This window comes from Heliorestis convoluta (assembly GCF_009649955.1).
In the GTDB taxonomy this organism is placed as follows: Bacteria; Bacillota; Desulfitobacteriia; order Heliobacteriales; family Heliobacteriaceae; genus Heliorestis; species Heliorestis convoluta.
Genome location: NZ_CP045875.1, coordinates 1,883,257 through 1,998,599 on the forward strand (window position 1 = coordinate 1,883,257; position 115,343 = coordinate 1,998,599).

The 115,343-nt window shown below is 41.8% G+C and carries 126 protein-coding genes and 3 pseudogenes (1 of these 129 running past the window's edge); 110 read left to right on the forward strand and 19 right to left on the reverse strand.

Features of this window, described 5'->3' with window-relative positions:
* Positions 1–703 precede the first annotated feature (703 nt).
* The 6 genes and pseudogenes from FTV88_RS08960 to FTV88_RS08985 all read left to right on the forward strand — a co-directional run.
* A complete protein-coding gene (locus FTV88_RS08960) occupies positions 704–2,029 on the forward strand; it encodes a tetratricopeptide repeat protein (RefSeq protein WP_153725319.1) in 1,326 nt (441 codons plus the stop codon).
* Positions 1,975–2,916 carry a hypothetical protein gene (locus tag FTV88_RS08965; RefSeq protein WP_153725320.1) on the forward strand — a complete coding sequence of 314 codons (942 nt, stop codon included), beginning with the start codon at positions 1,975–1,977 and terminating at the stop codon, positions 2,914–2,916. Before FTV88_RS08960 ends, FTV88_RS08965 begins: the two co-directional genes overlap by 55 nt.
* A 492-nt stretch (positions 2,917–3,408) precedes the next feature.
* Positions 3,409–4,878, forward strand: a complete 1,470-nt coding sequence (locus tag FTV88_RS08970; RefSeq protein WP_153725321.1) for an McrB family protein — start codon at positions 3,409–3,411, stop codon at positions 4,876–4,878.
* Entirely contained in the window at positions 4,875–5,390 is a 516-nt protein-coding gene (locus tag FTV88_RS08975; protein WP_153725322.1) for a hypothetical protein, read from the forward strand. Before FTV88_RS08970 ends, FTV88_RS08975 begins: the two co-directional genes overlap by 4 nt.
* Before the next feature lie 7 nt (positions 5,391–5,397).
* Positions 5,398–6,300: a 5-methylcytosine restriction system specificity protein McrC gene (locus FTV88_RS08980; protein WP_162007974.1), complete on the forward strand. Its 903-nt coding sequence runs from the start codon at positions 5,398–5,400 to the stop codon at positions 6,298–6,300.
* Positions 6,301–6,338: 38 nt separating this feature from the next.
* A pseudogene (locus tag FTV88_RS08985) lies at positions 6,339–6,662 on the forward strand (Rpn family recombination-promoting nuclease/putative transposase); the annotation flags it as partial.
* 212 nt (positions 6,663–6,874) lie between these two features.
* Here FTV88_RS08985 and FTV88_RS08990 read toward each other — a convergent pair.
* Positions 6,875–7,081, reverse strand: a complete 207-nt coding sequence (locus tag FTV88_RS08990) for a hypothetical protein (protein ID WP_153725325.1) — start codon at positions 7,079–7,081, stop codon at positions 6,875–6,877.
* A gap of 630 nt (positions 7,082–7,711) precedes the next feature.
* Between FTV88_RS08990 and FTV88_RS08995 the strand changes: the two genes are divergently transcribed.
* The 8 genes from FTV88_RS08995 to FTV88_RS16275 all read left to right on the forward strand — a co-directional run bounded on the left by FTV88_RS08995 (position 7,712) and on the right by FTV88_RS16275 (position 13,935).
* Positions 7,712–8,656 (forward strand): Rpn family recombination-promoting nuclease/putative transposase, encoded by a 945-nt coding sequence (locus tag FTV88_RS08995; RefSeq protein WP_153725326.1) that lies wholly within the window; start codon positions 7,712–7,714, stop codon positions 8,654–8,656.
* Positions 8,657–8,892: 236 nt separating this feature from the next.
* Entirely contained in the window at positions 8,893–9,102 is a 210-nt protein-coding gene (locus FTV88_RS09000) for a hypothetical protein (RefSeq protein WP_153725327.1), read from the forward strand.
* 1 nt (position 9,103) lies between these two features.
* On the forward strand, positions 9,104–9,223 hold the full coding sequence (locus FTV88_RS16150) for a hypothetical protein (RefSeq protein ID WP_368277588.1): 120 nt from the start codon (positions 9,104–9,106) through the stop codon (positions 9,221–9,223).
* A 50-nt stretch (positions 9,224–9,273) separates the two neighbouring features.
* Positions 9,274–10,254, forward strand: coding sequence for an Rpn family recombination-promoting nuclease/putative transposase (locus FTV88_RS09010; protein ID WP_243137072.1), 981 nt, complete (start codon positions 9,274–9,276; stop codon positions 10,252–10,254).
* Between the two features lie 390 nt (positions 10,255–10,644).
* Entirely contained in the window at positions 10,645–11,562 is a 918-nt protein-coding gene (locus tag FTV88_RS09015) for an McrB family protein (RefSeq protein WP_243137073.1), read from the forward strand.
* A 229-nt stretch (positions 11,563–11,791) separates the two neighbouring features.
* Positions 11,792–12,148, forward strand: coding sequence for a hypothetical protein (locus FTV88_RS09020; protein WP_243137074.1), 357 nt, complete (start codon positions 11,792–11,794; stop codon positions 12,146–12,148).
* A 776-nt stretch (positions 12,149–12,924) separates the two neighbouring features.
* On the forward strand, positions 12,925–13,740 hold the full coding sequence (locus FTV88_RS09025; RefSeq protein ID WP_153725328.1) for a DUF4405 domain-containing protein: 816 nt from the start codon (positions 12,925–12,927) through the stop codon (positions 13,738–13,740).
* 105 nt (positions 13,741–13,845) lie between these two features.
* Positions 13,846–13,935, forward strand: a complete 90-nt coding sequence (locus FTV88_RS16275) for an Rpn/YhgA-type helix-turn-helix domain-containing protein (protein WP_497006442.1) — start codon at positions 13,846–13,848, stop codon at positions 13,933–13,935.
* A 167-nt stretch (positions 13,936–14,102) separates the two neighbouring features.
* Here the strand turns inward: FTV88_RS16275 and FTV88_RS09030 are convergent, their stop codons facing one another.
* Positions 14,103–14,351, reverse strand: coding sequence for a hypothetical protein (locus FTV88_RS09030; RefSeq protein WP_153725329.1), 249 nt, complete (start codon positions 14,349–14,351; stop codon positions 14,103–14,105).
* A gap of 165 nt (positions 14,352–14,516) precedes the next feature.
* Positions 14,517–14,852 (reverse strand): hypothetical protein, encoded by a 336-nt coding sequence (locus tag FTV88_RS09035; protein WP_153725330.1) that lies wholly within the window; start codon positions 14,850–14,852, stop codon positions 14,517–14,519.
* Between the two features lie 306 nt (positions 14,853–15,158).
* Here FTV88_RS09035 and FTV88_RS09040 point away from each other — a divergent pair, with 306 nt between their 5' ends.
* Complete coding sequence (locus tag FTV88_RS09040) at positions 15,159–15,725, forward strand: protein-tyrosine phosphatase family protein (protein WP_162007975.1); 567 nt, start codon at positions 15,159–15,161, stop codon at positions 15,723–15,725.
* A gap of 261 nt (positions 15,726–15,986) precedes the next feature.
* Here FTV88_RS09040 and FTV88_RS09045 read toward each other — a convergent pair whose 3' ends face one another.
* Both FTV88_RS09045 and FTV88_RS09050 read right to left on the reverse strand, forming a co-directional pair.
* Entirely contained in the window at positions 15,987–16,283 is a 297-nt protein-coding gene (locus FTV88_RS09045; protein WP_153725332.1) for a nucleotidyltransferase family protein, read from the reverse strand.
* Positions 16,276–16,695, reverse strand: a complete 420-nt coding sequence (locus FTV88_RS09050; protein ID WP_153725333.1) for a nucleotidyltransferase substrate binding protein — start codon at positions 16,693–16,695, stop codon at positions 16,276–16,278. The genes FTV88_RS09045 and FTV88_RS09050 overlap by 8 nt, the downstream gene beginning before the upstream one ends.
* A gap of 310 nt (positions 16,696–17,005) precedes the next feature.
* Here FTV88_RS09050 and FTV88_RS09055 point away from each other — a divergent pair, with 310 nt between their 5' ends.
* The 4 genes and pseudogenes from FTV88_RS09055 (at position 17,006) to FTV88_RS15505 (ending at position 18,791) form a co-directional block, all read left to right on the forward strand.
* Positions 17,006–17,962, forward strand: coding sequence for a ParA family protein (locus FTV88_RS09055; RefSeq protein ID WP_153725334.1), 957 nt, complete (start codon positions 17,006–17,008; stop codon positions 17,960–17,962).
* Positions 17,963–17,967: 5 nt separating this feature from the next.
* The gene (locus tag FTV88_RS09060) at positions 17,968–18,438 is read left to right on the forward strand and encodes a hypothetical protein (RefSeq protein WP_153725335.1); all 471 of its coding nucleotides are present in this window, start codon (positions 17,968–17,970) and stop codon (positions 18,436–18,438) included.
* 40 nt (positions 18,439–18,478) lie between these two features.
* Positions 18,479–18,676: pseudogene (locus FTV88_RS16155) on the forward strand (PD-(D/E)XK nuclease family transposase); the annotation flags it as partial.
* Positions 18,618–18,791 (forward strand): Rpn family recombination-promoting nuclease/putative transposase, encoded by a 174-nt coding sequence (locus FTV88_RS15505; protein WP_243137075.1) that lies wholly within the window; start codon positions 18,618–18,620, stop codon positions 18,789–18,791. The pseudogene FTV88_RS16155 and the gene FTV88_RS15505, both read left to right, overlap by 59 nt.
* On the opposite strand, the gene FTV88_RS09075 is transcribed toward FTV88_RS15505, so the two are convergent.
* Complete coding sequence (locus tag FTV88_RS09075) at positions 18,778–20,334, reverse strand: hypothetical protein (RefSeq protein WP_153725338.1); 1,557 nt, start codon at positions 20,332–20,334, stop codon at positions 18,778–18,780. The genes FTV88_RS15505 and FTV88_RS09075 overlap by 14 nt on opposite strands.
* A 198-nt stretch (positions 20,335–20,532) precedes the next feature.
* Positions 20,533–21,246 (reverse strand): YheC/YheD family protein, encoded by a 714-nt coding sequence (locus FTV88_RS09080; RefSeq protein ID WP_153725339.1) that lies wholly within the window; start codon positions 21,244–21,246, stop codon positions 20,533–20,535.
* 359 nt (positions 21,247–21,605) lie between these two features.
* Between FTV88_RS09080 and FTV88_RS09085 the strand changes: the two genes are divergently transcribed.
* From FTV88_RS09085 to FTV88_RS09095, 3 genes are read left to right on the forward strand one after another with little or no spacing between them, the layout of a single operon-like run.
* Positions 21,606–22,763 carry an ABC transporter substrate-binding protein gene (locus tag FTV88_RS09085; protein ID WP_153725340.1) on the forward strand — a complete coding sequence of 386 codons (1,158 nt, stop codon included), beginning with the start codon at positions 21,606–21,608 and terminating at the stop codon, positions 22,761–22,763.
* A gap of 60 nt (positions 22,764–22,823) precedes the next feature.
* The gene (locus tag FTV88_RS09090) at positions 22,824–23,516 is read left to right on the forward strand and encodes a GNAT family protein (protein ID WP_153725341.1); all 693 of its coding nucleotides are present in this window, start codon (positions 22,824–22,826) and stop codon (positions 23,514–23,516) included.
* Positions 23,517–23,520: 4 nt separating this feature from the next.
* Positions 23,521–25,926 (forward strand): MFS transporter, encoded by a 2,406-nt coding sequence (locus FTV88_RS09095; RefSeq protein ID WP_153725342.1) that lies wholly within the window; start codon positions 23,521–23,523, stop codon positions 25,924–25,926.
* Positions 25,927–26,074: 148 nt separating this feature from the next.
* Here FTV88_RS09095 and FTV88_RS09100 read toward each other — a convergent pair whose 3' ends face one another.
* Positions 26,075–26,710 carry a flavodoxin family protein gene (locus tag FTV88_RS09100; RefSeq protein ID WP_153725343.1) on the reverse strand — a complete coding sequence of 212 codons (636 nt, stop codon included), beginning with the start codon at positions 26,708–26,710 and terminating at the stop codon, positions 26,075–26,077.
* Positions 26,711–26,918: 208 nt separating this feature from the next.
* Between FTV88_RS09100 and FTV88_RS09105 the strand changes: the two genes are divergently transcribed.
* The gene (locus FTV88_RS09105; RefSeq protein ID WP_153725344.1) at positions 26,919–27,395 is read left to right on the forward strand and encodes a DUF192 domain-containing protein; all 477 of its coding nucleotides are present in this window, start codon (positions 26,919–26,921) and stop codon (positions 27,393–27,395) included.
* 371 nt (positions 27,396–27,766) lie between these two features.
* Here the strand turns inward: FTV88_RS09105 and FTV88_RS09110 are convergent, their stop codons facing one another.
* Together FTV88_RS09110 and FTV88_RS09115 are read right to left on the reverse strand one after the other, a co-directional pair.
* Entirely contained in the window at positions 27,767–28,996 is a 1,230-nt protein-coding gene (locus FTV88_RS09110; RefSeq protein ID WP_153725345.1) for a methyl-accepting chemotaxis protein, read from the reverse strand.
* A 359-nt stretch (positions 28,997–29,355) separates the two neighbouring features.
* The gene (locus tag FTV88_RS09115; protein WP_153725346.1) at positions 29,356–30,096 is read right to left on the reverse strand and encodes an ATP-binding protein; all 741 of its coding nucleotides are present in this window, start codon (positions 30,094–30,096) and stop codon (positions 29,356–29,358) included.
* Between the two features lie 103 nt (positions 30,097–30,199).
* On the opposite strand from FTV88_RS09115, the gene FTV88_RS09120 reads away from it, so the two are divergent.
* Positions 30,200–30,922 (forward strand): Crp/Fnr family transcriptional regulator, encoded by a 723-nt coding sequence (locus FTV88_RS09120; protein WP_153725347.1) that lies wholly within the window; start codon positions 30,200–30,202, stop codon positions 30,920–30,922.
* A 179-nt stretch (positions 30,923–31,101) separates the two neighbouring features.
* Here the strand turns inward: FTV88_RS09120 and FTV88_RS09125 are convergent, their stop codons facing one another.
* The 4 genes from FTV88_RS09125 to rbr all read right to left on the reverse strand — a co-directional run bounded on the left by FTV88_RS09125 (position 31,102) and on the right by rbr (position 34,564).
* Positions 31,102–32,736: a GMC family oxidoreductase gene (locus FTV88_RS09125; protein ID WP_207707845.1), complete on the reverse strand. Its 1,635-nt coding sequence runs from the start codon at positions 32,734–32,736 to the stop codon at positions 31,102–31,104.
* A gap of 9 nt (positions 32,737–32,745) precedes the next feature.
* Entirely contained in the window at positions 32,746–33,354 is a 609-nt protein-coding gene (locus FTV88_RS09130) for a gluconate 2-dehydrogenase subunit 3 family protein (protein ID WP_153725348.1), read from the reverse strand.
* Complete coding sequence (locus FTV88_RS09135) at positions 33,355–33,747, reverse strand: hypothetical protein (protein ID WP_153725349.1); 393 nt, start codon at positions 33,745–33,747, stop codon at positions 33,355–33,357.
* A 226-nt stretch (positions 33,748–33,973) separates the two neighbouring features.
* On the reverse strand, positions 33,974–34,564 hold the full coding sequence (gene rbr / locus FTV88_RS09140; protein ID WP_153725350.1) for a rubrerythrin: 591 nt from the start codon (positions 34,562–34,564) through the stop codon (positions 33,974–33,976).
* Positions 34,565–34,779: 215 nt separating this feature from the next.
* On the opposite strand from rbr, the gene FTV88_RS09145 reads away from it, so the two are divergent.
* On the forward strand, positions 34,780–34,953 hold the full coding sequence (locus FTV88_RS09145; RefSeq protein WP_153725351.1) for a hypothetical protein: 174 nt from the start codon (positions 34,780–34,782) through the stop codon (positions 34,951–34,953).
* Between the two features lie 253 nt (positions 34,954–35,206).
* The gene (locus FTV88_RS09150) at positions 35,207–35,686 is read left to right on the forward strand and encodes a CarD family transcriptional regulator (protein ID WP_153725352.1); all 480 of its coding nucleotides are present in this window, start codon (positions 35,207–35,209) and stop codon (positions 35,684–35,686) included.
* Between the two features lie 131 nt (positions 35,687–35,817).
* Here FTV88_RS09150 and FTV88_RS09155 read toward each other — a convergent pair whose 3' ends face one another.
* Positions 35,818–36,084 (reverse strand): YuzF family protein, encoded by a 267-nt coding sequence (locus tag FTV88_RS09155; RefSeq protein WP_207707846.1) that lies wholly within the window; start codon positions 36,082–36,084, stop codon positions 35,818–35,820.
* 351 nt (positions 36,085–36,435) lie between these two features.
* Positions 36,436–36,627 (reverse strand): 50S ribosomal protein L28, encoded by a 192-nt coding sequence (gene rpmB / locus FTV88_RS09160; RefSeq protein ID WP_151617926.1) that lies wholly within the window; start codon positions 36,625–36,627, stop codon positions 36,436–36,438.
* Between the two features lie 159 nt (positions 36,628–36,786).
* On the opposite strand from rpmB, the gene FTV88_RS09165 reads away from it, so the two are divergent.
* The 4 genes from FTV88_RS09165 to recG are packed head-to-tail and all read left to right on the forward strand — an operon-like array spanning position 36,787 to position 41,418.
* On the forward strand, positions 36,787–36,993 hold the full coding sequence (locus FTV88_RS09165; protein ID WP_153725353.1) for a DUF1858 domain-containing protein: 207 nt from the start codon (positions 36,787–36,789) through the stop codon (positions 36,991–36,993).
* A gap of 51 nt (positions 36,994–37,044) precedes the next feature.
* Positions 37,045–37,407, forward strand: a complete 363-nt coding sequence (locus FTV88_RS09170; RefSeq protein WP_153725354.1) for an Asp23/Gls24 family envelope stress response protein — start codon at positions 37,045–37,047, stop codon at positions 37,405–37,407.
* Positions 37,376–39,013 (forward strand): DAK2 domain-containing protein, encoded by a 1,638-nt coding sequence (locus tag FTV88_RS09175; protein ID WP_153725355.1) that lies wholly within the window; start codon positions 37,376–37,378, stop codon positions 39,011–39,013. Before FTV88_RS09170 ends, FTV88_RS09175 begins: the two co-directional genes overlap by 32 nt.
* Positions 39,014–39,018: 5 nt before the next feature.
* Positions 39,019–41,418 carry an ATP-dependent DNA helicase RecG gene (gene recG, locus FTV88_RS09180; protein ID WP_153725356.1) on the forward strand — a complete coding sequence of 800 codons (2,400 nt, stop codon included), beginning with the start codon at positions 39,019–39,021 and terminating at the stop codon, positions 41,416–41,418.
* On the opposite strand, the gene gpr is transcribed toward recG, so the two are convergent.
* The gene (gpr, locus tag FTV88_RS09185) at positions 41,419–42,408 is read right to left on the reverse strand and encodes a GPR endopeptidase (protein ID WP_153725357.1); all 990 of its coding nucleotides are present in this window, start codon (positions 42,406–42,408) and stop codon (positions 41,419–41,421) included.
* A 138-nt stretch (positions 42,409–42,546) separates the two neighbouring features.
* On the opposite strand from gpr, the gene rsmD reads away from it, so the two are divergent.
* The 3 genes from rsmD to FTV88_RS09200 are packed head-to-tail and all read left to right on the forward strand — an operon-like array spanning position 42,547 to position 44,204.
* Entirely contained in the window at positions 42,547–43,101 is a 555-nt protein-coding gene (gene rsmD, locus FTV88_RS09190) for a 16S rRNA (guanine(966)-N(2))-methyltransferase RsmD (RefSeq protein WP_162007977.1), read from the forward strand.
* Positions 43,102–43,145: 44 nt separating this feature from the next.
* Entirely contained in the window at positions 43,146–43,619 is a 474-nt protein-coding gene (gene coaD / locus FTV88_RS09195) for a pantetheine-phosphate adenylyltransferase (RefSeq protein WP_153725359.1), read from the forward strand.
* Between the two features lie 57 nt (positions 43,620–43,676).
* Positions 43,677–44,204, forward strand: a complete 528-nt coding sequence (locus FTV88_RS09200; protein WP_153725360.1) for an ATP synthase subunit B family protein — start codon at positions 43,677–43,679, stop codon at positions 44,202–44,204.
* A gap of 33 nt (positions 44,205–44,237) precedes the next feature.
* Here the strand turns inward: FTV88_RS09200 and ylbJ are convergent, their stop codons facing one another.
* Positions 44,238–45,410 (reverse strand): sporulation integral membrane protein YlbJ, encoded by a 1,173-nt coding sequence (gene ylbJ / locus FTV88_RS09205; RefSeq protein WP_153725361.1) that lies wholly within the window; start codon positions 45,408–45,410, stop codon positions 44,238–44,240.
* A 120-nt stretch (positions 45,411–45,530) separates the two neighbouring features.
* Here ylbJ and FTV88_RS09210 point away from each other — a divergent pair, with 120 nt between their 5' ends.
* The 31 genes from FTV88_RS09210 to ylqF all read left to right on the forward strand — a co-directional run bounded on the left by FTV88_RS09210 (position 45,531) and on the right by ylqF (position 72,444).
* A complete protein-coding gene (locus FTV88_RS09210; protein WP_153725362.1) occupies positions 45,531–46,727 on the forward strand; it encodes an acetate/propionate family kinase in 1,197 nt (398 codons plus the stop codon).
* Between the two features lie 82 nt (positions 46,728–46,809).
* A complete protein-coding gene (locus FTV88_RS09215; protein WP_153725363.1) occupies positions 46,810–47,355 on the forward strand; it encodes a YceD family protein in 546 nt (181 codons plus the stop codon).
* 22 nt (positions 47,356–47,377) lie between these two features.
* Positions 47,378–47,557, forward strand: coding sequence for a 50S ribosomal protein L32 (rpmF, locus tag FTV88_RS09220; protein WP_153725364.1), 180 nt, complete (start codon positions 47,378–47,380; stop codon positions 47,555–47,557).
* A 208-nt stretch (positions 47,558–47,765) separates the two neighbouring features.
* Entirely contained in the window at positions 47,766–48,332 is a 567-nt protein-coding gene (gene fapR / locus FTV88_RS09225) for a transcription factor FapR (RefSeq protein ID WP_243137076.1), read from the forward strand.
* A gap of 13 nt (positions 48,333–48,345) precedes the next feature.
* Positions 48,346–49,362 carry a phosphate acyltransferase PlsX gene (gene plsX / locus FTV88_RS09230; protein ID WP_153725366.1) on the forward strand — a complete coding sequence of 339 codons (1,017 nt, stop codon included), beginning with the start codon at positions 48,346–48,348 and terminating at the stop codon, positions 49,360–49,362.
* Position 49,363: 1 nt separating this feature from the next.
* Positions 49,364–50,359, forward strand: a complete 996-nt coding sequence (locus tag FTV88_RS09235) for a beta-ketoacyl-ACP synthase III (RefSeq protein WP_207707952.1) — start codon at positions 49,364–49,366, stop codon at positions 50,357–50,359.
* Between the two features lie 97 nt (positions 50,360–50,456).
* Positions 50,457–51,350, forward strand: a complete 894-nt coding sequence (gene fabK / locus FTV88_RS09240) for an enoyl-[acyl-carrier-protein] reductase FabK (protein ID WP_243137500.1) — start codon at positions 50,457–50,459, stop codon at positions 51,348–51,350.
* Between the two features lie 8 nt (positions 51,351–51,358).
* Complete coding sequence (fabD, locus tag FTV88_RS09245) at positions 51,359–52,300, forward strand: ACP S-malonyltransferase (protein WP_153725368.1); 942 nt, start codon at positions 51,359–51,361, stop codon at positions 52,298–52,300.
* Position 52,301: 1 nt separating this feature from the next.
* On the forward strand, positions 52,302–53,048 hold the full coding sequence (fabG, locus tag FTV88_RS09250) for a 3-oxoacyl-[acyl-carrier-protein] reductase (protein WP_153725369.1): 747 nt from the start codon (positions 52,302–52,304) through the stop codon (positions 53,046–53,048).
* A gap of 35 nt (positions 53,049–53,083) precedes the next feature.
* Positions 53,084–53,317 (forward strand): acyl carrier protein, encoded by a 234-nt coding sequence (gene acpP / locus FTV88_RS09255; RefSeq protein WP_153725370.1) that lies wholly within the window; start codon positions 53,084–53,086, stop codon positions 53,315–53,317.
* Between the two features lie 131 nt (positions 53,318–53,448).
* Positions 53,449–54,417, forward strand: a complete 969-nt coding sequence (locus FTV88_RS09260) for an NAD(P)H-dependent flavin oxidoreductase (RefSeq protein ID WP_153725371.1) — start codon at positions 53,449–53,451, stop codon at positions 54,415–54,417.
* The gene (fabF, locus tag FTV88_RS09265; RefSeq protein ID WP_153725372.1) at positions 54,414–55,655 is read left to right on the forward strand and encodes a beta-ketoacyl-ACP synthase II; all 1,242 of its coding nucleotides are present in this window, start codon (positions 54,414–54,416) and stop codon (positions 55,653–55,655) included. The genes FTV88_RS09260 and fabF overlap by 4 nt, the downstream gene beginning before the upstream one ends.
* 61 nt (positions 55,656–55,716) lie before the next feature.
* Entirely contained in the window at positions 55,717–56,448 is a 732-nt protein-coding gene (gene rnc / locus FTV88_RS09270) for a ribonuclease III (protein ID WP_243137502.1), read from the forward strand.
* Positions 56,445–57,548 (forward strand): radical SAM protein, encoded by a 1,104-nt coding sequence (locus FTV88_RS09275; protein ID WP_153725373.1) that lies wholly within the window; start codon positions 56,445–56,447, stop codon positions 57,546–57,548. Before rnc ends, FTV88_RS09275 begins: the two co-directional genes overlap by 4 nt.
* A gap of 61 nt (positions 57,549–57,609) precedes the next feature.
* Positions 57,610–57,870: a stage V sporulation protein S gene (locus tag FTV88_RS09280; protein WP_153725374.1), complete on the forward strand. Its 261-nt coding sequence runs from the start codon at positions 57,610–57,612 to the stop codon at positions 57,868–57,870.
* A gap of 117 nt (positions 57,871–57,987) precedes the next feature.
* Entirely contained in the window at positions 57,988–61,572 is a 3,585-nt protein-coding gene (gene smc / locus FTV88_RS09285) for a chromosome segregation protein SMC (protein WP_162007978.1), read from the forward strand.
* Between the two features lie 11 nt (positions 61,573–61,583).
* Complete coding sequence (gene ftsY / locus FTV88_RS09290; RefSeq protein WP_153725376.1) at positions 61,584–62,507, forward strand: signal recognition particle-docking protein FtsY; 924 nt, start codon at positions 61,584–61,586, stop codon at positions 62,505–62,507.
* Positions 62,485–62,760, forward strand: a complete 276-nt coding sequence (thmT, locus tag FTV88_RS09295; RefSeq protein ID WP_279236728.1) for a 2-hydroxymuconate tautomerase — start codon at positions 62,485–62,487, stop codon at positions 62,758–62,760. Before ftsY ends, thmT begins: the two co-directional genes overlap by 23 nt.
* Positions 62,757–63,554 carry an S-methyl-5'-thioadenosine phosphorylase gene (gene mtnP / locus FTV88_RS09300; protein WP_153725378.1) on the forward strand — a complete coding sequence of 266 codons (798 nt, stop codon included), beginning with the start codon at positions 62,757–62,759 and terminating at the stop codon, positions 63,552–63,554. The genes thmT and mtnP overlap by 4 nt, the downstream gene beginning before the upstream one ends.
* A gap of 24 nt (positions 63,555–63,578) precedes the next feature.
* Positions 63,579–64,610 carry an S-methyl-5-thioribose-1-phosphate isomerase gene (gene mtnA / locus FTV88_RS09305; protein WP_153725379.1) on the forward strand — a complete coding sequence of 344 codons (1,032 nt, stop codon included), beginning with the start codon at positions 63,579–63,581 and terminating at the stop codon, positions 64,608–64,610.
* A 16-nt stretch (positions 64,611–64,626) separates the two neighbouring features.
* Positions 64,627–65,946: an amidohydrolase gene (locus FTV88_RS09310; RefSeq protein WP_368277255.1), complete on the forward strand. Its 1,320-nt coding sequence runs from the start codon at positions 64,627–64,629 to the stop codon at positions 65,944–65,946.
* A 193-nt stretch (positions 65,947–66,139) separates the two neighbouring features.
* Positions 66,140–66,508, forward strand: coding sequence for a YlxM family DNA-binding protein (gene ylxM, locus FTV88_RS09315; RefSeq protein WP_153725380.1), 369 nt, complete (start codon positions 66,140–66,142; stop codon positions 66,506–66,508).
* Between the two features lie 9 nt (positions 66,509–66,517).
* Entirely contained in the window at positions 66,518–67,876 is a 1,359-nt protein-coding gene (ffh, locus tag FTV88_RS09320; RefSeq protein ID WP_153726596.1) for a signal recognition particle protein, read from the forward strand.
* Positions 67,877–67,910: 34 nt separating this feature from the next.
* Complete coding sequence (gene rpsP / locus FTV88_RS09325; RefSeq protein ID WP_153725381.1) at positions 67,911–68,183, forward strand: 30S ribosomal protein S16; 273 nt, start codon at positions 67,911–67,913, stop codon at positions 68,181–68,183.
* Positions 68,184–68,221: 38 nt separating this feature from the next.
* Positions 68,222–68,449, forward strand: coding sequence for a KH domain-containing protein (locus FTV88_RS09330; protein ID WP_153725382.1), 228 nt, complete (start codon positions 68,222–68,224; stop codon positions 68,447–68,449).
* Between the two features lie 74 nt (positions 68,450–68,523).
* The gene (rimM, locus tag FTV88_RS09335) at positions 68,524–69,042 is read left to right on the forward strand and encodes a ribosome maturation factor RimM (RefSeq protein ID WP_153725383.1); all 519 of its coding nucleotides are present in this window, start codon (positions 68,524–68,526) and stop codon (positions 69,040–69,042) included.
* A 7-nt stretch (positions 69,043–69,049) separates the two neighbouring features.
* Positions 69,050–69,859 (forward strand): tRNA (guanosine(37)-N1)-methyltransferase TrmD, encoded by an 810-nt coding sequence (trmD, locus tag FTV88_RS09340; RefSeq protein ID WP_153725384.1) that lies wholly within the window; start codon positions 69,050–69,052, stop codon positions 69,857–69,859.
* Complete coding sequence (locus tag FTV88_RS09345; RefSeq protein WP_153725385.1) at positions 69,843–70,445, forward strand: RNA methyltransferase; 603 nt, start codon at positions 69,843–69,845, stop codon at positions 70,443–70,445. The genes trmD and FTV88_RS09345 overlap by 17 nt, the downstream gene beginning before the upstream one ends.
* A gap of 136 nt (positions 70,446–70,581) precedes the next feature.
* Positions 70,582–70,926 carry a 50S ribosomal protein L19 gene (gene rplS / locus FTV88_RS09350; protein WP_153725386.1) on the forward strand — a complete coding sequence of 115 codons (345 nt, stop codon included), beginning with the start codon at positions 70,582–70,584 and terminating at the stop codon, positions 70,924–70,926.
* A gap of 82 nt (positions 70,927–71,008) precedes the next feature.
* On the forward strand, positions 71,009–71,581 hold the full coding sequence (gene lepB / locus FTV88_RS09355; RefSeq protein ID WP_153725387.1) for a signal peptidase I: 573 nt from the start codon (positions 71,009–71,011) through the stop codon (positions 71,579–71,581).
* Positions 71,578–72,444, forward strand: coding sequence for a ribosome biogenesis GTPase YlqF (gene ylqF / locus FTV88_RS09360; protein WP_153725388.1), 867 nt, complete (start codon positions 71,578–71,580; stop codon positions 72,442–72,444). The genes lepB and ylqF overlap by 4 nt, the downstream gene beginning before the upstream one ends.
* A gap of 5 nt (positions 72,445–72,449) precedes the next feature.
* Here ylqF and FTV88_RS09365 read toward each other — a convergent pair whose 3' ends face one another.
* Complete coding sequence (locus FTV88_RS09365; protein WP_153725389.1) at positions 72,450–73,445, reverse strand: polysaccharide deacetylase family protein; 996 nt, start codon at positions 73,443–73,445, stop codon at positions 72,450–72,452.
* Positions 73,446–73,609: 164 nt separating this feature from the next.
* Between FTV88_RS09365 and rnhB the strand changes: the two genes are divergently transcribed.
* The 46 genes and pseudogenes from rnhB to flhB all read left to right on the forward strand — a co-directional run.
* Positions 73,610–74,242 carry a ribonuclease HII gene (rnhB, locus tag FTV88_RS09370; RefSeq protein ID WP_243137077.1) on the forward strand — a complete coding sequence of 211 codons (633 nt, stop codon included), beginning with the start codon at positions 73,610–73,612 and terminating at the stop codon, positions 74,240–74,242.
* A 22-nt stretch (positions 74,243–74,264) separates the two neighbouring features.
* Positions 74,265–75,737, forward strand: a complete 1,473-nt coding sequence (locus FTV88_RS09375; protein WP_153725390.1) for a hypothetical protein — start codon at positions 74,265–74,267, stop codon at positions 75,735–75,737.
* Positions 75,738–75,782: 45 nt separating this feature from the next.
* Positions 75,783–76,088 carry an EscU/YscU/HrcU family type III secretion system export apparatus switch protein gene (locus FTV88_RS09380; RefSeq protein ID WP_243137078.1) on the forward strand — a complete coding sequence of 102 codons (306 nt, stop codon included), beginning with the start codon at positions 75,783–75,785 and terminating at the stop codon, positions 76,086–76,088.
* 118 nt (positions 76,089–76,206) lie between these two features.
* Positions 76,207–76,581 (forward strand): NADH-quinone oxidoreductase subunit A, encoded by a 375-nt coding sequence (locus tag FTV88_RS09385; RefSeq protein WP_153725392.1) that lies wholly within the window; start codon positions 76,207–76,209, stop codon positions 76,579–76,581.
* Positions 76,572–77,090 carry an NADH-quinone oxidoreductase subunit B gene (locus FTV88_RS09390; RefSeq protein WP_153725393.1) on the forward strand — a complete coding sequence of 173 codons (519 nt, stop codon included), beginning with the start codon at positions 76,572–76,574 and terminating at the stop codon, positions 77,088–77,090. Before FTV88_RS09385 ends, FTV88_RS09390 begins: the two co-directional genes overlap by 10 nt.
* Position 77,091: 1 nt before the next feature.
* Positions 77,092–77,550 (forward strand): NADH-quinone oxidoreductase subunit C, encoded by a 459-nt coding sequence (locus FTV88_RS09395; protein ID WP_243137079.1) that lies wholly within the window; start codon positions 77,092–77,094, stop codon positions 77,548–77,550.
* Positions 77,551–77,576: 26 nt separating this feature from the next.
* Positions 77,577–78,671, forward strand: coding sequence for an NADH-quinone oxidoreductase subunit D (locus FTV88_RS09400; RefSeq protein WP_207707848.1), 1,095 nt, complete (start codon positions 77,577–77,579; stop codon positions 78,669–78,671).
* 26 nt (positions 78,672–78,697) lie between these two features.
* Entirely contained in the window at positions 78,698–79,780 is a 1,083-nt protein-coding gene (gene nuoH, locus FTV88_RS09405) for an NADH-quinone oxidoreductase subunit NuoH (protein ID WP_153725395.1), read from the forward strand.
* 3 nt (positions 79,781–79,783) lie between these two features.
* Positions 79,784–80,215, forward strand: coding sequence for a NuoI/complex I 23 kDa subunit family protein (locus FTV88_RS09410; RefSeq protein WP_153725396.1), 432 nt, complete (start codon positions 79,784–79,786; stop codon positions 80,213–80,215).
* 7 nt (positions 80,216–80,222) lie between these two features.
* Positions 80,223–80,732, forward strand: coding sequence for an NADH-quinone oxidoreductase subunit J family protein (locus tag FTV88_RS09415; RefSeq protein WP_153725397.1), 510 nt, complete (start codon positions 80,223–80,225; stop codon positions 80,730–80,732).
* A complete protein-coding gene (gene nuoK, locus FTV88_RS09420) occupies positions 80,729–81,040 on the forward strand; it encodes an NADH-quinone oxidoreductase subunit NuoK (protein ID WP_151617860.1) in 312 nt (103 codons plus the stop codon). The genes FTV88_RS09415 and nuoK overlap by 4 nt, the downstream gene beginning before the upstream one ends.
* Before the next feature lie 48 nt (positions 81,041–81,088).
* Positions 81,089–83,005, forward strand: coding sequence for an NADH-quinone oxidoreductase subunit L (gene nuoL, locus FTV88_RS09425; RefSeq protein ID WP_153725398.1), 1,917 nt, complete (start codon positions 81,089–81,091; stop codon positions 83,003–83,005).
* Positions 83,006–84,523, forward strand: a complete 1,518-nt coding sequence (locus tag FTV88_RS09430) for a complex I subunit 4 family protein (RefSeq protein WP_153725399.1) — start codon at positions 83,006–83,008, stop codon at positions 84,521–84,523.
* 1 nt (position 84,524) lies between these two features.
* Complete coding sequence (locus FTV88_RS09435) at positions 84,525–85,940, forward strand: NADH-quinone oxidoreductase subunit N (protein WP_153725400.1); 1,416 nt, start codon at positions 84,525–84,527, stop codon at positions 85,938–85,940.
* Positions 85,941–86,071: 131 nt separating this feature from the next.
* On the forward strand, positions 86,072–86,410 hold the full coding sequence (locus FTV88_RS09440) for a NifB/NifX family molybdenum-iron cluster-binding protein (RefSeq protein WP_153725401.1): 339 nt from the start codon (positions 86,072–86,074) through the stop codon (positions 86,408–86,410).
* A 253-nt stretch (positions 86,411–86,663) separates the two neighbouring features.
* Positions 86,664–86,996 (forward strand): annotated as a pseudogene (locus tag FTV88_RS16160) (YraN family protein); the annotation flags it as partial.
* 122 nt (positions 86,997–87,118) lie between these two features.
* The gene (locus FTV88_RS09450; RefSeq protein ID WP_153725402.1) at positions 87,119–88,672 is read left to right on the forward strand and encodes a YifB family Mg chelatase-like AAA ATPase; all 1,554 of its coding nucleotides are present in this window, start codon (positions 87,119–87,121) and stop codon (positions 88,670–88,672) included.
* A gap of 115 nt (positions 88,673–88,787) precedes the next feature.
* A complete protein-coding gene (dprA, locus tag FTV88_RS09455) occupies positions 88,788–89,888 on the forward strand; it encodes a DNA-processing protein DprA (protein WP_162007979.1) in 1,101 nt (366 codons plus the stop codon).
* A gap of 80 nt (positions 89,889–89,968) precedes the next feature.
* Positions 89,969–92,092, forward strand: a complete 2,124-nt coding sequence (gene topA / locus FTV88_RS09460) for a type I DNA topoisomerase (protein WP_153725404.1) — start codon at positions 89,969–89,971, stop codon at positions 92,090–92,092.
* Positions 92,092–93,399 carry an FADH(2)-oxidizing methylenetetrahydrofolate--tRNA-(uracil(54)-C(5))-methyltransferase TrmFO gene (trmFO, locus tag FTV88_RS09465; protein ID WP_153725405.1) on the forward strand — a complete coding sequence of 436 codons (1,308 nt, stop codon included), beginning with the start codon at positions 92,092–92,094 and terminating at the stop codon, positions 93,397–93,399. Before topA ends, trmFO begins: the two co-directional genes overlap by 1 nt.
* A 163-nt stretch (positions 93,400–93,562) precedes the next feature.
* Positions 93,563–94,111, forward strand: a complete 549-nt coding sequence (gene hslV / locus FTV88_RS09470) for an ATP-dependent protease subunit HslV (protein ID WP_207707849.1) — start codon at positions 93,563–93,565, stop codon at positions 94,109–94,111.
* Positions 94,112–95,509 (forward strand): ATP-dependent protease ATPase subunit HslU, encoded by a 1,398-nt coding sequence (gene hslU, locus FTV88_RS09475; RefSeq protein ID WP_153725406.1) that lies wholly within the window; start codon positions 94,112–94,114, stop codon positions 95,507–95,509.
* A 94-nt stretch (positions 95,510–95,603) separates the two neighbouring features.
* Complete coding sequence (gene codY, locus FTV88_RS09480; RefSeq protein WP_153725407.1) at positions 95,604–96,386, forward strand: GTP-sensing pleiotropic transcriptional regulator CodY; 783 nt, start codon at positions 95,604–95,606, stop codon at positions 96,384–96,386.
* A 323-nt stretch (positions 96,387–96,709) separates the two neighbouring features.
* Positions 96,710–97,126: a flagellar basal body rod protein FlgB gene (gene flgB, locus FTV88_RS09485; protein WP_153725408.1), complete on the forward strand. Its 417-nt coding sequence runs from the start codon at positions 96,710–96,712 to the stop codon at positions 97,124–97,126.
* Positions 97,127–97,130: 4 nt separating this feature from the next.
* Positions 97,131–97,616, forward strand: coding sequence for a flagellar basal body rod protein FlgC (flgC, locus tag FTV88_RS09490; RefSeq protein ID WP_153725409.1), 486 nt, complete (start codon positions 97,131–97,133; stop codon positions 97,614–97,616).
* Positions 97,617–97,658: 42 nt separating this feature from the next.
* The gene (gene fliE / locus FTV88_RS09495) at positions 97,659–97,967 is read left to right on the forward strand and encodes a flagellar hook-basal body complex protein FliE (RefSeq protein WP_153725410.1); all 309 of its coding nucleotides are present in this window, start codon (positions 97,659–97,661) and stop codon (positions 97,965–97,967) included.
* A gap of 26 nt (positions 97,968–97,993) precedes the next feature.
* Positions 97,994–99,586, forward strand: coding sequence for a flagellar basal-body MS-ring/collar protein FliF (fliF, locus tag FTV88_RS09500; RefSeq protein ID WP_153725411.1), 1,593 nt, complete (start codon positions 97,994–97,996; stop codon positions 99,584–99,586).
* Between the two features lie 4 nt (positions 99,587–99,590).
* Entirely contained in the window at positions 99,591–100,601 is a 1,011-nt protein-coding gene (fliG, locus tag FTV88_RS09505) for a flagellar motor switch protein FliG (RefSeq protein ID WP_153725412.1), read from the forward strand.
* Complete coding sequence (locus FTV88_RS09510; protein ID WP_162007980.1) at positions 100,594–101,463, forward strand: FliH/SctL family protein; 870 nt, start codon at positions 100,594–100,596, stop codon at positions 101,461–101,463. The genes fliG and FTV88_RS09510 overlap by 8 nt, the downstream gene beginning before the upstream one ends.
* Positions 101,464–101,473: 10 nt before the next feature.
* A complete protein-coding gene (fliI, locus tag FTV88_RS09515; RefSeq protein WP_153725414.1) occupies positions 101,474–102,772 on the forward strand; it encodes a flagellar protein export ATPase FliI in 1,299 nt (432 codons plus the stop codon).
* On the forward strand, positions 102,769–103,224 hold the full coding sequence (gene fliJ / locus FTV88_RS09520; protein WP_153725415.1) for a flagellar export protein FliJ: 456 nt from the start codon (positions 102,769–102,771) through the stop codon (positions 103,222–103,224). Before fliI ends, fliJ begins: the two co-directional genes overlap by 4 nt.
* Positions 103,225–103,238: 14 nt before the next feature.
* The gene (locus tag FTV88_RS09525; RefSeq protein WP_153725416.1) at positions 103,239–104,075 is read left to right on the forward strand and encodes a magnesium transporter MgtE N-terminal domain-containing protein; all 837 of its coding nucleotides are present in this window, start codon (positions 103,239–103,241) and stop codon (positions 104,073–104,075) included.
* Positions 104,076–104,170: 95 nt separating this feature from the next.
* Positions 104,171–105,760 carry a flagellar hook-length control protein FliK gene (locus tag FTV88_RS09530; RefSeq protein WP_153725417.1) on the forward strand — a complete coding sequence of 530 codons (1,590 nt, stop codon included), beginning with the start codon at positions 104,171–104,173 and terminating at the stop codon, positions 105,758–105,760.
* Between the two features lies 1 nt (position 105,761).
* Positions 105,762–106,364, forward strand: coding sequence for a flagellar hook assembly protein FlgD (locus FTV88_RS15630; RefSeq protein WP_207707850.1), 603 nt, complete (start codon positions 105,762–105,764; stop codon positions 106,362–106,364).
* The gene (locus tag FTV88_RS09540) at positions 106,357–106,752 is read left to right on the forward strand and encodes a TIGR02530 family flagellar biosynthesis protein (protein WP_153725418.1); all 396 of its coding nucleotides are present in this window, start codon (positions 106,357–106,359) and stop codon (positions 106,750–106,752) included. Before FTV88_RS15630 ends, FTV88_RS09540 begins: the two co-directional genes overlap by 8 nt.
* Before the next feature lie 95 nt (positions 106,753–106,847).
* Complete coding sequence (locus tag FTV88_RS09545) at positions 106,848–108,143, forward strand: flagellar hook protein FlgE (protein ID WP_153725419.1); 1,296 nt, start codon at positions 106,848–106,850, stop codon at positions 108,141–108,143.
* Between the two features lie 76 nt (positions 108,144–108,219).
* On the forward strand, positions 108,220–108,444 hold the full coding sequence (locus FTV88_RS09550; protein ID WP_153725420.1) for a flagellar FlbD family protein: 225 nt from the start codon (positions 108,220–108,222) through the stop codon (positions 108,442–108,444).
* A gap of 102 nt (positions 108,445–108,546) precedes the next feature.
* Positions 108,547–109,041 carry a flagellar basal body-associated FliL family protein gene (locus FTV88_RS09555; RefSeq protein ID WP_153725421.1) on the forward strand — a complete coding sequence of 165 codons (495 nt, stop codon included), beginning with the start codon at positions 108,547–108,549 and terminating at the stop codon, positions 109,039–109,041.
* A gap of 51 nt (positions 109,042–109,092) precedes the next feature.
* On the forward strand, positions 109,093–110,091 hold the full coding sequence (gene fliM, locus FTV88_RS09560; RefSeq protein ID WP_153725422.1) for a flagellar motor switch protein FliM: 999 nt from the start codon (positions 109,093–109,095) through the stop codon (positions 110,089–110,091).
* Positions 110,081–111,382, forward strand: a complete 1,302-nt coding sequence (fliY, locus tag FTV88_RS09565) for a flagellar motor switch phosphatase FliY (RefSeq protein WP_368277265.1) — start codon at positions 110,081–110,083, stop codon at positions 111,380–111,382. The genes fliM and fliY overlap by 11 nt, the downstream gene beginning before the upstream one ends.
* Before the next feature lie 18 nt (positions 111,383–111,400).
* The gene (locus tag FTV88_RS09570) at positions 111,401–111,763 is read left to right on the forward strand and encodes a response regulator (protein WP_153725423.1); all 363 of its coding nucleotides are present in this window, start codon (positions 111,401–111,403) and stop codon (positions 111,761–111,763) included.
* A gap of 68 nt (positions 111,764–111,831) precedes the next feature.
* Entirely contained in the window at positions 111,832–112,497 is a 666-nt protein-coding gene (locus FTV88_RS09575) for a flagellar biosynthetic protein FliO (protein WP_153725424.1), read from the forward strand.
* Complete coding sequence (fliP, locus tag FTV88_RS09580) at positions 112,497–113,270, forward strand: flagellar type III secretion system pore protein FliP (RefSeq protein WP_153725425.1); 774 nt, start codon at positions 112,497–112,499, stop codon at positions 113,268–113,270. Before FTV88_RS09575 ends, fliP begins: the two co-directional genes overlap by 1 nt.
* 69 nt (positions 113,271–113,339) lie before the next feature.
* On the forward strand, positions 113,340–113,615 hold the full coding sequence (gene fliQ, locus FTV88_RS09585) for a flagellar biosynthesis protein FliQ (RefSeq protein WP_153725426.1): 276 nt from the start codon (positions 113,340–113,342) through the stop codon (positions 113,613–113,615).
* Positions 113,616–113,643: 28 nt separating this feature from the next.
* A complete protein-coding gene (fliR, locus tag FTV88_RS09590) occupies positions 113,644–114,444 on the forward strand; it encodes a flagellar biosynthetic protein FliR (protein WP_153725427.1) in 801 nt (266 codons plus the stop codon).
* Positions 114,445–114,475: 31 nt separating this feature from the next.
* A protein-coding gene (flhB, locus tag FTV88_RS09595) for a flagellar biosynthesis protein FlhB (RefSeq protein WP_243137080.1) crosses the window boundary here: on the forward strand, positions 114,476–115,343 show its 5' portion. It continues 212 nt past the right edge of the window; the window shows 868 of its 1,080 coding nt (coding positions 1–868); its start codon is at positions 114,476–114,478; its stop codon lies beyond the right edge, outside the window.

The following is a 115,343-nucleotide window of genomic DNA, read 5'->3' on the forward strand; positions in this document are numbered from 1 at the left end:
TATTAAAAAAGTGGTTGGTTCTGTTGAACCGCCACCAAATGGAGATGCTGATATTAAAGAATTGCTGATTGAAATGGAAGCAGAGATAAATGACAAATATGGTCACGAGATTTATCGTTGTGCTAAATGTGGAGAGTTTTACGAAAGGTTTTATCTAAGGTTGAACTTTAGCGAAGGGAGCTATGAAGTAGCTTATAAAAAAATGTTCAACAGCCTTCCAGATATTGAATCATTAAAGATAAAAGGCATTGTTTTCGGTATGTCGCACAAACACTGCCGACTGATTGTCAGTACAAGTCAGACGTTTTTAAATGGCAAGGGGCTCCGCCCGCATCTTCGAGGCCCATTAACAGATGTTAGTCTTGAATGGGTAGGTCATTTAGGTGGTGAGTAGCTTTGTGTTTTGTGGCTCACAATCTCCAAAAAGGTGGCTCATTTTTTCCAGAGAAGTGGCTCTCTCACCACCAAAATAACGGTGCTCTGGAACCGTAATATGCAAGAAAGTATGAAAAGATTCGATAAAAGGTTAAGATGATCTATGTACTCGTTTTAAAAATTTTATGAATTGAATAATCGTATATGAGTGTTATAATCAGTGTAAACCTTAGCTCTTAAATGTCTTTAGATTGATTAAGGCAAAAATTTATCTATCTTGATAAATACCGATGTAAAGTAGAAGTGGATAAAAGGGAGACGAATAATAATGGTAGAAAAGTTTACTACTCAAAAAATAAATGAAGTGAAAAAATTAAATGTTGATAAAAAGATAAAAAATAAAGAACACAAAGAAGTTGTTGATTCATATTGCATAAATGAAAAATATGCTATAAAAAACCTAGAATGTTTTTTATATAGTTTTTATAGCCTTGTAGAAGAACATAAGTATGCTGAATACTGTGAAAAAGCAATTGCTATTATAAAAGAACTAGACTGTTTATATAACAAAGAAGATTTTTCATCTTATGAAATAGATAAAAAAAAGAACTTGCAAATTAAAGAACTATTTTTTATTAACGTTTTAGATAAGGATGAATTTGACCATTGGTTGAGAAAAATTATCTTAAAATATAATCTAGCAGAAAAAAACGAAGAATTTGATATAGTATTAAAGGATTGTGATTACGTATTACAAAGGTTTGAGCCTCTTGCTAATAAAGATAAATCAAGTATTTTACAATATAAAGGTAAAATATTAAATAAAAAAGGCTCTTATAAACAAGCCCTAGATAATCTTAATAGTGCTTTAAAATTATTTCCTAATAAAAACGTAGAAGTTGATATTGCAAATGCTTTATATAGTATTTCAATAGAAAAAGTTAAAACAGGTGACCTAGAAGAAGCTTTTGAATATAGCTTGAATGTGTTGGAGTTAGATGGTTTTTACAACTGGACTGTTTTTCATGAACAGTGCAATAACGTAAAAAATATAATTTCTCTGCTTTATGAAAAATATGCTGATAGTAAACAAATATTTCAAATGCAAAGAATTTTTTTAAAACTAGTTGAGTTTCTTGAAAAAAATCATACGAATCCTACGCAAATAAAAAAACAATTTAATATATGCTTTGAAGATAAACATAAACCACCTTTTCTTAAAGGTAATTCTGTTAAAGAAATTTTTTTGTATGACATGAAAATAAAAGAGCTAATAAATATTTACGTTAAGCTTAATATGGAAGAAAAAATCAAGGAGATTTTTAAAGAAATTTCTTCTTCTAAATTGGAAAAAACTATACCAACATATTATTATTTTGAGTGCTTAGATACGGCTATAGAAATTGATCCAGTTAACTATACTTACTATATAAGCTTAAAAGTAAAAAGCTATCAAGAAAAAATATTTAATTGTTATGAAGAAATAATACGCAAATTCAATATATATAACGATGAAATTTTAGATAAATATAATGAAGAAGTTTTAATGAGGGAGAAAGAGTTGCAGTCGAAAAGGCAACTTACGAATTTAATAGACATATGGCTATTAATGAAGGTGAACTTTCTTACGAAGACGGTAATGATACTTACTTAGACTTAGGATATGCTAATGGTTATACAATGATGAAAGAAGAGTTGGAACAACAACAAATAAAAGGGATAGAAAGTGTTATACAAGCATATGAAAATATCATATCTATGATAAGTAAAGATAGTAGTTTTGGAACCGAAAAAGATTTAAAGAATTATATAGATAACTTGATAGATTTATACACCAAGTATATTAATCATGTCATCGAGGAAGATAGTATACAAAATCATGAAAATGCAATTTCTTATTGTGAAAAAGCAATAGAATTAGATAAGAACAGGCAAGATCGGTTTTTTGAAAATTCAAAAGAAAAGCTGCTCAATAGAATGTTAAAGGTGTTTACACATTCTGATGATATTGATTTTTTCAAAGATTTCTATGAAATTAACGATATTGAAGTTATTATAGATCGTCTAATTAGGTTAAATCCTCAAAAGCAATATTATCACATAGTAAAAGGAGATATTTATAAATTTAAGATTGATGAATTTATTGAAAAATATTTAGGACATAGCAATGGCTATAATTATAGAAGTGTTGCGGGTTCAGGTTATATAGAAATAGATGAAAAATTTTCAATGAGTAGAATACCTAAAAAGATGATAGAAATGGCTCTAGATAGCTATAATACTGCTATTTCAATTGATAGTTGTGATTTTACTGCAAACAAAAAGAAGTTAACGTTTTTAGTTAATTTAGGTATGCATCAAGAAGCTCTGGAACAATGTATCGTTACTTTGAGATTATGTAAAAAATTTAAAGAACTTACTATCAATAATCACGATACCAACTGTGACTTAACAAATGAACTTAATAAACTATCAACACTTGAACGACATCTTCTTTATAAAATATCCGATTTCTACAGTAAAAATTTACCACTAGAATAAAATACGCTAGAAAAAAAGTTGACCACCCTGACCATAAAACTTGCAAGCTGGAGTTGTCAAGACACAAGTAAAGGCAAGTAGAAAAGGATGATCAAGGTAGACACATATAAGCATATCAAAGATCTTCACATTAAAGAACGAAGTCAATTCGGTTTAGCAACAGCAAAGCTTTTTACGTCTGGTTTTACCCACATCAGAGGCAAGAAGAATTTTTGCGCGGCCTGGTAAAGTCTTTTCAGGAAGACTTTACCATCGAGGGTCCGACCCCGCGACAATTCAGAAACAATTATGAATATTTAGAAATTTTAACACAAAAGAAGTAGGAAAGGTATCTACCGGGAAATAAAGCCCAGTAGGTACCTTTTTATTGAGGCTAGGTTTGAGTCACCATCTATAATCCCCAATAAAATCTCATGAGATCATTTCAAAGGGAAAGGGCAGTCAGGTGTTGAAAAAGAATCTAAAAGCTTCAAAAGATAGAGGTGCTTTCCTATGAAAAAACTCCTCCACGTAATCCATAACCCCGAAAAAGATCGTTGGCAGAACCGCAATCAAGAAGCTTTTGAAGAGCTTTTCGGTGCTGGTAGTGGTCGTTATCCTGAGCGAGCCAAGAGCGCTTTCACATTACGAGCGCCTGAATTTAGCGGTGGCAGTGGCGTCCCTTTTGCAGCTTATATTCACCCGAACAATCCTGATACGGGCGCTTACGGCGGTATGAGTTTTGTTCTTTTTCCCATACCGGACGGACCGGCGCTACTCGCTATGGTTGTCGGAACGCAAGGGCTAAGTCCTGATGAAGAAGTCTTAGGTCGACCGGGCCACAGTCGTAAAGTAAAAGCGATATGTGCCTGGCTCAATAAAAAGTATGGACAAGGCAAAATGGTAGCATGGGCCAAAGAAGATCCGGTACGAACCGATCTAGATATCCCCAATCATATTAAGCAAAGTTTTCATCTTTATCACGATGCTTTTAAGCGCTATGGTAAAGTGATTTATGGCTTTTTTGCACCTCAAGAAGATCAAAAGATGACAGAAGAAGCACTCAAAGCTTTTCTCGATCTATTATTAGAAGAGCGAGGGCAAGGTCTTCTTAAAGGAAGCCAAAAAGATGGAGAGACGATTCGGGAAGCGTACTTTTCTCACCTTATGGCGCCTGTGAATGAAAACGAAGTTCTCGATTTGTTACGAAAAAAACGCTTTGTTATCTTACAAGGTCCACCGGGCACAGGTAAAACGCGGATGGCTCGAAACATTGTAGAAAGATTTTATGATCATCACGGTACAACTGTTCAATTTCACCCCAACACGACCTATGAAAACGTTATCGGCGGTCTGGCTCCTCTACAATCTGATGAAGGATTGGGCTTTCGCTTTGCACCGCAGAAAGGTTTTTTAATGAAAGCAGCTGAAATAGCGGCTCAAGACCCAACAAGGTCTTATCTTTTACATATTGATGAAATCAATCGCGCTGATCTTTCCAAAGTGCTTGGTGAAGCTTTGTATCTTTTAGAAGCGCAGGAAGTTAGGTCAAGGCAGTTAGAACTTCCTTATGATTTCGGATCGCCTTTTGGGAATCGCTTAACTCTACCTCAGAATCTACATATTATCGGTACGATGAACAGTGCCGATCGAAGCATTGCTATTGTTGATATTGCCGTTCGTCGTCGTTTTGCTTTTGTAAAAATGTGGCCCCAAATGGCTGTTGTCCAAAAGTACGGTTGTCCTTTAATGATACAAGCTTACCGTGAATTGTTGTCACTTTTTATTGAACAAGCCAGTGATGATGCGTTGGAATTGCTACCGGGGCATTCTTATTTTCTAGAATCGAATGAAGAGGTAGCTGCAAAAGCTCTTCAAGTTACACTTGTACCGCTACTCGAAGAATATATTGCCCAGGGCTATGTAGCAGGCTTTGCTGATTCCGTTCGTGCTTACATCCAGTGGGTGAACAGTCTCCGATGACAAGAAAAAAAGGCCTTTCAGAGGCAAATTGTTTTGAAGCTATTAATTCTTCGACTTTTTCAGTACCTGCAACCTTTTTGATTCGTGGTGACTCTGTTCGAGATCCACAGTCTCAAGGGGCTCGATTGGCCCATCATTTTCTAGAGCAAAATCGCGGAATTCTCTCGAATTTTGCTGTGCAAAGTGATATCCATTATGATGGACGCGCTGTACAACTGCGCTTTCAGACAGGTACGCAGATCGGGGCTTTTCCATTGTTATCGCCAACGACGAGCAAACCTGATTATGGCCTTGTCATCAAACCTCGTTTTGGTTGGAGTGGCATCGGTCCTTTGCTCGCTCAGATGGGTTGGCGTGTCTTACCGTCTCCGCTAAAGCTTCCTTTGTTACGTCAATCGGAACGAAAAGTACCGCCTTGGGTTTTATCATCGGTTATTTTACATCGCATTAAGGCTCTTTTAGGTCAAGTTGATCGGACTTTTGATTATGTAGAAAGATGTACCGGCTCCTAAAGGAACGGTGCAGTGGTCTCGCTATGTTACATCGAAGATGACCAAGGGGCAGTTCTTGCAAGTGCCTTGTCGCTATCCGGAGTTGCAAGAAGATCGAGAATTGAAGTCCATGATTCATTATACTTTGCGCAGGCAGCTTGCTTCACTGGAAAGCCAGCGTTCCATGGGCTTAGTTGTTCTGCAGTTGATAGATTTATGTCAGGGTCTTATCGAAAAGGTGCGAACGGTGCCACCACTGCCAGCGTCTTCTTTGAAAGTGCAAGAATGGTACGGCAATGCTATGAAGCCGGAGCTTTTTCGGGATGGTTTGCAAGCGATGGAGTGGACTGTTGAAGAACGAGGTTTGGCGGGATTGGGCGATTTGCAAGGAATACCTTGGATGATGGCCATGGAAAACTTTTTCGAAGCCTGGGTGGAAACGGTGATGACGAAAGTGGCTCGCTCTATGGGCGGTCAGCTACGAGTCGGTCGGAAGAGAGAATCTCTGGTGCCGTTACATTGGGATCCGCCGTATCAGGGCTCCCAACGTTTTTTATTGCCTGATCTGGTTCTGGAAAGAGAAGATCGAACGATTATCGTAGATGCCAAGTATAAGCGCCATTGGGAAGAACTAAGTCATCAAAAGTGGAGCCACCTAGGAGATGGTATGCGAGAAAGCCATCGCCATGATCTATTGCAAATCTTAGCGTATGCTTCGATTTCTCCTAACAAAAATACGACTTGTTGTCTCGCCTATCCATGCCAGGAGGAGACTTATCGATCGCTGAAGCAGCGAGGTCGGTTGTTCCATAAAGCGAGAGTGGCCCATGGAGATAGGGCTGTTGATCTTGCCTTGGTGGCGTTGCCTTTGTCGGCGCAGTCTTTTGAATCCGTGGTGCAAGATTTGACGGGGTTGTTGAGGGATTCTTAATCTAATGATTTCAGAGGTACCTAAACAACCTAGAAGGGGAACAACTGGAGGAGATAGCCATGGAGAACCCGGCCATAAAAAAAGCCCTCACCATAGAACAAGCCTTCATGAAAAGCAAAATCGAACGCCGAATCTACGAACTAAGAGAAAAAGCAGTGCGCGACGAAATATCCGCTTTAGCCGGAGCTAAAGAAGAAGGTCTTCAACAAGGTCACCAAAAAGCAGTACGGGAAAATACCATAGCCGCCCTTAGAGCTGGTCTCGATGTTAACCTCGTAGCTCAGATCACGGGATTAGATATAGAAGAAGTGCAAAAACTAAAAGAAGATTTGAACAAACAAAGCATAACAACAAAAACGTAAGTGTAAAAGAATCCCCACCCTGTTTTCAAGGTGGGGATTCTTTATGCTTACGTATCAAAGCAAGAGCAAGCAACAAAGAAAAATAAACCGAGGAGCCCGTTCTGAAGAATTTGTATGGTTCTTATACAAAATTCGACAAGGTTTTTGCCATGTCAGTTGTGGTGTGGTGTGCAACTCCCATCCCATAATCAGCGTGCTTTATCTACTGATTTCTACTGACCGACTTCCCTTTGTTCCTTGCTCGGTGGTGCTGGTGGCGGTACATTCCTTTTGTATTGTGTAGCCTCTTCCACTGAACCATATAGTATTTTGCGGATGGTTTGCCGGGAAAGCCCTGTTTCCCTAGAAATATATCGAATTGACTTGCGTTCCTTAATGTGAAGATCTTTGATATACTTATATGTGTCCACCTTGATCATCCTTTTCTACCTGCCTTTGCTGTTGTCTCGTCAACTCCAGCTTAGCAGGTTTGATGGTCAGGGTGGTCAACTTTTTTTTCTAGCGTTTTTTATTCTAGTGGTCAATTTTTATTATAGCGATTGCATCAGATGATGTGGAGTCGAATGAACCTTTTTTTAACCCCAAAGACTCTGTGGAAAAAAATGCAAGAAGATTTATTGATGATTTTTTCCTTATTCAATCATCAATACCACTGATCTTTTTATGAGGATGCTTGTAAAAAAATAAACAAAAAGCATTTTCTGGGAATAAAACCCATGAATATGCTTTTTGACTTTAAATACACTGCACAAAACATCGAGTGCCTACAAAAAAACCATCCTGGTAGCCTCGCAATAAAAGACTAACAGCAACAACAGAGCTGACCTGCTACGAAAATGACTGGAATCGAAGAAGATAGATTGTCTAAATTACCATTATATAGAAACAAAAAATTAATTGTGATATAATTAATTACAAAAACACAAGCCTATCCCCATCCCACCATATGGAAATTACAAACAATTCTATAACAATAAAGTTAGAAGAAACTGAAGCCATGAAACGTACAAGCAGAAAAAAGAATTCTAAAAGAAGAGGCAGATGTCAAAATGACAAAACTAAGAAGCAACCTAAAAGAAATCAAAGCAATCAACCGTACCAACGACTACGCCTTTAAAAGAATATTCGGCTCCGAAGAAGGCAAGGAAGTACTCATCAACTTTCTTAACGCAGTACTGCAACTCTCAGCGCCAAAAGAAATCAAAACTATAGAACTCCTAGACCGAGAAATCGAACCTACCTACTTATTAGACCGAGGAGCCCGTCTAGACGTATTGGCCAAAACAGCAAAAGGAATCCTAATCAACATAGAAGTACAAATAGGCAACCAATACAACATAGACAAAAGAACCCTCTACTACTGGGCTGGCCTCTACCACGGTCAACTTACCCAAGGTCAACAATTCAAGGAACTGAGAAAAACAATAACCATAAACATCATAGCCTTCGACTGGTTTACCGATGAAACCCGCTACCACCACAAATTCCACATCCAAGAAGCCGAGACAAAACAAATCCTCAATGACGACCTAGAAATTCACTTCCTTGAATTAAAAAAAGCCAAAAAACTAAAACGAAAACCCCAAAAAACCCTAGAAGCATGGCTCATGTACCTAAACAACCTAGAAGGGGAAGAACTGGAGGAGATAGCCATGGAGAATCCGGCCATAAAAAAAGCCATCACTATAGAACAAGCCTTCATGAAAAACAAAATCGAACGCCGAATCTACGAACTAAGAGAAAAAGCAGTGCGAGACGAAATATCCGCTTTAGCCGGAGCTAAAGAAGAAGGAAGAGCCGAAGGAAAAGCCGAGGGTAAAGCAGAAGGTGTCCAAGATTCAATATGCAAGTACCTAGAAGCTAGGTTTGGAAAAGCATCGCTTGAAGTGCAAAAAAAGTTGAGAACCATAGATGATCTAGAAAAACTGAACTCGATCATAAATAAAATCTATAAACAAGATACCATAGAAGAAATAAGGGATCTACTTAGCTAAAAGATATAGGAAAGGCACCTACTGCTCGCATGGTTGTTGCTCGGCCTGGATAAGCCTTCCAAGTCAGTCTCATCCAGCAGGGGTCTGGCCCCGCGACAATTCAGAAACAATTATGAATATTCAGAATTCATAATACATAAGAAGTATGAAAGGTACTTACTGGGAAATAAAGCCCAGCAGGTACCTTTTTTAGTTAAGAGGACCGCGCAAAATAACATTTGACGAGGTAAGAACAAATGCTAACAAAAAACTACGCAAAAAATTCCATTACTGCTACAATAAAAGAAAAAGCTTGTATAAAGAAAGACAATCAACCAAATAAAAAAGAAAAAACATTTCAAGAACAGGTATTCCATAAAGGTAAAATATATGATAAAATTCAAATAAATAGAAAAAAGCCGCATTCTAAACATAAAAGCCAAAGACAATCATGTTCATCATCATAACATAGAAATTCAACTTCGCAATAACTATGACATGGGGAATCGAAGCGTCTACTACAATGCCCGCATGTTTTACGTACCCGCCTGGGTACAACCGAAAATTCCACACAATGATATCGCATAGAACGTCCACGAATAAAAGCGGCACAAGCTCAAAAAAAGGCAGGTGAAAAAATGGTAAAGAAAAAAACCCTTCCCGAAGAAATGAAAGCAATCAATCGCATCAACGACTATGCCTTCAAAAGAATATTCGGCTCCGAAGAAGGCAAAGAAGTACTTATCAACTTTCTCAACGCAGTACTGCAACTTCCAGCCTCAAAAGAAATCAAAACCATAGAACTCCTAGACCGAGAAATCGACCCCACTTACTTACTAGACCGAGGAGCCCGCCTAGATGTATTAGCCAAAACAGTACAAGGAACCCTAATCAACATAGAAGTACAAATAGGCAACCAATACAATATAGACAAAAGAACTCTCTACTACTGGGCTGGCCTCTACCACGGTCAACTAACCCAAGGCCAACAATTCAAGGAACTGAAAAAAACAATAACCATAAACATAATAGCCTTTGACTGGTTTCCGGATGAAACCCGCTACCATAATAAATTCCACATCCAAGAAGTCGATACAAAACAATTACTTAACGAAGACCTAGAAATCCACTTCCTTGAACTAGACAAAGCCAAAAAACTAAAGCGAAAACCCCAAAACACCTTAGAAGCATGGCTCATGTACCTAAACAATTTAGAAGGAGAACAACTGGAGGAGATAGCCATGGAGAACCCGGCCATAAAAAAAGCCGTCACCATAGAACAAGCCTTCATGAAAAACAAAATCGAACGCCGAATCTACGAACTAAGAGAAAAAGCAGTACGCGACGAAATCTCCGCCTTAGCCGGAGCCAAAGAAGAAGGACGAGCTGAAGGAAAAGCTGAAGGAAAAGCTGAAGGAAAAGCCGAAGGAAAAGCCGAAGGAAAAGCAGAAGGCGTCCAAGATTCAATATGCAAGTACTTAGAAGCTAGGTTTGGAAAAGCATCGCTTGAAGCGCAAAAAAAGTTGAGAACCATAGATGATCTAGAAAAACTGAACTGGATCACAAATAGAATCTACAAACAAGATACGATAGAAGAAATAATGGAGCTACTTAGATAGCGGAAGAATTGAACAAACCATAATCCTGTACTTAGCAGCCAACAAGATCACCATATGTAATGTCAAAAAGCTCCTTGCCTACAACTGTGAGGCAAGGAGCTTTAGAAAAGCGTGCGTCAAGTAAAGGGCGTAAGCATGAAGCCTTAAGTAAGAAAGGAACCTACTGGAAAATAAAGCCCAGTAGGTACCTTTTTATTTAGGCTATGCTTGAGTCACCATCTATAATCCCCAATACAATCTCATGAGATCATTTCAAAGGGAAAGAGCAGTCAGGTGTTGAAAAAGAATCTATAAGCTTCAAAAGATAGAGGTGCTTTCTCATGAAAAAACTCCTCCACATAATCTATAACCCCGAAAAAGATCGTTGGCAGAACCGCAATCAAGAAGCTTTTGAAGAGCTTTAAAGTAAAAGCGATATGTACCTGGCTTAATAAAAAGCATGGACAAGGCAAAATGCTAGCATGGGCCAAAGAAGATCCGGTACGAACCGATCTAGATATCCCCAATCATATTAAGCAAAATTTTCATTCTTATCACGATGCTTTTAAGCGCTATGGTAAAGTGATTTATGGCTTTTTTGCACCTCAAGAAGATCAAAAGATGACAGAAGAAGCACTCAAAGCTTTTCTCGATCTATTATTAGAAGAGCGAGGGCAAGGCCTTCTTAAAGGAAGCCAAAAAGATGGAGAGACGATTCGGGAAGCGTACTTTTCCCATCTTATGGCGCCTGTGAATGAAAACGAAGTTCTCGATTTGTTACGAAAAAAACGCTTTGTTATTTTACAAGGTCCACCGGGCACAGGTAAAACGCGGATGGCTCGAAACATTGTAGAAAGATTTTATGATCATCACGGTACAACTGTTCAATTTCACCCCAACACGACCTATGAAAATGTCATCGGTGGCCTGGCACCTCTACAATCTGACAAAGGATTGGGCTTTCGCTTTGCACCGCAGAAAGGTTTTTTGATGAAAGCAGCTGAAATAGCGGCTCAAGACCCAACAAGGTCTTATCTTTTACATATTGATGAAATCAATCGCGCCGATCTTTCCAAAGTACTTGGTGAAGCTTTGTATCTTTTAGAAGCGCAGGAAGATAAGTCAAGGCAGTTAGAACTTCCTTATGATTTCGGATCGCCTTTTGGGAATCGCTTAACTCTACCGCAGAATCTACATATTATCGGTACGATGAACAGTGCCGACCGAAGTATTGCTATTGTTGATATTGCCGTTCGTCGCCGTTTTGCTTTTGTAAAAATGTGGCCCCAAATGGCTGTTGTCCAAAAGTACGGTTGTCCTAAAATCTGAGCGTATGCTTCGATTTCTCCTAACAAAAATACGACTTGTTGTCTCGCCTATCCATGCCAGGAGGAGACTTATCGATCACTGAAGCAGCGAGGTCGGTTATTCCATAAAGCGAGAGTGGCCCATGGAGATAGGGCTGTTGATCTTGTCTTGGTAGCGTTGCCTTTGTCGGCGCAGTCTTTTGAATCAGTGGTGCAAGATTTGACGGGGTTGTTGAGGGAGTCTTAATCTAATGATTTCAGAGGTACCTAAACAACCTAGAAGGGGAAGAATTGGAGGAGATAGCCATGGAGAACCCGGCCATAAAAAAGCCCTCACCATAGAACAAGCCTTCATGAAAAGCAAAATCGAACGCCGAATCTACGAACTAAGAGAAAAAGCAGTACGCGACGAAATATCCGCTTTAGCTGGAGCTAAAGAAGAAGGTCTTCAACAAGGTCACCAAAAAGCAGTACGGGAAAATACCATAGCCGCCCTTAGAGCTGGTCTCGATGTCAACCTCGTAGCTCAGATCACGGGATTAGATATAGAAGAAGTGCAAAAACTAAAAGAAGATTTGAACAAACAAAGCATAACAACAAAAACGTAAGCATAAAGAGTCCCCACCCTGTTTTCAAGGTGGGGATTCTTTATGCTTACGTATCAAAGCAAGAGCAAACAACAAAGAAAAATAAACCGAGGAGCCCGTTCTGAAGAATTTTTGTTAAGGATAACCCAAGTAGCCAGAACAAAGCCAGAAGAGAAGCTAACCTCACTTGAACATCTTATCAGAAGTGTACATATCCTAAAAATTAGGGGTTTGTGATAGAAGTACAAGTAGGCAACCAATACAACATAGACAAAAGAACCCTCTACTACTGATCTGGCCTCAGTTGGTACGTGAATTTAGAGAAAGAATCAAGTGAGGGTAATGATGAAAGTAAAAGAGGCGGCTCAACTTTTTCAGATGATGCGCGAGCTGGGACAGCCTGCCAAGTCAGTCTCTCCCAGCTAGAATCAGTCCGGGAGGAACTCTGGAATGAGTGAAAAAAATAGCTTGCGTGGAAAAAAGACCTACTGAGAATGGTGACTCAGTAGGTCTTTTTAAAAATGCGGACTAGTTTGGTAAAACCAACATGGGTGGCTCATGTATGGTTTTTGCTATGGAGCTTCGTCAATGGAACAGTGGGCTTTTTGCGAGGACTGGCTTACCCACTCTCCGTTGATGCCTAACATGCGAACATATGAAGCCTTGTAATCATTTCCAAAGTGTCACCAAAGTGTCACATAATCTTTACAGAACTGTCACTTTATCGTCACAACGAAATGCTATACTTTTTCTAAAGTTTGATGTAGATTGATAGAAATTCAAGGAGTGACGCTTTTATGAAAGACTTTAATATGAGAAGCTTTGTTTCGCTCACTTTGACAGTAAGCTTGATTCTTCTTGTCTTTACAGGAGTAGTACTTTATATTGCGCCTGCAGGACGTATTGCCAACTGGACGAATTGGGTTATTTTTGGTCTGTCAAAAGAAACACATCAGGCCATCCATACAACTTCTTCCTTTCTTTTTGTCTTTTTTTCAGCCTGGCACATTGTTTTAAATGGTAAAGCAATACTCTGTTATATGAAGAATAAAGCGCGTAAGACTGTTATTTTTACAAAAGAGATGGTTGCAGCGCTCGCTTTGGTTGTTTTTTTCTTTGTAAGCACACAATATAACGTTCCACCTGTAAGCATGATTATGGAAATAGGCGATTCGCTCAAAGCAAGCTGGGAAGAAAAAGCTCAAAATCCTCCTTTTAGTCAGGCTGAGTCGGTACCGTTAGAAGATTTTGCGAAGTACTTAGACTCTACAGAAAATGAAGTGGTTACGCTGCTTGAACAATCAGGAATTGTAGTGCAAGACAATGAAATGACTTTAGAGGAGATTGCTAAAGAAAATAATATGTCGCCACAACAAATATACGAACAAGTAGAAAAACAAGGTTTGCAAGTTGTCGATAAGGAATATAGATCTGGTCAGGGTTCGAAAACGATTGCACAATTGGCTGAAGAGCATGAGATCCCTGTGGAAGTGGCTTTACAGCGATTGCAAGAAAAAGGAATTCAAGCATCTGCGTCAACTCGTCTTCAGGAAATAGCATTACAACAGAATCTTACGTCTCATGATGCGATTATATTGATTACAGAACCGTAGCCGAAAGCCCACGGTTTTTCATTAAGCGGTATCTTTTCTATTTTCATGTGATTTATGGCATTTTACCAGTTCTTCATTGAGCCGCTTGTGTAGTGGCTTTCTGCCCTGAAGGAAGGTATTCCTTTATCGACGGTAGCAAAAATCACCGGATTATCAGAAGAAGAGATCTTGAAGCTACAAAACGGCAATGAATAGCATCATCAAAGCCCCTGTTGAACATTGAAAATATCGGAACTGTCATAACGTGGAGAATTCACCAGCGTAGAAACTTCTTGAACAGCCATCCTTTCCAATCATTTATAATTTGTCGCATTACTATATCATAATAAAACCCTAATGAGCCCTCAGCTTCTTAGGGATTTTCACATGGCATATTTAAGAAAATTTTTGTATGAAACAGGCTTACTTAATAGAACACTCATAAAGTCACTATAGGAAATTGGTTCAATTATATCTGCATCCTCCCATACAATCGTTTGAGCCTTATTATTATTCACAATAATTGGAAGCATTTTATTTTTTCTTATACCTTCTTTACTAACAACCTCGGTTCTTAACCAAGAATATACACCTGTAATGATAATAACAACTTTTGAGATATCTTTTAGCAAGCTCTCTAGTCCTCTAACAGTGGTAACGTACTCCCAATTTACATCTGTTACTCTATTCTTTTCAGCAAAGTCCTTAAGATGTTTCTTATCTCTTGAATTCTTTAATTCAATGTATTTACTATGAACTTTTAGATAAAAAGATGTTAATTGATCCGCTAGAACTGATCAAGGAACTTCGTCTAAAATATATCTTGGCGACGTATGGTTCTTTAACCACTCGCCCCAATCGGCCCATAATTTTTCCTCTAGTATTATTTCATCATCCAAAATGATTTCAGTATACTTGCGCTTCACTAACTTGTAATGAAATTCTCTTGCGCTCGCAACAGCCTCAAGTGAAAAACCCTTTGATAGCATACGATGGGCTGTTATCGCCTCAAATGCTACTGAAAAATCATAAATTGTTTTCTTGCCTTGTTTCGCTCCAGCAGAAATTAAAGCAGAATCCACCCATTTTTTTAGAGTCCATTTGGTAAACTTATCATTTGCGTTTTTTTTCACGAACTCTATAAATTTCTTTTCACACCACAATGTCAAATCGACCTCTATTCTAGTCTAGATTTTTTATATGTTCAAAATAACTGGACTTCCAAAAGAAGAGGTGTTAGAACTCAAAAAGTAAATCTGTTAATCGCAGATAATATCATAAGGCCTGATGAGATACTTTGAATTTTCTAAAGAGGATAAACTTGCAGATTGTCCCAGTTTTTTGTGTTACACTACAATCTAGAAGAAGACTTGCCATGGTTAGAGCCCTTTTTTAAGCTGTGGAAAAGATTTTCAGAAATATCAGGAGAGTGTTTTGCCATGTCTTCACCAAATAAAAAGAGCGATACTCCCTTTCCAGTATCTTTCTGGGTCATACCTGGTACCTTGCTTGCCGGGCAATATCCTCGGAATGAAGGGGAAGAAGATTCGAAAGAAAAACTGCGTCAATTGCTAACAATAGGTCAAGTAAATCATATTATTGATTTGACAGAGTCGGGCGAAAAAAACTACGTAAGCGTACCTCTTCAACCTTATGATGAATTGTTAAATAGGGTCAGCAAAGAACTATCTTGGTTCTGTACTGTTGAACGTATGCCGATTCAAGATAGAAATGTGCCCAGTCAAAAAGAGATGAACGCTATTTTAAATGCTATTGATGAACATAGGTCAAAAGGCAAAAGGGTGTATATTCACTGCTGGGGTGGTCATGGACGAACTGGTACTGTTATCGGTTGCTACTTGATTCGTCATAAAATGGTTGAAAAAGATGCTGTCTTTGAACGTATCATAGAGCTACGCCAGGCGATCACTGATCCGGTAAGAAGAGATTTTCCATCTCCAGAAACTGATGAACAAAGGGACTTTGTATTGAATTGGGCCTGGTAAAGTCTTTTTAGGAAGACTTTACCATCGGGGTCCGACCGTGCGATAATTCAGATACAATTATGAATATTTAGAAATCTTAACACAAAAGAAGTAGAAAAGGTATCTACCGGGAAATAAAGCCCAGTAGGTACCTTTTTATTGAGGCTAGGTTTGAGTCAGCATCAAGGTGTCACGGCAAAGCCATTACTACAATTGATAAATCTTTCTTCTTTCGATGACTTGCGCCGACCGCTGTGAACGCAAAGGGAAGCAGCCAGCAAATCAGAAAGTCAATAGAACATATTTTCTTAAAATGATTTTTTGAAACTCCGGTGAGACTCTGTGATAATCGACGATATCGACTCTAAAAGGAAGATCAGATTCTTGAAAGCCATCCCTAATATTGGCTACAAGCAATAGATCAAGCTTGTCTTTTCCTTTTAAAGCGATATCTAAATCGGAGTGCTTATGAACTTTTCCAGTAGCTCGAGAGCCAAATACTAGAACTTCAAGGTCTGAAGCATAGTTTTTGAGGATGTTTTTCACAATCTTCAGTTCTTCTTCCGTTAACTTAATCATTGCGCACCTCTAAGGACTTTAGAAGATAGAGAGCATCTTCTAAAAAAACTTTGCTCATACCGTAAATTTCATCGGCTACTTCTCGGTTATAAGTATGGGAAGTAGTGTTTCTAAGTTCATGATATTTAACCCAAATTGAAAAGTCGGAGATCAATTTTTGTTCAACGGCATGTCTGAATAATTCTTTTCTAGTAGCTCCGTCTAATAAACCTGGCATGAGATTTAATTCCAACCAACGTTTCATAAACTTCCAACAAAGTTCGTAGGTGAATTCAAAATTTTGTATAACGCCTGCTTGAATAACTTCTTTCTCATCAAGTGATATATTGTTGTTAGCGAGTCTCACCTGCGCGAAGTTTAGAGCTCGCTCCAATGATGCAACGGCTTTTCTTAGGCTACTTAAATCTAACAAATCTCTTGTCACCCCAGACTTTCAGTAACTCTAAAAGTTTTTGGTAATCTTTTCTAAGTGTAGTATACCATAATTCAAGCCTAAAAGCATAACAAGAAAAACGTAAGCATAAAGAACCCCCACCCTGTTTTGAAGGTGGGGATTCTTTATGCTTACGTACCAAAGCAAGAGCAAACAACAAAGAAAAATAAACCGAGGAGCCAAAGGCTTTTTTTCATTATTTTACCACAAGCTTTTCCCATCCTATAATGGCATCATTAACCAAAGAATTCGATAAATTTTACCATCACAGATAAAAGGTGGGGTGGTTGTGGCTAAAGTAATTAGTATGATCAACTGGAAAGGCGGTGTCGGAAAAACCACGTTGACACTGCATCTGGCGGTAGGACTGAATCAAGAATACAATAGCAAAGTGCTTCTCATTGATCTTGATCCGCAAAGCAACTTATCCTTTCTAGTCTTAGGCTATGATAAATATGGAGAATTAATCGATAAAGAGAAACATCCTTCACTGAAAAGAGTCTTTGACAGCTACCTGTACAGCGAGCAAGATCATAAGCCGATTCACATTGAAGAAGTAATTTTATCAGATGCCGTACAAAAAAATGGAAAGGGAGAAACTTACGAAGGCGTCGACCTTATTTTATCTCAGCAGGAGCTGGTTATGCTCGATCTAAACTTAGCTCGTGTTAGAAAAAAAGGAATTAACCACAAAGAAGATACGCGCTATGAACTGGAGCGCCTCAGTATTTTGCACAGATTGCTCCAGGATGCAAAAGAACGTTATGAATACATCTTTCTTGATTGCCCACCGAACTTAAACTTGGTCACACAAAACGCTTTTTACACCAGCAACTATTACGTCATTCCCGCCATTCCAGACTTTTTATCAACGACAGGGATCACACTTATTCGAACATACATGAACCGATTCAATAAAGATTTTGAAAAAATGCACGCCTACGCTGAAGTAGATGAGCCCTATCAAGAAACAAGATTTGGCGGCATTATCTTCAATAAAGTAAGAGAGCAAAAGGGAGTTATCATTACCCATCGTGAGACAATCACTGAAGTAAAAACAAAAAATAAACCACTGGACTTATTTGCATCTTATATCACCTATGGCGATGGTCTAGCTGTAGCGTCTCGAGCCAACCTTCCTGTCTATGCTTATAAGCACATACAAGATCGCGCCCGTAGTAATGCAAAAAAACAAGCAGAATATATGTTGGCGTTGGTACGTGAATTTAGAGAAAGAATCAAGTGAGGGTAATGATGAAAGCAAAAGAGGCGGCTCAACTTTTTCAGATGATGGCGCAGCTCTTACAACACTTTGGAGAAAAGCCAGCGCTAGAAGTGTTAGAGGAGCTAATTCGTTTACAAAAAAAGCAGACCACTTCCCCAAGCCTGCTACATCATGAACAAGAACAAGGCGCTTTTCAAGGTGAGAAGGCTTCAGATGCTCCAAATTCTCATCATAAAGATCAGAGCACCCTCAAAAAAGAGGTAATATCACAGCCTTCAGTCGATATAGCAGACCCCTGGATTGAGAAATTATTCACCATGACAAGAAAAGAGCTTGAAGAAATCTTAGGAAAAGAAAAAGGCGTAAAAACGAAAAAAGAGCTTCAAGAGCTAGGAAAAAAATTCGGGCTCAGCTTATCCAGCGGAGCCCGAAAGGATGTCATGATTTATGATATTATCAAATATTTAGAGCGGATTCGTTTTACTCATCACCCTTAATTAACTCAGTACTACCTTTAAGACAGAACAAAGAAAACACCCCAAAGACAAAGCAATTATAATGGATCTACAGGCTGAAGATAGTCAAGGAAATCGTTATGACGTAGAAATTCAGCTAAAAAATCGCTATGATATGGGTCAAGAGAAAAAGCGATCGCAGTATTACGTGGATGTTGTTTTTGTTAGCAAAAGAAAACGATGCCATAGCCAGGGAGGTAGAAGAAATGGGTCTGCATGATCCTACGTTAGAAAAAGCAATCCGTGATCTCGAAAGAATTAGTAGCGATCCGAAGGTTATTGCGGAATATGAAGCCCGTCTCAAATATGAGTATGATCAAGCTAAAAAAATCTAGGGCAATGCTCTTTGGGTAAAAACTTCATAATAACAGGCATATGCTGGCTTATAATAGCGTAATTATCGGTTATTATTTTCCTAACTTTCCACAAACATTTATAATGGTCATCATTACAGAATTGTGTATCACAATCGCAGGATTCTGCATTATAATCTTCCGTATCATCTGTTCGCCAAACTTCACAGCCCTGGAAGGGGTTGGCTGTTCCAATATACAAGTCATTACGTCGGTCTACGTAAAGTATCCTTCCGCCATAATTGTTGGGATTGTTAAGCCCGTCGAGGAATACTGGACTGAAATGAATGCCATCTCCCGATACATACAAATCAAAACCGATGGGATATCTGGCGGCCCTTAGAATCGCTACAACATTTTTATATATTTGTATTAATATATTTGTTACGACAGGACCTATTAATTGCTCTAAAGCGAGTCTGTTGGCCAAAAGAGTGGTCAGAATGACTTCCATATTGCTGGAATCATCAAAAGTGCTTATGAACAGTTTGCCATCGTATTCCTGTATCTGCCAGGCGTAAACATTAAATGGATTATTAAATCCTGAGCCCAGGCCTGAAGCGCTTTTCTGAGTTTCTGATGGTGCTGTTACTGGGAAAAGGGGATTTCCACCTACTACCAGCTTCCATTTATCATTCTTATTTATTCTTATGAGATCAAAGCCTCTGGGAAAAGCCCAGGCCAATGGTAATTCCTTGGTAGCGCTTACATAGAGGTGATTTTTAAAGACACCCATGGCGAGCGTATACCTGTTATCAGGATCTCCAAATCCTCTATCAGCGATAAGTGTCCAGTCGTTAAGCCTTGGCTCCGGCCCGTTCGTTCGCCAGACTTCAACGCCTTCTGGGCTGATTACGCCTACATATATCCTGTTGTTGAATACCTCCATGTTGCTTATGGGGTTTGTTGGATTGCGGGTAGGATCAAAGCCTGGTACAGTTGTATCTATAACACTTTCCCAGGGAATGAATTCTGGATCTTCGCTTCTATATAGTAGAGGTGGATTTTGGCCCCCTTCTTCTATGGTGGACATATATATTTTGCCCTTCTGTATTACCATTGCTCTTGAGGAGGTTCCCTGCAGGACATTGTCCGGTAAAATAAACCAGTTTACACCGTTTGTGGATTTTAATACTTGCACGCTTGGGCCAATGGTAGCTGCATAAAGGCTAGACCCGCCTCTGAAAGGTCTATGCCTGATCATAAACCGGAAGCCAATAATACCTGAACCTTCTGGCGCTTTATAAACTCTTTGCCATGGTAGGGAGCCATCCTTTTTGTATCGCCAGATTTCAGCGCGATTGTCTATGGGGCCGGGGTCTATGAGGGCAGGAAGCTGAGCCCCGGGCGTAATAGAATTAATGATATTTACGAGTATATTTCTGCCGGTACCTACATAGATGTAGTCTCCCAACTCACTCATAGACCAGGCATAGTTGTTTTGCCTTGCATTGTTGAGATTTGTCATGTCAAATCCATTTACCGGCGTTAAGTTTCGAAAACATATTTTTTTCCTACTTATCAAATCAAGTTTCTCCTTTCCATTAATATAGTGAGTACCGCTGTTGACTCTTCCAATTTATGGTACTTAATATATTGATATTCGGTCATCCCCCATAAGGTGAAAACGGCTCACCCTCGTTGTCGGAAATCAAATTTTCCGACAACGAGGGTGAGCCGTTCGTTGTTTGTTATACTTGCTCAGCTTGTCAAAAAGCTTTAATTATAGATAGGATTTGATAGTACGAAGCATGGCGGGATCTAATTTTTTATTTTTGAATTTTGATAGATCTGGGTAACTGCTAACTTCTATTAATAATATTTGTCCTGACCTATTGATGGCTAAATCAAGTCCCCATAGGTGTTTATGGGGAAAATGTTTATCCAATTGCTGAACAATTTGTAATGCAGTGTGCTGTAATTCCGTAATGATATTTTCTGATGTAAGTTCCCTTAAATGATTTTGAAGACTCGCTTCAAGAGGAATAATCGAACCTCCAGCAGATGTATTGCTTAAAAAGGAGGTTTTGCTAGTAAGCTGGCCAAACCATCCTGTTAGTTTCCAATTGGAATCTTTTTTCTGAAGGATGACCCTTATATCAAAAAAACGGTTATTAATTTTCAATCGATCAATATATTCTTGAATTAGATAAGGTTTACCATTTATCTTTTTTTCTAAAAAGTTTAACAAATCTTCGGCTTTGTCCAGTATAAATCTTTTTGATTTTGTATCGATAATGAAGTGCCTATATCCTACCTTTACTTTAATGATTCCTGTTCCACTTGTTCCTTGCACAGGTTTTAGTATAGCTACACCATAATCTTTTAGATATCTACAGCAAGCGTTTATAGAATAAGGCACTGTTTCAGGCAGGTGTTTTATGATATCTTTATTTTCCTTTAGGATGGAAAACATATATGATTTGTCTGATAACAATTCGAACCACCCCCTAATCCTTTTATGGCTTGACGTCAGTCGCTTTCCGCCTCTTAAAATTATATTCACCACAGACGGGATGTGTGGAATAGTTATGCAGTGAAAAAAAGAAAAGGTATGGTAGGTTGATGTTATGGAGACCACTTGGATTATTATGAAAAATCAAAATCAACGATAATGATAGAAAAAAAAAGCTACGTCCTGTAAAATAGAACGCAAGAAAAGATCATGAAGCAGTGAATATCTATGTAGATAAAGAATAGCTACTGCTTTGATCTTTCTTAAAAAAAGATGGTTACTAATACAGTCATCAATGTGCTAGTGGTAGCTAGAGCAAGCAAGGAGGGAGTGTATCCTAGATGAAAAGAATCATTGCTGTAATGGTTGTAATGATGTCTATACTAATGGCGGCCCTTACGATTGTTACAATCCAGAAAGGCACTGTAGAAAATGCCTACGCATCAACTTTCAAGGAAGACGGCACGAAATGGCGCATCGGTTATTGTGAAAGTGAAGATTTTATCACTTTTACCGAAACGCTCATAGGCATTGTACATGGTCTTGAAGAACTTGGATGGATTCGTAACCTCGACGGCTTCGATATTGTTGCGTATACTCGCGATAGCAAAGCTATATGGAATTATTTAGCGAACAGGGATATAGGCCCTTACATAGAGTTTGTCGACGATGGTTTTTATAACTTAAGAGATGAAGGCGTCACACCCGAAGACATCGTCGATAGATTACAAAGAAATAAAGACATCGATCTTATGCTCGTCATGGGAACTCAAGCAGGCATTTCTTTAAGTACTGATGACCATGATACCAATATTTTTGTTTTTGCTGCTTCTAATGCAGTTCGCTCTGGGATCATTGATTCTGTTGAAGATTCGGGGAAAGACCATGTTTGGGCTCACATGGACGAACAGCGTTTTGAACGACAAATTAAAGCATTTCATGACATTGTACAGTTTGAAAAAATAGGTATGGTTTATGAAGACTCTGACATTGCTAGAGTTTATTCAGCCGTCAATGAAGTTGAGAAGCTTGCCAAAGACAAAGGCTTTGAAATCGTCCGTTATCATGTTGACGAGCCTCTACGGTCTGAGGAGTATTCTCGCTATTATCAAGAAGTTCAAGAGGCTTACAATCAATTGGCGCAAGAAGTTGATGCTGTTTTCGTCACCATTGCTTCACTAGAGAGTGATAAATTACCAACATTGTTTACGCCTTTTTATGAAAAAAAAATACCTGTATTTTCCCAGCTGGGCAATATTGAAGTAGAACATGGCGCTCTTATGACCATTTCAGTGATGGATGAAGTCAACCTTGGTCGCTTCGGTGCCGATACCATCGGGAAATACTTAGAAGGAACGAAGCCTCGTGATCTGGAACAATCTTTTCAAGTTGCGCCAAAAATCATACTGAACGCAGAAGTTGCACAAAAGATAGATTTTATGATCCCTTTTGAATTAATTATTGTAATCGACGAAGTCTATGAAAATATTGCCAAGTGAGCTTGCAATCAATCGCTATTATTGAAGGGATTTGAATAAATGCTAGAACAGGGAAGAGTTTTGAATCAGCAAGATCAACAATGGTATCCTTATATAATTCGCCTACTCGCCAAGGATGATCTGCCTCAAATTCTGGGCTTACAGGATTTTATCCTTTCTTTTCTTGACAATAAAAGTTACTTTGTTCCTTTATCTCGAGAGGAACATATCGATATCATCATTGGCAACGGAGAATCCATTGGCTTGTTCATTGGGGACAAGCTCTATGCTGTTTGCTCTATACTTTTTCCTGGACTTAGAGAAGTTAACATGGCTCGAGAACTGGACTTTAACGATGAAGAATTGTTACAAGTTGCTCAACTTGAGCTTTCCATGGTTCATCCAGATCTAAGGGGTAATAACTTGCAGAGTAGACTCGCTCAAATGCTGGCCCAAAGGGCAGAGAATGCGATGCAATACAAGCATTTATTTACAAGCATATCACCTTATAACTACCCCAGTCTTAAAACGGCTACGTCGATTGGCTTGAAAATTGTAAAATTATGCAAGATGTACTGCCAATGGGATCGATATGTTATGTATAAAGACTTAGAGAATCACTGGGAAATAGATCGAGACACCATTCTTCAAGTACCTATGGATTGCTTAGAAAAACAACAAGCCTTATTAGAAGATAGATTTTTTGGATTTACGCAATATAAAGATGACGAAGGTGTAAAGTTGATTTTTGCTAGGAAAGGAAAGGAATGGTGATAAGTTGAGTGGCAATTGGAATAACAAAACAGATATTGTTCGTGAATCGACTGAATCAACCGAACCGACGGAATCATCGGAGCCAAAAAGAACCAGAAAAGCACGTTATAAAATATTAGCGCTGGCCTTACTCTTGTTAATGGCTGTTATGGCCTTTGGTGGTTCCTTAAACTACATGACTTTTGCTGATAACTATAATAAATCGTTAGCAAATACCTATGCTGTTGCGGGAAACGAACTCGTTCGAAAAATCGAATATGCACTACAATATGGCAAACCGATTGATAACTTTTATGGCATGCATGAAACGTTAGCTGAGCTGAAAGTAGTCATCCCAGAAGTTGAGAAGGTAAAAGTTGTATCAACAGAAGGCGAGGTTTTATATGATTTATTCGGGTTTGTTCGCGATCAAAGGTTGCCTGATGAACTGCAAAAGGTTGTAGTTTTTCAAGAAGGAGCCCTTAATGATAAGACGAGTTATCGTTTTTATGACGATAGTGGATACATATTCTTAAAAATTACAGACGATAAAATGGAACATATTGCAAGTCTCGCAATGGTTCTTCCTGACAACATCTTCTTGCAATTTAATAGTCACTACACAAAACAATTGGGTACCTATCTACTAGGGTTTGCAGCCATTGCTTTATTAGTCTTATTCATCATACTTTTTAAAACCAATCTATTGTCGATAGACAATCGTTTCAACAAAAAAAGATTCTTACTTGTATTTATTGTTGTCTTAGGTTCAGTTCAACTCTTCTATAGCGCTGTTAACTATTCAGTTTTTAAAAACGCTTACATAGATATGGCTTATAAAAGTAAAGACTTTGTCGAAGAAACAATTGCAAATAATATAAATAGCGTTTACGACAAAGGAATAAGCTTACAAAATGTAAGCGGTCTCGATCACTATATAACAGCCATAGAATCAAGCTTACCACAAATTAAAGAAATCACCTTTGTCGAATCAAAGGATGCTATCGATAGGGAAGGTCTAACAATCGTCAGATCCAAAGACTCTCTGCAAAGTAGCACAATCTCTGCAACCATATCCAATGTCTATATTGACCAAGAAATGTATAAGATTCTCTTAGATATGGTTACGGTACTGATTGTTTCTATTTTCTTTATGGTCGAGTTAATCTTGTTTGCCGTTCTCATACTTGTCCGCCAAGATCAAGAAAAGAAAAAAATAAATAATAAGATGGATGTTAATACGAGTCATGGTCTCGTTAGAACATTAACCTTTCTAGTGAACATACCGATCTTTATGTCCATTACTTTTATCCCGATTGTAATGCAAAATTTATATGAACCGATTCTAGGATTGTCGAAAGATGTGGTTCTAGGCTTACCACTATCGGCGGAAATGCTAGGAGGCATTCTAGCTATCATCCTTGCTGGTTCTTTGGTTGATAAAAAAGGGTGGAGGGCTGTTTTTTACGTAGGTATCTTATTCTTGGCACTTGGAAACTTTGCATCTGGATTTAGTATGACAGCAATTGCCTTTGTTCTTTCTAGAGCCGTCGTTGGTTTTGGTGTAGGTCTTATTCTCATGTCTTTACGTAGCTTGGTCGTCTCGTTACCCGAAAGAAATAGTGCCATTGCTGAGTTTGCATCCGGTGCGATTGCTGGATTGAACTGCGGTGCTGTTATCGGTGGTATGATGTCTGATCGAATTGGTTACGATGCAGTTTTTTTCATAGCTGCTATAACGGTTGTACTTTCTGTTTTGTATACAAATAGACTTATGGGTGGCTTTGAAATAGAGGAACGAAAAACGAGTGATGCTACTGCATTACATAAATTCATTAACTTTATATATGACAAAAAGACAATTGTCTTCCTCTTGCTCGTTTTTATCCCTTTTTTCATTGGAGGGGCTTTTCTCGACTATTACTTCCCTCTATTTGCATCGAACAACGGTCTTTCCCAAAGTGATATAAGTCGAGCTTTCTTATTAAATGGTCTCTGTATTATTTACCTTGGTCCTTTACTGACTCGCTATGCAAGTAACCGGCTCGGTACCATAAATGGTATGCTCTTTTCTTTGTTCATTATCGTTTGTGCTCTTGCTGTTTTTATGCTTTTCGGCACTCTCGCTGCTGCTTTGGTAACGATTGTTCTACTCGGCATGGCCGAAAGCTTTGGCGTTTCGATGCAAACGAACTATTTTTTGAACTTAAAAGGAGTCCGAGACTTAGAGATAAGCAAAGGAATTGCTTATTTCAGTATCATGGTTAACTTAGGAAGAATGGCTGGCCCTATCATCTTTGGTGTGGCGTTGTCTTTCGGTATGAAAATGGGCGTGGGTCTGATTGCCCTGGCTTTACTTCTTTTACTAATGGGATTTGTAGTGCTTTCTAAGGTTAGACCCGAGTATATCAATGAGAGCAAGATAGGTTAAGAGGAAAAAAACTACGACAATGGATTCGCGAAGAAGGGCGCGGATCGAGCTGGAAAAGCCGATTCAGTAGTAAATGGGAAGCTACGAGGGAGAGCAGAAGGTAGACGCAGAGGAGTTCCTCTGTGCCCCTTGTGCTCTCCCTGCGTTCTTAGCGAATAAAGTTCGTTAGAGTCTTCTTGACCTTTTCAGGTCTTTCTACAACGCCTTCGCCTTTTTCAATTAACTGTAGCAACCAGGCCATATTTTCTCCTAGAAGACGCAGGATTTGTAGGCCTTCTTCATCTTGCAATACTTCGCCAGGCTTCATGCCGTGAATAACATTCCAATAGTTCGATGTGGCCATGACCATTTCAGAATAGGTGATGTAATTGTTCAGTTGTTCAAAAGTCGTAACGCCACCGGAACGTCTTACAGCGACGACAGAAGCAGCGACTTTGTGTCGAAGCATCGATTCATTGACAGAGGCAACAAAGCAAGCCCTGTCCAAAAAGGCCTTCATCGTTGCACCGATAGAAGAAAAATGAACGGGTGAACCAAAGATAATACCGTCGGCTTCTTTCATTTTCCCGATCCATTCGTTTACTTCGTCACCTGGGGTTACACATTTTTCATCTCTATTTCTGGCGCAACCATGACAAGCGAGGCAACCTTGAAGCGTTTTGTTGCCTACATGGACAATCTCAACGTCAATGCCTTTTTTCTCTAGTACTTCGGCGACGATTTTGATGGCGTGGTATGTGTTTCCTTCTTTTCTGGGACTGCCGTTAAAAGCTACTACCTTCATCGTTCCAAGCTTCCTTTCTTTCTAGGACTTTCTTTTTGAATATTCGCTTATTCTTGAAGTTTTCCCTTTTTATCCATACGATTGCATGGTCCGGTAAAGTCTGCTTAGGTAGAATTTACCTTTAAGAGTGTGACCGTGCGCCACGCAAAGGGCGCAAGCATGGGGTACATTGTGGCGATTATCGATTTGTTCAGGGTATAATAGCATTATGAAAAAGATAGGATTACCAATGCTGCTATGCTTGATTGCTGTAGCTTTTTTCTTTTTAAATAATCATAGCGAGTCTAAGAAAACGATTGAGGAAATAGAGAAGATAATCATAGAGATAGAAACAAAGGATGGAGAAGTCATCCCTTTACAAGTAGAGTTAGCCGATACACCAGAAAAACAAAAACTTGGGCTTATGGGACGGGACTCCTTATCCTATAACGAAGGCATGCTTTTTGTTTTTCAACAGGATAGGGTAGAGGGCTTCTGGATGAAAAACACAAAGATAGCCTTATCAATCGCTTTTATCGATAGCAGTGGTACCTTTCTAGATATTCAAGATATGGACCCTTGTTACGATGTGTCTTGTCCTACCTATTGGCCAGATCAACCCTATCGTTATGCTTTAGAAGTCAACCAAGGTTGGTTTCGTGATCAGAGGGTTGAGGAAGGTGATAAGCTTTTGCGAGTGCCTTGACCTATCGCTTTATTAAGGCTTTGTTCATAAAAAAACCTCCTGCCTTTCGTCCTCAAAGCAAGCATCTACATCCTCTAACACACATTCTTGTTGTTCTTTTGCAAATATGTACTTATTATACCATTTAGGGTAGTAATACCAAGGACATAAGTGTGTCGAGTGTCGCAGTATAAATCGTAATATGAATTAAACAAAAAAGGATGGCTGTGAATGCCATCCTTTTTTCCATGCCATTTTGAGTTGTGAAAAAGAAATGATAGAAATAAATTACATCTACTTTATGTATGCTCCCTGTATAAATGAATTTGATGTAACATTTGAGGATACCTGCTATTACTACGATATGGTCTTAAGATGGCTCCTCCTTTGTGTTATATCTTAAATTGCTTTGTAAGCGATTCTAGTTCTTCTGACATCGTCTGCACTTTATTGGACACTTCGTTAAGCATGTTTGCAGTGGAAGCTTGCTCTTCTAAGGTACTGCTTGCTTTCTGTGAGCCCTCGGCAATCTGCTGTGATGCTTCTGTGATCACTTGAGCACTGTTCATCATATCGTTAATAGCAGTCGCTTGTTGCTCAACAGCTGAAGCAATGTTGGACGAATTCGTGTCAATTTCTCTGGAGCTTTCCATTATGTTTGCAAGTGAAAACTTGGCTTTATCGGCCAGTTTTTGGCTTTCAGTGATTTCATCTCGTACCTGCTCAATTTCTTGAACGCCTTGCTGCGCATTTTTTGCATTGGTCTTGACAATTTCAATGATCTGATTGGCTGATTCCTTACTTTCTTCAGCCAGTTTTCTTACTTCCTCTGCCACCACTGCAAAACCGCGACCATGTTCTCCTGCACGTGCTGCTTCGATAGCGGCATTCAAAGCAAGTAAATTAGTCTGCTCTGAAATATGTGTTATCGTGGTAACCATTTCACTAATTTTGTCAGAGCTTATTTCTAATTTTTCAATGACCTCTTGGAGCCCAATTGTGCTCTTATTAACACTTATTAGCTTTTCAATCATTTGATGAACAGCTTTATCACCCTCTTCGGAAACTTGAAGAGCTTTACTTGCGGCGCCACTTGCATGTTCGGCAGAAGCGGCAATCTCTTCAACGGAGGCACCAATCTCTTCGAAGGTCGCCTGAAGTTCTTCCATATTCGCACTTTGTTCTTGAGCACCAGCCGAGGCTTCTTCTGTTGTAGCAGCTAACTCCTGAATATTGCTATCGGATACATGAACCGCTTTGGATAGGCTTGTGGATGCTTCTGTTAAACTTTTTGAATCATCTTGAATCTTTGTGACCAAGTTCCGTAACTTCTCGGTCATGTCACCAATTGTTTCGCCAAGAACACCAATTGTTCCGTACGCTTTTACTGTAACTTCTTGTGTCAAATCGCCTTGACGAACAGCTTGAGCACGCTCAATCAATTCACGAATTGGGCGAAGCACAATGATATTTACGAGTAAATAACTTATTGTTGCTAATATAAAGGGCACTGTGTATCCTAGCCAGGGAAAATTAACGATGTGAGCGATCAATTGAATGAGGGAGCCAGTGAACAATATAAGTAAAAATAAAAGTAAATCTATAGAGGGTTTTGATTTCATGGTTTTTTCCTCACTTATTGTTTTACAGTTCAAGGTAATAACATCATTCGGCTTGTGAAACTAGCTTCTATCCTCCTTTATACATTTTCGACAACTCATTGTCGAAAATAGTTGAAAAATAGCATTTTATCTCATTATAACTTTATCGATAATCAAGATAAAACATTAATGTTTCCCTGCAATGCATTTTTCAAGTTGTTTTGCTATCATATGACACAATAAAGCAGAAAAAGGAAGTGAATCTGCTGAATCGATGGGAGATTAAGAGAACAAAAAAGAAAGGCAGTTCTACTCGTTATAAGTTGAACTGCCTTTCGATCTCAAAAACCTACACCTAGAACGCTCAAGGAACTGGGTAGTTACATTCTATTGACGATGCGTCCGTCTGTGCCGATCGTAACGATTTGCCAAGGGATAACTTTACCGCTATCACTGAGGGCCTTTTTCACGGAGTTTACAATTCCTGCACAACAAGGCACTTCCATTCGCAACACTGTTACGCTCTGAATCTCTTGGGCGCTTAAGATTTCTGTCAGTTTTTCAGCATAGTCGCCCGCATCTAGTTTTGGGCAACCGATCAAGGTAATTTTGTTTTTCATGAAGTCTTGATGAATGCCAGCATAGGCAAAGGCAGTGCAATCGGCGGCAATCAGTAGTTGGCAATTGTCAAAGAAGGGAGCTCTCGGGGATACCAGCTTTAACTGACAAGGCCATTGTCGCAGTTGTGATTCAGTACTGGTGGCCTCTCCCTGATTTGCCGTAGGCTGAGAGACTTTGTCTGCTTTCATTGGCAATTTTTCGAAAACTCGAGCCTGCGTTCCAGGACAGCCACAGGGGATTGGAGCCTCGGCGGCTTTTTTTACTTCTGCCTTGCGCTTTTTTACGGCAACTTCATCAAAAGGATCGGCCTTGCGCTCCTCTAAGGTGATAGCATCGGTAGGGCACGCAGGGAGACAGTTACCGAGGCCGTCGCAGTATGCATCTGAAACAAGTTTCGCTTTTCCATTTATAAGTTTAAGGGCACCTTCCTGGCATGCGGTGGTGCAGAGCCCACATCCAACACATTTTTCCTCGTTAATCGAGACAACTTTTCGTATCATCTGTTTTATCCTCCTTCGAATCGCTTGTTATTACATCTACACTATAATAAAATTAGGCAAAAAAATCGGTAGCCATAGCTACCGAAAAGGGAGCAAAGAAGAAATGGGGCAAATCAAAAAGGATGGCCAAAAGGATCTTACAGAAAAGACTCGTTTTTTGGCCAAATGCGCTCTCTTTCAAGGGATTGAAACGGTCGTTATCGATGAAATGCTCTTTTGCCTTGACTTGAAGAGCTTTCGCTACAAAAAGAACGAGACTATTGCCTTAACGGGGGAACCTTTCGAGAGCATTGGTATCTTGATAAAAGGGGAGGCCTTGGTGATTAAGGAAACGGCAGCAGGCCACCGATCCATGATGGCCTTACTTCAGCCTGGAGATCTTTTTGGAGAAATGGTTGTATTTTCCAAGAACTCTACCTGGCCAGCCACTGTCATTGCGCAGGAAGAGAGCGAGGCATGGTTCATTTCTCGGCGAAAGCTGCTCGGTCAATGTGAAAATAGTTGTACTTGGCATCGGACGCTTATCGAAAACATGCTCAGGATCATCTCTGAAAAGGCCATGATGCTGAATAAAAAAGTAGAATACTTGACGATTAAGAGCATGCGGGGGAAATTGAGTACTTTTTTCTTGGAACAGCATCGAAAAGCAGGTACTATGACATTTCGCCTGCCTATGAAACGGAATGAGTTGGCTGACTTTCTCAATGTCTCTCGACCATCCATGTCCAGGGAGATGGCTCGCATGCGCGAGGAAGGCTTGATTGACTTTCATTTGGAGACGGTTCGTATCATCAATGCTGAAGCATTACGTAAGATAGCTGAATAAGTGTTATTGACAAGCAAGGTGATAGAAAATACTTCTGCACTCATATAGTTCCTTCAGGAGAACAAAAAAGAAAGGCAGTTCTACTCGTTATAAGTTGAACTGCCTTAGGTCATGGGCATGCTTAATGTACCAAAAGCGATAGCATTTTCTTCAGAAGAAGCCTCTATTCGTTCCTTATATTACGCTAGAGGACCTTGTCTCATTTTATTTGCTAGATAATCTGCTGTTCTGGCTGCAATAGCCATAATCGTTTCTGTCGGATTGGACCCACTGGATGTGACAAAGACGCTGCTGTCACAAATAAAAAGATTGGGAATGTCATGGCTTTGACAAAATCCATTGACAACAGAGTTTTCAGGATCAATACCCATACGACATGTACCCATAACATGTCCCGTATCTGGAATTACAAAAGCCGGTTTACCACCTCTCGCAGACAAGATTTCGTTGGCTTTTTGTATAGCATCCTTAATCAGTCTGTTGTCATTTTCACTGTAACTAAAATGAATCAAAGGCCTAGGTAGACCGTACTCATCTTTTTCATTGCTCAAAGAAACAGCATTTTCTTCTCGTGGTAACACTTCCCCTACCAGGGACACTTGACCATAAAAATTAAAGTCTAACATGACTTCTCGCAATCCCTTGCCCCAATAGCCACCATCGACAGCTAAATTTTTGGCCAGAGCCACGGGTCGATTGCCGTGTGCATTGAGAGAGTAACCTCTTACAAAGCCTCTCGAAGGATCGCTAGCATAAAAGTCTTGTGTAAAAGCCATAACAGGTGTGCCTTTATAAAGCCTAATTTCTTCGTCAAACTTGGCAAAAACATCGTGTCCGCTGTGAACCATGAGATTTTTTCCAACCAAGCCACTGCGATTGGCTAGGCCGAAAGGATATTGTGCCGTTGCAGAATTAAGTAAAAGTCGCGGTGTTTCTATGGCAAAAGCGGAAACAATCACAACCCTGGCTAACTGTCGATAAATCTGCCCATCATGGACAAACTCTACACCTGTTACTTTTCCTTTTTTGTCTGTAAGAATGCTAGTGACCATGGAGTCGGTCAGAATTTCTGCACCTTGTTGAATTGCTTTAGGGACGTGCTGGATTAGCGTTGAGAATTTGGCGTTAGGTATACAACCTTCATTGCAAAAACCTCTATTGGTACAAGGGGGCCGTCCATCGAAGGGTGCTGATAGAATGGCCAATGGTGTAACGCTACTGCGAATCCCTCGTATCTCACAGCCTTCTTGAAAGATCTGCGAATTGGCACTTAGAGGCTCGCGAACAGGGTAAGGATAGGGGCCTTGAAAGGTTCCCCAAGGAAGAGATTTCGGTCCCGAAACCTTGATGTCATTTTCTATTTTCTGGTAGTAAGGTTCTAAGTCATAATAACTTATGGGCCAATCTTCGGCAACGCCATCGATTGTCTTGACACGAAAATCATTCTCATGAAAGCGATAAAATACAGCTGTGAAATGAACAGTTCCTCCGCCAACACCGCGCCCTGAATTGTTGTGGCCAAACTTAAGTGCGTCATTGCCATCAGAAAGCCTTGTATCTTGCCAGGCTAAGGAATAGCTATGCAGTTCATCACTGGCAAAGTCTGTTTGAGGATTCCAAAAAGGTCCTGCTTCAATCCCAACGACCTGAAGTCCTGCTTTGCTTAACTCATAAGCCAACACACCACCGGCTGCACCAACACCAACGATGCAGACATCGACTTCCTGGTCGCCATATTTTCTACACTTCATATCACTATAACGATGACCGTCGTAATGATCACAGTTATGCTGTAGAGGATCTTTGTTTTCCATGGAGTCCTCCTACTTTTTCGCAGCGCCTGGCCTTCTCGGTTCCCAGGGGTCTGTCCAACCAAGCTCAATTCGATAATATCCTCTCGGATAGGCAGGACCGCCATAACCAATTTCAGACCAAACGGTAGGATGAGAATAATAGGCACCAATCATCATATCTAAGAGCTTGTCAAAAAGATCTTGCTGCGGTATGGTGGCCCATTCGGGAATCAAAGGTGCGCTTCCTAGCTGTAGGGCAGCAAGAATTTCAAATTGTTCTGAGATTTCGGCTGAAATAAAAGTTTTACCATACTTTGTTTGTGTCGCTTTGTCGATAGCTTTTACGCCTTCTCGGATTAAAACTTTTTCTTCAGGCGTCGTTGATTTCCGTTGATTTTCCCCAATATTGCTCTTAAGCCTTTGATCTACATAATAGAGAATCCAGTCAATGATATCATCACGATTGTCATAACAAAGATGCTTGGCAATGAGCCGGAGCATCTTTACTTCTTTTTCTTCTAATAATTGTGGCTCCGGAAAAGGACCAAGCCTTTTGAGTACGATTTCTTTCGTATGGTCATCCCATTCATTGATTAAGGAAAGAACATCATAATTGGGATAATGGCTATAATGAGCCATTTACAAACCATCTCCCTGTAAAAGTCTTAACAAATCAAGAGTGGCGACCGTTGCAACGATCAAAGGTAATACCACAGGGGGACCAACCATGTGATTCATCAGGTTTTGACCACCTACTCTTTTTCCCACACCTACAAAGTGTAGATAAGCACCCCAGAGATGAGTAAGTATCACAAAAAGAAGAACAAAGAACAAGGTAGATAACACCCAGGGTGCCTCGTAAAACTCTGCAATCTGCAAAGTCACAGTTAGTATGATTAGACCTATCACCGGAACCCAGAGACTCCAATGATAGAAATTTTGGCGATAATGAAAGAGGTAAGTAGCCAGAGTCCAAAGCACCCATTTAAATGGATGCAAGATGTTTTGCAATAGCTCGTATAGCATATCCATGCAACTTTTTATCCCCCTATAGACTTTAACAAGATCTTTATTTGCTCCTCTAATCTATATCTCTGTTAGCTTGTACTGCTTGAAGTTCTACTAAACATCTTCTTTTACTTACTATCTTACTCTACCGACAGAAGAACAAAAAAGAAAGGCAGTTCTACTCGTTATAAGTTGAACTGCCATTTCGATCTAAAAAACCTAGATCTAGAGCGGCCCATTCCTGAGGGGCCTATTCCTGAGCAAATGATTCGGAAAAGGGCATGAAGAATCCTTGTGGATGGTCACATACATTACAGATCTTTGGCGCTGCTTTGCCTACATGAATATTACCACATACAGTACACATCCAGGCAATTTCCTCTTCCTTCCTGAATATGGAGCCATTCTCTATTTCATCAGCCAGTCTTCCAAATCTATCGGCATGCGTTTTTTCAACCGCTGCTATGCCCTCAAAAACATGCCCAATTTCTGCAAAACCTTCTTCTCTTGCTATCTTACCAAAACTCTTATATACTTCATCCCATTCTTCTAGCTCATTATGCTGCGCGGCCCTCAGAGCTTTAACAGTGTCATCATACAAATCAACTGGAAAAGCGCCTGAAATGCTGATATTATCACCGGCAAAATCTTTCAACTTTTGATAGAATACTTTGCCATGAGCCCTCTCTTGGTCTGCTGTATAATCAAATATAGCCGCGACTACATGAAATCCTTCTTTTTTAGCAGCCGATGAAGCAATGTTATAACGACCCCTGGCCTGACTCTCTCCCGCGAAGGCCTTCATTAAATTTTCATATGTCTTACTTTCTTTTAACTTCATATGCAGCTCTCCTTATTTATTGTAGAATCCTTTTGGGTGCTCTTGTTGCCCCTTGTTAGGGTATCACCTCTATGATTTGCGTGATCTGAGTTATAGAATCATCGTAAATAGTTTAGCCAATGGAAAAGAAAATAATCCCAGCCGATCTGGGATTATTTTTTACATGGTAAGGTTTTGTGACAGTTTTGGGCATCTTAATCGCAGAGGTGATTATAATGACCGATCAAAAAAGGCCTCAAATCGTTGCCGGGCCCGATGGCGATGCCTTAGAAGCTACGCTAGACGCTCAAACAGCCATTTCGTGGGATAAGCAGAAAGGTTGGTATGATTTAGCTGCACAAATTGCCAAAAACGATCGTGATGAGGAAGATGTCGACGATAACAGATAAATGAAAAGCATGATTAGCCTCGCAGTAATCGCTGGTAATATCTCAATCAATAGGAAGCTCACCTTAATCGGTGGGCTTTTTTGCTATTTATCCACAGGTTTTCTATGAATGCCGACAATGTTATGACTGTGAAGTAACTGTTTCAATAAATAAGCCTCATGAAATATTGACACTTAAACTTTGTTTTGATAAAATTATTTTTTTAATAAAATTCTGTGGTATAATATACATAAGAATATGAGGAGGTGGCTTCATGTTTCAAATCGGCGAAAAAATCTTGTATCCCATGTATGGTGCATGTGTTGTCCATGCTATTGAAGAAAAAGAAGTTCTTGGGAAAAGTCAATCTTATTATATCGTAAATATCCAGCATAATAACATGCAAGTGATGTTCCCTTGTAATAACGCTAAGAAGTTGGGGATACGGCCCGTTGTTGATCAAACCGTTTTGGATAACGTACTCAATACACTTCACGATGGAGAAACAGATGTAACCATCAAGGGAACTCACAGAAACCGACATTATTTAAACAAAATGAAAAGTGGTAACATCTATGAAGGAGCAGAAGTCATCCGTGACTTAGTTCGATTAAATAATAATAAAAAACTTGGTTTTTCAGATAAAAATATGCTAGATAAGGCACGTGAAATTTTAACGAGTGAAGTTCAGTTAGTAAAAGGTATCACTCATCAAAAAGCATCAGAATTGCTAAATAAGGTTGTTAACATTTAGACTAAAAAAGGTCAGATCAAAAAAAGAAAATTGTATAAAAATACAGAGAAGCCGTCTCCTGTTAGAAAAACTAGACAGAAGACGGCTTCTTCAACGTAATAGTTCACTCTATTTGGGTAAATTTAAAAAGCTCAATTATCTACCGGCATAACCCAAATAATTTCACGCATACGAACAAAGAAGGTAGAATCACGATCTTGAACAACAACATGGTCAGGCTTTACTTCAACAAGATTCCCGCTCACAGTCCCTCGGGGAGTTTCAACAATCACCCTTTTTGAAGTTAGGCTACGCAAAGCTCCATAAACATAAGGCTCTACGAATTCAACTTGCGTAGGTCTCTTTGTTGCCATTTGAGGTGCCATCGGTGGATATGGCCCATTCCCATTATCATACATTTGCTTCCTTCCTTTCCCGAAAAATAAATTTTTTTACGTGATTTTTTACATCTCATAGTATGACAACCTACAATAATGGGTGCTTGATTCTATCCGCTGAAGATCGAGTACAGGGCAGGCACATTCTGCGTCACTTATGAATCGCAAACAACATATCCTATCAACGTAGATTCTCATCTACATTTAAGCTATAATCTTCTTAAGCCCACTACAGATCCAGTAGCACCAATAAAGCAACGAAACCTAAGAATAATAATGGACGAGCCAAAATAAAAAAATAAAAAAGCCCTTCGACAATCAACAAATTGTCAAAGGACTCGTTTTATTTTCCGTTCAGTATCTACCGAAATCTTATACAGATCTTTGAACCTTGCCCGAACGGAGGCAACGGGTACAAACGTTCAGACGAACTGGAGTACCCTTCACAACAGCGCGAACACGCTGAAGATTGGGTGACCAGGTGCGTTTTGTTCTGATGTGGGAGTGGCTGACTTGCATACCAGTCTGAACCCCTTTGCCGCAAATGGCGCATTTCCGTGCCATGACTACACCTCCTTACGGGTCAAAAAACTCACTATTACAGTTTATCAGGTTTGCGATTTTTTGACAAGATCTATTATAGGGTGGGAAAGGATTTTCTGTGGCAAATGGCGAATATTGATATCAACCATAAGAAGATAGTGGAATAGAGGAGGTGGGAAGATGGGAAAGATAACCAAGGAAATGTCCCTGTTGGAGTTGCTTCAAACCTATCCTCGTTCAAAAGAGATTTTGGCACGACATGGTATGGCTTGTCAAGGTTGTATGGGTTCTGCTTTAGAATCTATTGAAAAAGGTGCCCATATGCATGGCATTGATATTACATTGTTAATGAACGAACTAAACCAATTAGAGGAGAAGGGGCCTTAATGTGGCTCCTTTTCCATAGTTTTTTTAAATCTGAGGAGGGAAGAGGCTTCTATGTCAATTATTGAATCTTCCAATGCTGGAAATGTATCGATTTCTGATGATGTGATTATGGCCATTTTATCACAGGCTATTTCAGAGTGTTACGGCCTGGTGGCGATGGCTCCAAAAGATTTGCTAGAAGGTCTTAACTTAAAAATGAGTGAAAAGGGGCGCAAAAAAGGGATTGCCATTTATGGTCACGATGATTACTCCGTTACCGTTGAATTGCATGTCATTATGGCCTATGGTGTTCGCATTCCCGAAGTGGCTCGAACGGTCATGGAAAGAGCAAAATTGGCTTTAGAGACACAGCTTGGAGTTACGGTCCGTGAGGTGAACGTGCATGTCCACGGCATCAAAGTCCCCAAAGGATAGAAGAGTAGCGCTTCGTGGGAACGATGTAATCAGACTCCTTCAAGGTGGCGCTTTTTACGTTGCTCAGAAAAAAGATATCATTGATCGCCTCAATGTCTTTCCCGTTCCCGATGGAGATACGGGAACGAACTTGTCCTTGACCTTACAATCGGCTGTAGCCTCTTTACCCGTAGATGAAGATCATGTAGGCAAGGTAGCTGCCCTGACTGCAAAAGGTGCTTTGCTGGGTGCTCGTGGCAATTCAGGCGTTATCTTTTCACAACTGATCTGGGGTTGGGCAAAGGAGCTAGAGAAGAAAAAGGTTGTCACAGCACAAGATTGGGCCGGAGGCATGGTAAAAGGCGTGGAGCTGGCCTATAGTGCCGTTATGAAGCCTGTTGAAGGAACTATCTTAACTGTTTCCAAAGCAGCTGCTCTGGCCGCCCAAAAAGCGGCAAAAAGAGGGCATTCTTTTGACGAAGTTTTCATGAAGGCTATTGAAGCAGGGCAAGAAGCGCTCGCTCGGACGCCTGAATTGTTGCCGATTCTCAAAGAAGCCAATGTAGTAGATGCAGGTGGTCAAGGCTATCTCTTTTTCTTACAAGGTTCTTACAAAGCCTTACAGGGCGAGACTTGGGAAGACGCAGGCGCCGTAGAATTTGTAGAAGAAGACTGGCAGAAAAGAGAACGATTCCATCAAAAAATCGAAGAAGCCACCCACTTTACCTATTGCACGGAGTTTATCGTTCGTGGTCAAGCGCTACCCATTCAAGTGCTACGTCATAGCCTGGAAAAGTATGGGGACTCTGTACTTGTTGTCGGTGATGCCACCGTTGCCAAGTGCCATGTACATACAGATCGCCCCTGGTTGGCCCTAGAAAAAGGCGGTCTTTATGGTACGCTTCACGAGATTTCGATTTCCAATATGAAAGATCAGAGACGAGAAAAAGAGTCTCTACTTGTAGATAAAGTGTCTTTGGCCATGATTGCTTCAGCGCCCTCAGAAGGATGGGCCCAATTGTTACGCAAACAAGGCGTTCGTGCGATTGTATCAGGCGGTTCTACTTGCAATCCGAGTGCGCAAGATTGGGTTAGGGCGATTGAGGAGGCAGGCACTACTTTTGCCATTTTGCTTCCCAATCATTCCAACTTGATTTTAGCGGCAAGACAAGCTGTTCAGATGATTGGAGCAGATAGGGCCCTTGTAGTACCGACGAAAAACCTTGCCAGTGGTCTTGCTGCTGCTTTCCAGTTTGAGCCTGAAAAAAGTATAGAAGACAATATGAAAGCAATGTCACAAGGATACGAGGCCCTTCGTTATGCAGAAATAACAAGGGCTGTACGAGATGTGACCATTCATGGTATCGAGGTCAAAGAAGGGCAGCTTTTAGGCTTATACGATCACAAAGTCGTTGCCAGTGGCACCGTTATGGAAGAAGTTATCGTGCAAACAATTCAACAAGAACGTGATGATTGGGAATTGATCTCCCTCTATACGGGAGAGGGCCTAGAAAAGCAAGAGATAGAGAACGTTATCGCTGTGCTAGAGGAGCATTTTCCTGATGCGGAGATTGAACAATTCGAGACGGGACAACCTCTCTATCCCTATCTGATAGGACTGGAGTAGTTTTCATGGGTTGGCAAAGGTTGTGGCTCGATCTCCGACGAGCCATCGATGCAGAGCGCTATCTCGGCTATAACGATGGTGGCGCCATTGGTGGCTTTGCTTTCTATGCGCAGTCAGTGCTTTTCTCCATGTTACAAATCATAGCAGAATCAGCAGGGCCTTATAAGGCACGCCTGGCTCTGTGGGAACGAAAAATGCAAAACTATCGTGCTTTGCCCATTGCTGAACGTAAAGAAATGGTAGAGGAACTGGCAGAACTACTAAAACAATTGGAAATTGAAGAAGCAAAGCTCTTTCAAAAAGTTCAAGAAGAAGAAAAAGAGCAAAAGAAAAAAGGAAGAGACCGCTTGACTCAGAAAGGTCCTGGTACGGCCATTCAATTTCTGCGCGGTGTAGGACCACAGCGTGCCAATCAACTGAAAAAGCTAGGCATTGAGACGGTACAAGATCTGCTTTTTCATCTGCCTTTTCGATATATCGATCGCAGCCATATAATCAGAATTTCTGAAATCTATGGTCCTGGTGAAGTGACGGTAGCTGGTATTATTCGAGCTTATCAAGAGTGGCAGCCACGGCGCGGTCTTACGGTGATCAAAGGTCGCCTAGATGACGGCTCTGGGATTCTGTCTTTGCTTTGGTTTAATCGCAAACAAATGATGAAGCAATTCCCCCCAAGCTCAGCTGTTATGGTATCGGGAAAAGTAGAATACGCCTATGGCAAAGCAGAAATGAACGTTCAAGAAATTGAACTTCAAGAAGAGGCAGGTCTGCATACAGGGCGACTCATACCGGTCTACCCTTCGACAGAAGGCATTCACCAGCGTTACTTACGGAAACTTTATGAGCAAGTATTTCAAAATTACAGACATCTTTGCACAGACTTGATACCAACACAAGTGAGACAGAAAGTCCCCTTTTTACCTTTAGAACGTGCTTTGCCTGCTGTCCATTTTCCAAGAAATGTAGAAGAAGCAGAAGCAGGTCGCAAAGGGCTTGCCTTTGATGAAGTCTTTTTCTTGCAATGTGCTTGGCAGTATGTAAAGCAACAAAAAAAAGAAAGCGCACAAGGCATTACTCATGGAGAAGGAAAAGCAGAACTTCAACGCTTTTGGAGTCTCTTGCCTTTTACGCTTACAGGGGCACAGCAAAGAGTCATTGCTGAAATAACAGCTGACATGGAATCGACCAAAGCAATGAATCGCCTCTTGCAAGGCGATGTTGGATCAGGCAAAACGGTGGTGGCTGCTTCTGCTGTTGTCAAAGCTGTGGCATCAGGCTATCAGGCTGCTTTTATGGCTCCGACGGAAGTACTAGCAGAGCAACAGGCGATTGCCTGGCAAAAGCTTTTTGCGCCCATGGCCATACCAGTGGCCCATCTGTCAGGCTCTTCAGGTCGGAGAAAACGAGAAGAAGTTTTACGGGGCTTGGCCGATGGATCGATACCTGTTGTAATTGGTACCCACGCTTTAATCCAAAAAGATGTGCGCTTCAAAAAATTAGGCCTTGCAGTGATTGATGAGCAACATCGCTTCGGCGTGAGACAAAGGGCTGCTTTGTGGGAAAAAGGAAAAGGTGCCGATCTCCTCGTAATGACGGCCACCCCCATTCCACGAACTTTGGCCATGACTCTTTATGGGGATTTAGATATATCACTGCTCAATGAGAAACCACCGGGTCGCCAAGCGATCAAGACCTACCATGTTGCGAGCAAAACTTGGCCCCGCATTTACAATTTGATTCGCAGAGAAGTAAAGGCCGGGTATCAGGCCTATGTTGTCTGTCCCGCCATTGAAGAATCGGAAGATACCGATCTTGCTGCGGTAGAAGAGCGCTATGCTCTTTTGTCGCGAGATATCTTTCCCGATCTGAAAGTTGCTATTTTACATGGACGACTTAAAAAAGAGGAAAAAGCTTCCGTAATGGAAGCTTTTAGCCAAGGAAAAGTCCATATTCTGGTTACAACGACGGTGATTGAAGTGGGCATTGATGTGCCTAAGGCTACGGTGATGATTGTCGAAGATGCAGAGCGATTTGGCCTGGCACAGCTTCATCAAATTCGAGGACGCGTAGGTAGGAATTCTCATGAATCCTACTGCATTCTTGTGGCCGATCGGTTGACAGAAGAAGGCCGCCAGCGAATGAAAGCAATGGAAAAAAGCAACGATGGCTTTTTCTTAGCGGAAGAAGATCTTAAGCTACGCGGACCGGGTGAAATGCTTGGGACAAGGCAAAGTGGAATTCCCGCATTTAAAGTGGCTGATCTGACAAAAGATGGAGATCTAATCGAAATCGCTCGAGAAGTCGCTCGAGAATATCTTGAAAAAGATCCGCACTTATCAAGAGCAGAAAGCAGTGCTTTGCGAAAAAAAATTACAGATACCTACCAGGGGCTTGATTTATTTTAGCTACTGCAAATACTGCATGCCTTCGGTCGTTCCTGAAATCGAAGGATGTAAAGCTTGCGAGAGAGCCGATGCAATAATTCGCGAGGTGCTTTCAATCAGTGTATCGATTTCTTTCGGCGTCATAATTAAATCTTGTCCAAAAGGTTCTAGTACATCTTCAATTATTTGTTGCATTGATTCTGGATTTAGGCCTTTATAAAGCCGATAGAGGGAAGGGCTGGTATGGAATTGCTGCAGCAGCAACTCAATGGCTTCATGAGCAATTACACCGGCGTGAACAACAGTGGGAACACCAATGGCTAGAACTGGTACGCCCATGGTCTCTTCGGTGATACCGGTACGACGGTTGCCTACGCCGGAACCAGGATGGATGCCTGTATCAGCAAGCTGTAAACTCGTTGCCATTCTTTCGACCGATCTTGTGGCTAGTGCATCAATGGCGATAACTAAGCGAGGATTCGTTTTCTCAACGACACCTTTTATAATCTCCGCTGTTTCTATACCCGTCAGTCCCAAGACACCTGGTGCAATGGCGCTGACAGGTCGAAGACCACCTTGTAGTTCTTCTGGTGCATACTGATGAAGATGCCTTGTTACCATTGTATGACTGACGACCTTCGGGCCTAATGCATCCGGTGTGGCGTGCCAGTTCCCCAAGCCGACAATAAGGACAGGGTCATTGGGCGCAAGGTGGATTAATTTGCTGATTTCTTGTGCTAGTAAACCTGAAAGTTCTTGGTGAATGTCACGATTGTTGATTTTCATGTGAGGTGCGTCGAGGGTAACATAATGGCCCATTGGCTTTCCCATGGCTTTTTCACCTTCTGGTGAAGTAACTTTAACAGTCGTTATAACGGTATGACCGACTTTATTCTCGTAAACTTCTACACCAGAGACGTTGCTTTGGCGTTCTTGTTGTAAAATGTCATGGGCTTCAACGGCCATATCGAGGTTAATACCCAAATTCTTGTATAAATGCGATCGATCCAAAAAAAACCTCCCTGTTCACTCTACTTCTCTCTTGTCAATGTTCCACTCCTGCGGTAGACCCATTCATAGAACTCAATAATTGTTGAATCAAAGCGAATATGCTATAATTTGGTTACTGTCGCCCTGGGAGGGATGGACATGCGCGTAATAGCTGGTCAAATGGGCGGGCGTCGACTTTTTTCAGTGAAAGGCATGGAGACACGACCGACTGCCGATAGAGTAAAAGAAGCTTTATTTAATGTATTGGCGCATCGCGTCATCGATGCTCGGTGTCTCGATCTTTTTGCTGGAACAGGCTCTCTTGGGATTGAGGCCTTAAGTCGAGGTGCCAAAGAAGTTCTATGGATTGAAAAAGATCGGCGAGCCTACGAGATCATTCAGAAAAATTTACAGATGCTGAAACTGCAAGAACGAGGAAAAATCATACAGGAAGATGTTTTTCGCGCTTGTAATAGATTAAAGGATGCAGGAGAATCTTTTGATCTCATTTTTGCAGATCCACCCTACCATAAAGCCCTTCTTCCGGCTTTATTAGAGCAACTTCCTAAAGGCCTGCTTCGAGAAAATGGCACGATCGTTCTTGAAAGCCACCGTGATGAAAAGGTGCCATATCAGGTTGGTCTATTAGAGAAAAAAAGGGAAGATCGTTACGGTGATACGGTTCTTCATTATTATCAACAGGAAGAAATGTGAAAAGATTCAGGTGGTAGCACATAAGGGAATAGGAGGCTATATCATTGGCAATAGCTGTCTATCCGGGTAGCTTTGATCCTGTTACGAATGGACACATGGATATTATTACAAGAGCAGCTGCAATTTTTGAACAAGTCATCGTAGCCGTTGTGGTCAATCCCGGTAAAAACCCTCTTTTCACCATGGAAGAGCGGGTAAAAATGATTGAAAAGGCCTCTATTCATTTGGACAATGTTCAAGTTCAATGTTTTTCTGGACTACTCGTTGACTTTGTTAAGCGCGAGAAAGCACAAGTCATTGTGCGTGGATTGCGCGCCATTTCTGATTTTGAGAATGAGTTTCAGATGGCATTGATGAACAAAAATCTTTATGGCGATGCTGATACATTTTTTCTTGCTTCTCATACGGATTACGCTTTTTTGAGTAGTTCTATGGTCAAAGAAGTGGCATCTTTCGGAGGAGACGTACAAGCTTACGTACCTGCTGCTGTGTGGGAGCAGTTAAGGCTGAAGTACTGAAGTAGGGGTAAGCACTTTCAGGAGGAGACCTATCTTTGCGATAGAAAGGGGAACATCATGGAACGGGGGCTGCCTTTGGATGGAAGTAGAAGGCGAGGTGGGGAGAACAAATTACAAGTTTCCCGCATCATCGATGAATTAGAAAATATGATTGCAACCTCATCTCGTATACCTATGACAGGCAAAGTGCTGGTCGATGATCAGCTTATTCTTAACTATTTAGATCGAATTCGGACTGCTTTACCAGAAGAAATTCAACAAGCCAAATGGTTAACCAAGGAACGACAAAGAGTGATTCAAGATGCAGAAGATGAGTGTCAGCGCATGATTGAAGAGACCAAATCTTATGTCAACAAGCTATCTAGTGAAACAGAAGTCTATCGGCTCGCTCAATCACAGTCTGAGGAAATCCTTGCCAAAGCAAAGCAAGAAGCCGATGAACTAAAACAAGGCGCTTGTAATTATGCTGATGATGTACTTCAGCAAATGGAGCACTTATTAACTCGAGCTGCGACAACAGTTCGTAAAGGTCGCGATGAATTGAAAATGGAAAGTGAACGCGATTTAGATCGAGGAGAAGGATAAAGGAACCTGTGTGCAGGTTCCTTTTTTTGTGTGTTACGAGCGGGTTACTATACGCCTGCCGTAAGCAAGAAGTAATAGAACGATGGCCAAAGCTATGTAAAACAAACCAATCAAGCCGGGCCAGTAAGGCCAGAGGTTGTTAGACAGAAGAGGTGCTGTTTCTTGCGTAGCTTGGGAAAGGGGCCAAAATTGAAAAAGAAGATAAGAAAGAAAGACTGATAAAAAACCTTGATAGAGCCGCGCTTTTACATATCTGTGAATAGGGACAGCACTTTGGACCAAAAAGGCGGCGACTTGTGCTTGAATCGATAAGCCACTCCAGGCCAAGATAAAAGATAAGAGAAGTACTTTTTCAAGAAGAGGGGCATCGGTGGCTACCACTTGTTGGCACCCTATGGTCATTTCCATAAGACCTGCCAGAAGCCCCTTGGCCAGTTCTGGTGTAAAGTGGAACCATTGCAGGATAGTTTCGAATAGTCTAATCAAAGAATCTAGAATGCCACTGGCGTAAAAAAGTCGAAAAACGACAGTGAAAAAGATTAAGTAACCGCCAATGGCAATAACGTTGTTCATGGCTTTAATGACAGACTGTCCAATGACTTCTCCCGGTGGTTTGGTATCGGATAAAAAGCGATTCCATTCAAGGCCGATCCGTGAAAGGAGACTTCCTTGTATGATGGGCTTTGATATTTCCGAATTACGAGCCGAGAAGCCATAAAAGATGCCGAGTAAAAAATTCGCACCGTAATGAGAACAGGCGATTAACAATCCAATTTCAGGTTGGCCCAAAAGAGCTGTGCCGACGACACCGAGAAGAAAAAGTGGACTGGCATTATTTGTAAAAAGAGCCAACCTTTCGCCTTCTGAACGGGTGAGAAGTCCTTGCTCGATTAGTCGTGTCGTCATAATGGCACCAATGGGAAAACCCGTGGTAAATCCGACGGCAACCACAACACCGGCAGGACCAGGCAATCGAAAAAGAGGTCTCATAAGAGGCTCAAGGAAGAGACCTACTAAGGAAGCCAGACGAAGATTCATGATTAACTCAGCTACAACTAGGAATGGAAATAGTGCCGGCAAGGCAACAGTAAACCATAAATGCAAACCATCTCTGGCCGCAATCAGAGATTCCTGGGGATAGTAGACCATAAGTGGTGCTAGGAAAAAAAGAAAAAGTAGAAAAAGCAAAGGAAGCGCTTTTTTCATCGGCAGACCTCCCTTTCTTGATCCTAAATATACAAAATAATCTGCAAGTGCGATCAATCACAAAATTTAGGGTATATTACTGGGAGAGCACCTTTACTTCACACAGGAGGTCCAATTATCATGATCGTTTTAGTCATTAACTCCGGTAGCTCGTCACTAAAGTATCAGGTCTTCAATATGAAAGAAGAAAAACTACTGGCCAAAGGACTGGTAGAACGAATTGGTATTGGAGGTTCTTCGCTTACGCATCAACCGCTTGGACAAGAACCCATTGTCACCAAAGAAGATATTCCTGATCATAACAAAGCAATTCAAATGACTGTTGCTGCTCTAACAGACCCTCAATCGGGCGTTGTCAAGTCAATGGAAGCGATTGAAGCCATAGGGCATCGAGTCGCTCATGGCGGTGAACAATTTGCCGACTCCATATTAATTAATGATGAAGTGACTGAAGGGATAAGAAAGCTAATTGAACTGGCACCATTGCACAATTCACCGGCCTTGATGGGGATAGAGGCTTGTGCCAGAATGCTCCCGAAAACGCCTCAAGTTGCTGTCTTTGATACAGCCTTCCATCAATCTATACCGGAGAAGGCTTATTACTATGCCTTGCCTTATGAAATATCAAAGAAATACGCCTTGCGAAGATATGGCTTCCACGGCACGTCTCACAAATATGTAGCGGAAAAAGCAGCTCAATTGTTGCAAAAAGATATCGTTGATCTGAAAATTATTACTTGCCATCTTGGCAACGGAGCGTCTATCGCTGCTGTAGCGCAAGGAAAATCAGTGGACACTTCCATGGGCTTCACGCCTTTAGAAGGGTTGGTGATGGGCACGCGCATTGGTGATATGGACCCAGCAAGCTTGCTTTTTCTCATGGAAAAAGAAGGAATGAATACAGAAGAAATGAATCAATTCCTCAATAAAAAATGCGGCGTCCTTGGTATATCAGGTTATTCCAGCGATTTTCGCGATCTGGAAACGGAAGCCAACAATGGAAACCACCGTTGTCAATTGGCTTTAGACATATTTGCCTATCGTGTTACTAAATATATTGGCGCTTATGCGGCTGCTATGAATGGTGTTGATGCCATTGTATTTACAGCGGGCCTGGGAGAAAATTCTCCTACGATGCGCCAAGCTGTCTCAAAAAATCTTAGCTATTTAGGTGCAGAAATCGAAGATGATAAAAACAATCAACGAGGGCAAGTAGAAATATCCAAAGAAAATAGCAGATGCAAATTATTTGTTATTCCGACCAATGAAGAGCTGATGATCGGGCGGGATACTTACCGCATTGTGAAAAGTTCCTAGGCTACAATCATATGGAATCATTGACAAAAGACAAAATCCCTTTGTATAATAATTGCTGGTCCTTTATTAAAGAGGTGAGCATGTGAAAGTCGGACGTGTAACACTGCTTAAAGCTCGAGAGACTTGGCAGCCTCAGCAATGGTCTGGTCAAGGTTTAGAAGCCCTTGATTTAGGAAAAGACTTTCGCGTACTAGGGCCTCTCGAAGTAGAAGGAACAGTCCAGCGTGTGGAAGAAGGATATCGTTTTCAAGGCCAGCTGAAGGCTCTTATACAGGCAGCTTGTCATCGTTGCTTGCAAAAAGTTGATCTGCCTTTAGAAGTACCATTGGACGGAATTTTTTCTTCCCAACTTTTAGAGCAAAGAAATATGGAAGATGACGTTGAGGATGAGTCAGAGATACCGACCTACCTTGTAAATAGTGAAGGTGAGTTGGACCTTCATGACTTGGTCGCCGACGCTCTTTTGTTAGCTCTACCTATGAAGGTTCTCTGTCAGGAAGATTGTCAGGGATTATGTCCACTTTGTGGATCTTATCAAAATGAACAGTCTTGTGCTTGTCAGGTTGAACAAGGTGATCCTCGCCTGGCTCCCCTCCTGGCTTTACTCAAACAGAAAGAACCATCGTAACAGCAAAAAGGAGGTGTAGGAGATGGGTGTACCTCAGCATAAGAGATCGAAGTCACGGAATCGGAATCGTCGTGCCGTTATTGAGAAGCTAAAGCTTGTTAAGTTTGGCGCTTGTCCTCAATGTTCGGAACCTAAAATGCCTCACCATGTCTGCCCAAGTTGTGGTTTTTACCGCGAAAGAGCAGAGAAAAAGGCAGAATAAGAGTTTTTTTAGTCATTTTATCGGAAAATCAGAGAAAGGCCTGTATAGGCCTTTTTCTTTTTGGGAAAAAAGGAATGTATAGGAAAAGATTGCTATAGAATCTCTTTTTTTCTTGCCTTTTAGCAACGTCGACGATATACTTAGAATTGTTAGCAGCTACTAATGAAATATCTTCATGCGCTCAATAGAGTGGAGGTGTGAAGATAGGGTGCGTAAAAGTAAAGAAGTACGTCATGGTAGACTCGAGAAAATTTTAGAAGAGAATCCACTACAAACAGATGGAGAGTTAGCTCGGAAACTTGGCGTAAGCATCCAAACCATACGTCTAGACCGATTAGAAATTGGTATTCCAGATTTGCGTGAACGTACACGAAGAGTGGCCGCTGAAAGATTGCAAGAAGCTCGCTCGCTCAGTGATACAGAAATCATTGGGGAAATAACGGAGCTTGTGCTCGGCCATCACGGTACTTCTCGCTTAGAAATTACGAGCAATCTCGTATTACGTAAAACATCGATAGCCAGGGGGCATCATCTTTTTGCCCAGGTCAATTCGTTGGCTGTTGCTATTGTAGATGCGCCCGTTGCACTAACAGGCATTGCTCGAGTTCGCTATCGACGTCCTGTTAGGCTTGGTGAAGTCGTTCGTGCAGAGGCTTTTATCCTAAAGGTCGTTGGTGCACGACACATGATTCGAGTTGTTAGCAAAGTGGAAGAAGAAGTTGTTCTCTCCGGCCGATTTTATGTCGTTGCCCGTGAAGAGACATCCCGCTCATAAGGAGGAGACCTACTTGCGCATTGCCTTGGACGCCATGGGTGGCGATCATGCACCCGATGAGATCGTCAAAGGTGCTATTCAGGCGGTCGCAGAAGTGGATATGACCGTTCTGTTGGTAGGAAAAAGAGATCTACTTGAACCTTTGGTGAATCAAGCTGCTTCTTCAAAGGTTCGAGAACGTGTAGTCATCGTTGCTGCCTCAGAAGTCATTGCCATGGACGAATCTCCTGCTACAGCTTTACGAAGAAAAAAAGATGCCTCTATTGTGGTAGCCACCCGACTGGTCAAAGAAGGAGAAGCTGATGCAGTTGTTTCAGCCGGTTCCACAGGAGCCCAAATGGCCTCTTCTCTTCTTGGATTGGGTCGTATTACAGGTATTGATAGACCGGCCATTGCAACAATTATACCAACACCGCATGGTGGTAAATTGTTGCTTGATGTAGGAGCCAATTCAGAAGCAAAGCCAAAGAATTTGCTTCAGTTTGCATTGATGGGTAGTATTTACATGGAGCGTGTCATGGGGATCAAGAAGCCTCGCGTCGGCTTATTAAATATCGGTGAAGAAGCGACGAAAGGAAACGAAGTTGCTCTTGGTGCCTATGCATTGCTTCAAGAAAATCCAATCAATTTCATTGGCAATGTGGAAGGTCGCGATATTTTTGGATCCTCTGTCGATGTTATCGTCTGTGATGGATTTGTTGGGAACATCGTCTTAAAGTTTGGAGAAGGCTTGGTCAGTGCTCTCTACAGCATGGTCAAAGAAGAATTGAAAAACAGCCGATTGGCCCAAGTGGGCGCTTTTATGGCTACACCGGCCCTTCGAGGCATGGCCAAACGATTGGATTATGCCGAATACGGTGGAGCACCTTTGCTTGGTGTCAATGGCGTTTCAATTATTTGCCATGGATCATCGAAGGCCAAGGCCATTAAGAATGCATTACAGGTAGCACGTCAAAGTGTGGATCAAAAGATCATCAGTGCTATCCAGCAAAATATTCCAGGAAAGGGTAGTGTCCGGAATGATGACTGATATGCGTTCTGTAGGTTTTTGGGGTACCGGATCCTATCTACCTGAGAAAATTATGACCAATAAAGATTTTGAGTCTATAGTCGACACAAATGATGAATGGATACGGACTAGAACGGGCATTCGGGAGCGTAGAATTGCAGCCGATCATGAAGCAACGAGTGATCTCGCTTTTCACGCAGGACAGAAAGCCTTGGAACATGCTGGTGTAGCAGCAGAAGAGATCGATCTGGTCATTGTAGGTAGTTGCGCTTTTGATATGTATTTGCCAGCCTCCGCTTGTCTAGTGGCAGAGCGACTGGGTGCGAAAAAAGCAGCTGCCTTTGATTTGGAAACAGCTTGTACCAGCTTCGTCTATGGCTGTGCTGTAGGGGCTCAATTCATCGCAACAGGTCTCTATGAAAAAGTTCTAGTCATTGGCGCAGAAGTGATGTCTCGAATTATTGACTTTCAAGATCGTAACACCTGCGTTCTTTTTGGTGATGGTGCCGGTGCTGCTGTACTCGGTCCTGTTGAAACAGGTACAGGCATTCGCTCGATTCATTTGGGAGCCGATGGCTCAGGAGGACCTTCTCTATACGTACCCGCTGGAGGGACACGCTTACCTTTCTCTGCTTCCACGTTGGAAAAAAGAGAGCACTTTGTGCGTATGAATGGTTCTGAAGTCTATAAATTTGCTGTAAAAGTGATGGGTGAAGCAGCGTTTCAAGCTTTAGACAAAGCAGGATGGACGCAAGAAGATATTGACTTTTTCATTCCCCATCAAGCCAACTTACGCATTATCGATTCGTCGGCGAAAAAGCTGAAAATCCCCATGGAAAAAGTAGAAATCAATCTTGATCGTTATGGTAACATGTCTGCAGCCTCCATTCCTGTAGCCCTTGATGAAGCGGTAAGAGAAGGACGGATTGCAGAAGGCGATCGCTTGATCTTAGTCGGTTTTGGTGCTGGACTAACTTGGGGGAGCCTAGCAGTCCATTGGGTACCACCGAAAAGATAGTTATTTGCTTAAATAGAGAGAAGCTAGAGGAGGATACTGGGTGAGAACTGTTTTATGTGACCTCTTAGGAATAGAATATCCGATCCTGCAGGGTGGGATGGCCTGGGTGGCCACGGCGGAACTCGCAGCAGCCGTTTCGGAGGCTGGTGGCCTTGGTATTTTAGGTGCCGGTCAAGCGCCAGCTGACTGGATTGATCACGAGATTCGGAAAATTAAAGAACAAACATCAAAACCTTTTGGTGTCAATGTAATGCTTCGTTCCCCTCATGTGGACGATGTAATGAATGTAATTATTGAGCATAAAGTAAAAGTTATTACCACAGGTGCTGGCAATCCTGGCAAGTACATTCCACGCCTTAAAGAGATTGGTACCAAAGTCATTCCTGTTGTATCAGCTGTAGCGCTAGCCCAAAGACTGGAAAAGTCTGGCGTTGATGCGGTCATTGCAGAAGGCATGGAGTCAGGTGGACACGTTGGAGAAATGACAACGATGGCACTCGTGCCACAAATTGTAGATGCTGTTAACATTCCTGTTATTGCAGCAGGTGGCATTGCCGATGGTCGTCAAATGGCTGCAGCTATCGCTTTAGGTGCTGTAGGTGTACAGATCGGGACACGATTTATGTGTGCCCAGGAATGTGCCATTCACAATAATGTAAAAGAAACGATCTTAAAAGCCAAAGATCGTGATACCGTTGTGACGGGACGTCCTACAGGACACCCTGTCCGAGTTATCAAAAATAAGCTGACTAGGCAGTTTGATGAGTTAGAACGGCAAGCTGCTCCAGCAGAACAATTTGAGGCTTTAGGTGTAGGCAAACTTCGTCTTGCCATGGTAGATGGTGAAGTCGATCATGGATCTGTGATGGCTGGCCAAGTTGCTGGTATGATATGTAAAGAGCAAAGCTCTTCTGAAATCATTCAAGAAATTATGCAGGAAGCCAAAACTGTTATGTCCAATATGACAACCATTGTTAGTGCAAAAGCATAGGAGGCATTATGGAAAATCAAGCATTTCTCTTTCCCGGTCAAGGATCTCAATATGTAGGCATGGGTGCTGATCTTTACGACACCTATGCAGAAGTACGAGATGTCTACGATGAAGCCGACGAAGTACTTGGTTTTCCTTTGCGTCGTCTCTGTTTTGAAGGACCGGAAGAAGAATTGAGACTTACTGTTAATACACAACCGGCTTTACTTGTTACATCTATTGCCATCTATCGGATTCTAGAACAAAGAGGCTGGCAACCGAAGTGGGTGGCTGGACACAGCTTAGGCGAATATTCAGCACTTGTTGCGGCCCGCTCCTTAACACTGGCAGAGGCTTTGAAGCTGGTTCGTCAGCGTGGTGCTTTTATGCAAGAAGCTGTGCCATCCGGTCAAGGGACCATGGCTGCGATCTTAGGCTTAGAAAACGCTTTGGTTGAAGAAGCTTGCGAAGAAGCAAAAGCTTTTGGCATTGTAGAACCAGCCAATTACAATGGCGCCGGTCAAGTTGTTATTGCAGGCGAAGTGAAAGCTGTTGAAAAAGCGGCCCAAGTCGCTAAAGCCAAAGGAGCAAAAAAGGTTGTGATGCTCAACGTAAGTGCACCTTTTCATTGTTCCATGATGGGCCAGGCGGCTACGTCTATGGCAAAAGTTCTAGCAAAAGCAGAGATTCAAGATGCAATTCTTCCTCTTATTGCCAATGTATCAGCAAAACCTATTCAAAAAGCAGAGGATATTCGAGAAAGTCTCATTCGACAGGTTGATCATCCTGTCAAGTGGGAACAAACGATGCAGTTTCTAGCACAACAAGGTGTAACCGAATTCTATGAGATCGGACCTGGAAAAGTCTTATCTGGTTTGGCGAAAAAAATTGTAAAAGGTTCGACCGTGAATTCTTTAGGAGATAGGGGTTCACTACAAAAGATTGTTGCATCTTCTGGGGAGAGTGGATAAAATGGGTGTAGACCAGAGGGTTGCCCTGGTAACAGGTGCTTCTAGAGGTATAGGACGAGCCGTGGCTTTTCAACTGGCTGAAGAAGGTTATACTGTCGTCGTGAACTTTATGGGCAATGAAGAAAAAGCCAATGAGGTTGTGGCTTCTATCACAGCCAAAGGTGGCCAGGCCATGGCGATACAAGGCAATGTCTCCCTTTTAGAAGATGTGGAGACGATGGCCCAAGAAGTAATGAATCGCTTTGGTAGAATTGATGTTCTAGTGAATAATGCCGGTATTACGAGGGATAATCTCTTAATGCGTCTTAAAGAAAATGATTGGGATGCTGTAATAGATACCAACTTAAAAGGCGTTTTTCTCTGCTCTAAAGTAGTCGCTAAGATCATGATGAAACAGCGCCAAGGCCGGATTATCAATTTAACTTCTGTCATTGGGCAAGTTGGCAATGCAGGACAGTCTAATTATGCTGCTGCAAAAGCAGGCGTGATTGGCTTTACCAAATCTTTAGCTAAAGAGTTGGCTTCTCGAAACATAACGGTAAATGCTGTGGCACCTGGGTTTATCGTAACGGATATGACAGATAAATTGTCTACTGAATTGCGCGACTCCATGATCAAATCGATTCCCCTCGCTCGCTTTGGACAGCCTGAAGATGTAGCGAACGTTGTTGCTTTTCTTGCATCAGAACAGGCTGCTTACATTACAGGCCAGACTATCAACGTTGATGGTGGTATGGTTATGGCCTAGTGATTTATATAAGTAATTGAAGGAGGTGAAGACAGGTGTCAGCAAACATTTTCGAAAAAGTTAAAGCCATTGTAGTGGAACAACTAGGAGTAGACGAGGAAGAAGTCAACATGGAGACCTCTTTCGAAGATCTTAACGCCGACTCTTTGGATATTGTAGAATTGGTCATGGCGCTAGAAGAGGAGTTCGATATCGAGATCCCCGATGAAGACGCTGAAAAGATCAAGTCCATTGGTCAGGCTGTAGAATACATTAAAGAAAATCAATAAGTTGTTCCAAGAAAAAGTTGATGATGCTGATTCGGAAGTCCCGTAGAACCTACGGGGCTTCCTTCCTATAGATGAGATCCATCATACAAAGAGCAGACTTTTTTCTTGGACAACCTTTGGGGGAGTAACGGGTGATTCTGCCAGAACTAAAAATTGGTCATTTAACAGCGAGAGTTCCCATTATACAAGGAGGAATGGCTGTTAAAATTTCAATGGCTCCTCTGGCTGCAGCTGTGGCGAATGAAGGCGGCATTGGTCTTATTGCAGCAACTGGCTTATCGGAAGATGAATTACGCCAGGAGATTCGCCAAGCAAAAGCATTAAGCGACGGCATTATTGGCATTAACTGTATGTTTGCAGCAAAGGTATTTGCTAATCTTGTCAAAGTAGCGATTGAAGAAAAGATAGATCTAATTGTAGCGGGTGCAGGCTTTTCTAGAGATATATTTCAATGGGGTAAAGAATCAAACACGCCTATCGTTCCCATTGTATCTTCAGCGAGATTGGCCAAACTGGCCGAAAAGATGGGAGCCGCTGCTGTCATTGTAGAAGGCAAAGAGGCCGGCGGTCACCTCGGTACGGATGAGTCTATGAAGAAGATTGTTCCTGAAGTGGTAGAAGCCGTGAAGATACCTGTAATTGCGGCTGGTGGCATTGTTGATGGTACTGATATTGTAGAAGCTTTTCAGATGGGTGTCCAAGGCGTTCAGATGGGAACTCGTTTTGTAGCGAGTGATGAGTCGAGTGCCTCAGAAGCCTTCAAAAAGCTTTATATACAGTCTACCCACGACGACATAATCTTGATTGATAGCCCTGTTGGGTTGCCAGGTCGTGGTCTTAAAAATCCTTTTTGGCAAAAGCTTGAACAGGGTAACGATCTCGCCCCAGAAAACTGTATCGGGTGTTTAAAACATTGTTCAAGGCGCTTTTGCATCTTAGATGCTTTGAATCGAGCCCAGCAAGGCGATTTAGAATTCGGTTTGGTTTTCTCAGGCGAGGATGTAGAAAAGATTAAAGAAGTGCTACCAGTAAAAGAAATCTTCCGCAGACTCCTACAGGAAGCGGAAGACTATCCTAAGGAGAGTGTAGACATACAATGAATAAACGCGTGGTCATAACGGGTCTCGGTGTCGTCTCGCCTGTTGGGATTGGAAAAGAGTCTTTTTGGAATGCTTTGATTTCAGGAGAATCTGGAATTGGCCCGGTAACCCGTTTTGACACCAGCGCCTTACCAACTCGAGTGGCCGGAGAAGTAAAAGATTTTCAACCGACTCAATACCTTGATCGCAAAGAAGCTCGTCGTATGGACCGCTTTGCTCAGTTTGCTGTTGCTTCTGCCAAAATGGCCTTAGAAGATGGTAAGGTTGATCAAGAGCAAGTCAACAAGGAACGAATTGGTGTTGTTCTAGGCTGTGGTATTGGTGGTATGGAAACCTTCGAAGACCAGGCTAGAGTTCTTTTTGAAAAAGGACCGGGACGCGTCAGTCCTTTTTTCGTTCCCATGATGATTTCTAATATGGCGGCAGGCCACGTTTCAATGCAATTGGGCTTAAAAGGTCCCAGTGAAACTGTTGTAACAGCTTGTGCTTCTGCCACCAACGCTTGTGGAAGTGCTTTTCGCTTGGTACAAAGAGGCGAATGCGACATGATTTTAACTGGTGGCACAGAAGCGTCTATTGAGCCTCTTGCCTTTGCTGGTTTTTGTGCGATGAAAGCAATGTCGACGCACAATGATGATCCGAAGCGAGCCAGTCGTCCCTTTGATAAAAGCAGAACAGGCTTTGTCATGGGCGAAGGTGCCGGTATTTTGCTTTTTGAAGAACTTGAACACGCTTTAGCGCGGGGCGCTCATATTTATGCTGAAGTGATTGGATATGGTTGCACGAGCGATGCTCATCACATAACTGACCCTGCACCCAATGGTGAGGGTGCTGCCAGAGCCATGGCGAAGGCCCTTGGAGATGGCGGTGTAAAGCCAGAAGAAGTCAGCTACATCAATGCCCATGGTACCGGTACAGAAAAGAACGATTACTATGAAACCATGGCAATTAAGACGATTTTTGGTGAAAAAGCCAAAGAAATCGCTATCAGTTCTACCAAGTCTATGACAGGCCACTTGCTTGGAGCGGCTGGTGCCATTGAAGTTATGGCCAGTGCTCTTGCCATTAATACGGATACAGTGCCGCCAACCATCAACTTGGAAGAGCCAGGAGAAGGTTGCGATTTAGATTATACGGCCAATGAAGCGCGCAAACTACCTGTAGATGTGGCTATTTCTAATACCTTTGGTTTTGGTGGTCACAATGCTACTATAGTAATGCGAAAATACAAAGAATAAATCTGGGATAAGCAACCCCGAACCCCTACGGGTTAGGGGCTTTTTTTTCGAGGTGATTCCTATGAAGAATCGAGGCAAAAAGTGTTCTGGCAGCTGGCCTACTGAGTTAGCAACCATGGCAGGCATTGAAATAAAACAGCGAAAGCTGCTCGATATGGCTTTAACACATCCTTCTTATGTATATGAAAACAATCGTCTACCGCAGGAACACAACCAGCGCCTGGAGTTTCTCGGCGATGCTGTGCTAGGCCTGGTCGTGGCAGAACAGCTTTACAATCAATACCCGAAATGGTCAGAAGGAGAACTATCTCGTCATCGCGCCGCCATTGTTTGTGAAGCCAACTTGGCCGAAGGAGCAAGGCGAGTTGGTCTGGGGAACTGGTTGAAGCTTGGTAAAGGAGAAGAAGGCAGTGGTGGCCGTGATCGAACTTCCAGCCTAGCCGATGCTTTAGAGGCTCTTATTGGCGCTTCTTATCTGGCTGGCGGAATTGAAGCAGCTCGCGCACTCGTGCTGAACCTTTTTGGAGAAAAGTTAGAGAAAATGCCAGAAAAAACGGGGATTGATCACAAGACGACACTTCAAGAATTGGTTCAAAAAAATGGACAGACTGACATTTCCTATCGTATATTGGAAGAGTCTGGCCCTGATCATGATAAACTGTTTATGGCAGGCGTCTACTTGAACGGATCTCTTGTTGCTTCAGGCCAAGGAAGAACAAAAAAAGAAGCAGAGCAAAAAGCAGCTGGTCAGGCATTGCCGAAGATTCAAAGGAATCATGAAGCTTTATCATGATCATACCCATTTTTTTACCTCAGATTGGTTGCCCCAGTCGCTGTATCTATTGTAACCAAGAAGATTTAACAGGAAGCTGTGGTTTGCCAGAAAAAGAAAGCATCAATCAAACCATTGAAGCGTACTTGTCAAGTCAAAAAGATAAAGAGAAAAAGGCTGACAGGGTAGAAATCGCTTTTTATGGTGGTACCTTTACAGCGCTGCCTGTGACGATACAAGAACAGCTACTTTCTATAGCAGCAGGGTGGATTGCAAAAAAAGAGGTTCATCAGATACGCCTTTCTACGAGGCCCGATCATCTTGATCGAACTACGATTTGTCGACTTCAAGCATACGGCGTTAAGACAGTAGAAGTAGGCGCCCAGACGATGAACCCAACTGTATTAAAAAAGATTCATCGAGGCCATGAACCAAAAGATACAGTAAGGGCTATGAAACTTCTAAAACAAGAAGGCCTGCAGACTTCTTTGCACATTATGACAGCTTTGCCTGGCGATGATGAGGCCAGTGCTTTGCTGTCTTTAGAAGAATGTCTGCATTTACAACCAGATTTTTTGCGAATTCATCCTACGCTCGTCTTGAAAAACAGTTTATTAGAGAAAGAATGGCGAGAAGGTCGTTATCAGCCTTGGAGTTGGGGTCGCAACTTACGATTGTTGACCAAAATGGCTTTGCTTTGTGCCCGCTATCAAAAACCTGTCCATCGTTGGGGACTTATGCCAGGAGAGCTATGCCAGAGTAGTTACCTTGCAGGACCTTACTCTCCTTCTCTTGGCGAATGGGTAAAACGCTCTTTGGCTTTCCTCTACCTATCTTCTCTTCTCACTTGTGCGCTAGAGTCTCCACAATTAAAGAAGCAGAAAACTGTAACACTCGCTGTTCCTTCCAAAGATCTTTCCTTAGTAAGAGGGCAAAGAAAATGGCTGCTCCGGCATGGCAGCACCATAAGTCATTTTTCCTTACACTCTATATGTCAAGCAGATCTACAAAAAAACCTCCCTACCTATCTACCCTTTCACGGTGACTGGTATTTTGATGATAATGGTGAAAAAATATTCTTTCTTACATTAGAGGAATTTATAGCCAATTGCCGAATATAATGTTGTCGAAGTTGTTGCTCTAGCCACATAAATGAATGGGGTAGTAAGGAGGGAATAATCGGTGGAAGGCTTAAAAGTATCTGCACAGTCCAATCCCAAATCAGTCGCGGGCGCTCTAGCAGCCATTTTACGCGAAAAAGGTCATGCCGAGATTCAAGCAGTAGGGGCTGGTGCTGTAAACCAAGCAATTAAAGCAATAGCAATTGCACGAGGTTTTGTAGCACCCAATGGTATCAATCTTGTGACCATTCCGGCTTTTGTGGAGATATCCATTGATGGGGAAGAAAGAACAGCCATCAAGTTCATCATTGAACCTAGATAGGTCAACTTCAATTCGTAACTGCTCACTCTATTGTGGGCAGTTCTTTTTTTGCCTCTTCTTTTCCTATTAGCAAGGCTGTGCTACAATGAGAGAGGAATTTTTCGGGAGGAAATGGCAATGGTTTTAAAAAGAATTGAGTTAAATGGATTCAAATCTTTTGCCGATAAAACAGAAATCCTCCTTTCTCCTGGTGTGACTGTAATCGTGGGACCCAATGGATCCGGTAAATCCAATGTCTCCGATGCCATTCGCTGGGTTTTAGGTGAACAGAGCGCACGGTCTTTGCGTGGCTCGAAGATGGAAGATGTAATCTTTGCAGGATCGGAACGTCGGAAACCTGTGGGGATGGCAGAAGTTTCAATTCACTTAGATAATGATCAAGGCAAACTACCTGTTGAATATAGGGAAGTCCTCGTTACCCGTAGAGTCTATCGCTCCGGTGAAAGTGACTATCTTTTGAACCGAAGTACTTGTCGATTGCGAGACATTCATGAGTTATTTGCCGACACTGGGTTGGGACGAGAAGGGATTTCCATTATTGGGCAAGGTCGTGTTGATGAAGTTCTTTCTTCCCGACCTGAGGAGAGGCGTGCTTTTATTGAAGAAGCTGCAGGGATTGTAAAATATCGCAACCGCAAAAACGATGCCCTCAAGAAAATGGAAGATACGCAAAATCATATTGTAAGAGTAGAAGATATTATTGATGAACTAGAGCAGCAACACCAGTCGCTGACAGAACAAGCTCGCAAGGCGCGACTGTTTCAAGAAATGGACGAGAAAGTGAACCGTCTGGAGCAAGCTTTACTCGCTATCGATTACGAAGAAGTAAAGACAAAAAAAGAACAGCTAGAACATTCTTTTCAAACCCTACAAGACGGCTTGCTGCAAACAGAAAGCACCTTGGCAAAAGTAGAACAAGAAGAAAGTACCACGGCTCTACTGTTAAAGAAAGCAGAAGAAGCGCTAGCAGAAGCCAGGCAAAATCGCCATGACCACTCAGAAAGCCTTTTGACATTAAAGAATAAATTAGAAGTATTACAAGAGCGAATGAAAGGCTTGAAAGCGCAAAAAGAAATGCTTCAGCAAGAGCTAGAAGAGAATCAAAAAAGTTTTGCAGAGTTAACAAAAAGAGCAGAGATAGAAGAAGATAATGAAAAAAATATTATTGGAAAGTTACTTTTCTTAGAGCAAGAAGTTCAACAACGTCAAGAACAAGGGTCCCAGTGGAAAGAAGCCGTTGTTCTTGGAGAGCAAAAACTACAGGATTTGCTGATGGAAGCGCAACAGAAAGATGAAGAAGCCGATCGAGTACGGCAACAGATTCATGAGATAGAGTTAACTGCAACAAGGCAGGAAGAACAAGAGAAAACTTTTGCCGAATCATTGCAGCGTGCTTTGACACGGGTGAAGGAATGGGACAAAGAAAAAAGCGACTTGCAAGTAGAACAAGAAAAGTTGTTCAAGAAGGATAAGGAGCTGCAGAAAGAAAGTGTCCGTGTGAAGGAAGAACTTGCAGCCCTTCAAAAAGAAGGAGAAGAAATAGAGCATACGTTAACAGAGACAATGCGAAGATGGCAAGAAATGATTGGGCGCATCAAAGCATTAGAGAATATGGAACGGTCTTATGAAGGATTTAACAAAGGTGTCAAAGAGGTTATGCTAGAAGCCAAGAAAAATCCTTCGACACTGCAAGGAATCTTTGGCCTTGTCAGTGAGCTTATCGAAGTGCCCGTCGGCTATGAAAGGGCCTATCAAGTCGCTCTAGGCTCGGCCATGCAGAACATTGTGGTAGAAAATGATGGGGCAGCACAAGAAGCCATTGAGTTTTTGAAGAAATACAATAAAGGACGAGCTACTTTTCTACCCTTAAAAAGCTTACAAGTCTACGGAAGTTTGCAACAAGACTTTTTAGCACAACCGGGTGTTCTCGGCTGTGCCGCCGATCTAGTGCAAGTTGATCCATCCTATAGTAAAGCAATACAATTTCTGTTAGGAAGAACCTTAATTCTAGAGAATCTAACAAGTGCTCTTGTCCTTGCTCGTCAGAAGAAATGCCCTTACAAACTGGTGACATTACAAGGGGAAGTTCTACAACCAGGAGGGAGTGTGACCGGTGGAACGGTCAATCCCCAGGGAGGACAGACCTTTCTCCGACGACGAGAGCTAACTCTATTAAATGAAGAAGAAAGAAAGCTAGCTATGGTCATTGCGAGTCTGAAGCAATTGCGAGAAGAGATTCATGAGCAACGCCATAGAATTGCGCAACAGTCTGTAGAGCTTGAAAAAGAAGGAGCTGCTTTACAACTTCATCTTTCTTCGAAAGAATCTGCTTTAGAGCGACTGCAAGAGTCGATAGAACAAGAGCAGCTCTTTGTAGATCAAGCGCTTAAAGATCAAAGGCAATGTGAACAAGATAGGCTTCAACTTCATGAAGAAAAAGCAAAGCTAGAAACATTGATGAACCACTTACAGGTCTTAAAAAAAGAACTGGAAAGGTTTTATCAACAACAAAGAGAAGCCTTAGATCAGCTTCGTCTTTCCGGTGAAGAAGAAAATCGAACACTAACGGATAAACAATTGCAGCGAGCACGCCTTGAGGAAGAGTTAAAAAGTGTTACAGCATCACTTCGATTCAACAAAGAGCGAATCGAAAAACTACTTCAAGAAAAACAACAGAAAAGTGAAACAGCTCTACAGTGGGAAGAAATGATTCTATCTTGTGATGAGTCTTATCAAGAAATAGAGAAAAAAGTTCTTCAAGATCTTCTAGAAGAACAATCACTTTTAGAGAAAGTGAAAGACCGTCAGCAATCCTATCAAGAGCTCCGAATAGAGCTCGATCAAATCATGGAGCAGAAAAAGCCGCTTATGGAAAAGATAGCGGCTAAAAGTAAAGAGCTCCATCAGATAGAAATTGCTTTAACGAAAGCGGTATCAGAAGAAAAAACCATCCTTTTGAAGTTACAAGAGAAATGGTCTTTATCTCAAGAGAGAATCACGGAAATGGAAAAACCATGGCTCGATCGGAAAAGCTACCAGAAAGAGATTGCCGTGACAAAAGGTGCTCTCAAAGAACTAGGTACCGTAAATATGTTGGCCATTGAAGAAGAAAAGAACTTACAAGAGAGAATGAACTTTCTTCGGCAACAACAAGAAGACTTAAAAACAGCAAAAGACAGCCTAGAACAAGTGATTCGGGAAATAGAAGAGATTATGATCCAACGTTTTGGACAAGCTTTTCAAGAAATCAATGAACATTTTGCAGCAACTTTTGCGGATCTTTTTCAAGGCGGTCAAGCTGAACTGGTTCTTACGCAACCCGATAACCTTCTCGAAACAGGCGTCGACATGGTAGCACAACCACCTGGTAAAAAGAGGGTGCCTTTGTCTTTACTATCGGGTGGAGAAAGAGCCTTAACGGCCATAGCTTTGCTTTTTTCGTTGCTTAAAACAAAGCCCAGCCCTTTTTGTGTCTTAGATGAAATTGAAGCAGCTTTAGATGAAGCCAACGTAGCACGGTTCGCCAATTACCTCAAAAAACTATCAAGAAAAAGCCAATTTATCGTTATCTCTCATCGTAAAGGCACGATGGAAGCAGCAGACTATCTCTATGGTGTTACGATGGAAGAAGGCGGGGTATCCCGACTGGTTTCTGTCAAAATGACCGAGCGAGATAATTCAACAATAGATGCAGCTAGTTAGGAGGAATTTATATGGGATTTTTTAACAAACTAAAAGAAGGCCTGAGCCGCACAAGACAGAACCTGGTTCAAAAAGTAGAACAGCTAGTAACAGGACGACAACATATTGATGAAGAACTTTATGAGGAACTAGAAGAAGTCTTAATCAGCGCCGATGTTGGGGCTGAAATGGCCTTACAAATGGTAGAAGGATTGCGCAAAAAAGTAAAAGAGCAAAAGATTGGTGATCCAGGAGAACTAAAAAGGCTTTTGCAAGAAGAAATTGTAGAACTATTAGGGCAAGAAACAGCTGTTGTTGATATTTCTAAAAAACCAACGGTCGTCCTTGTAGTAGGCGTTAATGGCGTGGGCAAGACTACAACTATCGCCAAGCTGGCCCATCGCTGGAAATCAGAAGGCCGCAAAGTCCTCCTTGCTGCTGGCGACACCTTCCGTGCTGCCGCCATCGATCAGCTAGAAATCTGGGGACAAAGGGTAGGTGTCGATGTCATCCGCCACCAAGAAGGTTCTGATCCTGGTGCTGTTGCCTACGACGCGGCCCAGGCTGCTATCAGTCGTGGCGCTGACATCTTACTTGTTGATACAGCAGGAAGACTACACAATAAAAACCACCTTATGAATGAACTTTCTAAAGTAGGCCGCGTTCTCGATCGTGCTCTACCAGGCGCTCCTCATGAAATCCTGCTTGTCTTAGATGCCACAACCGGTCAAAACGCCGTAACGCAAGCTCGACTCTTTGGCGAAGCTGTTGGCGTCACAGGTTTGGTATTAACCAAATTAGACGGCACTGCCAAAGGTGGTGTCATCTTAGCCATTCAGGGTGAATTGAATGTTCCTGTAAAATTCATTGGCATTGGTGAGGCCATGGATGACTTGAGAATCTTCGAACCACAACAATTTGCCAAGGCCCTCTTTGGACAGGAAGAAGCAGAATAAACTCTTACTCCCTATCATATTTAATTCAGAAATAAAAAGGAGAGATCGATTTATGCCCATTGTACAAGTCACCATGCTAGAAGGACGCACAGAAGAGCAAAAGCGTGAACTGGCCAAAGCCATTACACAAGCTTTTGTTGACACTTGTGGCGCCAAAGCCGAGTCTGTTACTTTATCAATTCATGATGTACCAACAGAAAATATTGCTTTAGGCGGTACGTTGATTTCTGATCTAAGGAGGAATCCTGCTTGACTGTAAAAATTGCGATTATTGGTGGCACTGGCGTGTATGATCCGGCCATCTTAAAGGACCTGCGCACAGTAGAAGTAGATACAAAGTATGGCAAAGTAGCTATTAAAGTAGGGAGCTATGGAGATAAGGAAGTGGCCTTTCTCGCTCGTCATGGCGAAGGCCACACCGTGCCTCCCCATCTTATCAATTATCGTGCCAACATTATGGCGTTAAAAAGGCTTGGCGTTCGTCATATTATTGCAACAGCTGCCGTCGGTTCTCTAGATCTAAAAATGGAAGCAGGTCATCTTGTTGTAGTAGAAGACTTTTTAGACTTTACCAAAGCAAGAGCGACCACTTTCTTTGATGGTGGAGAAGCTGGTGTTGTTCACACAGATTTTACCTATCCTTACTGTCCGCGACTGCGTCAGATCCTTGTGCAGGCAGGGGAAAAAGAAAATCTAACGATTCATGATAAGGCTGTTTATGTTTGCACAGAAGGCCCTCGTTTTGAGACGCCTACAGAAATTAAAATGTACCAAAGCTTTGGTGGTCATCTTGTTGGTATGACCAGTGTACCTGAAGTGCTTTTAGCACGAGAAGCTGAAATTTGTTATGCCACCGTAGCGATGGTAACAAACTATGGCGCTGGTATTTCCCCACAACCACTGACGCACATGGAAGTGCTAGAAGCGATGGATGCCAACAAAGAAAACATTAAAAAGCTGGCCATGAAAACCATCGAACTATTGGAAGTCGATGAAGACTGTGATTGTCAACATGCTCTCGCTGACTTTGGTGGTTTTACGCTGTAATTGATAGAAAGGAAGTTTTAGCTTTTGGATGCGATTCGCTGGCAAGAAGATCATCTCTTACTTTTAGATCAGACCAAACTTCCCCTTGTTGAAGAATATATTGAGTGCTGGGATCACTATGTCGTTGCTAGAGCCATTAAGATTTTGCAAGTTCGAGGAGCCCCAGCTATCGGTGCTGCAGCTGCTTTTGGTGTTGCTCTCGCTGCCTTGAATTATCAAGGCGATTCAGCAGAAGAATTCGAAAGAGAAGTCAATCAAGCCATTGATGACTTGGCAAAAACGCGTCCTACCGCTGTGAATCTGTTCTGGGCTCTTACTCGTATGAAGGCTTTTCTAGAAAGTACAAGAGGAAGTTCCATTGAAGATCGACAGCAAGCCATTCTTGCAGAAGCACAAGCTCTTTTAGCTGAAGACAAAGCGATGAATGAACAAATGGGTGCTTATGGCCAGACGCTGATCCCAGAAAGTGCTGGTGTACTTACCCACTGTAACGCTGGTGCTTTGGCAACAGGTGGCTTCGGCACTGCCCTCGGTGTAATTCGAGCAGCCCATCAAGCAGGCAAAGAAATCTCTGTTTTTGCTGACGAGACAAGGCCGCTTTTGCAAGGTGCTCGCTTAACAGCCTGGGAGTTGATGAAAGATGGCATTCCTGTTACTTTGATTACGGACTCTATGGCTGCTTATGTAATGAAGCAAAAACTTGTCGATCTGGTCATTGTAGGTGCTGACCGAATTACAGCCAATGGGGATGTGGCCAATAAAATTGGTACCTATGGTCTGGCTTTGTTGGCCAAAGCACATGGTATCCCTTTTTACGTCGCTGCACCTGTATCTACTTTTGACTTGTCTTTACAAAGCGGTGATGAAATTCCCATCGAAGAAAGAGATTCAGAAGAGGTACGTACTTTAGGTGGTACGACAACGGCACCTCTTGAAGTGCCTGTCTACAACCCCTCTTTTGACGTTACACCTCATCAGTACGTGACCGCCTTTATTACCGATCGAGGTATTATCCAAGCACCTTATCTTGAGAATTTGCAAAAGCATATGAAGTAGTAGGCTTCTTTTGGAGGTGAAAATATTGAGCAAAATCTTCATTAAGAATAGCACCATCATCCCGATGACAGCGAAAGAAGATATTTTTCAAGGTCATCTTTATATAGAAAATGGAAGAATTTCTGCTCTTTATCGCTTGGATGAAGAGCCCTCCTTCGCGCTAGAACAAGAAGACCTTGAAGTGATAGATGGTCAAGATAAAGTTCTCTTGCCAGGTCTGGTCAACGCGCATACCCATGCTGCGATGACACTTTTTCGCAGTTACGCTGACGATCTCCCTTTGATGCAGTGGCTCAATGAAGCCATCTGGCCAGCAGAAAGAAAATTAACGGCAGAGCATGTCTACTGGGGTACCATGCTAGCCATTGCTGAGATGATCAAAGCTGGCGTTACAGTTTTTGCGGATATGTACTTTTTTATGGACCAAGTGGCCAAAGCAGTCTCGAATAGTGGTATGAGAGGGCATTTAAGTCGCGGTATGATTGGTTTTGGCCCCAATGCTGAGGTTGCTCTAGCAGAGTCAGAAGACTTCTACAAAAGCTGGAACAAAGGCGCTGAAGGACGAATTCGAGTCTGGCTCGGTCCCCATGCTCCTTATACTTGTCCACCAGACTATCTAAAAAAAGTAATGTCTCTTTCTGATCGTCTTGGTACAGGCTTGCATATCCATCTCGCTGAAACAATGACGGAAGTACAAGATATCGAAAAAGCCCATGGACAGAGGCCCATTGAGTTGATGCATACACTGGGGCTTTTCGAAAGACCTGTACTAGCGGCTCATTGTGTTCATCTGACGGAAGAGGAAGAAAACATACTGGTTGAGAAAAAAGTCGGCATTGCTCATAATCCGGAAAGCAATATGAAGCTTGCCTCTGGCATTGCACCGATAGAAAGTCTACGCCAAAAAAAGGCCATTGTCTCTCTTGGTACAGATGGTGCAGCGAGCAATAACAACCTTGATTTAATTGAAGAGATGCGCCAAGCTGCTTTTCTTCAGAAAGTGCACAGGCTCGATCCGACGGCCTTGCCTGCCTATAGCGCTTTAGAAATGGCTACCATTGGTGGTGCGAAAGCCTTAGGTTGGGATGATGAGATTGGAACGTTAGAAGTTGGAAAAAAAGCCGATCTGATTCTAATCAATATGAAACAACCTCATCTCTATCCTGTTCACGATCCTGTGGCTCATGTGGTTTATTCAGCAAAAGGCTCCGATGTTCATACAGTCATTGTGGATGGCAAAGTACTTCTTCGAGCAGGAAAGCTCACTACCATAGACGAAGAAGAGGTTATGGCGGAAGCCCAAAAGGCAGCTCTTCTTTTAACAGCAAAAGAGTAGATGGAAGAATTTTTTTTCTATCATTAAAGAGTTATCAACATTTACAAGCCAGAGTATGAAAAGGTCTCTGGCTTTTCTTATAAGCTTGCTTACTTGTGAAGGAAAAAGCCTTGACAGTACTGTTGGAACATAGTAAAATCATAACGTTGCAAAAAGGTGTCAAGGTATAAAGCTTGACAGTCGAGGGAGTAGGATGGTAGAAGAGTCTTCTTTAGATAAATTTAATCGAATGAACTTGCTGATTGATTTTTATGGTCAGCTTTTAACAGAGCGGCAAAGGCAAGTGCTTTCTTTATATTATGAAGACAATCTTTCACTCGGAGAGATTGCTGCGGACTTTTCTGTGTCTCGACAAGCTATTTTTGATTTGCTGAAAAGAGCTGAAAAATTACTAGAAGGTTATGAAGAAAAGCTTGGACTTGTCAATCGCTGGCAACAGGAGCGAGCCAAGTTAATAGATATGGTAAAAGATATGGAAGATACATTGAGACAAAGAGATTGGAGCAAGATGGAAGATCTTGTTCAGTCCTTTTCCAAAGCAATCGAAGAGGGGAGGGAGTAAGCAATGGCAATGTTTGAAAGTCTTGCTGAGAAGTTACAAAGCACTTTTAAGAAGTTACGAGGCAAAGGAAAAGTTTCAGAAGCCGATGTAGCAGAAGCGATGCGAGAAGTCCGGATGGCTCTGCTGGCGGCGGACGTAAACTTAAAAGTTGTCAAAGACTTTGTAGCCAAAGTAAAAGAACGAGCCATTGGCCAAGAAGTACTGGATAGCTTGACGCCTGGACAGCAAGTTGTCAAAGTCGTTCATGAAGAACTGGTTGCTTTGATGGGCGGTACTTCATCGAAGATCAGTCAATCTCAAAAACCACCAACCGTAATTATGCTTGTTGGTTTGCAAGGTGCTGGTAAGACCACTTCTGTATCGAAATTGGCCCTTTACTTACGCAAGCAAGGTCGTCGTCCTCTGATGGCTGCCTGTGACGTCTACCGCCCTGCTGCGGTTAAGCAATTGCAAGTACTGGGAAATCAGCTTGATATTCCTGTTTTCTCTATGGGGACAGGCGTTAGTCCTGTAGATATTGCTCGTGGTGCCATGGAAAATGCGGTGGCTACCGGTCGAGATACGCTCTTGCTTGATACAGCCGGTCGTCTTCATATTAATGAAGAATTGATGGATGAGCTGAAAGAGATCAAGAAAGTTGTTAAACCCCATGAGATTTTACTTGTCGTTGATGCTATGACCGGTCAAGATGCTGTCAACGTAGCAGAAGCTTTTCATGGACAACTGGGGCTTGATGGCGTCGTACTAACGAAGCTCGATGGTGATGCTCGCGGTGGTGCCGCCCTTTCCGTTAAAGCCGTAACAGGTTGCCCCATTAAATTTGTCGGTCTAGGTGAAAAAGCAGAGGCTCTTGAACCATTCCATCCTGATCGTATGGCTTCGCGGATCTTAGGGATGGGTGACGTCTTAACGCTGATTGAGAAAGCACAGTCGTCAATCGATAGTCAGATGGCCCGCGATATGGAGCAAAAACTGCGCAAAGCAGAGTTTAACTTTGAAGACTTTCTTGTGCAGATGCAACAAATGAAAAAAATGGGGCCTATTGATCAATTGCTAGGGATGTTACCGGGCATGGGGAACATGAAAGCTTTGAAAGACGTGCAAGTTGATGATAAAGAGATGAAGCACGTAGAAGCTATTATTCTATCGATGACACCGGAGGAACGGCAAAATCCTCAGTTGATCAAAGACAGTCGCAAACGTCGCATTGCTCGTGGTTCCGGCACATCCGTTCAACAAGTCAACAATTTGCTGAAAACGTTTGAGCAAAGTCGCAAACTAATGAAGCAATTTACAGATATGCGTGGCGGTGGCAAAAAAGGGAAAAACAAAGCCAAAGGCATGTTTAAGATGCCCTTTTTCAAGTAAAAATCTAAAAAAGTCGTTGAAGGAGGTGATATTCTTGGCTACACGGATTCGTCTAAAGCGCATGGGTATGAAGAAAAAGCCTTTTTACCGTGTTGTTGTCGCCGATTCGAGATCTCCTCGTGATGGGCGTTTTATTGAAGAGATTGGTTACTATAACCCAATCAAAGAACCTGCAGAAATTTCTATCGATGAAGAAAAAGCAATCAAATGGCTGCAAAATGGTGCACAACCATCTGATACAGTGCGGGCTCTGCTCACCAAAGCTGGTGTGATTCAAAAGTGGACCGAAAGCAAAGCGCAAGGCTAAGTGGCTCTGCGTAAGTTACCCCCTAGGAGGTAACGGCAATGAAAGAATTGGTGGAACTATTAGCAAAAGCACTGGTTGATCAACCAGAAGCGGTGCAAGTTACACAAAAAGAGACGGAAAAAGAAGTTTTGCTAGAATTACGAGTGGCCCCTGAAGATATGGGCAAAGTAATTGGTAAGCAAGGCAAGATTGCCAAAGCCATTCGTACGATGGTCAAGGCAGCAGCTGCCAAAGATGGGCGGCGAGTTACCGTCGAGATCATTTAGGTTAATCTGACATAGATGATCCTGGGGAAAGAGGGGGCGTTGTGCTCCCTCTTTCTTCGTTAGGAGGCAATAAGGTGAGAAAAAATGTTCGTGTGGGACAAATCGTAAACACACAAGGTATCAAAGGACAAGTGCGAGTTTGGCCTTTGACAGACTCTATAGAACGTTTTAAAAAAATTAAAAAAGTTTATCTAGAAAATAAAATTGCTCATCTACCAGAAGTTTTAACGATTACAGCTTCATCAGAGCACAAAAAAATGGTTGTGCTTAACTTTCAAGAAATTATGGATATGAATGATGCAGAAAAGCTGAAAGGTGCCTACCTGACCATTCCTGTCGAAGAAGTACCAGCGCAAGAAGAAGACACCTATTATCATTTTCAATTAGAAGGATTGTCTGTAGTTACGGAAGAAGGCCAAGTGCTCGGTATTCTATCAGAAATTATCGAAACAGGTAGCAATGATGTTTATGTAATTCGTCCGGAAGAAGGTCAAAAGGAAGTACTCCTTCCCGCGCTTAAATCAGTGGTGTTACAAGTTGATCTTGATCAAGGTACGATGGTGGTAAGACTTCCAGAAGGACTGTTGGAGTAAAAAGACTATGAAAATTCATATTCTTACTATTTTTCCTGAAATGTTTGCTGGGCCCATGAGTACAAGTATCGTAGGGAGGGCTTGCCAGAAAGGTTTGCTTTCTATTGAGCCTCACAATCTGCGAGATTACACCAAAGACAAGCATCGACAAATTGATGATCGTCCATTTGGTGGTGGTGCCGGCATGGTGATGAAAGCGGAGCCTTTTTTTGAAGCGCTAACAACCTTGGTGGGTGCGCCGAAAGAAAAAAAAGAAGGCCGAAAAATTATTATGGTAACACCACAGGGTGCTACTTTTTCTCAAGCAAAAGCGAGAGAACTGGCTTCTTACTCAGAGCTGATTTTTCTATGTGGTCGCTATGAAGGCATTGATGAGAGAGTTCGAGAAACTTGGGTAGATGAAGAAGTGTCCATCGGTGATTACGTCTTAACGGGCGGTGAATTACCAACGATGGTGATGATTGATGCACTGGTCCGCTTTCTACCGGGGGCACTAGGCGATGAGGCTTCGGCGGAGGAAGAATCGTTCAGCGATGGTCTCCTAGAATATCCTCAGTATACTAGACCGGAAGTATATCAAGGTATGGCAGTTCCAGCACCCTTATTAAGTGGTCACCATGAACAAATCCGACGGTGGCGCCGTAAAGAAGCTTTCAAAAGAACCTATCAATTTCGCCGAGACTTATTAAAAGGACGTTCCTTAGATATAGAAGATCAAGTACTGTTCGCAGAAGCTTTACAAGAGGTAGGGATTCCCGTAGAAATTCCCTTGCGAAAAAAGAAAAGAGGCAGAACAAAGCATGTTACGAGAGACTGATCAGAAAATCAAGAAAGCCCCTTTATACATCGCCCTCGTACATCATCCTGTATATAATAAAAATATGGACATCATTGCTACGTCAGTGACCAATCTTGATCTTCATGATATTTCAAGAACAGCAAGAACTTATGATGTTGAAGGCTATCTGATTCTTCATCCTCATCTAGCACAGCAGCGTCTGGTCTCTGAAATTCTGCGTTATTGGGTCGATGGATATGGTGCCGAATACAATCCTGATCGCAAAGAAGCGCTAGAAAGAATTCAAATCCTAGCCGACCTGGATGAAGCACTTGCTTATATTGAAGAAAAAGAAGGACGCCGACCGAAAACAATTACAACAGATGCACGGATTTACAATAATTCCGTTAGCTATGGCGAAATGAGAAGAAAGCTTTGTGACGAAGAAGGCCCCTGGTTGCTGCTTTTCGGGACAGGCTTCGGAATGGAAAAAGAATTGATGCAATCGGCGGACTATGTCCTTCACCCTATTTGGGGGCGCGGTGATTACAATCATCTTTCTGTTCGCAGTGCAGCAGCCATTATTATAGATAGACTTCTTGGTGAGAGCTGGTATGAAATTTAAACTTGCCCATAGACTTTACATTGTGCTATAATTTGAGTGTTGTCTTTTTGGGAGTCTATACTCCCTTAACAAGGGTGGTCCGCTGGCTTCATAGAGGGAGTTAAGAACACCTGGGCTGGAAGGAGGGACTTTATTTATGCAAGAAATTATTCGTCAAATTGAAGCGGCTCAGATCCGCAAGGACATTCCTCAATTTGGCCCTGGAGACACAGTTCGAGTACACGTAAAAGTTGTCGAAGGTAACCGTGAACGGATTCAGATTTTTGAAGGTGTTGTCATCAAGATTAAAGGTGGCGGCCTGAGAGAGACTTTTACAGTGCGTCGTGTATCTTACGGTGTGGCTGTTGAGCGTATCTTCCCTATCCATTCACCTCGTCTTGATAAGATTGAAGTGATTCGTCGCGGACGTGTTCGCAGAGCGAAATTGTACTACTTACGTGGCCTTTCTGGTAAAGCAGCTCGTATTAAAGATCGACGCTAACTGTGAAAAGGGACTGGAAACCCAGTCCCTTTTTGTCTATTGTGGCTGTGTAAAATAATGGATTCACCTCAGGAGGTGCCTCGTGGAAGATCTCCAACAACAATCTCAAGATGTTGTCAATGGCACTGAACAGAAAAAAGAAAAATCGGCTTTTCGAGAAATTGTTGAATCAATTCTGATTGCTATTTTGTTAGCCTTTTTGATTCGCTACTTTTTCTTTCAGCCTTTTTATATTCCTTCTGGTTCTATGGAACCCACGCTTAAACCCTATGATCGGATTATTGTAAGCAAGATGAGTTTTTGGTTCAGCGAGCCGGAACGAGGAGACATTATTGTCTTTCGCTATCCTCTTGATCCCAGTCGCGATTTTGTGAAAAGAGTGGTTGCTCTTGAGGGAGAGACAATCGAGATTCGAAATAATCAACTTCTTATTAACGATGAAGTGGTGGACGAACCTTACTTGCCGCCCATGATTATGAGAGATTATGGACCTACCAAGGTGTCTGAAGGTCATCTTTTTGTACTCGGTGACAATCGCAATCATTCGGATGACAGTCGATTTTGGGGCTTTGTCCCATCAGACTATCTAGTAGGCAAATCGGTGATTATTTATTGGCCGCCTGAACGAATTCAGCTTTTGGGGGGAGAACGTTGAGTTCTATTCAATGGTATCCCGGACATATGACCAAAGCTCGTCGGCAAGTTACAGCCGATCTGGCGAAAGTTGATGTTGTCATGGAATTGCTTGATGCACGCATTCCTCTTAGTAGTCGCAATCCTGATATTGACAAGCTCATTGGTACGAAAGCTCGAATTGTTTTGTTAAACAAAGCTGACTTGGCTAACAGTAGTGCTACGAAAGAATTTGTTGACTATTTTGCGCAGCATAATATTAAAGCCATTGCTGTTGAAGCTTCTACTGGTAAGGGCTTTAAATTAATAGTCCCTGCTGTGGAAAGTGCCTGCAAAGCGCTCTTAGAGCGGTGGAAGCAAAAAGGTATGAGACCACGACCTTTTCGAGCCATGGTAGTGGGCATTCCCAATGTAGGCAAATCATCGGTCATCAATCGCCTTGCTGGAGCCAGAAAAACTGTAACAGCCAATCGACCCGGTGTAACTCGTGGACAGCAATGGGTTAAAGTGAGTGACAAATTAGAGTTGCTCGATACGCCCGGTATTTTATGGCCTAAGTTCGACGATCCACTGGTCGGCTTAAAGTTAGCCTCTACCGGTGCTGTTAGCGATCTAGTAACCAATATAGAAGAGATTGCCTTTTTTGCTTTGCAAGAAGTTGATAAAAGAAATGCTGCCATTTTGCAAGAACGCTATCATCTTGATAGTCATACTGTTCCAACAGAAGAGTGGCTCGACAAGATAAGTCGTCGCTTTGGCTTCTTAGTATCTGGCGGCAAAGCTGACTTAGTAAAAGGGTCTAAGCAGATATTACAAGATTTTCGCGCTGGTAAACTCGGTAAATTCACCCTTGACTCTAGCCTTTCTCTGAATAACGAAGTATAGCACCCTCATTGGGGTGCTATTTCCATTTCATAAGGCTTGATATCTTCAAGACTTACAATCTTATATCCTTTTTTTTCTATCGTATCTATGATATTCTCTAGTTGGTTAATAACGCCTTCTGAGTTGCCATGCAAGAGAATAATGGCTCCAGGATGAAGTTGATCAATCACGCCTTGATAGATGCTCTTTTCATTACTAGAAGGCTTCCAGTCTACGACAGCAATGCTCCAAAAAACAGATTGATAGCCTAGGTTCTTGGAGATCTCTAAGCTTCTTCTACTGAATTCACCTCTTGGTGGACGCAAATACTTTGTTTCATAACCAGTATGGTCTTTGATATGATTGTGTAGTACCATGATTTCATTTTTTATCTTATCGCCACTTAGATCGGGGAGGCTGGGGTGCTTCCAAGTGTGATTGCCCACAATATGGCCTTCTTCAATAATTCTTTTTAGAAGATCTGGTTGCGTCTTAACCCAATGACCTGTGAAAAAGAATGTAGCTTTGATATTATGCTTCGCTAGAGTGTCAAGGATTTTGGGTGTACCGCCTTCTTTTTCATAGCCCATGTCAAAAGTCAAAGTTACAGCTTTTTCATCCTTTTTTCCGATATAGAAAGCGTCATAGTCTTTTAATAAATCGATTTCCCACTGAGGAACTTGGGGACCTTTTTCGTTTTTGGAACGTACGATACCCCAGCCGTACTTTTTGTTATAGCCTCCTGGAGAGGCCATTAGCTCTTCGAGTGATTCGATGGGATTTAGATTTTGTTGAGACTCTATGGACTCTGAAGCTGCGTGCCCTGATGCAGCGTCCATGGAAGAATCTATTATATGAATTTCCGAATCTATTGAATCAATGGATTCCAGAGACTCCAAAGAATCAAGGGACTCCATTTCTTGGAGTGGTGCTTTTTCTAAAAGTAGCTGATAGCCACTGTACAGAACAAGCAGTGATAATGCAATAAAGGCAATGGCTTTGCCAACTTTATTATTAGGCACAAATACCTCCCCTTCTTCCTGTCGACCCGTAGACTTCAAGAGCTTTTTGAATATATTGATAGTCTACTTCCTTTAACAAAAACTATGGCAGGAAGATAGAGGTCTTTTTGGGATGGTAATTTCAGAAAATGATTATGTTAACAAAAGGAAGGGGTCAATGACAATTGACCAAATACAGTAAAATTTTACAAGAAAATTGGGCTGTCATGGAGGATAATCTGCGGCAGCAAGGGTTTCATCACATTGTTGGTGTTGATGAAGTAGGTCGTGGTCCTTTGGCAGGGCCTGTTGTTGCTGCGGCTGTTATTTTACCGCCTCACTGTCATATAGATGGTCTTGCTGATTCTAAAAGGCTAAGCGCTCAAAAAAGAGAGAAGCTTGCCCAAGTGATTCGGGATAAAGCGATTGCTTGGTCTCTAGCCGTTGTATCGGCTCGACACATTGATGGGCAAGGTATTGTTCCTTCTACTTTTAAAGCAATGAATCGAGCGATTGCTCACCTTACTGTCAAGCCTGACTATGTGCTTGTCGATGGCAACAAGACCCTTCCTAACTATGAAGGAGAGCAAAGCTCTCTAATCGGGGGCGATGGATTGGCAGCGCCGATTGCAGCAGCATCCATTATAGCCAAAGTAAAGCGCGATCAGCTCATGGGTCGTTTTGGTCAAATCTTTTGTGGCTATGGCTTTGAAAAGCACAAAGGCTATGGAACGGCTGAACATCGTAAATTTTTAGCGCAAGAAGGACCATCACCTATTCACCGGCATAGTTTTTTACATAAGCTGAATCGGTCTTAGGTTTTATGGGAGGTGGGATAGTATGGATTCTTCTTTACAAGTTCTGTTACGAAGCCTTATTGATCCCAGAAAAGATCCCAACCAGAACTTTTCGCAATCGAAGTTGCCTTGGCCTTCAGGGACAAGAATCAATGGAGAAGTCTTAGCAAAACTATCTGCAGATATCTATTCAGTGATTTTGAAAGGTAAAAAAATTACCCTTCAATCCAATCAGAAGCTATGGCCTGGTCAGTCTATAACAGTAGAGATCGAGAAAAATCAAAAAGATCAAGCAATCGCTAGAATAATACCTCAACAGGCTCCTCCCAATTTATACAGTGCCGTACGAAAAGAACTATCTTCTTCAATAGATAAAATTGGATTGCGCAATTCGGTAGAAAATAGACTTATTTTCAACACATTAACAAAGTATCAACTAGAGCTTACAGATGAGAATTTTCGTCAAGTAAGGCAGGGAATGAATCTTTTAGGCTATAATAATAGTGCTTCAGCGCAAATTGTAGCATTTGCCATTAAAGTTGGTTTGCCTGTTCAAAAAGATCTTTTGCTTTTATTACAGCAAGCATTTAGTTCAGAAGAATTGTTTAAGAGTCTTCAAACTTGGATTGCTCAAACAAAAGATTTAATAAAACAGAATAAAAGTTACCTCTTAGAGCAAGAAGAACGGGTAAATATTACTTCTAGACAGAACAGAGGAGATCAGGTATATAATAAAGATCAGAGTCGCTTAAACAATATAAGCATGTTGCTTACTATTCAAGATTCAGTGGAAAAATTGGAAAAAAGACTGCTCCAGTTGTGTTTGCAAAGCTATGATAAAGATAATGCAGTCAAAGAAAAAATTGCTACTATTATGGAAGCACAATTTATTCGACCAGAAAGTCTTAAGCCTATAGAAGGGAGAGCTCTGTTCTCTAGAAGAGAGCGTTTGCTTTCTCTCATTAATGATACATTGAATGAATTGGAGTCATTAGAAAGAAAAGGTGGTGAATTAGCAAAAGGAAAAAACTCTCCTTGGATGCAAGTATTCTCGCGAGGTGTAGCTCTTGAAGAGTTATGGGCAGGGAGACAAATTCTACAATTATATGACAAATCTACTGGTCAGAACAATGATTCCTACCTTTTTTTTATACCTTTTCAACAAGCAGAAGGGCAAGAGGGCATGGCGCAATTAAAAGTGTACAAAGAGGCTGGAAAAAGATTGGTAAATCCCAAAAATATGCGCCTTCTTTTTTTATTAGAGATGAAGCATATCGGTACTCTATGTATGGAGTTAGAAATCAAAGAACAGTCTGTTTATGGCCGTGCAACAGTGCAACAAAAAGAAATTGCTATATTGGCTGAAGCACTGTGGCCTCAATTGCAAGCAACTTTCGCTGCAATGAACTATACTTTGCATACTTTTGATTGGGTAGTTGGAAATCCTGCTGAAATAGAGCCGCTAGAAGAACCTTCTGCGAGAAAAGAGAGAAGAGATCTTGACCTCTTTATCTAGGAGGACATAAGATGGTGGAAGAAAAAAAAAGATCCTAAAGAACTCTTGGCTGTCGCTCTACGGTATCAACAAGAGAAGGAAAAAGCACCTCGTGTGATTGCATCAGGAAGAAACTATGTAGCTCAAAGAATTTTACAAGTGGCCCAAGAAGAGAATATTCCTATTCATGAAGATAGTTCTATGACGGAGTTGTTATCAAAGCTTGAGCTAGGAGATGAAATACCACCAGAACTTTATGGTGTAATGGCAGAACTTTTTGCTTTTATTTATGGGCTAGAAAGAAGCTATAAGGAGCAAAGAAAAGAAATAATTAGAACAAACAAGAATAACGGCTTTAGAGTAAAAAAATAAGCTTTTCGGAAGGGTTTTATAAAAAAGTAGAGAATAAATATTTTTTGGGATATAGCTGCTTCCTTGGGCATACGTCTGTAGGAACTATTGCTAGTTCATAGAGAAAGGAGGGGAGGCGGTGTTAAAAGACTATCTGGGCATAGGTATGTTTTTGGCGGTTGGTCTAATTATGCCACTGGTCATTCTTGCTGTGTCGGCTTTATTACAGAAACTATCGATTCGATATCCCAAAGTGGAAGGGCCGGCGAAGTATGATGTGTACGAGTGTGGCGTTGAAACCAAAGGCGATACCTGGGTACAGTTTAAGACAAGCTACTTTTTGTATGCTTTGATCTTCGTTGTCTTTGATGTGGAAGCCATATTCTTGTTTCCCTGGGCTGTAACATTCCAGGAACTAGGTACCCCTGCATTTATTAAGATGTTTATCTTTATCACGATTCTAGTTGTTGGTTTCTGGCACGCCTGGAAGGAAGGAGCTTTGGAATGGAAATAGGAAAGGACAAAGACGTTCTTTCAGAACGTCAGGTCCAGGATCTCGTCAAAAATAACATTATTTTAACGAGCCTTGATGCTGTTTTTAACTGGGCAAGAGGCAATTCTTTTTGGCCTCTTACGTCAGGTCTTGCCTGCTGCGCCATTGAGATGATGGCTTGTGGTACCAGTCGTTTTGACATCGCGCGTTTTGGTTACGAAGTATTCCGTCCTTCACCAAGGCAAGCCGATGTTCTTGTTGTAGCTGGTACGGTCACTGATAAAATGGCCGATCCGCTGGTGCGTTTATACGATCAAATGGCGGAGCCTAAGTGGGTTATTGCCATGGGATCTTGTGCATGTACCGGTGGTCCCTTCATTGACTCTTATTCTGTTGTGCCTGGCGTAGATAAAATACTGCCTGTCGATGTCTATGTGCCCGGTTGTCCACCGCGGCCGGAAGCTTTGATTGATGGCTTCTTGGCACTTAAAGAGAAGGTACAGAACCCGACGAAAGTGGGGTTAAAGTAATATGTCAATGTCACTTCTAGAAAAGATTACAACGGATGATCTGCTTGCATCGCTTGGACAAGATGTACAGCTCCTTGGGGAAGGTGCCAACCTCTCAGTGGTTGTTCCTAAGGAGAGACTTATCGCAGTTATGGAAGAATTGTTGAAGAATTATTCTTTTGACTATCTTGGCGATGTTACAGCTGTTGATCGAGGCGAAAGTGGATTCGAAGTCGTTTATCATCTTTTTTCCATCTCTAATAAATACGAGTTGCGTGTAAAAACGATAACTACGCAAAGTGAAGCTGAAGTTCCTACGGTCACTTCTGTATGGCCAGGAGCAAACTGGATGGAACGGGAGGTTTACGATTTAATGGGAGTGGCTTTTGCCGGTCATCCTGATATGACGCGGTTGCTGTTACCTGAGGAGTTCGAAGGCCACCCCTTAAGAAAAACCTTTAAGCTTCAACCAAGAGCGTAGGATAGGTTAGGTGAATATTTTTGCAAATGCAAACACAAACCTTTGAATTGAATATGGGTCCTCAGCATCCTGCTACACACGGTGTTTTGAGGGTTATATTAGAATTAGATGGAGAGATTGTCGTTAAAGCGACACCTGTAATTGGCTATCTTCATCGCGGTATTGAGAAGATTTGTGAGAACAGGAGCTACGTACAGTCAATTCCTTTTACCGATCGAATGGACTATCTTTCTGGTATGAATAACAACTTGGCAATTTGTCAGGCCATTGAGAAGTTAATGGCTTTGGAAGTGCCAGAAAGAGCAGAGTATATTCGTGTTATTACAGCAGAATTGAACCGAATTGCATCTCATATGATCACCATCGGTGTTCTCGCTCTCGACCTGGGCGGTTGGACAGGCATGGTATATGGCTTCCGCGATCGTGAGAAGATTCTGGAGCTCTTTAACAAACTATGTGGTGCTCGGATGACTTTCAATTATATTCGCGTAGGTGGCGTGGCCTGGGATTTACCCGATGGTTGGATTGACGAGTGTCGTCAGTTCTTAAAAGAGTTGCCAGAGATGCTAAAGACCTATGATGAACTAATCATGGGCAACGAGATTATTCAGTTACGTTTAAAAGGCGTCGCGCCTTTAAGTGCTGAAAGAGCCATCGCCATGTCGGCGAGCGGCGCTGTTTTACGAGCTTCTGGAGTCGACTACGATGTTCGGAAAGCGAACCCGTATGGTATCTACGATCGCTTTGATTTTGAAGTGCCTTTAGGTACTGATGGTGATAACTGGGATCGTTTTTATCTGCGCTATCTAGAAATTATTCAATCGGCTCGAATCATTGAACAAGCCCTCGAAGGCATTCCTGAAGGGCCTGTTATGGCAAAGGTACCAAAAATGCTAAGGCCACCTGTTGGCGAGGTATATCATCATGTTGAAAACCCTCGTGGAGATCTTGGTTTTTACCTCGTTAGTGATGGTTCACCAAAACCTTACAGATGGCATGCTCGGCGTCCGGCCATGATCAATTTACAACTGCTTGATGAGTTATCAAGAGGTACTTTCATAGCAGACGTAGTTGCGACTCTGGGTACTCTTGATCCTGTATTGGGAGAGGTGGACTGCTAAATGCCACAAGGTGGGGAGACGAGGAAATGAAGGACAATCAAGATATTTTGTTAACCATCGCTGCCACCTTACGTTCTTTTTTAGATCCTTTGTTGGGTCAGCCTGATGCAGTCGATGTAGCCATGTACGGTGTTGGTCTTGCAGTGATTCTAGGGATTATTTTTGGCAATGCCGTAATTTTGGTTTGGGCGGAACGTAAAGTGGCTGGTTACATGCAATCGCGTCCAGGACCGAACCGAGTAGGTCCCATCGGACTTTTACAGACCGTTGCTGATACAATTAAGTTAATAACCAAGGAAGATATTCGACCTAAAGGTGTCGATCGTTGGGTATGGTTTTTAGCCCCTGTTGTTCTTTTTGTACCAACACTTGCAGCGTATGCTGTATTTCCTTTTAGCGATGGACTCATCGCTGTTGATTTGAACATTGGTTTGTTTTACTTTTTAGCCATTGCGTCTACCGTAACCATTCCATTCTTAATGGCTGGTTGGGCTTCTAATAACAAGTACTCCTTGTTAGGTGGAATGCGCTCTGTAGCTCAGATGGTTAGTTATGAGATTCCACTGGTCTTTTCATTAGTCGGTGTTGTTATGCTTGTTGGCTCCTTAAAAATGTCATCGATTGTTGAAGCACAGTCTGGAATCTGGTTTGTTTTCTTACAGCCTGTAGCCTTTTTGATTTATGTGATTGCAGCTACTGCAGAAACGAACCGTACACCTTTTGACTTGGTAGAAGGTGAGTCAGAGATCGTAGCGGGACCAATGACAGAGTACTCAGGTATGAAGTGGTCTCTCTTTTTCTTGGCTGAATATGCAAATCTATTTGCTGTATCAGCGATTGCTACGACAGTCTTTTTGGGAGGCTGGCAACCGCTACCTATGCCAGGCGCTCTTGGTGAGATGTTAGCAGCCATTCCAGGATGGATCTGGTTTGCTGCAAAAACCTACTTCATGATCTTCCTTTTCATGTGGTTCCGGTGGACTTTCCCACGCTTTCGTGTTGACCAACTGATGGCATTCGGTTGGAAAGTACTACTGCCTCTTGCTTTGGCGAACATCCTGGTCACCGGTGTCGGTATCTATGCCTACCGCATGGCGATTGGAGGGTAATTGATGCTGGGTAAAGGTTTATTGACAGGGATGGCTGTCACCCTGAGAGAGATGTTTCGCAAAAATGTGACAGAAGAATATCCAGAAGTGCAACCAGACCTAGGAGAACGATTCCGTGGAGGTCGTCTTGAACTCAATGTAAGCAAATGTATTGCCTGCGGACTTTGTATGACCAACTGCCCCAACGGCTCTATCAAGCTTACAACTGTTAAAGACGAGAATAACAAACGTCAATTGAATACCTATGTTCACAATACAGGACTTTGTCTTTTCTGCAACTTATGCATAGAAGCTTGTCCGCCTAAATGCATTGAATGGTCCAAAGAGTTTGCGTATTCCGGCTATTCGAGAGATGCTTTAATTTTTGATTGCATGGCTCTTGATAAACAACAAAGCGCAGAGGATAAGAGTCAAACAACAGAGGAAAAGGGGTGAACGTACTGTGAATGAGACGATCTACGTAGTTGCTTTTTACATTTTGGCGGCTATTGTTCTTTTGTCAGCAATCGGTGTTGTAGTTCTCAAAAACATCGTTCACAGCGCTCTTTTGTTGGCTTTGACTTTTGTCGGTGTAGCTGGTTTGTATGTTTTACTCAATGCAGACTATTTAGCAGCTGTTCAAGTTATGGTCTATGCTGGTGCTGTGGCTATCTTAATTGCTTTCGGTGTTATGTTAACGCGTAGACCGAATATGAAAGAGTCTAACCCATTTAATAAAAGTGCCGTCGTCGGTTTTGTTGTTGCTGCAGGTGTTTTTGGCTCTATGGCTTGGGCAATTTTATCTACGACCTTCCCTCTAGGGTTAACTGCACCGAGTGATGAGATATCTGTTCGTGGTGTGGCAAAATTGCTACTGGAAGACTACACAGTATCTTTTGAAGCAGCAGCCTTGCTCTTAACAGTGGCCATGGCTGGCGCTATTATCATTGCCAAGGGGGCGAAAAAAGCGTGACCATTGGATTGACCCACTTTTTAGTCCTTGGAGCGGCCCTCTTTTGCTTAGGTCTTTTTTGTGCCCTCTCAAAACGTAATTTAATTGCCATTTTGATGGGTATTGAGTTGATGCTCAATGCTGTTAATGTTAATTTAATTGCTTTTAATAAGTTTGTAGCTCCAGGAAGTTTTGAGGGACAAGTTTTTTCCATCTTTATCATTGCAGTGGCTGCTGCTGAGGTTGCGGTTGGCTTAGCACTCGTCATTAGCATCTACCGGGATCGCACTACTTCCAGTGCGGAAGAACTGAACTGGCTTAAGTTGTAAGCGATTATTAGATGCGATTTTCGTAGTAAAGGTAGGTGTGATGGGGCAATGGCTTTTGCCCAATTTAGTTTAGAAAATGCTTGGCTTATCCCATTATTGCCCTTCATAGCCTTTTTGTTGATTGTCTCTTTCTTCCGGAATATGGAGAAGACAGCTTCAACAACGGCTATTGTATTTAGTGCCATTTCATTTGCATTGGCCTTGGGCGTTGTAACATCGGTTTTACAAAGACCAGAGCTCATTGAAGAACCTCTTGTTTATTCTATGCGTTGGTTCTCCATGCCTGGCTTAGAGATCTCCATGGGTGTACTTATAGACAGCGTTACGGCCATGATGCTTTTTGTCGTTACGTTAGTTGCTACCATGGTTATGATCTACTCAACGGGTTATATGCAAGGCGACCCTGGTTATAGTCGCTTCTTTGCTTATCTCTGTCTGTTTGCAGCATCTATGTTAGGTCTAGTTATCTCCACCAACTTGCTGCAAATGTTTGTATTTTGGGAGCTCGTCGGTCTTTGCTCCTACTTGTTAATTGGGTTCTATTACTTTAAAGATTCGGCGAAAGAAGCAGCCAAAAAAGCCTTTATTACGACTCGTATTGGTGACTTTGGCTTACTGATTGGTATTTTACTGATTCAGGTCAACTTCGGCACTTTGGAGTTTGTAGAACTTGCTGAAATGATGCCCGCTTTTGCGCTAGCCCATCCCTTTTTAGTAACTTTAATGGGGATTCTAGTCTTTATCGGACCTATTGGTAAGTCTGGTCAATTCCCCTTACACGTATGGTTGCCTGATGCGATGGAAGGTCCTTCGCCTGTATCGGCTCTAATTCACGCTGCAACCATGGTTGTTGCCGGTGTTTACCTTGTTGCTAGAGCTTTTACACTCTTCCAATTCTCACCCGAAGCAATGATGGTGATAGCATATATCGGTGGTTTTACAGCTTTCTTTGCTGCTTCGATTGCTATTACACAGAGAGAGATGAAGAGAATATTAGCTTACTCAACAGTCTCTCAGCTTGGTTACATGATGCTAGCGTTAGGTGTTGGCAGCTTAAGTGCTTCCATGTTCCACCTAATGACGCACGCTTTCTTTAAAGCATTGATGTTCTTGGCTGCAGGTTCTGCTCTTCATGCGATTCATGGACGAACCGATATCTTCCAAATGGGTGGCTTACGGAAGAAAATGCCTTGGACGGCTGCCTTTATGGTTATTGGTTTGCTGGCGATTGCAGGAATTCCGCCTTTTGCTGGTTTCTGGTCGAAAGACGAAATTGTTCTGGCTGCTCAACTAGGTGGCTATACAGGACTCTACTATTTGGCCAAAATCACTGCTTTTATGACGGCATTTTATATGTCTCGTATGGTTTTCGTAGCTTTCTTTGGCAAAGAAAACCCCGAGAACCATCCCCACGAATCGCCTCCAAGCATGCTCTTCCCAATGGGTGTTCTAGCTATCTTATCCATCTTTGGTGGTCTTGTAGGAGCGCCTTGGCTAGAAAAAGGCTTCTCTTATTGGATTCGCTATGGCGAATATGTGCCTCACCATGCCGATTTAATGACGATGGCAAGCTCTGTTTTAGTTGCAGCAGCTGGTATCGGATTGGCTTGGGTAATTTATGGCGCTAAATTGATCGATGCAAATAAATTGGCTGAAAAAGCATCTTTTCTACACAAACTTTCCTACAACAAGTTCTATATTGACGAGATTTATCAATGGATGAACAAGACAATTGTCGCAACTACAAGCCGAGCGCTTTACTGGGTAGACCTTCGCGTAGTTGATGGTGCCGTTGATGGTTCAGCTAAGTTAACAGGCTGGCTTGGTGACAAATTGCGTCTTTCTCAAACGGGTCAATTACAACATTACGCCATGATATTCTTTGCTGCTGTTGTACTGCTAGTAGCGATCATGGGAATGATGGGAGCAGAAACTGCTATGGCCCTGATCGGAGGTGGAAAGTAAGTGGACTTTCCTTTGCTTACCATCGCGCTACTAACACCGCTCCTTGGGGCACTTGCCTTAGCTTTCGTTCCCAAAGATGAGCATAAAGTGATTAAGACTTTATCGGCTTTCTTTACAGGAATCCCCTTACTGATTACGATCTTTGCTTACTTCACCTATGATTTTGCTCAAGGTGGTATGCAGTTTGTAGAAGAAGTGCAGTGGGTTCAAGACTTAGGTATCACTTATATTATGGCTGTTGACGGTATTTCTTTACCCATGCTACTTTTAACCAATTTAATTGGTTTTAGTGCAGTTTTTGCTTCTTGGAATATCGAAAAGCGGCCGAAAACCTTCTTTATCCTTTTGCTTATTCTGATTGCTGGTGTTATGGGGACCTTTATTGCACAAGACCTCTTCTTCTTCTTCCTATTCTATGAAGTTGTTGTTATCCCCTTATATATCATGGTTATTATTTGGGGTTCCAGCAAACGAGTTACCAAAGAGTATGCGGGTATGAAGTTAACGATTTACCTACTCGTAGGTTCCGCTTTGCTGCTCGTTGGCTTGTTGGCTATGTACCTCAATGCCTATCCCGCTGGTGAGAGAACCTTCTTAATTGAAAGCTTGCAACAAGCGCAATTTAGTGATGAGTTCCAGATATTTGCCTTCTTGCTGCTCTTAATTGGATTTGGCTCACTCTTATCTATGTTTCCCTTCCACTCTTGGTCACCCGATGGCTACGCCGGTGCTCCGACGGCAGTTTCTATGATTCACGCGGGTGTATTAAAGAAAATTGGTGGATACGGATTAATTCGTATCGGTATTCTTGCCCTTCCTGTGGGTGCAAAATTCTGGGCTCCTTTGATAGCAATTTTGGCTGTCGCGAACGTAGCTTATGCAGCCATGATTGCTCTTTCACAGAAAGACTTGAAGTATGTTGTCGGTTACTCTTCTGTTAGCCATATGGGCTTTGTCTTAATTGGACTGGCCGCTATGAATGTCATCGGTATCAACGGCGCCATTGCCTATATGTTTGCTCACGGCGTCATGTCAGCACTCTTCTTTGCTTTGATTGGACATGTTTACGAGAAGACCCATACTCGACACATCCCTGATCTTGGCGGTCTTTCTCACCAAATGCCTCGTACGGCCGTAGGCTTTATGATCGCAGGTATGGCAGCCCTTGGGTTACCTGGTTTGATATCCTTTGTTCCAGAATTCACCATTTTCATTGGTGCTTTCAAAGAGTATCCCATCATGGCTGTAATTGCAATTACAGGTATTATCATTACGGCTCTTTACACGCTCCGACTATTGGCCAACGTTCTCTTTGGCCCTCGTCGTCCTGAGCTTGATAAATATCGGGATTTGCAAGGTGTTGAAATGGTGCCTTTGGTTCTCTTAGGTGCTGTCATTATCATCATGGGCTTCTTCCCAGCTCTCTTAATGGACATGGTCAATGCAGGCGTAGAACCTTTGCTTGGTCCGCTTTTAGAAATGCTTAGTGATACTCCGACCATAGGAGGTGGATTCTAAGATGAACTACAGCTTGCTATCCACCGAAATGCTTATGGCCGCCCTGGGCATAGGACTCTTAGTATTGACCATTCTTTCCCCAAGAGAAAAGGGACATCAAGGTATCGGTTATGCAGCTGTCCTTGGTATGTTTGGAATCTTAGTAGCATTAACCTTTCAATATGGGATCAACGAGACAACGTTCCGTGAGATCTGGATCGTAGATGACTTTGCTGTTTTTATGAAACAAGTGTTTTTAATTTCAGCAATTCTGGTCACCTTAACTTCGATGCAGTATATTAGTACTTTGCCTCGTTATCATGGTGAATTCTTTGTCATGATTGTCTTTGCCACATTGGGTATGATGGTGATGGCCTCTGCCAACGACTTAATTACCCTTTTCGTGGGAATGGAACTGATGACGGTTACCTTCTTTGTCTTAGTTTCATTTATTTTAGGCAATGGACGCTCTTCTGAAGCAGGTATGAAATACTTGATTCTTGGTGCCATGTCAACAGCGATTATGCTCTATGGTATGAGCTTGCTTTATGGCTTAACAGGAACAACGATCATTCCTGAACTTATGGAGCGACTAACTTGGAGCCCTGCACTCGCTGTTGCAGTTATCATGATTATTGCAGGCTTTGGCTTTAAGATTGCAACGATTCCTTTTCACATGTGGTCACCTGATATTTATGAAGGGGCGCCTACGCCGATTACAGCTTTTCTAGCCGTAGCTTCTAAAGCAGCTGGATTTGCCGTTATGATTCGCCTCTTCATTCAGGGTGTTCCAACCACAGGTGTTGATTGGATTGTTATTATTGCAGGTTTGGCATTGGTGACCATGATCTTTGGTAATATCATTGCTATTCCACAAACAAATATCAAGCGCATGCTAGCCTACTCTTCGATTGCCCAGGCTGGTTACCTCCTGGTAGGTCTTATGGCAGCGGATGTAGCAGGTATTAAGAGTATCCTGTTCTATACGATGATTTATGTCTTTGCCAACATTGGAGCATTTGCAGTTGTCACCGTTGTTGGTAAAGAGCTTGGTTCCTATAAAATTTCTGATTATGCAGGCTTAGCGCAGCGTCAACCTTTATTGGCTACTGTGATGACGATTAGCTTGCTTTCATTGGCAGGTATCCCACCCTTAGCAGGCTTTGTAGGCAAATTATACTTATTTGCCGCTATCATGGATCAAGGCATTCTCTGGCCTGCTTTTGTTGGATTTGTAATGTCTATGATCTCAGTCTATTATTACTTGAATGTATGTCTCTATATGTGGAGAGACGATCCAACCGATGAGCGACCGATTCATGTGAGTGGTGCCATTAAGTTCACTGTTGTGATTTCCATGGTTGTAACGTTGGTCTTGGGTGTCTATCCACAACCACTGGCTGAAATGGCCAATGTGGCAGCGAGAGTTTTGTTCTAATATGTTTCAATGAAGAAGCAAGCCTTGTTAGGCTTGCTTTTTTCTTTTTCTTTTTCTGTAGTTTTCTTATTGCTTCTTTCGTATCCTTACTCGAAAAGATAGTTAATTCATTTTCTTAGGGGGGAAATAAGATGATTAGAGTCGCTGTTGCTAGTAGTGATGGAAAAGTTGTTAATCAACACTTTGGACGAGCTAAGCAGTTTTTAATCTTCGAAATTGTAGAGGATCACTTTCAATTTCTTGAAATCCGGTATACATCACCTGCCTGTACAGGGCAAGACCATCGTGAAGGTCAGATGAGTCAAACGATTGAAATGCTTGCCGACTGTAGAGCTGTTTTTGTAAGTCAAATTGGGCCTGGTGCATCTGAAAAATTACTAGCCAAAGGCATTGTTCCTTATAGAATAGCTAACTTTATAGAAGAGGCTATTAAAGAATGGATGGTAATCGAAGGTCTCAGTTTCGATTGATTTTTTAAGTGAATCTGTCTAGATTAACAATAATTAAGGGACAGTTTAGCAGAACTGTCCCTTAATTATTGTTAAATTTGCAAGAGTGGCAGGAATTCTCTACATTTAAAAGAAATGCCTAATAAAATTTAGAGTATAAAAATAGTAGGTGATAGGATGAGTCAAAGAATAGCTTTAGGACGCTGGGGAGAAGAACAGGCATGTAACTTTTTATTATCAAAAGGTTGGAAACTTATAGAATAACTTTTTATTATCAAAAGGTTGGAAACTTATAGAAAAAAACTATCGTTGTTCTTATGGTGAGATCGATCTAATCTTTCGCTATGAAAAATGGATTATATTCGTGGAAGTCAGAACACGCTCTACAACTCGTTGGGGAAGAGGTGAAGAGACCATCGATTATAGAAAGCAAAGGCGTTTATTGAGAGTCGCTTCTTTTTTTCTACAAGAAAAAAGACCTTCTTTTGGACACCCGAGGTTTGACTTAGTTACGATACATAAGCTTGGTTGGCAAAATAAAGAGCATGGAAGTTTCGAGAAATCTTCATACGAGATTGATCATCGGATAGCTATTATAACACCCTAATTTTAAGAAGAGAAAAAAGCGAGAATAAAAAAGGAAATAAAGGAATAAGTTGTCTCTTTGTCGAAGAGCCACAGTAAATAGAACGTTACAGTGTGGCTTACGAAAAGAGGGAGCGCTCCTATATGTTGTCAAGAGTTCAAAGTGTTGTTTTAGAAGGAATTGTAGCTAGACCTGTACTCGTAGAGGTTGATGTGTCAAATGGCTTACCTGCTTTTGATCTGGTAGGCTTACCAGCAATCGCAGTTCGAGAGGCAAGAGAGAGAGTTAGGACAGCCATTCGCAATAGTGGTTTTAATTTTCCTCTACATAGAATTACAGTAAATCTAGCACCAGCCAATGTACGTAAAGAAGGAACTTCACTAGATATCCCAATTGCTTTGGCGATTTTAGCAGCAACGGAACAAGTTTCATTAGCCAAAAATGAGGCACAATTTTTTGTTGGTGAATTGGCACTCGATGGTACTGTTCGACCCGTAGAAGGCGTACTTGCAATGGCCTATGGGTTATCAAAAAGTCATATAGCTCATGATAAAGAACTTCAATTTTGGGTGCCTGCAACGAACATAGGAGAAGCTTATTCGATTTCAGAAATCTATAGTCAGGGTATAACTTCTTTACGAGATTTGGTTGATTTGTTATCGCAGCCTTCCCTTCGTAAGAAAAATCGTGGTATGGACAGCCAAAGAAAGAGTAGTTATTATCAGGAAAGCGATGATAGCAATGATATTGGCAGAATAAAAGGTCAAAACATAGCGAAAAGGGCTTTAGAGATTACAGCAGCAGGTGGACACAATTTGCTCATGACAGGCCCTCCCGGTACAGGAAAAACGATGTTAGCGCGATCTTTGCCTTCTATATTGCCGCCCATGACTTATGAAGAGTCCTTAGAGGCAACAATGATTTATTCTATTACAGGAGAGCTAGGAGAAGATGTAGACTGGCTTTACCAAAGACCTTTTCGAACGCCTCATCACCACAGTACGATGTCTGCACTTATTGGAGGAGGACGAACACCAAGGCCTGGTGAAATTACTTTGGCCCATCATGGTGTTTTGTTTATGGATGAGTGGCCTGAATTTCCAAGAGAAGCTTTAGAGTCACTCAGACAGCCTTTAGAAGACGGGGAAGTAACGATTTCAAGACAAGGTGGGACCTATACCTTTCCGTCTAAGTTCTTGCTTGTTGCTTCTATGAATCCCTGTCCCTGTGGATATCTGAGTGATGAAGACGTAAAGCCGTGTAATTGCACACCCTATGCAATAGAAAGGTATAAAAATCGTGTATCGGGGCCTCTTTGGGATCGTATGGATATTCAAGTTAGAGTGACTCGACCTAAGTACGAGTCTTTACGGGCTCAAGAAGAGTATGAAGAAAGTTCTGCTCAAGTTCGGGCAAGAGTCATTAAAGCAAGAGAGAGGCAACTTTCTCGAATCACGACATACCAAAAGAAAAGAAAAATTTTTTGTAACGCCCATCTTGATGGAGAGCTCCTTCAAAAGACTTGTACTTTAGAAAAAGAGGCAGAGCAAATGCTAGAACGGGCTTATAAACAGTTTCACCTCAGTGGGCGAGCTCTACACCGCTTGATCAAAGTGGCTAGAACGATTGCTGATCTAAGAGACAGTGATATTATTTCTACTGTTGATCTTGCAGAAGCATTACAGTATCGTTTATGAAAAATTGGACTCTTACCTTGACAAGTTTTCATGAAGTGATTAATGTTAAATACAATCTATGGCACGATTATCCAGTCAATCTGGTAGCCTTGATTGTGCCTTGGAGGGACAGGTAATGCATATACTTTCGGAAAGCGAGCGGACGTACTGGTTGGCACTGGCTTCTTTACCTGCCATTGGTGCTAGACGTTTTCATAGTATTATAGAACATTTTGGTTCGCCCCAGGCTGCCTGGTTGGCTCCGGAAAAAGATTGGGACGGCGTAGCAGGAATGTCTTTGTCACGTTGGCAAAAAACATTACAATATCGTAGAAAGGATTATTTATCTTCCTTCTTGGAACGTATATATTATGGAGGCATTGAGGCACTGACTTTACAAGATGAGCGCTATCCTGAATTGTTACGTTCTATCCCTGATCCGCCACCGGTCTTATATATGAAAGGTCAAATTCAGGAGAGAGATAAAGTTAATATAGCGATTGTAGGTACCCGAAAAGCAACACCTTATGGTGAAAAAGTTTGTTCTCAATTGACAGAAGAACTGGTTCAACAAGAGCGGACGATTGTTAGTGGACTAGCCAGAGGAATTGATGCGATTGCCCATCGTACAGCATTGGAAAAAGGAGGGCGTACCATTGCCGTTTTGGCTTGCGGCCTTGATAAAATATATCCAAAAGCGCACGAAGCATTGGCAGCAGCTATAACGGAGAGAGGTGCATTAATCAGTGAGTATCCTCCTGGATCGCCTGCAGAACCAGGTAAGTTTCCAGCTCGCAATCGAATTATATCAGGTCTTTCTCAAGGCGTTCTGGTTATTGAAGCAGGGGAAAAGTCCGGAGCCTTAATCACGGCCGATCAAGCCTTAGAACAAGGCAGAGAAGTATTTGCCGTGCCTGGACCGATTACTTCATCACAAAGCAAAGGGACACATCGCTTAATTCAGCAAGGCGCCAAACTCGTTACTTCTATTGAAGATATTCTTTCAGAAGTACAAATACAGTTTAACTTTCTAGCGAAGCCGAAGCAAGAAATTGATCTTGAACCGAATGAGAAGAAGCTTTTATCTCATCTTGATTGGGAAGGTAAGACTATCGATCAATTGATCCATTGTACAGGTCTAAAAGGACCAGAAATAGCTGTTTTATTGACCCATTTAGAAATGAAAGGAATGATCAAATCACTGCCGGGAGGGGGGCACTTTGTCTCTTTGCTTTAAAAAAATTGCGTTGGCAATAATAGCCGATAAGCAGCTAGTTTTTATATGAAAAATATTCTCAGGTGAACGAGGTGAACCTGTTGTCTGATAAAGTACTTGTCATCGTTGAATCTCCTGCAAAGGCCAAGACGATTGGGAAATTTTTAGGTAGACGGTATCAGGTGAAAGCGTCTATGGGGCATGTGCGCGATCTACCGAAAAGTCAGTTTGGAGTGGATGTTGAAAGTGACTTTGCTCCAAAATATATCACCATTCGTGGCAAGGGAGATTTGTTGAAAGAATTACGTAGCGCGGCCAAAAAATCTACCAAAATTCTCCTAGGGCCTGACCCGGATCGGGAAGGAGAAGCGATTGCATGGCACTTGGCGCACATTCTTGGTGTAGAAGAGCAAGCCTTATGTCGCATTGAATTTAATGAAATTACCAAAAAGGCAATTCAAAGTGCAGTAAAAAATCCAAGAACCATTGATTTTGACCGCGTAGAAGCGCAACAGGCTCGTCGAATTCTGGATCGACTTGTTGGCTATAACCTCAGCCCCTTACTATGGAGAAAAATTCGCAAGGGACTTTCTGCGGGAAGAGTACAGTCTGTAGCCGTACGACTCATATGTGATCGAGAAGAAGAAATTCAAGACTTTAAACCAGAAGAATACTGGTCTTTAACGGCTACCTTTGAAGCAGCGAAAGGTACAATTTTGGCGAAGCTGCAACGACAAGGTGACAAAAAAATTGAAATAACCAGTCAAGAGCAGATGAATCTAATCTTAGCCGAAATTGAGGAAAAACCTTTCTATGTTTCCGAAGTAAAAAAGCGTGAGAAAAAAAGAAACCCAGCACCTCCTTTCACAACGAGCTCTCTACAGCAGGAAGCCTATCGCAAGCTTGGTTTCACAGCTCGTCGTACCATGATGGTGGCGCAACAATTATATGAAGGCATTGATCTGGGGCAAGAGGGCACTGTCGGTTTGATTACCTATATTCGAACCGACTCTGTACGAATCTCTGAAGATGCCATAGAAGAATCGCGTTCTTATATTGAAAGTCGATTTGGCAAGGAATACGTACCGACTGAAGCAAGACGATTTGAAACAAAAGGAAAAGCGCAAAATGCCCACGAAGCAATTAGACCAACTTCTATAGAACATGAACCAGAAAAAATTAAATCTGCAGTTACGACAGATCAATATAAATTGTATAAACTTATTTTTGAACGATTTACAGCTAGCCAGATGAGCTCTGCTGTTATGGATACAACGACTGTCGATATTGCTGTAGAGAGTTACCTCTTTCGAGCTTCAGGCTCCGTTATGAAGTTTCCAGGCTTTATGAAAGTTTATATTGAAGGGAAAGACGACGATACCAAAGAAGAAACGGGCCTTCTTCCAGAAGTAGAAGTTAAAGAAAAGCTAGAACTAAAAGATCTAGAACCGAAGCAACACTTTACACAACCACCGCCACGGTATACGGAAGCAACACTAGTAAAGGTATTGGAAGAAAAAGGGGTCGGTCGACCTTCCACCTATGCACCGATTATCGAAACAGTAGTAGCACGAGGTTATGTCCTTCGAGAAGAAAAGCAGTTTTTCCCAACAGAGCTTGGAGAAGTTGTTGTAGAGCTACTGAAAGAACATTTTCCAGAAATTCTTGACGTAGAGTTCACAGCTACCATGGAAAGTAAGCTTGACCAAATAGAAGAAGGTGCCGCTGAATGGCGAGAAGTACTTCGACAATTCTACAGCCCCTTCCAAGAGCGTTTGGAGGAAGCTGAAGAAAAAATAGGTTCTATTGAACTCACAGTAGAGGTAAGCGATCAGGAATGTGAAAATTGTGGTGCACAAATGATTGTTAAGCAAGGGCGTTTTGGTAAGTTTTTGGCTTGTCCTCGTTTTCCAGAATGTCGCTACACCAAGCCATTGCTTGAAGAAATTGGTGTACCTTGCCCAAAGTGTGATGGTGCTATTGTTTTGCGACGAACCAAAAAAGGTCGCAAATTTTATGGTTGTGCTAACTATCCCGATTGTGACTATGTATCATGGGAACGCCCGACCGATATACCGTGCCCACAGTGTAAAACGCTTCTAGTGCAAAAAGAGTCTAAAAAATTAGGCACTCGTAGAGTCTGCCTTTCTGAAGGGTGCGGCTATGAAGAAATTGTAGTTGCAGAAGATGGAGAAGAAATGGAACAGAAAGAGGCTACGAAATAGTGAAAGTAACCATAATTGGAGCTGGATTGGCTGGTGCAGAAGCGGCCTGGCAAGTGGCACAACGAGGGATTGCTGTACAACTCATAGAAATGCGTCCACAACAAATGACAGCAGCGCACAAATCAGGAGATTTTGCAGAATTAGTTTGTTCAAATTCTTTACGAAGCGCCTCTATTGAAAATGCTGTTGGACTATTGAAAGAAGAATTGCGTCAATTAGGTTCACTTATTATGGAAGCTGCAGATGCAGAAGCCGTGCCAGCAGGAGGTGCTCTTGCTGTAGATCGTCATAAGTTTTCTGCTACTATCACCCATAAAGTGACAGAGCACCCTTTAATCGAGGTGATTCGAGAAGAAAGCGCAACCATACCTTCAGAAGGTATTACCATTATAGCTTCAGGACCTCTTACATCTACAGCTTTGTCAGAAGAGATTGGAAGACTAACAGGTACAGAGTATCTCTATTTTTACGATGCAGCTGCGCCTATTGTAGATGCTGAAACGGTGAACCAAGAAATTGCTTTTTGGGCTTCTCGCTATGACAAAGGCGATGCTGATTACTTAAACTGCCCAATGACAGAAGAGGAATATGAGCGTTTTTATCAGGCTTTGATTACAGCGGAAGTCGTTCCACTCAAAGAATTTGAAAAAGAGATATTTTTTGAAGGTTGTATGCCCGTAGAAGTGATGGCACAAAGAGGTCGTGAGACTTTGACCTTTGGTCCCTTAAAGCCTGTAGGCCTTTACGATAAACGTACAGGTAAGAGACCCTATGCTGTCGTACAACTGCGCAAAGAAAACCGAGAAGGTACGATGCTTAATCTAGTAGGATTTCAAACTCACTTAAAATGGCCAGAGCAAAAAAGAGTTTTCTCGCTTATTCCAGGCTTAGAAAAGGCTGAATATATTCGTTACGGTGTTATGCACCGCAACACTTTCATCAATAGTCCCTTGCTACTAAAGCCTACTTATCAACTTGCTAAAAAAGAGACCATATTTTTCGCAGGTCAAATAACGGGTGTGGAAGGATATATTGAGTCGACAGCATCAGGCTTTGTGGCGGGCTTAAATGCTGCTCGTTTAGCCCAGGGTATGGAGTTGTTGACATTTCCACAAGAAACAGCCTTGGGGGCTTTAGCCCATTATATAACCACAGCTGACGCAAAGAACTTTCAACCTATGAATGTAAACTACGGGCTTTTCCCACCTTTGCCGGGTAAAGTAAAAGGCAAAAGTATGCGTCAAAAAAAGCACAGTGAGCGAGCTTTAGACTCAATCCAATCGTTTATGTCACAGAAGAGTCTATAGAAAGATAAGAAGCAAAAAAGATAGCCGCCTGGCGCGGCTTTTTTCTCTATTTGCTTCGAAAAATGATTGTTATTTACATAGTTAATGCATAATGATAAAAATACAAAGAATGAGTACTACTGAAAAGTAAGAACGAGTTCTGATAAAGGAGTCTTTTGAACCAATGAAAATGAAAGGCACTACCATTGTAGCCGTCAAAAAAGGGAAACAAGTTGCCGTGGCTGGTGACGGCCAGATTACATTTGGTGATAAAACAGTGATGAAAGGTTCGGCCAGAAAAGTTCGACGACTTTATCAAGGGAAAGTGATTGCAGGCATCGCTGGTTCTGTGGCCGATGCCCTTACATTGCTAGACAAACTAGAATCAAAAATACAAGAATATCGTGGCAACTTACTACGCGCATCTGTTGAATTGGCGAAAGAATGGCGCACTGACCGTTATCTTCGCCATTTAGAAGCGATGATTATTGCAGCCGATCAAGATCAATTATTGATATTATCGGGCAATGGAGAAGTGATAGAACCTGATGATGGTGTAGCTGCCATTGGCTCAGGGGGAGCCTATGCCTTATCAGCCGCACGAGCTTTGGTTAGACATACAGACTTGTCAGCAGGAGAAGCAGCGAAAAATGCATTGGAAATTGCTGCTGAGATATGTGTTTATACGAACAATCATATTACCTTAGAAGTAATAGAAAGGGCGGAGTTGTAAATGGATGGCGAAAACCTTACCCCAATTCAAATTGTAGAAGAGCTTGATCGTTATATTGTAGGGCAGCGATTGGCCAAAAAAGCGGTAGCCATTGCACTACGGAATCGTTATCGTCGTAAACGATTGCCCTCTCATCTTCAAGAAGATATAACACCGAAAAATATACTTATGATTGGGCCCACTGGTGTAGGTAAGACAGAAATTGCACGACGACTGGCAAGGCTTGTACAGGCGCCTTTTATCAAAGTGGAAGCAACCAAATTTACAGAAGTCGGTTATGTTGGTAGAGACGTAGAATCAATGGTTCGCGATCTTGTTGAGACATCGATTCGTATGGTAAAAGCAGAAAAATTAGAAGAAGTGCAAGGGGCTGCGGAAAAAGAAGCGGAAGAGAGACTGGTAGAACTACTTGTTCCGCAACCTCGAACAAATAGAACAATGACCAACCCTTTTGAGATGCTTTTTGGTTCACAGCAACAACAAAGCAATAAGACAACGCCTGTAGAGCCTGATCTTCAAGAAAAACGTTCCATCGTTCGACAAAAACTGAAACGCATGGAATTAGAAGATCAGATGGTAGAAGTGGAAGTTGAAGAAAACATAAATCCTTTTGGTGATATCATGGGCTCAAATGGCTTAGACGATATGGGTCTTAATAATATTCAAAATATGCTTGGTCAGGTCTTCCCCAAAAACAGAAAGCGTAGACGTGTAGCTGTTCGTGATGCTCGCAGAATCTTAGCCCTACAAGAAGCACAAAAACTGATTGATATAGAAGCCGTCAATAGAGAAGCTATTGAAAAAGCAGAACAATCAGGAATTATTTTTTTAGATGAAATCGATAAAATCGCATCAAAAGAAGGTGGCCAGGGCGCCGATGTCTCTCGTGGTGGTGTACAACGAGATATTCTACCTATTGTTGAAGGCTCTACGGTGATGACCAAGTATGGACCTGTAAAAACGGACCACATCCTTTTTATCGCAGCGGGTGCTTTTCATGTCTCTAAGCCTTCTGATCTTATTCCCGAATTACAAGGTCGCTTTCCTTTGCGAGTGGAATTAGAAGCATTGAGTCAAAAAGACTTTCAAAGAATCTTAACAGAACCAGAAAACTCCCTATTAAAGCAGTATATAGCTTTGCTGTCTACGGAAGATGTTGAGCTACAATTTGCAGAAGAAGGCATTGATGCGATTGCTTCCATTGCCTATCGCGTTAATGCTCAGACTGAAAACATCGGTGCACGTAGATTGCATACAATTTTAGAGAAAGTATTAGAAGACATATCTTTTCAAGCACCGAATATGATCGAAAAAAGTATTATCATTGATCGATCCTATGTAGAGTCTCGATTGGAAGATATCGTAGAAAAAGAAGATTTAAGTAGATATATTTTGTGAAAACTGTTATAATAGAAAACTAGAATTGAAAATTTGCCCTCTGGCTTGTATGATACATTTTTACCTATCGATTTAAGGAGGCAATTAGGGTACTATGCGGACCTTATTGGAGAAGACACGAACCGTAAATAAACTAATACAAAAAAATGCAGGACATCCCGTAAATTTTGACGAAATGGCTAAGATAACAAGCGAACTGATTAATGCGAACTGCTACATTATAGGTCGACGCGGAAAGATCCTTGGCTTTTCTTTTATGCCTCATTTTAACTGTCGAATCATGGCTGATATTGTACATCACTCTGAACGTTTTCCCGAAAGTTACAATCAAGACTTAATGCGTATAAGTGAGACACAAGCTAATTTTTGTCAAGTAACGAATTCTTGTGTCTTCAATTATGGAGAGACTTGCTCTTATGGTCATAAATTAATGACTGTAACTCCTATATTAGGTGGTGGGCAACGACTGGGAACGCTTGTATTAGCAAAATACAATGAAGAATTTACGGATGAAGATCTGATCTTAGCAGAATATGCTTCCACAGTCGTAGGTATGGAAGTTCTTCGATCCAAAGCGGAACGAATGGAAGAAGAAGCTCGTAAAAAAGCAGCCGTACAAATTGCTATAGGGACCTTGTCTTACAGTGAGTTAGAAGCTGTTGAGCATATCTTCTCTGAACTTGAAGGGAACGAAGGTCTACTGGTAGCATCGAAGATCGCGGATCGAGTTGGTATAACTCGTTCTGTCATTGTAAACGCTTTACGTAAATTTGAGAGTGCTGGTGTAATAGAGTCAAAATCACTAGGCATGAAGGGCACTTATATTCGAATTCTTAATGACAATCTATTAGATGAACTAGAAAAATTGCGTCATTGAGAAGTTGCTGCGATTCAAACTGTTGATTCTCAGCATAAGTAGAGATAGAATGAGAGAATGGGTGGAGAAGAGGTTAACCATAGGGTTAACCTTTTCTTTTTTTAGAAAGAGGGATTTTAGCAGAAATAGCGAATATGAAACGAAAGCTGTGGGATTGAGGTATAGAGAAAATCACCCTTTTTATGGTAGACAAACAAAGGTCGCAATGGAATGCCTTCTGTCGAATTCTATATGTGATATGCAATTAACAATGTGTGATATGCACTTAACAATGGGAATGCCTTTTTTCTCCAAAAGAATGGGTTGAGTAAAGAGGTGAAAGAATGAGATTTTTTGATACAGCATCAACAAACTTGCTAGAGAAAGGGTTAGACGCAGCAGCCTTACGTCATAGGGTTATTGCAGATAACATTGCCAATGTAGATACACCAGGATATAAAAGAAAAGAAGTTCATTTTGAGCAAGAGCTTGCACAGAAGCTTTCTCATTCCTCTATGATGAGACTAGAGGGAACCGTGAACAACAAGAGACATATTTCCCTAGGCCATTTCTCTACAGATAATCTCAAAGGCAATATTATTGACACCGGTCAGCAAAAGTATCGTAATGATGAAAATAATGTAGATATTGACAAAGAAATGACCATGCTTGCTAAGAATACCTTGTGGTACGATGCAATGCTTACTCAAATTGCACGACGTCTATCGGGTTTAAAAACGGTTATAAAGGAGGTTCGTTAGAACAATGAAATTTCTGAGTTCTATGGATACGAGTGCCTCTGCGTTAACAGCGCAAAGACTTCGTATGGATATCATTGCTAACAACCTAGCCAACGTTAACACAACTCGTTCTGGTAATGTCGATGCAGAAGGCAATGTATTGCCCTATCGGCGTCAAACAGCTCTTTTTGCAGCAAGGCCTGCTCATGAAGCAGCTTCTTTTGCTACTACTTTAACCAAAGCAGAAGAACGATTAACGGCGCCTGGAGCGGGTGTCCGCGTCGTCGGTATCGTAGAAGATCAGAAACCATTCAAAATGGTCTACGATCCTGATCATCCAGACGCAATACGAGAAGGACCTGAGGCAGGGTATGTTCGCATGCCCAATGTGAATACAGTAACGGAAATGGTAGATATGATTTCTGCTACGAGAGCCTATGAAGCCAATATTACAGCTATTAACTCGGCAAAAACCCTGGCTATGAAAGCACTGGAAATCGGAAGAGGCTAGCATCTAAGGTAAAGTGACAAAAAAACAAAGGAGGCAGATAGGATGAAAGGGCTGCCCATTGCTCAGAATCAGTTATTACCCTATCAAAGTCTGCTCCAAAATGGACAGCCAAAAGGGGAAGCTGTAGGGGGAAAAAGCTTTTCGGCTTTTCTAAAAGATTCGATTGACAGTGTGAACCAATTGCATAGCGAGTCAAGTCGTCAAACAAAAGCGCTTGTTTCCGGTCAAACAGAAAATATTCACGAAGTTATGATTGCAGCAGAAAAAGCTAGTATTGCTACTTCAATGACCTTACAAGTGCGCAATAAAGTTATGGAAGCTTATCAAGAAATTATGAGGATGCAGGTATAATTCCTAAAGTGAAGGATTTCTGATCAATGAATGAAATATACGAAAGACTGCGCACTCAACTGAATGAGCTTCTTAACAGATTGACAAAGCAGCAGAAAATCATTCTTGCTGGATCGATTTTTGCTGTTTTTTTTACGATACTTGCTTTTGTTTTCATTGCAGGACGTCCTGATTATGTGCCTCTATTTTCTCGTCTTGATCCGACCGATGCCGGAGCCATTCGAGCAAGATTGATGGAAATGAATAGAGATTTTAAGATATCTGATGATGGCACAACCATTTATGTGCCCTCTAAAGATCAAGCCAATTTACGATTGGAGCTGGCCAACGCCGGATTGCCTCGAGGCACAGGATGGGGTTTTGAGACTTTTAGTGAGAGTCGCTTTAGTGAAACAGAACGAGAAAGAGAGATTCGCCTTAAAGTTGCAACGGAGACAGAGCTAGCAAGAACACTGCAAAATATTCCCGGGGTAGACAATGCACGTGTTATGATTGTCCCTTCTACAGATTCTCTCTTCCGAGAGAATTCTACTGATGCCACAGCCTCTGTTATGCTAATCATGAGACCGTTCAGTCAATTAGAAGACAATCAAATTAGAGGGATTGTTCACATTGTATCGCGAAGTGTAAAGTCCTTAAAGCCAGAAAACGTAACCGTTGTAGACCAAAATGGTATAGTATTAAGTGAAGGTCTTTTTAATGATGACTTTGCAAGCCTACAATTAGATGGCCTTACGAAGCATCAGATTGATGCGAAGCGTCAATTTGAAAGGCATTTAGAACAAAAAGCTCAGGAAATGCTGAATCGCGTTGTCGGACCAGGCAATGCTGTTGTTAAAGTAGCTACAGAACTTGACTTTTCTCAACAAGAGACAAGAGACTCTCAGTATGGCAGGCCTGTAGGACCTCTCTCAACTCGCGAAATTTATGAGAGTGGAGAAGGAAGTACGGGTGGAGCTGCGCCGGGTGTAGATGCCAATATTCCGATGCAACAGGAGATGGAAGCCGGCACAAGTCGTTATGAGAGATCCGATATTATTATTAACAATGAAATTCCAAGAACAGAAACTCATATTATTACACCACCTGGATCGGTAATCAATCGACTCACTGTCTCGGTGATGATTGATAGCAACCGAATTGATGGGGAATTTGACGATATAAAGCAACAACAGTTTGAGCAGGCTGTAGCAAGAGCTGTTGGAATTCAATATCCGATTGTAGAGCCTGTGCCAGGTGGACGGGTTGAGCAAATCAGTGTCGTTGCTATGCCTTTTGATCGCTCTGCAACGGAGGAACTAAATCGTCTTTTAGCAGAAGAAGCAACGATGAGAAACTGGATTCTTATAGGTGCCGCTGTAGCAGGACTGCTACTTGTTCTTGCTTCTGTCTTTTTCATTCGCAAAGCTTTGGCGAAGAAAAAAGAAGAAGAAAAACCAGTTGAAGCAATAAGAGAAGAACCATTGGAAGACATAGCACCACCACCGTTGGAAGCACAATTGTCGCCTGAAGAACGAGAAAGAATCAAGATTCGAGAGCAAATAGAAGAATTGACAGAAAAGGATCCAGAAGCGGTCGCGCGCTTACTAAAAACATGGTTAGCTGAAGACTCGAGGTGATTCAGTGGCAACGAAAGGAATATTAACAGGAAAACAGAAAGCAGCTATCTTTTTGATTTCTTTAGGCCCTGAGAAGTCAGCGAAAATATTTCAACACTTAAAAGACGAAGAAATTGAGCAAATGACGCTTGAAATTGCCAATGTTCGTAAGGTTTCCTCGGAAAACCGTGATGTTGTCTTTAATGAGTTTCATCAGATACTCATGGCTTCAGAGTACCTCACCTCGGGCGGTATTGATTACGCCAAAGAAATTTTAGAGAAAGCCTTGGGCTCCCAGAAAGCGCTTGATATTATTAATAGGCTCACTTCATCGTTACAAGTTCGTCCTTTTGAGTTTGTTCGTCGTACTGATCCAGCACAATTGTTAAACTTTATTCAATCAGAGCATCCGCAGACAATAGCCTTGATTCTAGCCTATCTAAGTTCTGAGCAAGCTTCTATTATTTTGTCAGCTCTTCCACCAGACCGACAGTCCGATGTAGCTCGCAGAATTGCTTTAATGGATCGAACGTCGCCGGAAGTCATTCGAGAAGTAGAAATGGTATTAGAAAGAAAATTATCATCTCTCGTCTCACAAGAGCATACCAGTGCAGGTGGTATTGAAAATGTTGTTGAGATGCTCAATAGGGTGGATAGAGGAACAGAGAAATCTATTATGGAAGCATTAGAAATTCAAGATCCGGAATTGGCTGAAGAGATCAAGAAACGTATGTTTGTCTTCGAAGATATTGTTATGCTCGATGACCGCTCTATTCAACAAGTGCTTCGAGAAGTGGATACAAAAGATCTGGCATTGGCCCTTAAAGGTTCGAGCGAAGAAGTTATACAAAAAATCTTCAAAAACGTATCCAAAAGAGCAGGAGAAATGTTGCGAGAAGACATGGAATTTATGGGACCTGTCCGCTTGCGCGATGTAGAAGAAGCACAACAGAGAATTGTGAATATTATTCGCAAATTAGAAGAAGCAGGTGAGATCATCGTCGCTCGTGGCGGAGGTGATGAACTCATTGTCTAAGGTTATCAAATCATCTACACTGCTTGCTAACAAACCAAAGCTGTTAAAGCTAGGGTTTCTTGAAGAAAATAAAGAACAATCTTCTACCTTTATTCCTGTGCCTACAACCGAAGTTACATCAAAAGCTTTAGGCGATGTCACTTCAACACAGCAAGAAGAGAAAAAATCTATAGATAATCAAGATATGGTTATTCTTGCGCAAGAACAAGCGGAACAGATATTGCAGGAAACCCATGAAATGGTACAAGAACTTCTTCAGAAGGCAAAAGATCAGGCTCATAAAATTTTGATAGAAGCCAAAAAAGAAACTGAAGAAGTTCTTTCTATCGCGCAAAAAGAAGCCGAAGAGCTAAAAAGGCTACGTTCTGAAGAAGGTTATGCCAAAGGCTACGATGAGGGCTACAAAGGCGCGATAAAGAAAGCCAAAAAAGAAGCAGAAAAGATTGTCGTAGAAGCTTACAACGAAGCAGAGGCAGCACGACAAGCGCGGTTGGCTTATTTAAAAGATCAGGAGAAAGACTTGGTAGACCTTGCTGTCATGATTGCAGAAAAAATTATTCAATATGAGATTGATCGCAATGATCAGGTTGTTTTTCATATTACGGAAAATGCTTTAAATAAAGCACGTGATATGAGCCACGTTATCATCAAAGTTAACCCTGAAGACTATCCCATATTGCAAAACTACAAAAGTGATCTTATGAGCTTAATCAAAGGCTTGCGTACCTTGAATATAGAAAAAGATGAGACCATTGGAAGAGGCGGCTGTATTATTGATACGGCCTATGGCTATGTTGATGCTCGAATTGATGCGCAGCTCGACGAATTGCGTCGTGTTATTAGTGAAGTTATGAACAGGTAGAAGAGTGTTTATGAAAAAATACATGGCTGCCATTCAAAAAGCGGATTTTGTACGGTTAAATGGAAAGGTAAGTCAGGTGATTGGTCTAGTCGTTCAGTCGGACGGACCCAGTGCACATCTAGGAGAACTTTGCTACCTTTCAACGCAACAAGGCAAAGAGAGAATTGGTGCAGAAGTCGTTGGCTTTCGTGACAAAAAAACATTGCTTATGCCCTTAGGGGATATAACGGGCATTGGCCCTGGTGCTCAAGTGCTTGCTTCTGGTGACTTCCTAAAAGTCCCTGTAGGAAAGGGCTTGCTTGGTCGTGTTCTTGATGGACTGGGGAATTTCATTGATGGCAAAGGACTCGTGAATTTTACGGAAGCCTACCCCTTAGATGCAGCGCCACCCCATCCTTTGCGCAGACAACGGATTCAACAGATACTCCCTTTTGGTGTAAAGGCCATCGATGGATTCCTAACTTGTGGTAAAGGTCAGCGACTCGGTATTTTTGCTGGTTCTGGTGTAGGAAAAAGTACCTTGCTTGGCATGATTGCGCGAAATGCAAAAGCTGATATTAATGTGATAGCATTAATTGGGGAGCGGGGACGAGAAGTTCGAGAGTTTTTAGAAAAAGACTTGGGTCCCGAGGGTTTAGCGCGCTCTGTTGTTGTTGTTGCCACATCAGATCAACCGGCTCTTGTTCGACTCAAAGGAGCCCTGGTTGCAACAGCCATTGCAGAATATTTTCGAGATCAAGGCAAAGATGTCATGCTAATGATGGATTCGGTAACTCGTTTTGCCATGGCTCAGCGGGAAGTAGGCCTTGCAGTCGGTGAACCGCCAGCAACAAGAGGGTACACACCTTCTGTTTTTGCTTTATTGCCAAAACTATTGGAACGCTCGGGAACGTCTGCCCATGGAACCATTACGGGCCTCTATACCGTGCTCGTCGACGGAGACGATATGAATGAGCCTATCGCTGATACGGTGCGAGGCATCCTCGATGGTCATGTTGTTTTGTCGCGAGACCTAGCAGCGCAAAATCATTATCCGGCTATTGATGTGTTACGCAGTGTGAGTCGTGTTATGATTGAACTGGTTGAACCAGAACATCGACAACTGGCAGCACGACTGCGACAAGTACTTGCCACTTATAACGAAGCCAAAGACTTACTTGATATTGGCGCTTATCAAGCCGGTGCCAATCCAAAAATTGATTATGCTCTTCAAAAAATAGATGAATGCAATGATATTTTAAAACAACAAATTGAAGAATCGATTCCATTAGAAGAAACGTTACAACGGCTAAGAGAGTTATTTGTATGATGAAGCCTTTTACTTTTAAACTACAGCGGCCATTAGACTTGAAGGAAAAAGAAGAAGCACACCTCAAGTCAGAACTACAGCGACAGCGCAATAGAGTAGAAGACTGTCAACGTATGATAGAAGAGAACAAGCAGGCAATGACAGAAGCTTTGATAGAATGTAAAAAAATGCAAGAACCTTACTTTGACGTAAGCCAGCGCTTACTCTTTCCGTACTATTGGCATCGTTTGCAAGAAACAGAGGCAGAGCTTCATCAACAACTGGCCCAAGAACAAGAGAAAGAGCAAGCGCTACAAGAACAGCTTATGAAAACGATGCGTGATCGAAAAGTCTTAGAAAAATTACGGGATAAACACTTGACAGCTTATAAGAAAGAAGCATTACGAGAAGAACAAATCATATTGGATGAAATTGCTCTTAATCGGTTTATGGCAAAAGATAAAGGAGAATAGGAGGGAGATAGGGCTTGGCCAAAAAAGAAGAAACAAACAGTAAAAAATCAACCTTTCCGTGGCTATTATTTTTTATTCTGGCCATGCCTGTCTTTCTTCTAGGCTCCATCAGTGCTGCACAAGTAGCTGGTGTAATCGATGTAACAAACTACGTGAGACAAATTCCGGTCATTGGAACGATGATCCCTGAAAAAGAAGAGGAAGCTTTTTTTCAACAAACTTTTGAAGAGCATCGTATCGCCCAGCTTGAAGAAGAAAAAGCAGAATTAGATAATCAACTTCGAGAACTGCAACAACAACTTGTTATGGTAGAGCCACAAGAAGATTTGTGGGAACAAGAAAAAAATGAGCTAGAACAATCACTGCAAATCCTTCAAGAGCAGTTAGAGCAGTTACAAAATGCACGGGTCGATCAAGAAAGTCTTGTGGAACGACTACGACTTATGAGACCGGCCGATGCTGTAAAAATTATGGAGAATCTACCGGACCAGACTATTAATGCTTTGCTTGCTGAAATGGACGTAGATGAGGCCGCGCGTCTTATGGCGCTTTTCGATCCTGTGCGAGCCGCTCGGTTGGCCTATCCCGATATTAGAGAAGAGCTAGAAAATCAAAATCGCTCTCAACAAGCCACGCAAGAAAGAGCGGCTACATTGCAAAGCTTAGGTAGAACCATGGCAGCCATGCAACCCAATGAAGCTTCCATGCTGATTGAAAATTTATCGAATGATATGGCTGTTGCTATTCTTAAAGAAATGGACGATGCATCAAGAGGAAGAGTCCTGTCTTCTTTATCGACGCAGAACCCAGTACGAGCAGCTCAACTTGTGACAATGATGGGGCAATCATAACGAAAGGGGTGATGACAAAAGGGATACAATTTACGAATATGTGAATTTGCGATTTCAATTTCCTAGGCGGTTACAGGAGATAAGGAGGCCAAAGATTGAGAGAATTAGCGATTTTTGCCTCTTCTGTTCATGATCCAAACAAAATAAAAGACCAGTCCAAAAGGATAGAGCAAGAAGAAGTAAAAGGACAGGACAACTTTCTAAGTTTATTAAATGCCTTTGTCTTACCGCAAGTTCAAAAGAGAAATAATGATGCTTTTTTTCTGCGGGACTTATCATTGAATGATCCTCGAAGGAGTGAAGGGAACCGCTATCAGCAAAGCAGAGATAGCAGAGCCTCTTCTTATTCTCAAGCAAACAATGAAAGAAGAAGTGATCACAAAGCTTTATCATCCGATCACGCCTCAAGACAAAAGAAGGACCATGAAAGCACAGGTAAGGCTAGAAATGCTCAAAGCAATGAAAGTACTGGTAAGGTTGATAAAAGCGATGAAAGCATCAAAAGGCACAGAATTGAGCTAGAAAATAGGTCAAAAGAAAGTTATACAATCAAAGGGAATCATGAAAGCAAAGTCGCAGACTTTAAAGAGGTTGCTGTTTTATCAAATGATGAGAATCAACTGTTAACAAATCAGTTTTCAAAAGAAAAGGCAACGCAGTTAAAAGTAATGGAGGAAAGCGCCTCTAAAAAGAAAAATGAAAAAGCTTTGCTGTTCAAAGATCGTGAAGGGCAAATGGGAGAACTAGAAGAGATAGAGGCGCAAGGAAAGAAAAAAGTACTACAAGAGCGTGGCAGTTTACTTATATCAGGGAAACAAAATCGTGAAGATCTTTCTATAAAAATCTCAGAAGAGAATTCTAAACATTTTCTAGAGCCTGAACCGGCTCAACTGCCTTTATTAGCAAAATTACAGAAGGCTCGAGAAAAACATAAGAGTCGTCAAGAAGGCAAAGTAGCAGAAACTACTTTTATTGAACAAAAGGATCAAGAAAAAGTAGGGTTACAGAATCCTCTCTTACCTTTTCAACATGTGGTGAGACAGGAAGGCTCTATACAACAACCAATAGGGCATCAAGCGATGGTAAGAGACGGAATTTTTCAGGAACATAATGAAAAAAGCTTACAAAGTAAAAACAATCTATCAAACTATGCAGGTGTAACAGAGACAAATCGACCTTTTTTCAAAGGAAAGATATCAAATCTCGCAAAACAAGCACCGATGCCCCAACGACAAGAAGTTTTTAGTCAAATTATTGCACAAGCCAAACTATTAAACAAAGCAGGTGCACAAGAACTAAAAATACAGTTGAAACCAGATTTCCTAGGACCTTTAAAAATGAGACTTATCATGGAAGACGGTCTTGTTTCCATTCGTATTGCTGCAGAAAATCCTCATATAAGGCAGATGATAGAATCGAACTTATCTCATTTAAAGCAGTCATTGGAAGAACAAGGCGTTAAATTTGACCGCATTGAAGTAAATCAAGGTGAGAGCAACAAAGATATGTTTCGTGATAAAAATCAGCAAGATTTTTTACAAAATCAACAAGGTCGCAGACAAGAAGAGGGAATTCCCACCTACACGAAGGATCGAGAACTTGGTGAAAGTGATGAACTTGATTCGAGTGACAAAGTGGAACGTTATTATGGCCAAGAAAGTAGCACCATTGAGTATTTAGCTTAAAATGTTATCTATTGGAGGTGAAAAGAGTGTCCTATACAATCAACAACATACAATCGGCGCAAGCCCCCTGTCCCAAACCCTTAAAACAGAGAAAAACAATACTGTGATGGGCAAAGATGACTTTTTGAAATTGTTGGTTACACAATTGAGATACCAAGATCCTATGAAGCCTATGGAAGACAAAGAGTTTATTGCGCAGATGGCCCAATTTAGTTCTTTAGAACAGATGCAAAACATGGCAGAAGGTTTTATGGAACTGAAAGAAGCACAAATGAAAATGCTACATGAAAACTATGTAGCACAGGCTGTAAGTTTTATTGGTAAAGAAGTCGAAGCACTGACGATGCAAAGAGACGGACAGGGAAAAACGATATACGACGAAGAAGGTCGGGCTTTCACAGAATTGGTGCAGGGAGAAGTACGAGGCGTAAAATTTGAGCAAGGTCAACCGGTTTTACAAGTACAGTTTGTGAAGGGTGAACAATCGGTGACTCGTGCTGTGCGCTTGGAAGAAGTTAGCAAAGTTATGACCAAGAAAGAGCCAGTAGAAGTCCCGACTTTGCCGAAAGAGATGGGAGAAGAGGCGATGAAGGACCATGGATAAACCTTTTTTTCATCCTCAACCCATGATTCCCGGTGTGGGAAAAGCAACAAGCACAGGTAAAAGTTCGACAAAGACCTCGAACCATACCGATAAGGACAGCTTTCAGAAAATCTTACATCAAGAAGCGAGTAAGGTTAAGTTTTCATCTCATGCGCAGCAACGATTGAACCAAAGGAATATTTCGTTTGGTGAAAAAGAGATGACACAACTTACAGAAGCGCTTTGTAAAGCTGAAAGCAAAGGCGCAAAAGAAGCGCTGGTCATGATGAAGGATCTGGCCTTAGTCGTATCAATTCAAAATCGTACAGTGATTACAGCAGCCCATGGAAATCAACTGAAAGATAATGTATTCACAAAAATTGATAGCGCCGTTATCATCCCAGAATAAGAGGCCGGACCTCTAGGAGGAAGCCTAGACTGTGGAGCGATAGAAGCAGTCATAGGGAGATAAGGTCGCAAAACATAAATGGGGGTCATAAAGATATGATGCGTTCTTTATACTCAGGCGTTACTGCTTTGAGGAACCATCAGACGCGCATGGACGTAATTGGTAACAACATCGCCAACGTTAATACTTTGGGATTTAAGAAAAGTCGTGTTACCTTTCAAGATGTTTTGAACCAGACGGTTCGAGGTGCGTCGGCACCGCAAGAAGGAAGAGGCGGCACCAATCCAATGCAAGTTGGTTTAGGAATGAATGTAGCCACCATTGAAACAGTTCATACAGGCTCTAATCCCCAGGGTACAGGGAAAAATACAGATCTAGCCATTCAAGGCGATGGCTTCTTTATTTTAGACAATGGCTTAGGTGGTGAAGTCTACACAAGAGCAGGCGCTTTTGATTTTGATGCGGTAGGGAATCTCATTAACACGTCCAATGGCATGTTAGTGCAAGGCTATATGTTTAATGAATCAGAAGAAAGAGACACGGTACTCACAGGCATAAGTTTGGCAGAGAAAAAGCTAATGCTACCAGCCGCTACGGATAGGGCTAGTATTGGAGGGAACTTGGACTCCACGAAAACTTATGGAGAAGTGCACACAATTGAGTTTCAGGTCTTTGACAGCCTTGGGAATTCTCACCCTGTAAAACTAGATTTTTACAAAACAACATCGGAAGGAGAAGATGCTGATCCCGAAACTGTTTGGACAGTAGCAGCATCAAATGGTCATAGTATTACTATGGAAGATGAAGAGGGTGCTGACCCAGATGCCGGTAATGTAGTGCTTCGATTTGACTTAAATGGAAGACCTGATATCGCATCAATTCAACTAACATTAGCAGGTATTGCAATACCTGCTCTAGATGAGGATGGAGAGATGGGAGAAGAAGACCTAACCGTAAATATTGATTTATCCAATCTTAGACAAACAGCAGGCGAATCAACGGCTGTTGTAACAGAACGAAATGGTTATCGTGCTGGTGAGCTGCAGGCGCTCAATGTCGATGCAACAGGCACCGTTACAGGCTCCTATTCAAACGGTAAAAACATGCGATTGGCACAAGTGGCCATAGCTGCCTTCAACAATCCTTCAAGCCTAACGAAGCTCGGAGACAACCTTTATAGTGTATCAAACGCAACCGGTGAAGCTAACATTGGAACTGCCAACTCTGGTGGCCGTGGCTCTATTATCCCTGGTGCCTTGGAAATGTCTAATGTTGATCTAGCCCAAGAATTTACAGATATGATTGTTACCCAGCGTGGTTTCCAGGCAAACAATCGCATTATTACCGTCTCTGACACAATGATTGAAGAACTGGTTAATCTCAAACGATAACTTGCTCTAGAGAGCGAGCGGGTTTGAGCCTCAAATCCGCTCGCTTTCCTATTAAAAGCCGAGGAGGCTAGGGCACATGATTAAGGTAACTCGATTGAACCAGCGTGAAATGGTTGTCAATGCGGACCTCATTGAGTTTATCGAATCAACACCGGATACCTTACTCACTCTAACGACAGGCAAAAAAGTTCTCATTACAGAATCAGTAGATGAAGTAATTGCACGTGTCATATTTTACAAAAAAGCTTATCACAGAGGCATTGATTCCAATGATCCCCTCGAAGAAAAAAGAAGGAGCTAGCGAGAAAGCCTAGAATGAATATATAATGAATAAGAGTCGGCTTTTTCGTAGCGAAAGCAAGCGCAAGGCCAGTATAACTCAGGAAGGAGCGCTTCTGCAGAGATGGCTGATAATGAAAAAAATGAAGAAAAGAAAAAGTCCTCTATAAATATAAAGCTTATTGCCATAATTGTATCGGTAATGCTTGTTACAACTGTCATCGCCATCGGTGCATTTCTCTTCTTTCTATCACCAGGAGGCTTGTTCGGCGACTCAACGGTACAAGAACCTGTAAGGGCGCCCGGTGTGCTTTATGATCCAGGCGGAGAGTTCAGAACGAACTTAGCCGATCCGGGTGGAAGAAGATACCTTATAACACAGATCTCCTTAGAGTTGAATATGCAAAAAAGAGATGAAAAAGTAATTTCTGAATTAGACGAACAGCTTCCTATAGTTCGCGATCGAATACTATCAGTATTAAGTGCCAAGTCGGTTGAAGAGTTTCAAAGCCACGAAGGAAGAGAAAGGGTAAAAAGGGAAATTCTTATCTCGTTAAACAGACAATTTGGGGCCGATAGATTTCGAAATGTCTACTTTGTAGACCTCGTTTATCAATAAGGTGCAACAGAATGACGCAAGGTTTAAGCAAGAGGAGGTGAGGGTACATCAATGGGCGACGTTCTGTCACAATCGGAAATTGACGCTCTATTAAACGCCCTTGCCAGTGGTCAAGTTACGGCCGATGAAGTAAAGCAAGAAGACTTGGCCAACAAAGTACGCCTCTACGACTTTAAAAGACCGAATAAGTTTTCAAAAGATCAGATTCACACTCTGCAAGTTATTTATGAAAACTACTGTCGCAGTTTAACTACATACTTTTCTGCACACTTACGGACACTTGTTCAAATATCAGTCATGTCGGTCGACCAATTGACTTATGAGGAATTTATTCGTTCCATACCCAACCCAACGATTGTTAATATTTTTAAGATGACGCCCTTAGAAGGCAATGGTATCATGGAAGTAAATCCTAGTATTGCTTTTTCTATTATTGATCGTCTTTTCGGAGGCACTGGACAACCTCCGAACAAGATTCGAGGCTTAACAGAAATTGAACAATCTGTTTTTCAGAAAACGACGAGAAGAATGTTGGATAACTTCACAGAAGCATGGGAAAATATTGCTCAAATTCATGCTAGCTTAGAAGTAATAGAAACAAATCCACAATTTGTTCAAATCGTGGCACCTACAGAGATGGTCGTCCTAGTAACCTTGGACTGTCGTATTGGTGAGACTGAGGGCATGATTAACATCTGCTTGCCTTATATATTGCTAGAGCCCATTATTAGCAAGCTTAGTGCCCACTTCTGGTTTTCCAGCTCAGCCAAAGGGCGGACGCAAGAACAACTAGACGCTTTACGAGCGCGATTACAAAAAGCTGAAGTACCCCTTACCGTATTGCTAGGTCAAACCACATTGAACGTAAGTGAATTGCTCGATCTTCAAAAAGGTGATGTAATCCAACTAGACAATCAAGTTTCTGAAGAACTTGTCATAATGGTAGGTCAACGCAAAAAGTATTTAGGACGGCCTGGTGTGGTCGGTTCAAAACTAGGTGTACAGATCACCTCTACCTTCGATGAAGGAGTTGAGATAAATGATGAGTAGTGGTGTTCTTTCTCAAGAAGAAATAGATGCCCTACTAAAAGGAGCCGATCAGGAACCTTCCTCTTCAGAAGGTTTTTCTAATGCAACAGAACCCGAAAACAATGTAAGTGACATGGAAAAAGATGTTCTTGGTGAGATTGCCAACATCTCTATGGGGACTGCTGCAACAACCTTATCGACACTGCTTGGCAAAAAAGTAGAAATCACCACACCAAGAGTATCAATTACAAGGAAATCGACGATACAAAAAGAATATCCTGCTCCTTTCATCGTAGTAGATGTACACTATACGGCAGGGCTGGAAGGTAACAACGTACTTGTCATCAAAGAAGAAGACGTAGCAGTCATTGCTGATTTGATGATGGGTGGTGATGGCGTAACACCACCGCCAGAGTTAACGGAATTGCATTTTAGTGCTATCTCTGAAGCAATGAACCAGATGATGGGCTCAGCCTCAACTTCTATGGCTACCATGTTAAACAAAAAAATCGATATATCACCACCAGAGCTAAACAAAGTTGATTTTTCCAGTGAAGATTTGCAACATCCCCAAAGTGACCCTGTCATAAAAGTTTCTTTTCGAATGGTCATTGAAGGGTTAGTTGATAGTGAACTGATGCAGATTTACCCTATACCTTTTGCCAAAGCCTTGACCAAAGGGTTAATGGGAGATGAAGAAGAGTCTGCTGCATCTATGACTACAGAAGCGCCAAGCTCTTACGGAGGAACACCCATTTATGACCTTCCTGGTGCGCAAGCACCGCCTCCTATAGCAGCAGCACCCAATCCCGCACCGAAGCCACCGGAACATCCTATGCAAGGACCGCCCAACTTTGGTCAAGATCCTTATAGTGGAGCTGCCATGCCGCCGCCCCATTACTACTACGGACCACCGCCTGGCTATGGACAGCATCATCACCCGCAGGGTATGATGTATCCTACACCACCATCACCACCACCATCGCCATCTGCAGTTCCTGTACAACCCGTTCAATTTTCACCTCTACAAGGACAACAGACCAGCAAAGATATGGGCAATCTGAACCTAATTATGGATGTACCATTACAAGTAACTGTTGAGCTTGGCAAAGCAAAAAAAACAATTCGAGACATTTTAGAGTTGGGAACAGGTTCCGTCATTGAATTAGATAAAATTGCTGGTGAACCTGTCGATATCTTGGTGAATGGAAAGCTGGTGGCCAAAGGCGAAGTGGTTGTCATCGATGAAAATTTTGGTGTCCGCATCACAGACATTGTAAATCCCATTGAGCGGATAGGAAATCTACAGTAAACGGAGGATGAAGTGATCATGGCCAATCGTATTTTGATTGTCGACGATGCTGCTTTCATGCGTATGATGATCAAAGATATTCTAACGAAAAATGGTTATGAAGTTGTTGGAGAAGCAGAGAATGGGGCAGTTGCCGTAGAAAAATGGAAAGAACTAAAACCAGATCTAACAACAATGGATATCACCATGCCAGAAATGGATGGTATTAATGCTGTTCGTGCCATTCGAAAAGTTGATCCTAGTGCTAGAATCATCATGTGCAGTGCCATGGGTCAGCAAGCAATGGTCATCGATGCCATTCAAGCTGGTGCCAAAGATTTTATTGTAAAACCCTTTCAGCCTGATAGAGTCTTAGAAGCTGTAAAAAAAGCAATTGGCTAATCGCAACAAATCATAGCTTGTACCTTTATTTGTACTCTAATTTTCTCTCCAGGTTAGGCGGGACATTTATGAATGTATATGGGCATTCTGGCCGCCGAATCGTCGGCGGCCTGGTATTTTTCTTCGTACTTCTCTTTGTACTCATAAACCCACTTAGCGCCTTGGCTAGTTCTGAGGTAGAAAGTGGGACCATGCAAGAACGGCTTTATCCATCGTCAATGACTTTTGAAGACCGTTCAGAAAGCATGCCAGGTACAGGAGAAGTTGTTTTTCGGCTGATTATCACTCTTTCCATATTAGCAATAGTCGCCGGGATAGTCCTGCGATATGTAAAAGGAACAAGAAAAGCTTTTTTACCAAAAGGAGAATGGCTTGCCGTACATGATCAAGTTTCATTAGGACCTAATAAGAATTTATATATCACAGAGATCGCTGGCAAATACGTCGTCCTTGCTGTAACAGATCAATCGATTCAGCCCATTATGGAAATTAACGATCCGAATAAAATTGAATCAATTCGTCGTTCCCTAGAAGAGCGACAAGAACCCAAAATTCCCAATCTTATCTCTGATATTCGCAACTTTGCTGCTAAAACAAAAAGAGAAGAAGAAAGCAAAAAGGAATTATCTTTTCATAGTGAAATGATAAGACAAATCAATCGATTGAATTCCCTACAGATGGGAGATGAAAGGCAGAATAACCATAAAGGCTCCAAAGAAGGAGAGAAGATGTAATGAAGTCCCTGTTCGGCAGAGGTGCCTTCTTCGCTTTGCCCTTATATTTGTTATTATTTCTATTCCTCTTGCCTACAGAAGGGCTGGCCAATCCTTTACCCATTCCAACGATTTCAATTGGAGTGGAAGGCACTGACGACCCTGTAGAAGTATCTAAAAGTCTACAAGTACTTTTTCTACTAACGATTCTTTCACTAGCACCAGCCATCTTGATTATGATGACATCGTTTACTCGCATCATTGTTGTTTTGAACTTTACTCGTACCGCACTGGCCACTCAAACAATGCCACCCAATCAAGTTTTGATTGGACTCGCCTTATTTCTAACCTTTTTTATCATGGCTCCAACGTGGTCTGCCATCAATGAAGAGGCATTACAGCCTTACATAGCTGGTGAGTTAACACAAGATGAAGCGCTAGAAAAAGCGCTTGACCCTCTTCGCGAATTTATGCTGAAACAAACAAGAGAAAAAGATCTGGCACTCTTTGTAAATATGGCAGAAATTGAACAACCAGAAACGTATCGAGATATACCGACGAGAGTTTTAATCCCTGCTTTTATATTGAGTGAATTGAAGACAGCATTTCAGATTGGTGCTATCATTTATCTACCTTTTATTGTGATAGATATGATCGTTGGCTCCGTGCTCATGTCGATGGGGATGATGATGTTACCCCCCATGATGATTTCATTACCTTTTAAAGTACTCGTCTTCGTTCTTGTTGACGGCTGGTATCTTATCGTACGCTCTCTTGTACTCAGTTTTCAATGAACCTTTTCCTATTGACACTCAATAGATCAAGGAAGGCTCAATTCGTTTTCAACAGGGGGAGGGAAGACCATGCCACAAGATGTTGTTATACAATTGGCTCGTGATGCCCTCGTGGCAGTATTGACGATTGGTACACCGATTTTGGCAGGAAGTCTTGTGATTGGACTGGCCATTAGCTTATTCCAGGCTACCACACAGATTCAAGAAGCAACGCTTGCATTTGTTCCCAAGATTATTGGCGTATTCCTCATTATTTTTATCTTAGGCCCTTGGTTGTTGCAAAGCATGCTTCAATATACAGGTCAGTTGCTTGGAGAGTTACATCTCTATACCTTTATACGATAAATTATTAACGAGAAAGGGATTATAACGCGTGGAAACAGTCATCCCCAATGTACTAGTTCACCTTGATGTGTTATTGATGATGATGACCAGGGTTGCTGGTATTCTGGTGATGGCGCCTATTTTCAACACGCCTGGTTTTAACAACATCGCTAAAATAGGACTAGCTTTTTTTGTTGCATTAACACTTTTTCTCGCTATGCCGGAAAGTAGATACCCAGAGGTACCGACTGATCTTTTTCACTTTACTGTTACCGTCGTTCAAGAAGTAGTTATAGGATTGTCCATTGGTTTTATCTTTCAATTAATGTTTGCAGCTATCATGACGGCCGGCCAGTTCATTGATTACCAATTGGGTTTTGGTATTATTAACGTGGCTGATCCGATGTGGGGAACGCAGGTTCCTATGACGGGTCTCTTTCTCCAAATGGTAGCGCTGTTTCTATTTGTTCTTTACGATGGCCATCTTCTTATTATTCAAGTGTTAGCCGATAGCTTCCGGCTTATTCCCGTAGGTTTAGGACCTTTTACTGGTGACATCGCAAGCAGTCTCGCGGCGTACATCGTTCATCTTTTTGTTAGTATATTTTTAATTGCTGTGCAGTTGGCCTTGCCAATTATAGGTGTTATCCTCACGACCGATATTGCTTTAGGCATTATGGCGCGAACGGTGCCGCAGCTTAACTTGTTTGTTATTGGTTTACCCTTAAAGATTGGTATTGGAATTTTCTTCCTATGGGTACTGATTCCTTTTTATATTGAAAGCTTAGGTCACCTTTTCTATATCTCCCTATCCCATGTAGAAGGCTTTTTATCTATTCTGGTTCGCTAATCAAAAGAAATTGATAAAGGATTGACCCATCGTGGTAAAATGGGACCTCCAATGGTTTGCGGGAGAGAAAACAGAAAAAGCAACGCCAAAAAAGAAACAAGATGCTCGTAAAAAAGGCCAAGTTGCGAAAAGTCAAGAAATCAACTCTGCTTTAATTTTGCTTGTCACTTTTATTACACTCTTTTTTCTCGGTCAATATACCATGGATGGAATTCAGCGACTTACTTCTCATATTCTCGGCGTTGTGACAGGCGTAACACTTACGCCCACAACAGTTCTCGCAATCGGGCTCGATGTTACGATCCTTTCCGCTCTGTTGGTAGCACCTTTCTTACTTGTAGCCATGGTTGCTGGAATAACGGCAAGTTATCTACAGGTAGGTTTTTTATTTTCTACGGAAGCCATCAAAGTAAAGTGGAATCGAATCAATCCTTTGTCAGGATTTAAAAGAATTTTTTCCAAAAGAGCTCTTGTTGAGCTATTAAAATCACTTTTGAAAGTAACCTTCGTGGGCTATGTAGTCTACATGGTAATCATGGAGAATCTATATATATTCCCTAAAATGATAGGAATGGATATAGCGACGGCCGTCTCAATTATGGCTAAGATTGGTTTTGATGTCGGTTGGCGTGTTGCTCTCTTACTAATTTTTGTAGCTGCCATTGATCTATGGTATCAGCGTTACTCTCATGAAGAGTCCATAAAAATGAGTAAACAAGAAGTTAAAGATGAACACAAACAAGCGGAAGGAGATCCGCAGATCCGTAGTAAAATTCGACAAAGAATGAGAGAAGCAGCCATGCGGCGCATGATGCAAGAGTTGCCACAAGCTGATGTGGTTATTACCAACCCTACGCATTTTGCGATAGCCTTAAAATATGATGGTACTTCTATGACAG

What these genes read in the sequence shown, in the direction of transcription:
- FTV88_RS09125 (WP_207707845.1), bottom strand. Translation starts at nt 32,736, where the DNA reads ATGGAAAACAAAGATCCTCTACAGCATAACTGTGATCATTACGACGGT.
- rpmB (WP_151617926.1), bottom strand. Translation starts at nt 36,627, where the DNA reads ATGGCACGGAAATGCGCCATTTGCGGCAAAGGGGTTCAGACTGGTATG.
- FTV88_RS09410 (WP_153725396.1), top strand. Translation starts at nt 79,784, where the DNA reads ATGCTGGGTAAAGGTTTATTGACAGGGATGGCTGTCACCCTGAGAGAG.
- FTV88_RS09400 (WP_207707848.1), top strand. Translation starts at nt 77,577, where the DNA reads ATGCAAACACAAACCTTTGAATTGAATATGGGTCCTCAGCATCCTGCT.
- FTV88_RS08965 (WP_153725320.1), top strand. Translation starts at nt 1,975, where the DNA reads ATGGCTATTAATGAAGGTGAACTTTCTTACGAAGACGGTAATGATACT.
- FTV88_RS09120 (WP_153725347.1), top strand. Translation starts at nt 30,200, where the DNA reads ATGGGGCAAATCAAAAAGGATGGCCAAAAGGATCTTACAGAAAAGACT.
- trmD (WP_153725384.1), top strand. Translation starts at nt 69,050, where the DNA reads ATGAAAATTCATATTCTTACTATTTTTCCTGAAATGTTTGCTGGGCCC.
- fabD (WP_153725368.1), top strand. Translation starts at nt 51,359, where the DNA reads ATGGAAAATCAAGCATTTCTCTTTCCCGGTCAAGGATCTCAATATGTA.
- ylbJ (WP_153725361.1), bottom strand. Translation starts at nt 45,410, where the DNA reads ATGAAAAAAGCGCTTCCTTTGCTTTTTCTACTTTTTCTTTTTTTCCTA.
- FTV88_RS08970 (WP_153725321.1), top strand. Translation starts at nt 3,409, where the DNA reads ATGAAAAAACTCCTCCACGTAATCCATAACCCCGAAAAAGATCGTTGG.
- FTV88_RS09155 (WP_207707846.1), bottom strand. Translation starts at nt 36,084, where the DNA reads ATGTATGATAATGGGAATGGGCCATATCCACCGATGGCACCTCAAATG.
- FTV88_RS09175 (WP_153725355.1), top strand. Translation starts at nt 37,376, where the DNA reads ATGTCCACGGCATCAAAGTCCCCAAAGGATAGAAGAGTAGCGCTTCGT.
- FTV88_RS09450 (WP_153725402.1), top strand. Translation starts at nt 87,119, where the DNA reads ATGTTGTCAAGAGTTCAAAGTGTTGTTTTAGAAGGAATTGTAGCTAGA.
- FTV88_RS09000 (WP_153725327.1), top strand. Translation starts at nt 8,893, where the DNA reads ATGCTAACAAAAAACTACGCAAAAAATTCCATTACTGCTACAATAAAA.
- fabF (WP_153725372.1), top strand. Translation starts at nt 54,414, where the DNA reads ATGAATAAACGCGTGGTCATAACGGGTCTCGGTGTCGTCTCGCCTGTT.
- FTV88_RS09045 (WP_153725332.1), bottom strand. Translation starts at nt 16,283, where the DNA reads ATGATTAAGTTAACGGAAGAAGAACTGAAGATTGTGAAAAACATCCTC.
- FTV88_RS09235 (WP_207707952.1), top strand. Translation starts at nt 49,364, where the DNA reads ATGCGTTCTGTAGGTTTTTGGGGTACCGGATCCTATCTACCTGAGAAA.
- hslV (WP_207707849.1), top strand. Translation starts at nt 93,563, where the DNA reads ATGAAAATGAAAGGCACTACCATTGTAGCCGTCAAAAAAGGGAAACAA.
- FTV88_RS09345 (WP_153725385.1), top strand. Translation starts at nt 69,843, where the DNA reads ATGTTACGAGAGACTGATCAGAAAATCAAGAAAGCCCCTTTATACATC.
- smc (WP_162007978.1), top strand. Translation starts at nt 57,988, where the DNA reads ATGGTTTTAAAAAGAATTGAGTTAAATGGATTCAAATCTTTTGCCGAT.
- FTV88_RS15630 (WP_207707850.1), top strand. Translation starts at nt 105,762, where the DNA reads ATGTTATCTATTGGAGGTGAAAAGAGTGTCCTATACAATCAACAACAT.
- fabK (WP_243137500.1), top strand. Translation starts at nt 50,457, where the DNA reads ATGGCCTGGGTGGCCACGGCGGAACTCGCAGCAGCCGTTTCGGAGGCT.
- fabG (WP_153725369.1), top strand. Translation starts at nt 52,302, where the DNA reads ATGGGTGTAGACCAGAGGGTTGCCCTGGTAACAGGTGCTTCTAGAGGT.
- flgC (WP_153725409.1), top strand. Translation starts at nt 97,131, where the DNA reads ATGAAATTTCTGAGTTCTATGGATACGAGTGCCTCTGCGTTAACAGCG.
- FTV88_RS09545 (WP_153725419.1), top strand. Translation starts at nt 106,848, where the DNA reads ATGATGCGTTCTTTATACTCAGGCGTTACTGCTTTGAGGAACCATCAG.
- recG (WP_153725356.1), top strand. Translation starts at nt 39,019, where the DNA reads ATGGGTTGGCAAAGGTTGTGGCTCGATCTCCGACGAGCCATCGATGCA.
- ffh (WP_153726596.1), top strand. Translation starts at nt 66,518, where the DNA reads ATGTTTGAAAGTCTTGCTGAGAAGTTACAAAGCACTTTTAAGAAGTTA.
- FTV88_RS09100 (WP_153725343.1), bottom strand. Translation starts at nt 26,710, where the DNA reads ATGAAGGTAGTAGCTTTTAACGGCAGTCCCAGAAAAGAAGGAAACACA.
- fliP (WP_153725425.1), top strand. Translation starts at nt 112,497, where the DNA reads ATGAAGTCCCTGTTCGGCAGAGGTGCCTTCTTCGCTTTGCCCTTATAT.
- FTV88_RS09040 (WP_162007975.1), top strand. Translation starts at nt 15,159, where the DNA reads ATGTCTTCACCAAATAAAAAGAGCGATACTCCCTTTCCAGTATCTTTC.
- fliI (WP_153725414.1), top strand. Translation starts at nt 101,474, where the DNA reads ATGAAAAAATACATGGCTGCCATTCAAAAAGCGGATTTTGTACGGTTA.
- rpmF (WP_153725364.1), top strand. Translation starts at nt 47,378, where the DNA reads ATGGGTGTACCTCAGCATAAGAGATCGAAGTCACGGAATCGGAATCGT.
- FTV88_RS09115 (WP_153725346.1), bottom strand. Translation starts at nt 30,096, where the DNA reads ATGATACGAAAAGTTGTCTCGATTAACGAGGAAAAATGTGTTGGATGT.
- FTV88_RS09330 (WP_153725382.1), top strand. Translation starts at nt 68,222, where the DNA reads ATGAAAGAATTGGTGGAACTATTAGCAAAAGCACTGGTTGATCAACCA.
- FTV88_RS09020 (WP_243137074.1), top strand. Translation starts at nt 11,792, where the DNA reads ATGATTTCAGAGGTACCTAAACAACCTAGAAGGGGAAGAATTGGAGGA.
- fliJ (WP_153725415.1), top strand. Translation starts at nt 102,769, where the DNA reads ATGATGAAGCCTTTTACTTTTAAACTACAGCGGCCATTAGACTTGAAG.
- FTV88_RS09105 (WP_153725344.1), top strand. Translation starts at nt 26,919, where the DNA reads ATGAAAAAGATAGGATTACCAATGCTGCTATGCTTGATTGCTGTAGCT.
- FTV88_RS09540 (WP_153725418.1), top strand. Translation starts at nt 106,357, where the DNA reads ATGGATAAACCTTTTTTTCATCCTCAACCCATGATTCCCGGTGTGGGA.
- FTV88_RS09025 (WP_153725328.1), top strand. Translation starts at nt 12,925, where the DNA reads ATGAAAGACTTTAATATGAGAAGCTTTGTTTCGCTCACTTTGACAGTA.
- FTV88_RS09210 (WP_153725362.1), top strand. Translation starts at nt 45,531, where the DNA reads ATGATCGTTTTAGTCATTAACTCCGGTAGCTCGTCACTAAAGTATCAG.
- flgB (WP_153725408.1), top strand. Translation starts at nt 96,710, where the DNA reads ATGAGATTTTTTGATACAGCATCAACAAACTTGCTAGAGAAAGGGTTA.
- fliM (WP_153725422.1), top strand. Translation starts at nt 109,093, where the DNA reads ATGGGCGACGTTCTGTCACAATCGGAAATTGACGCTCTATTAAACGCC.
- FTV88_RS09390 (WP_153725393.1), top strand. Translation starts at nt 76,572, where the DNA reads ATGGAAATAGGAAAGGACAAAGACGTTCTTTCAGAACGTCAGGTCCAG.
- FTV88_RS09010 (WP_243137072.1), top strand. Translation starts at nt 9,274, where the DNA reads ATGGTAAAGAAAAAAACCCTTCCCGAAGAAATGAAAGCAATCAATCGC.
- FTV88_RS09170 (WP_153725354.1), top strand. Translation starts at nt 37,045, where the DNA reads ATGTCAATTATTGAATCTTCCAATGCTGGAAATGTATCGATTTCTGAT.
- FTV88_RS09375 (WP_153725390.1), top strand. Translation starts at nt 74,265, where the DNA reads ATGGATTCTTCTTTACAAGTTCTGTTACGAAGCCTTATTGATCCCAGA.
- FTV88_RS09395 (WP_243137079.1), top strand. Translation starts at nt 77,092, where the DNA reads ATGTCAATGTCACTTCTAGAAAAGATTACAACGGATGATCTGCTTGCA.
- FTV88_RS09275 (WP_153725373.1), top strand. Translation starts at nt 56,445, where the DNA reads ATGATCATACCCATTTTTTTACCTCAGATTGGTTGCCCCAGTCGCTGT.
- rbr (WP_153725350.1), bottom strand. Translation starts at nt 34,564, where the DNA reads ATGAAGTTAAAAGAAAGTAAGACATATGAAAATTTAATGAAGGCCTTC.
- FTV88_RS09435 (WP_153725400.1), top strand. Translation starts at nt 84,525, where the DNA reads ATGAACTACAGCTTGCTATCCACCGAAATGCTTATGGCCGCCCTGGGC.
- FTV88_RS09555 (WP_153725421.1), top strand. Translation starts at nt 108,547, where the DNA reads ATGGCTGATAATGAAAAAAATGAAGAAAAGAAAAAGTCCTCTATAAAT.
- fliY (WP_368277265.1), top strand. Translation starts at nt 110,081, where the DNA reads ATGATGAGTAGTGGTGTTCTTTCTCAAGAAGAAATAGATGCCCTACTA.
- FTV88_RS08960 (WP_153725319.1), top strand. Translation starts at nt 704, where the DNA reads ATGGTAGAAAAGTTTACTACTCAAAAAATAAATGAAGTGAAAAAATTA.
- FTV88_RS08995 (WP_153725326.1), top strand. Translation starts at nt 7,712, where the DNA reads ATGACAAAACTAAGAAGCAACCTAAAAGAAATCAAAGCAATCAACCGT.
- FTV88_RS09165 (WP_153725353.1), top strand. Translation starts at nt 36,787, where the DNA reads ATGGGAAAGATAACCAAGGAAATGTCCCTGTTGGAGTTGCTTCAAACC.
- FTV88_RS09570 (WP_153725423.1), top strand. Translation starts at nt 111,401, where the DNA reads ATGGCCAATCGTATTTTGATTGTCGACGATGCTGCTTTCATGCGTATG.
- FTV88_RS09085 (WP_153725340.1), top strand. Translation starts at nt 21,606, where the DNA reads ATGAAAAGAATCATTGCTGTAATGGTTGTAATGATGTCTATACTAATG.
- fliE (WP_153725410.1), top strand. Translation starts at nt 97,659, where the DNA reads ATGAAAGGGCTGCCCATTGCTCAGAATCAGTTATTACCCTATCAAAGT.
- FTV88_RS09135 (WP_153725349.1), bottom strand. Translation starts at nt 33,747, where the DNA reads ATGGATATGCTATACGAGCTATTGCAAAACATCTTGCATCCATTTAAA.
- FTV88_RS08990 (WP_153725325.1), bottom strand. Translation starts at nt 7,081, where the DNA reads ATGATCAAGGTGGACACATATAAGTATATCAAAGATCTTCACATTAAG.
- FTV88_RS09150 (WP_153725352.1), top strand. Translation starts at nt 35,207, where the DNA reads ATGTTTCAAATCGGCGAAAAAATCTTGTATCCCATGTATGGTGCATGT.
- nuoL (WP_153725398.1), top strand. Translation starts at nt 81,089, where the DNA reads ATGGCTTTTGCCCAATTTAGTTTAGAAAATGCTTGGCTTATCCCATTA.
- FTV88_RS09060 (WP_153725335.1), top strand. Translation starts at nt 17,968, where the DNA reads ATGATGAAAGCAAAAGAGGCGGCTCAACTTTTTCAGATGATGGCGCAG.
- rnc (WP_243137502.1), top strand. Translation starts at nt 55,717, where the DNA reads ATGAAGAATCGAGGCAAAAAGTGTTCTGGCAGCTGGCCTACTGAGTTA.
- fliF (WP_153725411.1), top strand. Translation starts at nt 97,994, where the DNA reads ATGAATGAAATATACGAAAGACTGCGCACTCAACTGAATGAGCTTCTT.
- hslU (WP_153725406.1), top strand. Translation starts at nt 94,112, where the DNA reads ATGGATGGCGAAAACCTTACCCCAATTCAAATTGTAGAAGAGCTTGAT.
- rplS (WP_153725386.1), top strand. Translation starts at nt 70,582, where the DNA reads ATGCAAGAAATTATTCGTCAAATTGAAGCGGCTCAGATCCGCAAGGAC.
- codY (WP_153725407.1), top strand. Translation starts at nt 95,604, where the DNA reads ATGCGGACCTTATTGGAGAAGACACGAACCGTAAATAAACTAATACAA.
- FTV88_RS09575 (WP_153725424.1), top strand. Translation starts at nt 111,832, where the DNA reads ATGAATGTATATGGGCATTCTGGCCGCCGAATCGTCGGCGGCCTGGTA.
- FTV88_RS08975 (WP_153725322.1), top strand. Translation starts at nt 4,875, where the DNA reads ATGACAAGAAAAAAAGGCCTTTCAGAGGCAAATTGTTTTGAAGCTATT.
- ylxM (WP_153725380.1), top strand. Translation starts at nt 66,140, where the DNA reads ATGGTAGAAGAGTCTTCTTTAGATAAATTTAATCGAATGAACTTGCTG.
- rsmD (WP_162007977.1), top strand. Translation starts at nt 42,547, where the DNA reads ATGCGCGTAATAGCTGGTCAAATGGGCGGGCGTCGACTTTTTTCAGTG.
- FTV88_RS09440 (WP_153725401.1), top strand. Translation starts at nt 86,072, where the DNA reads ATGATTAGAGTCGCTGTTGCTAGTAGTGATGGAAAAGTTGTTAATCAA.
- fliQ (WP_153725426.1), top strand. Translation starts at nt 113,340, where the DNA reads ATGCCACAAGATGTTGTTATACAATTGGCTCGTGATGCCCTCGTGGCA.
- FTV88_RS09130 (WP_153725348.1), bottom strand. Translation starts at nt 33,354, where the DNA reads ATGGCTCATTATAGCCATTATCCCAATTATGATGTTCTTTCCTTAATC.
- ftsY (WP_153725376.1), top strand. Translation starts at nt 61,584, where the DNA reads ATGGGATTTTTTAACAAACTAAAAGAAGGCCTGAGCCGCACAAGACAG.
- FTV88_RS09145 (WP_153725351.1), top strand. Translation starts at nt 34,780, where the DNA reads ATGACCGATCAAAAAAGGCCTCAAATCGTTGCCGGGCCCGATGGCGAT.
- FTV88_RS09200 (WP_153725360.1), top strand. Translation starts at nt 43,677, where the DNA reads ATGGAACGGGGGCTGCCTTTGGATGGAAGTAGAAGGCGAGGTGGGGAG.
- FTV88_RS09110 (WP_153725345.1), bottom strand. Translation starts at nt 28,996, where the DNA reads ATGAAATCAAAACCCTCTATAGATTTACTTTTATTTTTACTTATATTG.
- nuoH (WP_153725395.1), top strand. Translation starts at nt 78,698, where the DNA reads ATGAAGGACAATCAAGATATTTTGTTAACCATCGCTGCCACCTTACGT.
- FTV88_RS09550 (WP_153725420.1), top strand. Translation starts at nt 108,220, where the DNA reads ATGATTAAGGTAACTCGATTGAACCAGCGTGAAATGGTTGTCAATGCG.
- dprA (WP_162007979.1), top strand. Translation starts at nt 88,788, where the DNA reads ATGCATATACTTTCGGAAAGCGAGCGGACGTACTGGTTGGCACTGGCT.